This window comes from Stenotrophomonas sp. 1278 (assembly GCF_029892765.1).
GTDB classification, from domain to species: domain Bacteria; phylum Pseudomonadota; class Gammaproteobacteria; order Xanthomonadales; family Xanthomonadaceae; genus Stenotrophomonas; species Stenotrophomonas indicatrix.
In genome coordinates this window covers 112,129-224,272 of the sequence record NZ_JARXWD010000004.1, presented here as the reverse complement: position 1 = coordinate 224,272, position 112,144 = coordinate 112,129, and the positions used below count along the sequence as shown (strand labels likewise).

The 112,144-nt window shown below is 67.1% G+C and carries 109 protein-coding genes and 1 riboswitch (2 of these 110 running past the window's edge); of the genes, 65 read left to right on the top strand and 44 right to left on the bottom strand.

The features are described 5' to 3' along the window. Nucleotides 1-333, bottom strand: the beginning of a protein-coding gene (locus M2299_RS06405; protein ID WP_280884072.1) for an indolepyruvate ferredoxin oxidoreductase family protein. The gene continues 3,354 nt to the left of window position 1, outside the view; only the first 333 of its 3,687 coding nucleotides appear in the window; it begins with the start codon at nt 331-333; the stop codon falls past the left edge of the window. A gap of 171 nt (nt 334-504) precedes the next feature. On the opposite strand from M2299_RS06405, the gene M2299_RS06400 reads away from it, so the two are divergent. Further along, on the top strand, nt 505-1,140 hold the full coding sequence (locus M2299_RS06400; protein ID WP_025875998.1) for a tetratricopeptide repeat protein: 636 nt from the start codon (nt 505-507) through the stop codon (nt 1,138-1,140). A gap of 69 nt (nt 1,141-1,209) precedes the next feature. After that, nucleotides 1,210-2,196 (top strand): hypothetical protein, encoded by a 987-nt coding sequence (locus M2299_RS06395; protein WP_280884071.1) that lies wholly within the window; start codon nt 1,210-1,212, stop codon nt 2,194-2,196. 49 nt (nt 2,197-2,245) lie between these two features. Here M2299_RS06395 and M2299_RS06390 read toward each other — a convergent pair whose 3' ends face one another. After that, complete coding sequence (locus M2299_RS06390) at nt 2,246-3,730, bottom strand: AAA family ATPase (protein ID WP_025875996.1); 1,485 nt, start codon at nt 3,728-3,730, stop codon at nt 2,246-2,248. 123 nt (nt 3,731-3,853) lie between these two features. Here M2299_RS06390 and M2299_RS06385 point away from each other — a divergent pair, with 123 nt between their 5' ends. From M2299_RS06385 to M2299_RS06345, 9 genes are all read left to right on the top strand, one after another. Continuing rightward, complete coding sequence (locus M2299_RS06385; protein WP_025875994.1) at nt 3,854-4,483, top strand: ParA family protein; 630 nt, start codon at nt 3,854-3,856, stop codon at nt 4,481-4,483. Nucleotides 4,484-4,520: 37 nt separating this feature from the next. Further along, complete coding sequence (locus tag M2299_RS06380; protein WP_032977995.1) at nt 4,521-4,997, top strand: histidine phosphatase family protein; 477 nt, start codon at nt 4,521-4,523, stop codon at nt 4,995-4,997. A 4-nt stretch (nt 4,998-5,001) separates the two neighbouring features. Next, a complete protein-coding gene (locus M2299_RS06375; protein ID WP_033832699.1) occupies nt 5,002-5,619 on the top strand; it encodes a YceI family protein in 618 nt (205 codons plus the stop codon). Then, nucleotides 5,616-7,673: a phospholipase D family protein gene (locus tag M2299_RS06370; protein WP_025875988.1), complete on the top strand. Its 2,058-nt coding sequence runs from the start codon at nt 5,616-5,618 to the stop codon at nt 7,671-7,673. Before M2299_RS06375 ends, M2299_RS06370 begins: the two co-directional genes overlap by 4 nt. 10 nt (nt 7,674-7,683) lie before the next feature. Beyond that, nucleotides 7,684-8,118, top strand: a complete 435-nt coding sequence (locus tag M2299_RS06365) for a hotdog fold thioesterase (protein WP_280884070.1) — start codon at nt 7,684-7,686, stop codon at nt 8,116-8,118. 119 nt (nt 8,119-8,237) lie between these two features. Then, nucleotides 8,238-9,029: a lysophospholipid acyltransferase family protein gene (locus M2299_RS06360; protein ID WP_025875984.1), complete on the top strand. Its 792-nt coding sequence runs from the start codon at nt 8,238-8,240 to the stop codon at nt 9,027-9,029. Between the two features lie 7 nt (nt 9,030-9,036). Beyond that, nucleotides 9,037-10,071, top strand: a complete 1,035-nt coding sequence (locus M2299_RS06355) for an alpha/beta fold hydrolase (protein WP_280884069.1) — start codon at nt 9,037-9,039, stop codon at nt 10,069-10,071. Between the two features lie 56 nt (nt 10,072-10,127). Then, nucleotides 10,128-12,206 (top strand): tetratricopeptide repeat protein, encoded by a 2,079-nt coding sequence (locus M2299_RS06350; protein ID WP_280884068.1) that lies wholly within the window; start codon nt 10,128-10,130, stop codon nt 12,204-12,206. Nucleotides 12,207-12,216: 10 nt separating this feature from the next. Next, nucleotides 12,217-12,828, top strand: a complete 612-nt coding sequence (locus tag M2299_RS06345) for a YbhB/YbcL family Raf kinase inhibitor-like protein (RefSeq protein ID WP_093820210.1) — start codon at nt 12,217-12,219, stop codon at nt 12,826-12,828. Between the two features lie 110 nt (nt 12,829-12,938). On the opposite strand, the gene M2299_RS06340 is transcribed toward M2299_RS06345, so the two are convergent. From M2299_RS06340 to M2299_RS06330, 3 genes are all read right to left on the bottom strand, one after another. Further along, entirely contained in the window at nt 12,939-13,409 is a 471-nt protein-coding gene (locus M2299_RS06340) for an META domain-containing protein (RefSeq protein WP_059063142.1), read from the bottom strand. 144 nt (nt 13,410-13,553) lie between these two features. Beyond that, nucleotides 13,554-14,381: an META and DUF4377 domain-containing protein gene (locus tag M2299_RS06335; protein ID WP_025875974.1), complete on the bottom strand. Its 828-nt coding sequence runs from the start codon at nt 14,379-14,381 to the stop codon at nt 13,554-13,556. A 73-nt stretch (nt 14,382-14,454) separates the two neighbouring features. Beyond that, nucleotides 14,455-15,249: an undecaprenyl-diphosphate phosphatase gene (locus M2299_RS06330; RefSeq protein ID WP_033832703.1), complete on the bottom strand. Its 795-nt coding sequence runs from the start codon at nt 15,247-15,249 to the stop codon at nt 14,455-14,457. Nucleotides 15,250-15,468: 219 nt separating this feature from the next. Here M2299_RS06330 and glnA point away from each other — a divergent pair, with 219 nt between their 5' ends. From glnA to M2299_RS06275, 11 genes are all read left to right on the top strand, one after another. Further along, on the top strand, nt 15,469-16,878 hold the full coding sequence (glnA, locus tag M2299_RS06325) for a type I glutamate--ammonia ligase (protein WP_059063220.1): 1,410 nt from the start codon (nt 15,469-15,471) through the stop codon (nt 16,876-16,878). A gap of 347 nt (nt 16,879-17,225) precedes the next feature. After that, nucleotides 17,226-17,564 carry a P-II family nitrogen regulator gene (locus tag M2299_RS06320; RefSeq protein WP_004134334.1) on the top strand — a complete coding sequence of 113 codons (339 nt, stop codon included), beginning with the start codon at nt 17,226-17,228 and terminating at the stop codon, nt 17,562-17,564. Nucleotides 17,565-17,586: 22 nt separating this feature from the next. After that, entirely contained in the window at nt 17,587-19,017 is a 1,431-nt protein-coding gene (gene amt / locus M2299_RS06315) for an ammonium transporter (RefSeq protein ID WP_033832704.1), read from the top strand. A 410-nt stretch (nt 19,018-19,427) separates the two neighbouring features. Beyond that, complete coding sequence (locus M2299_RS06310; RefSeq protein ID WP_134831810.1) at nt 19,428-20,174, top strand: N-acetylmuramoyl-L-alanine amidase; 747 nt, start codon at nt 19,428-19,430, stop codon at nt 20,172-20,174. Between the two features lie 116 nt (nt 20,175-20,290). After that, nucleotides 20,291-21,445 carry an MltA domain-containing protein gene (locus M2299_RS06305; RefSeq protein WP_280884067.1) on the top strand — a complete coding sequence of 385 codons (1,155 nt, stop codon included), beginning with the start codon at nt 20,291-20,293 and terminating at the stop codon, nt 21,443-21,445. A gap of 109 nt (nt 21,446-21,554) precedes the next feature. Continuing rightward, nucleotides 21,555-21,857: a hypothetical protein gene (locus M2299_RS06300; RefSeq protein ID WP_033832709.1), complete on the top strand. Its 303-nt coding sequence runs from the start codon at nt 21,555-21,557 to the stop codon at nt 21,855-21,857. Nucleotides 21,858-21,937: 80 nt separating this feature from the next. After that, nucleotides 21,938-23,983, top strand: a complete 2,046-nt coding sequence (locus M2299_RS06295; RefSeq protein ID WP_280884066.1) for a TonB-dependent receptor — start codon at nt 21,938-21,940, stop codon at nt 23,981-23,983. 163 nt (nt 23,984-24,146) lie between these two features. Further along, entirely contained in the window at nt 24,147-25,208 is a 1,062-nt protein-coding gene (locus M2299_RS06290) for an ATP-binding protein (protein WP_032978300.1), read from the top strand. Continuing rightward, on the top strand, nt 25,201-26,649 hold the full coding sequence (ntrC, locus tag M2299_RS06285; protein WP_280884065.1) for a nitrogen regulation protein NR(I): 1,449 nt from the start codon (nt 25,201-25,203) through the stop codon (nt 26,647-26,649). The genes M2299_RS06290 and ntrC overlap by 8 nt, the downstream gene beginning before the upstream one ends. Nucleotides 26,650-26,742: 93 nt before the next feature. Further along, nucleotides 26,743-27,312, top strand: a complete 570-nt coding sequence (locus tag M2299_RS06280) for a superoxide dismutase family protein (RefSeq protein WP_025875951.1) — start codon at nt 26,743-26,745, stop codon at nt 27,310-27,312. A gap of 33 nt (nt 27,313-27,345) precedes the next feature. After that, entirely contained in the window at nt 27,346-27,978 is a 633-nt protein-coding gene (locus M2299_RS06275) for a superoxide dismutase family protein (protein ID WP_025875949.1), read from the top strand. A gap of 115 nt (nt 27,979-28,093) precedes the next feature. On the opposite strand, the gene M2299_RS06270 is transcribed toward M2299_RS06275, so the two are convergent. Next, complete coding sequence (locus M2299_RS06270) at nt 28,094-28,981, bottom strand: hypothetical protein (protein ID WP_025875947.1); 888 nt, start codon at nt 28,979-28,981, stop codon at nt 28,094-28,096. Between the two features lie 93 nt (nt 28,982-29,074). On the opposite strand from M2299_RS06270, the gene M2299_RS06265 reads away from it, so the two are divergent. Continuing rightward, the gene (locus M2299_RS06265) at nt 29,075-30,370 is read left to right on the top strand and encodes an acetyl-CoA C-acetyltransferase (RefSeq protein WP_088100805.1); all 1,296 of its coding nucleotides are present in this window, start codon (nt 29,075-29,077) and stop codon (nt 30,368-30,370) included. Nucleotides 30,371-30,493: 123 nt separating this feature from the next. Here M2299_RS06265 and M2299_RS06260 read toward each other — a convergent pair whose 3' ends face one another. The 3 genes from M2299_RS06260 to M2299_RS06250 all read right to left on the bottom strand — a co-directional run bounded on the left by M2299_RS06260 (nt 30,494) and on the right by M2299_RS06250 (nt 33,681). Further along, entirely contained in the window at nt 30,494-31,801 is a 1,308-nt protein-coding gene (locus tag M2299_RS06260) for a heme biosynthesis HemY N-terminal domain-containing protein (protein WP_280884064.1), read from the bottom strand. 6 nt (nt 31,802-31,807) lie between these two features. Further along, a complete protein-coding gene (locus tag M2299_RS06255; protein WP_099844605.1) occupies nt 31,808-32,788 on the bottom strand; it encodes a uroporphyrinogen-III C-methyltransferase in 981 nt (326 codons plus the stop codon). A 104-nt stretch (nt 32,789-32,892) separates the two neighbouring features. Beyond that, on the bottom strand, nt 32,893-33,681 hold the full coding sequence (locus tag M2299_RS06250; RefSeq protein ID WP_280884063.1) for a uroporphyrinogen-III synthase: 789 nt from the start codon (nt 33,679-33,681) through the stop codon (nt 32,893-32,895). 33 nt (nt 33,682-33,714) lie between these two features. Between M2299_RS06250 and M2299_RS06245 the strand changes: the two genes are divergently transcribed. The 5 genes from M2299_RS06245 to M2299_RS06225 all read left to right on the top strand — a co-directional run bounded on the left by M2299_RS06245 (nt 33,715) and on the right by M2299_RS06225 (nt 36,805). Further along, nucleotides 33,715-34,182 (top strand): YiiD C-terminal domain-containing protein, encoded by a 468-nt coding sequence (locus tag M2299_RS06245; RefSeq protein ID WP_032951885.1) that lies wholly within the window; start codon nt 33,715-33,717, stop codon nt 34,180-34,182. Nucleotides 34,183-34,214: 32 nt separating this feature from the next. Beyond that, the gene (locus M2299_RS06240; protein WP_080150286.1) at nt 34,215-34,646 is read left to right on the top strand and encodes a hypothetical protein; all 432 of its coding nucleotides are present in this window, start codon (nt 34,215-34,217) and stop codon (nt 34,644-34,646) included. A 57-nt stretch (nt 34,647-34,703) separates the two neighbouring features. Beyond that, a complete protein-coding gene (locus M2299_RS06235) occupies nt 34,704-35,141 on the top strand; it encodes a rhodanese-like domain-containing protein (protein WP_025875933.1) in 438 nt (145 codons plus the stop codon). A 99-nt stretch (nt 35,142-35,240) separates the two neighbouring features. After that, the gene (gene secB / locus M2299_RS06230; protein ID WP_025875931.1) at nt 35,241-35,759 is read left to right on the top strand and encodes a protein-export chaperone SecB; all 519 of its coding nucleotides are present in this window, start codon (nt 35,241-35,243) and stop codon (nt 35,757-35,759) included. Between the two features lie 20 nt (nt 35,760-35,779). Beyond that, the gene (locus M2299_RS06225) at nt 35,780-36,805 is read left to right on the top strand and encodes an NAD(P)H-dependent glycerol-3-phosphate dehydrogenase (RefSeq protein WP_032978039.1); all 1,026 of its coding nucleotides are present in this window, start codon (nt 35,780-35,782) and stop codon (nt 36,803-36,805) included. 95 nt (nt 36,806-36,900) lie between these two features. Here the strand turns inward: M2299_RS06225 and M2299_RS06220 are convergent, their stop codons facing one another. Continuing rightward, nucleotides 36,901-37,356, bottom strand: coding sequence for a nuclear transport factor 2 family protein (locus M2299_RS06220; protein ID WP_280884062.1), 456 nt, complete (start codon nt 37,354-37,356; stop codon nt 36,901-36,903). Between the two features lie 129 nt (nt 37,357-37,485). On the opposite strand from M2299_RS06220, the gene M2299_RS06215 reads away from it, so the two are divergent. Continuing rightward, on the top strand, nt 37,486-38,163 hold the full coding sequence (locus tag M2299_RS06215; protein ID WP_025875924.1) for an Ivy family c-type lysozyme inhibitor: 678 nt from the start codon (nt 37,486-37,488) through the stop codon (nt 38,161-38,163). Nucleotides 38,164-38,193: 30 nt separating this feature from the next. Here the strand turns inward: M2299_RS06215 and M2299_RS06210 are convergent, their stop codons facing one another. Both M2299_RS06210 and M2299_RS06205 read right to left on the bottom strand, forming a co-directional pair. Next, complete coding sequence (locus M2299_RS06210; protein WP_025875922.1) at nt 38,194-38,562, bottom strand: hypothetical protein; 369 nt, start codon at nt 38,560-38,562, stop codon at nt 38,194-38,196. 468 nt (nt 38,563-39,030) lie between these two features. Then, nucleotides 39,031-39,390 (bottom strand): helix-turn-helix domain-containing protein, encoded by a 360-nt coding sequence (locus tag M2299_RS06205; RefSeq protein WP_051562394.1) that lies wholly within the window; start codon nt 39,388-39,390, stop codon nt 39,031-39,033. 217 nt (nt 39,391-39,607) lie between these two features. Here M2299_RS06205 and M2299_RS06200 point away from each other — a divergent pair, with 217 nt between their 5' ends. After that, nucleotides 39,608-40,051, top strand: a complete 444-nt coding sequence (locus M2299_RS06200; protein ID WP_025875920.1) for a Rid family hydrolase — start codon at nt 39,608-39,610, stop codon at nt 40,049-40,051. Nucleotides 40,052-40,144: 93 nt separating this feature from the next. On the opposite strand, the gene M2299_RS06195 is transcribed toward M2299_RS06200, so the two are convergent. From M2299_RS06195 to M2299_RS06175, 5 genes are all read right to left on the bottom strand, one after another. After that, nucleotides 40,145-40,621, bottom strand: coding sequence for a nuclear transport factor 2 family protein (locus M2299_RS06195; protein WP_154879023.1), 477 nt, complete (start codon nt 40,619-40,621; stop codon nt 40,145-40,147). Between the two features lie 63 nt (nt 40,622-40,684). Continuing rightward, a complete protein-coding gene (locus M2299_RS06190; RefSeq protein WP_280884061.1) occupies nt 40,685-41,254 on the bottom strand; it encodes a helix-turn-helix domain-containing protein in 570 nt (189 codons plus the stop codon). 540 nt (nt 41,255-41,794) lie between these two features. Beyond that, entirely contained in the window at nt 41,795-42,400 is a 606-nt protein-coding gene (locus M2299_RS06185) for a DUF4253 domain-containing protein (protein ID WP_280884060.1), read from the bottom strand. Nucleotides 42,401-42,458: 58 nt separating this feature from the next. Next, nucleotides 42,459-43,079, bottom strand: a complete 621-nt coding sequence (locus M2299_RS06180; protein WP_223487143.1) for a hypothetical protein — start codon at nt 43,077-43,079, stop codon at nt 42,459-42,461. A gap of 263 nt (nt 43,080-43,342) precedes the next feature. Next, entirely contained in the window at nt 43,343-44,113 is a 771-nt protein-coding gene (locus tag M2299_RS06175) for an SDR family oxidoreductase (protein ID WP_280884059.1), read from the bottom strand. A 79-nt stretch (nt 44,114-44,192) separates the two neighbouring features. Here M2299_RS06175 and M2299_RS06170 point away from each other — a divergent pair, with 79 nt between their 5' ends. Further along, the gene (locus M2299_RS06170; RefSeq protein ID WP_229290524.1) at nt 44,193-45,116 is read left to right on the top strand and encodes an AraC family transcriptional regulator; all 924 of its coding nucleotides are present in this window, start codon (nt 44,193-44,195) and stop codon (nt 45,114-45,116) included. Nucleotides 45,117-45,119: 3 nt separating this feature from the next. On the opposite strand, the gene M2299_RS06165 is transcribed toward M2299_RS06170, so the two are convergent. The 3 genes from M2299_RS06165 to M2299_RS06155 form a co-directional block, all read right to left on the bottom strand. Beyond that, nucleotides 45,120-46,106: an NAD-dependent epimerase/dehydratase family protein gene (locus M2299_RS06165; protein WP_280884058.1), complete on the bottom strand. Its 987-nt coding sequence runs from the start codon at nt 46,104-46,106 to the stop codon at nt 45,120-45,122. A gap of 28 nt (nt 46,107-46,134) precedes the next feature. Further along, complete coding sequence (locus M2299_RS06160) at nt 46,135-46,683, bottom strand: TetR/AcrR family transcriptional regulator (protein WP_280884057.1); 549 nt, start codon at nt 46,681-46,683, stop codon at nt 46,135-46,137. A 72-nt stretch (nt 46,684-46,755) separates the two neighbouring features. Beyond that, nucleotides 46,756-47,028 (bottom strand): winged helix DNA-binding protein, encoded by a 273-nt coding sequence (locus M2299_RS06155; protein WP_280884056.1) that lies wholly within the window; start codon nt 47,026-47,028, stop codon nt 46,756-46,758. Nucleotides 47,029-47,039: 11 nt separating this feature from the next. Between M2299_RS06155 and M2299_RS06150 the strand changes: the two genes are divergently transcribed. Both M2299_RS06150 and M2299_RS06145 read left to right on the top strand, forming a co-directional pair. Further along, nucleotides 47,040-47,204, top strand: coding sequence for a hypothetical protein (locus M2299_RS06150; protein ID WP_154231504.1), 165 nt, complete (start codon nt 47,040-47,042; stop codon nt 47,202-47,204). Between the two features lie 204 nt (nt 47,205-47,408). Further along, a complete protein-coding gene (locus M2299_RS06145) occupies nt 47,409-48,605 on the top strand; it encodes an ATP-binding protein (protein WP_280884055.1) in 1,197 nt (398 codons plus the stop codon). Between the two features lie 39 nt (nt 48,606-48,644). Here M2299_RS06145 and M2299_RS06140 read toward each other — a convergent pair whose 3' ends face one another. Further along, nucleotides 48,645-49,343, bottom strand: coding sequence for a hypothetical protein (locus tag M2299_RS06140; protein ID WP_033832860.1), 699 nt, complete (start codon nt 49,341-49,343; stop codon nt 48,645-48,647). A 155-nt stretch (nt 49,344-49,498) separates the two neighbouring features. After that, nucleotides 49,499-49,768, bottom strand: coding sequence for a hypothetical protein (locus M2299_RS06135; RefSeq protein WP_025875897.1), 270 nt, complete (start codon nt 49,766-49,768; stop codon nt 49,499-49,501). Between the two features lie 525 nt (nt 49,769-50,293). On the opposite strand from M2299_RS06135, the gene M2299_RS06130 reads away from it, so the two are divergent. The 6 genes from M2299_RS06130 (at nt 50,294) to M2299_RS06105 (ending at nt 54,270) form a co-directional block, all read left to right on the top strand. After that, nucleotides 50,294-50,866 (top strand): Ax21 family protein, encoded by a 573-nt coding sequence (locus M2299_RS06130; RefSeq protein ID WP_025875896.1) that lies wholly within the window; start codon nt 50,294-50,296, stop codon nt 50,864-50,866. A gap of 115 nt (nt 50,867-50,981) precedes the next feature. Next, the gene (locus tag M2299_RS06125) at nt 50,982-51,749 is read left to right on the top strand and encodes a helix-turn-helix domain-containing protein (RefSeq protein ID WP_280884054.1); all 768 of its coding nucleotides are present in this window, start codon (nt 50,982-50,984) and stop codon (nt 51,747-51,749) included. A 69-nt stretch (nt 51,750-51,818) separates the two neighbouring features. Beyond that, nucleotides 51,819-52,187, top strand: a complete 369-nt coding sequence (locus M2299_RS06120) for a VOC family protein (protein ID WP_025875894.1) — start codon at nt 51,819-51,821, stop codon at nt 52,185-52,187. 24 nt (nt 52,188-52,211) lie between these two features. Next, a complete protein-coding gene (locus M2299_RS06115; RefSeq protein WP_280884053.1) occupies nt 52,212-52,538 on the top strand; it encodes a hypothetical protein in 327 nt (108 codons plus the stop codon). 180 nt (nt 52,539-52,718) lie between these two features. Continuing rightward, nucleotides 52,719-53,693, top strand: coding sequence for a Dyp-type peroxidase (locus tag M2299_RS06110; protein ID WP_025875888.1), 975 nt, complete (start codon nt 52,719-52,721; stop codon nt 53,691-53,693). A 160-nt stretch (nt 53,694-53,853) separates the two neighbouring features. Further along, the gene (locus tag M2299_RS06105; protein WP_105164912.1) at nt 53,854-54,270 is read left to right on the top strand and encodes a TonB C-terminal domain-containing protein; all 417 of its coding nucleotides are present in this window, start codon (nt 53,854-53,856) and stop codon (nt 54,268-54,270) included. Between the two features lie 108 nt (nt 54,271-54,378). Here M2299_RS06105 and pnuC read toward each other — a convergent pair whose 3' ends face one another. The 7 genes from pnuC to M2299_RS06070 all read right to left on the bottom strand — a co-directional run bounded on the left by pnuC (nt 54,379) and on the right by M2299_RS06070 (nt 63,278). Further along, a complete protein-coding gene (gene pnuC, locus M2299_RS06100) occupies nt 54,379-54,963 on the bottom strand; it encodes a nicotinamide riboside transporter PnuC (RefSeq protein WP_025875884.1) in 585 nt (194 codons plus the stop codon). After that, nucleotides 54,960-57,137: a TonB-dependent siderophore receptor gene (locus M2299_RS06095; RefSeq protein ID WP_280884052.1), complete on the bottom strand. Its 2,178-nt coding sequence runs from the start codon at nt 57,135-57,137 to the stop codon at nt 54,960-54,962. The genes pnuC and M2299_RS06095 overlap by 4 nt, the downstream gene beginning before the upstream one ends. Nucleotides 57,138-57,207: 70 nt before the next feature. Beyond that, nucleotides 57,208-57,303: riboswitch (TPP riboswitch) on the bottom strand. A gap of 156 nt (nt 57,304-57,459) precedes the next feature. Then, nucleotides 57,460-58,587, bottom strand: coding sequence for a phosphotransferase (locus M2299_RS06090; RefSeq protein ID WP_280884051.1), 1,128 nt, complete (start codon nt 58,585-58,587; stop codon nt 57,460-57,462). Nucleotides 58,588-58,716: 129 nt separating this feature from the next. Next, nucleotides 58,717-59,115 (bottom strand): glycine zipper 2TM domain-containing protein, encoded by a 399-nt coding sequence (locus M2299_RS06085; protein WP_025875877.1) that lies wholly within the window; start codon nt 59,113-59,115, stop codon nt 58,717-58,719. 248 nt (nt 59,116-59,363) lie between these two features. Continuing rightward, entirely contained in the window at nt 59,364-61,391 is a 2,028-nt protein-coding gene (locus M2299_RS06080; RefSeq protein WP_280884050.1) for a peptidoglycan-binding protein, read from the bottom strand. A 107-nt stretch (nt 61,392-61,498) separates the two neighbouring features. Continuing rightward, a complete protein-coding gene (locus M2299_RS06075) occupies nt 61,499-62,434 on the bottom strand; it encodes a hypothetical protein (RefSeq protein WP_032978087.1) in 936 nt (311 codons plus the stop codon). A gap of 205 nt (nt 62,435-62,639) precedes the next feature. After that, nucleotides 62,640-63,278, bottom strand: a complete 639-nt coding sequence (locus M2299_RS06070; RefSeq protein WP_025875871.1) for a response regulator transcription factor — start codon at nt 63,276-63,278, stop codon at nt 62,640-62,642. A gap of 75 nt (nt 63,279-63,353) precedes the next feature. On the opposite strand from M2299_RS06070, the gene M2299_RS06065 reads away from it, so the two are divergent. Then, the gene (locus M2299_RS06065; RefSeq protein ID WP_223487157.1) at nt 63,354-66,962 is read left to right on the top strand and encodes a transporter substrate-binding domain-containing protein; all 3,609 of its coding nucleotides are present in this window, start codon (nt 63,354-63,356) and stop codon (nt 66,960-66,962) included. On the opposite strand, the gene M2299_RS06060 is transcribed toward M2299_RS06065, so the two are convergent. Both M2299_RS06060 and M2299_RS06055 read right to left on the bottom strand, forming a co-directional pair. Next, entirely contained in the window at nt 66,956-67,357 is a 402-nt protein-coding gene (locus M2299_RS06060) for a c-type cytochrome (RefSeq protein WP_223487159.1), read from the bottom strand. The two genes, M2299_RS06065 and M2299_RS06060, sit on opposite strands and share 7 nt — an antisense overlap. Nucleotides 67,358-67,423: 66 nt before the next feature. Then, on the bottom strand, nt 67,424-69,100 hold the full coding sequence (locus M2299_RS06055) for an electron transfer flavoprotein-ubiquinone oxidoreductase (RefSeq protein WP_134831833.1): 1,677 nt from the start codon (nt 69,098-69,100) through the stop codon (nt 67,424-67,426). A 307-nt stretch (nt 69,101-69,407) separates the two neighbouring features. Here M2299_RS06055 and M2299_RS06050 point away from each other — a divergent pair, with 307 nt between their 5' ends. Next, entirely contained in the window at nt 69,408-70,571 is a 1,164-nt protein-coding gene (locus M2299_RS06050; RefSeq protein ID WP_059063190.1) for an acyl-CoA dehydrogenase family protein, read from the top strand. Nucleotides 70,572-70,813: 242 nt separating this feature from the next. Here M2299_RS06050 and M2299_RS06045 read toward each other — a convergent pair whose 3' ends face one another. Next, on the bottom strand, nt 70,814-71,293 hold the full coding sequence (locus M2299_RS06045; protein WP_032978095.1) for a tRNA (cytidine(34)-2'-O)-methyltransferase: 480 nt from the start codon (nt 71,291-71,293) through the stop codon (nt 70,814-70,816). 70 nt (nt 71,294-71,363) lie between these two features. Beyond that, complete coding sequence (locus M2299_RS06040) at nt 71,364-71,840, bottom strand: hypothetical protein (RefSeq protein ID WP_025875859.1); 477 nt, start codon at nt 71,838-71,840, stop codon at nt 71,364-71,366. Between the two features lie 405 nt (nt 71,841-72,245). On the opposite strand from M2299_RS06040, the gene M2299_RS06035 reads away from it, so the two are divergent. The 4 genes from M2299_RS06035 (at nt 72,246) to M2299_RS06020 (ending at nt 77,743) form a co-directional block, all read left to right on the top strand. After that, on the top strand, nt 72,246-75,095 hold the full coding sequence (locus tag M2299_RS06035; protein WP_099786267.1) for a pitrilysin family protein: 2,850 nt from the start codon (nt 72,246-72,248) through the stop codon (nt 75,093-75,095). 195 nt (nt 75,096-75,290) lie between these two features. Continuing rightward, a complete protein-coding gene (locus M2299_RS06030) occupies nt 75,291-75,608 on the top strand; it encodes a DUF4156 domain-containing protein (RefSeq protein WP_025875855.1) in 318 nt (105 codons plus the stop codon). Between the two features lie 102 nt (nt 75,609-75,710). Further along, entirely contained in the window at nt 75,711-76,727 is a 1,017-nt protein-coding gene (locus tag M2299_RS06025) for a 3-oxoacyl-ACP synthase III (RefSeq protein ID WP_025875853.1), read from the top strand. 125 nt (nt 76,728-76,852) lie between these two features. After that, nucleotides 76,853-77,743: an alpha/beta fold hydrolase gene (locus M2299_RS06020; RefSeq protein WP_280884049.1), complete on the top strand. Its 891-nt coding sequence runs from the start codon at nt 76,853-76,855 to the stop codon at nt 77,741-77,743. Between the two features lie 100 nt (nt 77,744-77,843). Here M2299_RS06020 and M2299_RS06015 read toward each other — a convergent pair whose 3' ends face one another. Further along, entirely contained in the window at nt 77,844-78,269 is a 426-nt protein-coding gene (locus M2299_RS06015; RefSeq protein WP_025875849.1) for a YkgJ family cysteine cluster protein, read from the bottom strand. A gap of 102 nt (nt 78,270-78,371) precedes the next feature. On the opposite strand from M2299_RS06015, the gene oleC reads away from it, so the two are divergent. The 3 genes from oleC to M2299_RS06000 all read left to right on the top strand — a co-directional run bounded on the left by oleC (nt 78,372) and on the right by M2299_RS06000 (nt 81,290). Beyond that, on the top strand, nt 78,372-80,030 hold the full coding sequence (gene oleC, locus M2299_RS06010) for an olefin beta-lactone synthetase (RefSeq protein WP_080150330.1): 1,659 nt from the start codon (nt 78,372-78,374) through the stop codon (nt 80,028-80,030). Next, nucleotides 80,027-81,013, top strand: a complete 987-nt coding sequence (oleD, locus tag M2299_RS06005; protein WP_280884048.1) for a 2-alkyl-3-oxoalkanoate reductase — start codon at nt 80,027-80,029, stop codon at nt 81,011-81,013. The genes oleC and oleD overlap by 4 nt, the downstream gene beginning before the upstream one ends. Before the next feature lie 121 nt (nt 81,014-81,134). Then, nucleotides 81,135-81,290 carry a DUF1328 domain-containing protein gene (locus M2299_RS06000; protein WP_025875842.1) on the top strand — a complete coding sequence of 52 codons (156 nt, stop codon included), beginning with the start codon at nt 81,135-81,137 and terminating at the stop codon, nt 81,288-81,290. Nucleotides 81,291-81,375: 85 nt separating this feature from the next. Here the strand turns inward: M2299_RS06000 and ddlA are convergent, their stop codons facing one another. Beyond that, entirely contained in the window at nt 81,376-82,473 is a 1,098-nt protein-coding gene (gene ddlA, locus M2299_RS05995) for a D-alanine--D-alanine ligase (protein WP_025875840.1), read from the bottom strand. Between the two features lie 404 nt (nt 82,474-82,877). On the opposite strand from ddlA, the gene M2299_RS05990 reads away from it, so the two are divergent. The 4 genes from M2299_RS05990 (at nt 82,878) to M2299_RS05975 (ending at nt 86,633) form a co-directional block, all read left to right on the top strand. Next, nucleotides 82,878-83,513, top strand: a complete 636-nt coding sequence (locus M2299_RS05990; RefSeq protein WP_025875838.1) for an SCP2 sterol-binding domain-containing protein — start codon at nt 82,878-82,880, stop codon at nt 83,511-83,513. After that, the gene (gene ubiB / locus M2299_RS05985) at nt 83,510-85,165 is read left to right on the top strand and encodes a ubiquinone biosynthesis regulatory protein kinase UbiB (RefSeq protein ID WP_280884047.1); all 1,656 of its coding nucleotides are present in this window, start codon (nt 83,510-83,512) and stop codon (nt 85,163-85,165) included. Before M2299_RS05990 ends, ubiB begins: the two co-directional genes overlap by 4 nt. Then, nucleotides 85,162-85,749: a class I SAM-dependent methyltransferase gene (locus M2299_RS05980; protein WP_032978317.1), complete on the top strand. Its 588-nt coding sequence runs from the start codon at nt 85,162-85,164 to the stop codon at nt 85,747-85,749. Before ubiB ends, M2299_RS05980 begins: the two co-directional genes overlap by 4 nt. Before the next feature lie 146 nt (nt 85,750-85,895). Then, nucleotides 85,896-86,633 carry a pseudouridine synthase gene (locus M2299_RS05975; RefSeq protein WP_248148378.1) on the top strand — a complete coding sequence of 246 codons (738 nt, stop codon included), beginning with the start codon at nt 85,896-85,898 and terminating at the stop codon, nt 86,631-86,633. Between the two features lie 84 nt (nt 86,634-86,717). On the opposite strand, the gene M2299_RS05970 is transcribed toward M2299_RS05975, so the two are convergent. Beyond that, entirely contained in the window at nt 86,718-87,236 is a 519-nt protein-coding gene (locus M2299_RS05970; RefSeq protein WP_032978115.1) for a DUF2059 domain-containing protein, read from the bottom strand. Between the two features lie 134 nt (nt 87,237-87,370). Here M2299_RS05970 and arfB point away from each other — a divergent pair, with 134 nt between their 5' ends. From arfB to dcp, 3 genes are all read left to right on the top strand, one after another. Then, nucleotides 87,371-87,802, top strand: a complete 432-nt coding sequence (gene arfB / locus M2299_RS05965; protein WP_025875829.1) for an alternative ribosome rescue aminoacyl-tRNA hydrolase ArfB — start codon at nt 87,371-87,373, stop codon at nt 87,800-87,802. A gap of 4 nt (nt 87,803-87,806) precedes the next feature. Further along, complete coding sequence (locus M2299_RS05960; RefSeq protein WP_025875827.1) at nt 87,807-88,409, top strand: lysophospholipid acyltransferase family protein; 603 nt, start codon at nt 87,807-87,809, stop codon at nt 88,407-88,409. Between the two features lie 111 nt (nt 88,410-88,520). Beyond that, nucleotides 88,521-90,677, top strand: a complete 2,157-nt coding sequence (dcp, locus tag M2299_RS05955) for a peptidyl-dipeptidase Dcp (protein WP_025875824.1) — start codon at nt 88,521-88,523, stop codon at nt 90,675-90,677. A 340-nt stretch (nt 90,678-91,017) separates the two neighbouring features. Here dcp and M2299_RS05950 read toward each other — a convergent pair whose 3' ends face one another. After that, on the bottom strand, nt 91,018-91,464 hold the full coding sequence (locus M2299_RS05950; protein ID WP_025875822.1) for a hypothetical protein: 447 nt from the start codon (nt 91,462-91,464) through the stop codon (nt 91,018-91,020). 3 nt (nt 91,465-91,467) lie between these two features. Next, nucleotides 91,468-91,869: a hypothetical protein gene (locus tag M2299_RS05945; RefSeq protein WP_032978120.1), complete on the bottom strand. Its 402-nt coding sequence runs from the start codon at nt 91,867-91,869 to the stop codon at nt 91,468-91,470. Nucleotides 91,870-92,102: 233 nt separating this feature from the next. On the opposite strand from M2299_RS05945, the gene lepB reads away from it, so the two are divergent. Together lepB and M2299_RS05935 are read left to right on the top strand one after the other, a co-directional pair. Next, a complete protein-coding gene (gene lepB / locus M2299_RS05940) occupies nt 92,103-92,729 on the top strand; it encodes a signal peptidase I (RefSeq protein WP_025875818.1) in 627 nt (208 codons plus the stop codon). A gap of 120 nt (nt 92,730-92,849) precedes the next feature. Then, nucleotides 92,850-94,106: an MFS transporter gene (locus tag M2299_RS05935; protein WP_080150334.1), complete on the top strand. Its 1,257-nt coding sequence runs from the start codon at nt 92,850-92,852 to the stop codon at nt 94,104-94,106. A gap of 83 nt (nt 94,107-94,189) precedes the next feature. Here the strand turns inward: M2299_RS05935 and M2299_RS05930 are convergent, their stop codons facing one another. Further along, entirely contained in the window at nt 94,190-95,098 is a 909-nt protein-coding gene (locus tag M2299_RS05930) for a LysR family transcriptional regulator (protein WP_100437130.1), read from the bottom strand. A 206-nt stretch (nt 95,099-95,304) separates the two neighbouring features. Continuing rightward, entirely contained in the window at nt 95,305-96,273 is a 969-nt protein-coding gene (locus M2299_RS05925; RefSeq protein ID WP_049465422.1) for a LysR substrate-binding domain-containing protein, read from the bottom strand. Nucleotides 96,274-96,382: 109 nt separating this feature from the next. Between M2299_RS05925 and aceB the strand changes: the two genes are divergently transcribed. The 4 genes from aceB (at nt 96,383) to M2299_RS05905 (ending at nt 103,297) form a co-directional block, all read left to right on the top strand. Next, the gene (gene aceB, locus M2299_RS05920; protein ID WP_280884046.1) at nt 96,383-98,005 is read left to right on the top strand and encodes a malate synthase A; all 1,623 of its coding nucleotides are present in this window, start codon (nt 96,383-96,385) and stop codon (nt 98,003-98,005) included. A gap of 69 nt (nt 98,006-98,074) precedes the next feature. Next, nucleotides 98,075-99,376, top strand: a complete 1,302-nt coding sequence (aceA, locus tag M2299_RS05915; RefSeq protein ID WP_025875808.1) for an isocitrate lyase — start codon at nt 98,075-98,077, stop codon at nt 99,374-99,376. Nucleotides 99,377-99,742: 366 nt separating this feature from the next. After that, nucleotides 99,743-100,783, top strand: a complete 1,041-nt coding sequence (locus M2299_RS05910) for a GGDEF domain-containing protein (RefSeq protein WP_025875806.1) — start codon at nt 99,743-99,745, stop codon at nt 100,781-100,783. 15 nt (nt 100,784-100,798) lie between these two features. Continuing rightward, nucleotides 100,799-103,297, top strand: a complete 2,499-nt coding sequence (locus M2299_RS05905; protein WP_105163258.1) for a putative peptide modification system cyclase — start codon at nt 100,799-100,801, stop codon at nt 103,295-103,297. Nucleotides 103,298-103,304: 7 nt separating this feature from the next. On the opposite strand, the gene M2299_RS05900 is transcribed toward M2299_RS05905, so the two are convergent. Next, nucleotides 103,305-103,589, bottom strand: a complete 285-nt coding sequence (locus tag M2299_RS05900) for an NHLP-related RiPP peptide (protein WP_080150340.1) — start codon at nt 103,587-103,589, stop codon at nt 103,305-103,307. 120 nt (nt 103,590-103,709) lie between these two features. On the opposite strand from M2299_RS05900, the gene M2299_RS05895 reads away from it, so the two are divergent. Next, nucleotides 103,710-104,873: a putative peptide maturation dehydrogenase gene (locus tag M2299_RS05895; RefSeq protein WP_280884045.1), complete on the top strand. Its 1,164-nt coding sequence runs from the start codon at nt 103,710-103,712 to the stop codon at nt 104,871-104,873. Between the two features lie 24 nt (nt 104,874-104,897). On the opposite strand, the gene M2299_RS05890 is transcribed toward M2299_RS05895, so the two are convergent. From M2299_RS05890 to M2299_RS05880, 3 genes are read right to left on the bottom strand one after another with little or no spacing between them, the layout of a single operon-like run. Next, the gene (locus tag M2299_RS05890; protein ID WP_280884044.1) at nt 104,898-106,880 is read right to left on the bottom strand and encodes an acetyl/propionyl/methylcrotonyl-CoA carboxylase subunit alpha; all 1,983 of its coding nucleotides are present in this window, start codon (nt 106,878-106,880) and stop codon (nt 104,898-104,900) included. A 26-nt stretch (nt 106,881-106,906) separates the two neighbouring features. After that, nucleotides 106,907-108,517 carry a carboxyl transferase domain-containing protein gene (locus tag M2299_RS05885; RefSeq protein WP_280884043.1) on the bottom strand — a complete coding sequence of 537 codons (1,611 nt, stop codon included), beginning with the start codon at nt 108,515-108,517 and terminating at the stop codon, nt 106,907-106,909. Between the two features lie 8 nt (nt 108,518-108,525). Next, on the bottom strand, nt 108,526-109,689 hold the full coding sequence (locus M2299_RS05880) for an isovaleryl-CoA dehydrogenase (protein WP_025875795.1): 1,164 nt from the start codon (nt 109,687-109,689) through the stop codon (nt 108,526-108,528). A 159-nt stretch (nt 109,690-109,848) separates the two neighbouring features. Between M2299_RS05880 and M2299_RS05875 the strand changes: the two genes are divergently transcribed. The 3 genes from M2299_RS05875 to M2299_RS05865 form a co-directional block, all read left to right on the top strand. After that, a complete protein-coding gene (locus M2299_RS05875; RefSeq protein ID WP_025875794.1) occupies nt 109,849-110,457 on the top strand; it encodes a TetR/AcrR family transcriptional regulator in 609 nt (202 codons plus the stop codon). Nucleotides 110,458-110,662: 205 nt separating this feature from the next. Then, nucleotides 110,663-111,181 carry a c-type cytochrome gene (locus M2299_RS05870; RefSeq protein WP_025875793.1) on the top strand — a complete coding sequence of 173 codons (519 nt, stop codon included), beginning with the start codon at nt 110,663-110,665 and terminating at the stop codon, nt 111,179-111,181. Between the two features lie 228 nt (nt 111,182-111,409). Continuing rightward, nucleotides 111,410-112,144 carry the 5' portion of an ExeM/NucH family extracellular endonuclease gene (locus M2299_RS05865; protein WP_280884042.1) on the top strand. The gene runs 705 nt beyond the window's last position, so only the first 735 of its 1,440 coding nucleotides appear in the window; the start codon lies at nt 111,410-111,412; the stop codon falls past the right edge of the window.

Below are 112,144 nucleotides of genomic sequence, written 5' to 3'. Positions count from 1 at the left end.
GGTCTGCTGGGTACCCCACACCATGGTGGCGCCCAGGTCCTCGTTGAGGCCCGGGGTGAACTTCACCCTGGCCGTTTCCAGGTGCTTGCGCGCGCGCCACAGTTCCAGGTCGAAGCCGCCCAGCGGGCTGCCGCGATAGCCACTGATGAAACCGGCGCTGTCGATGCCCGCAGCTTCGTCGCGCAGGCGCTGCATCAGCGGCAGCCGCACCAGCGCCTGCACGCCACTCAGGTAGATCCGCCCTTCGTTGCGGGTGTACTTGTGGTCGAGCGTGTAATCACGGTCGAGCAGGTCGGCGGAAGCGGGCGAGGTGAGTTGCGCGGTACTGGTCATGGCTGGCCTGTCAGGATCGGCTGGCACCGGCCGCGCAGGTGCACGCGGCGGGAAAGGCGCGAATTGTAACAGTGGGGGGCCAGGGCCCCCGGCACTCGCGCCGGGGCCGTGCTGGGGTTAGGATCGGGGAGAGAGAGGGAGGGTTGGTGTTTCAACCTTGGGGGATTTGGGATGTCAGTTGCAGGACAGTTCCTGGCCGGCGTGTTGCTGGTTTCGGGAGCGGCCACTGTGTGGGCCGCGCCGGCATTGCCGGCACCGCAGGAGTTCTATTTCGACAGCGACGCCGCTGCCGCGCCGATCACGGTGGTGCAGGGTGAAGGCGAAGACCTGGTGGCACAGCTGCTGAAGCATCGCGAGCGTGGCCGCAAGGGGCTGGAAGCCACGGCGCAGCTGGCGTCGGTGGCCATCGCGCAGGGGCGCGCGGAACTGGGCGACAAGCTCTATCGCGAGGCACTGGCCGAGGCGCCGGTGCAGAGCGCGCTGGGCCGCAGCGTACGCTGGAACTATGGCTGGGACCTGTTGCGGCAGGGCCAGGCGCTGGCCGCGCTGGAACAGTGGCAGGCCGCTGCCAGCACCCTGCGCAGCAATCCGGGCTGGGTACCGCCGAGCTATGCGTTGGCGCTGTGGCGCGCCGGCCAGCAGCAGGAGGCAGTGAAGTGGTATGCCGCCGCCGTACGGACCGAGCCGGGGCAATGGCGCGACAGCAGTCATTACGCGCAGCTGTTGCCGCAATGGCGCGACGACGAGCGTGCCACGCTGGGTGAAGTACAGCAGGCCTGGGCGGCCGCACCTCCAGCCTGGCCCTGACAGCGGCCGGCCGCTGGCGGCGTGCAAGGGGGCCTACAATGGTTGGCCCTTCGCTGCCATGAGCTCCGGATGCGCCAACGCGCTACCTTGCTGTTGTTCCTGTCGCTGCTGCTGACAGGGGGACTGAATGCTCAGGACCGGTCCGTGCCGGACTGGCTGCAGCCGGTCGTCACCCGCATCGCCGCCCTGCAGGCCAGCGATGTCCCGGCCGAGCGCTGGCAGGGGGCCGAGTTGTCGCTGGCATTGGGCGTACAGGCCGACGGCCAGCGCCTGACCGATGCCGATGCACTCACGCCGGTTTTCCTGGACGCCTGGCAGGCCGCGCCAGCGCACCGCTTCCACCGCCACCGCCTGTTGCGGCTGTGCCAGGGCACGCTCACCTGCGGTGACCCCGTCGGTCGCAATCTTGGTTTGCCCACGGCTGCGCCCACAGGTGCCGGGCTGTTGCCGGCACTGCTGGAGGCGCAGCGTGCGGACGATCAGGACAACGGCGAGGGCGCGTGGCAGGCGGTGCAGGTGGCCTGGCGGTTGGAAGAAGTCGGCCTGGCGACACAGCAGCTGCGCGCCGCCGCGGAACGGCAACCGTTCGGTGATGGGACGCGGCGGCTGCTGGCGATGCAGCTGCAGGCGCTGGCAGGGGTGTCGTTGTCCGACACGCCGCTGGAGGAGGCGGGCCGCAGCCCGCGGCAGATCGTCGAAGACGCCCTGCTGGGGTCGCTGGAGGAACGCACCTTGTGGGACTTCGCCGGCATTGCGCTGTGCGGGCAGGCACAGCACAGCGCAACGTGCAGGAGGCTGGCCACGCAGATGACAGCCAGTGGCGATCTGGGTCTGCAGGAACTGGCGCTGCGGCTGGTGCCCGCCGATCCTGATGCCCAGCGCGCACTTTACTGGCTGCAGTGGCAACAGCTGAGTGCGCGGCGGCGGGGGCTGCCCGCCGGCTACCTGCAGCGCGCCGCGCGCGAAGGCACGACGGCAGCCATCAGCCGCCTGTTGCAGGAAAACGGTCTGCCGCTGACCCCGCCCGCTGGCTGGAGCCCAGACACCGCACCCTGACCGACAGGGAATCCACGCCCTGCGTGGATGGACGCGGTGGCGGCGACCCTCAGTCGTCCGCGGACACCGTGCGCCCCGACGCCCATTCCCGCAACGCCGCCACCTGCTCGGCCATCAGCACCGACAACGGCCGTGTCGTGCGGATCTCGCCCATCAGCAGCTCGGTGTCCAGCGGCCGGCCTTCGGCATGCGCCGAATACAGCCCGGCCACGATCGCCTGCTCGATTTCCGCACCGGAAAACCCGTTGGCCGCTGCGGCCAGTGCCGGCAGCGCGAAGTCGTCGGCATTGAGCTGGCGCCGTCCCAGGTGCAGCCGCAGCAGTTCCACGCGCACATCGGCCGAGGGCAGGTCGACGAAGAAGATCTCGTCGAAGCGGCCCTTGCGCAGCAGCTCGGCCGGCAGCTCGTGCACCTGGTTGGCGGTGGCCACGATGAACACCGGCGCCTTGCGCTCGGCCATCCAGGTCAGCAGGTAGCCGAGCACGCGGCGCGACACGCCGCCATCCTCGGTGCCGGTGGCCAGGCCCTTTTCGATCTCATCCATCCACAGCACGCACGGCGCCAGCTGCTCGGCCGAGGCCAGTGCCTGGCGCAGGTTGGCTTCGGTCTCGCCGTGGTACTTGTTGTACAGCGCGCCCACGTCCAGGCGCAGCAGCGGCACGCCGAAGCCGGCGGCGGTGGCCTTGGCCAGCATCGACTTGCCGCAGCCCTGCACGCCCAGCAGCAGCATGCCGCGCGGCGGGTCCAGCCCGGCCGGTGCCGAGCCGGCGATGAAGGCGACGCGACGCTGGTTGATCCAGCGCTTGAGCCGGTTGGCGCCGGCCACATCGCCGAAGCGCGCGCTGTCATGTTCAAAGAACAGGTGGCCGCTGCGGTTGAGCAGCTCGAACTTCAGCCGCGCCAACTGTGGCAGGTCGTCGTCGCGCAGCGCGCCATCGGCATAGATCAGCTGCCGCGCGATGCGCCGCGCATCGACCAGGCTCAGGCCCTGCAGGTTCTTCAGGATCTTCTTGACCGCCTCGCTGTCCACTTCCACCCGGCGCCCGCCGTGTTCGCGTGCATAGGCATCGGCTTCCTCGCGCAGCATCTTCAGCAGTGCATTGGCGTCGGGCAGGCGCGGGTTGAAGCGCACTGCCAGGGCTTCCAGTTCGGCGGGCAGTTCCACCTTGGCGCCGATCAGCACCAGCACGTGCGGTTCGCTGTGGCGGCGCTGGATCAGGTCGCGCAGGGCACGCTGGTGGCTGGCGTAGCCCAGGTAGGGGTGGAAATCGAGCAGCAGGTACACGCCGCGCTGGTCGGCCTGGCGGATCATCTGCAGTGCGGCGCTGGCATCGGGCGGACCGACCGGCTCGTCCTCGCGCTCCAGGTCGATGCGACGCAGGCCCTCGGTGATCGACCAGCGGTGCAGGGCCCGCCAGACATGCATCAGCGTCTGCCGGAACAGCTCGACGATGCGACCCTCATCCTGGGTCTCGACCACGATCAACGGCGTGTTGGCGCGGATCAGTGCGCTCAGGTCCTGCAGTTCGCTCATGGCGGTTCGATCCTTCGGGGGCGCCACGATAGCAAAGGCCGGGGGCACTGGTTCAGCACGGCTCTACCTTCCGTCACCATCGGCGGTGTACGCTCGGGGCACGTACCCGGAAGCGAGGCTGGCATGAAGACGATCCTGGTGGCCGGTTCCAAAGGCGGGGTGGGCAAGACCACCATCGCCACCCACCTGGCCGCGTACGCGGCATTGCAAGGCAAGGCCACGGTGATCGCCGATGCCGACCCGCAGGGCTCCAGCACCCGCTGGGCACAGCGCCGGGCCGGGCTGGAAAGCGCGGTGCTGCCGATCGACGTGTACCGCAAGAAGCAATGGGCGCAGAAGCTGCCCGACGGTACCGATACCGTGGTGATCGATGCACCGGCCGGCGCGCTGGCCGACGATATCCCGCATTTCCTCGACGCTGCCGATGCCGTGGTGGTGCCGGTGCTGCCCTCGGCACTGGACATCGAAGCCATCGTCGGCTTCCTCAACAGCCTGGCCCAGGTACCGCGCGTGCACAGCCGCAAGCTGCCGGTCGGGCTGGTGCTGAACCGCACCAAGCCCTGGACCCAGACCTCGCAGCAGGCCCTGCAGATGCTGGCTGACTGGCCCTATCCGGTGGTCGCCCAGCTGCGCGACAGCCAGAGCTATGTGGTCATGACCGGCCTGGGCCGCAGTCTTTTCGATTACCGCTCCGCCCAGGTGCGCGAGCACCAGGCCGACTGGGAACCCCTGTTGTCCTGGCTGAAGCTGTAACAGCCGTAGGTCTCCATCCCTTCATTGGAATCCCGCAATGCGCGAACTGATCCTGCTCCGCCACGCCCACGCCGAACCGGCCACCACCGGCCAGGCCGACCTCGACCGGCCGTTGTCGCCGGTGGGGCTCGCTGAAGCCGAAGCCGCCGGCAAGTGGCTGAAGGAGAACAACCTGCTGCCGGACTGCGTGCTGTGTTCACCGTCGCGGCGGACCCGCGAAACCCTGGAAGCGGTGATGGCAGCCATCGGCTATGTCGAAAAGCGCCTGGAAGACCGCATCTACGAGGCGACCCCCGGCACCCTGGCCGCGCTGGTGGACGAGCGCCGTGACCTGGACCGGGTGCTGATCGTCGGCCACAACCCCGGGCTGGAGCAGCTGGTGGCGCTGATGACCGATGGCACCAGCAGTGATTACCGTGGCATGCCGCCGGGCGGCGTGGCCGTGCTCGGTTTCGCCCGCGAGGCGACGATCGAGCCGGGCGTGGCCAGCCTGAACGCCTTCTGGTGGCCGTGAGCCGATGAGGTTGGCGTTGCCGGGCCGCTGTCTGCTGCCAGTCGTTCTGGCGATCGGCCCGGCCTGGGCCGCCACACCGCCACCGACCGCGCTGCCGGCGGTCGTGGCCGAACCGCCGCGTACGCTGCAGCTGGATGTGGTGCGCTCGCAGATCGGTTTCGAAGTCCGCACCCGCTTCGGCCAGCGCATCGAGGGCGTGTTCCCCCGTTTCGAGGGGCGTATCGAGGTGCTGTCCGATGGCCGCCACCAGGTCCACCTGAAGATGTTCACCCGCACCGTGGAGATTCCCGGCAAGGACCGCTATACCGGCTGGATGCGCGGCCCCGAGTTCTTCGATGCCGGCCGTTACCCGTTCGTGGAGTTCGACTCGCTGCCGTACTGGCCGGAGACGGTCGCCGAGGGCGGCGGTATCGACGGCCGGTTGACCCTGCGCGGGGTCAGCCATCCGGAGACGCTCAAGGTCGAGAAAGCGGAATGTGCCCGACCCGGCTATGATTGCGACGTCGTCAGCCGCGGTACCGTGCAACGAGGTCGGTATGGCATGGACAGCTGGCAGCTTGCCTTGAGTGACCGAGTGACTTTCGTATTGCGTGCGCGCCTCAGCGAGGCGCCGAAACCGTGAATCCTCTGCTGCGTGTATTGGCGCTGGCAACCGTGTTGCTGGGCAGCGGCTGCGCGTCGCTGTCGCATGCCCAGCGTGATCGCGCCGAGGCAATTGCCGTGCAGGCGCGCTCGACCCAGGTCGATTGCCAGCAGGCCGACCGCTGCGCACTGGACTCACCCCTGCGGGCACTGGCCGGCCGGGCGTTCAGCGAATCGACCCCGGACCAGCCGCGGCACTACGCCACCCTGCTGGACGAGGGCGAAGGTGCGCTGGTCGCGCGCCTGAACCTGCTGCGCAGCGCCACCCGCAGCATCGACCTGCAGACCTACATCTTCGACAAGGACGACAGCGCCCGCCTGGTCATCGACGAGCTGCTGGCGGCATCGCGGCGCGGGGTGAAGGTGCGGTTGCTGATCGACCAGCTTTCGGCGATCTCCGACCTGCAGATCCTCGGCGCACTGGCCGGTGCCCACGAGAACTTCCAGCTGCGGGTCTACAACCCGACCTTCGGCAAGGCCCGTCTGAACTACTTCGACTATGCCGGCAGCGTGCTGTGCTGCTTCCGCCGCTTCAACCAGCGCATGCACAACAAGCTGCTGGTGGTTGACGATGCGATCGGCGTGGTCGGTGGGCGCAACTACCAGGACGACTATTACGACTGGGACCGCGAATACAACTTCCGCGACCGTGACGTGCTGATCGCCGGCCCCGAAGCACGTGCGATGGCGGCCAACTTCGATGCCTTCTGGCGCGCGCAGCGCAGCGTGCCGGCCGAGCGCCTGAACGATGTCGGCCGTACCCTGCTCAAGCAGGGCGTGCCGCTGCTGCCGCCGGCGCAGTTCCGCAGACCCGAGCGGGTGGAGCGGGTCAGCGAGGAAGCCAACGACGTCGCCTTCGTCACCCGTTCGTTCGTGGATACCGCCCTGCCGGTCGCCTCGGTGCGCTATGTGGCCGATCTGCCGCGCAAGCACCGGCGTGAGCGCGCCGACGCCCCACTGGCCGGGCAGCATGTCACCGAGCCGCAGCTGGACGCACTGATCTCCAGTGCGCAGCACGAAGTGATCCTGCAGACGCCCTACCTGGTGCTGTCCAAGCCGGCACAGAAACTGTTCCGCGAGCTGCGCAAGCGCCCGCAGCCGCCGCGCGTGGTGGTATCCAGCAACAGCCTGGCCGCCACCGACAACCCGATCGTGTATGCGCTGTCCTACAAGTACAAGCGGCGCAACATGCGCGAGCTGGGCTTCAACATCTTCGAATTCAAGCCGTTCCCGCTGGATGCCCCGGTCGATTACCGCAACCTGCTGCCCGACCCGATCGCAGCGCCGGGCAGCGATACCGGCCGCAATCCGCTGCTCGGTGGCAGCGCGGCGGGCAGCAATGCCGGTGGCGGTAGTGGTGGTGATGCGGTGGCCGCTGCGGATGTGGACGACCGGCCGGCGCGGGTGATCCATCCGCGTACCGGCAGTGCGTATGAGAATGCCCGTGCGCGCCGGCGTGCTGCCGGCAGCGAAGTCGAGACCCGCCTGCTGCGTACCGAAACGCGCCCCTCGTTCCTGGGCAGCAAGGCGGTCAACAAGCCGCTGCCGGTCACCCGCAAGGGCGCGCGCATGGGCTTGCATGCGAAGTCGCTGGTGGTCGACCGCCGCATCGGCGTGGTCGGCACCCACAACTTCGATCCGCGCAGCGAGAACTACAACACCGAAGGCGCGGTGATCATCGACGATCCGGCCTTCGCCGAGCAGCTGGCCCAGAGCATCCTGCGCGATACCCACCCGCAGAACTCCTGGACGGTGGCGCCGCGTGCCAAGCCGCCGGTCCTGTCCGGCCTGAACTACAGCGTCGGCAAGGCCTCCGAGGCGCTGCCGATCCTCGACTTCTGGCCGTGGCGCTACGCCACCGACTACGAATTCAAGCCCGGCCCGGACTGCCCGCAGCCACTGCCGCGGCAGAGCGCCGATTTCCACCGTTGCTATGTCGCGGTGGGCGACTTCCCCGAGGTCAATGTCGGGCCGAAGTGGCTGCTGGTGCGCATGCTGACCGCATTCGGCGCCGGCCTCGTTCCCATCCTCTGAAGGTAGCCGCATGACCCAGGTATTCCGCGAAGCCGTTTCCATCGAGCAGCTCAACGCACTCAGCCGCAATACCGCCATCGATACCCTCGGCATCGTCTTCAGCGCCGCTGGCGAGGACTGGCTGCAGGCGACCATGCCGGTGGATGAGCGCACCCGCCAGCCGTACGGCATCCTGCACGGTGGCGCCTCGGTGGTGCTGGCCGAAACCCTCGGCAGCAGCGCCGGCAACCTCTGCGTGGATACCGCCAAGCAGGCCTGCGTGGGCCTGGAGATCAACGCCAACCACGTACGCGCCGTGCGTTCGGGTACGGTCACCGGCACCGCGCGCGCGGTGCACGTGGGCCGCAGCACCCAGCTGTGGGAAATCCGCATCGAGGACGAGCAGGGCCGGCTGGTCTGCATCTCGCGGCTGACCCTGGCCGTGGTGGCGGCCGGGCACGGTTGAGCCGTCGCGGCATCGGTGACGGCGGCGGAACCCAGCGTTCCCCACCGATGGCCGCCGTCAATGAGACTTATGGCCGAATTCGGCTGGCAGCGATGGCAGCCCTCCGGTATCGTGCGTGGATGACTTCCCCCACTCCGGCCCCCCGCGGCGGCGTGGCGCGTGTGTGCCGTTACCTGTACCGCGTACCGCTGCTGTTGGTCCACATCACCGTGTTCCTGCCGCTGATCCTGATCGGCATGCTTCCGCCATGGGGCGAGCTGCGCGTGGGCGATGCTACCTTCGGCGCCAAGGTAGTGAACTGGTGGCAGGGCGGCCTGATGTGGATCTTCGGCTTCCGCCTGTCGCGCGTCGGCCAGCCGCTGCCGGGCGCAGTGCTGTTCGTCGCCAACCATGTCAGCTGGGTCGATATCTCCATCCTGCACAGCCAGCGCATGATGGGCTTTGTCGCCAAGCGCGAGATCGCCAGCTGGCCGGTGGTCGGTTGGCTTGCCGCGCGCGGCCAGACCATTTTCCACCAGCGTGGCAACACCGAATCGCTCGGTGGGGTGATGCAGGTGATGGCCGACCGCCTGCGCGCCGGCAAGGCGGTAGGCGTGTTCCCGGAAGGGCGTACCCGCGGCGGCCACGACGTTGGCCCGTTCCATGCGCGCATCTTCCAGGCCGCCGTCGAAACCAGCGTGCCGGTGCAGCCGGTGGCGCTGATCTACGGCGTGCGCGGGGATGCACAGACCATCGTGGCCTTCGGCCCGGGCGAGAGTTTCTTCGCCAATTTCCTGCGCCTGCTCGGTGAGCCGGCGCGGCATACCGAAGTGCATTTCCTGGAGCCGATCGGCACCCAGGACCTGGAAGGCCGTCGGCGCATCGCGGAAACCTCGCGCGCGCGCATCGTGGCGGCCATGAGCGGGGATTGAGGCGAGGGTGGCCGTGTCTCCGCCACCGACCCTCGACGCTGATGCGCCGATGCTCACCGCGTCCGACTATCAGCCGCCGCGCTGGCTGCGCAATCCGCACCTGCAGTCGATGCTCAGCTCCAGCCGCATGCGCCTGCAGCGCGGCCTGCTGCTGCTGGCCGCCACCGGCGCGGTCAGCGAGGAGCTGATCCTCGATGGTGGCGAAGGTGTGCGCCTGCAGGGTTGGCACAGCCATGTCGAAGGGCGCGAACCGCGCGGCATCGCCCTGCTGCTGCACGGCTGGGAAGGCAGCGCCGAATCCAGCTACATGCGCATGGCCGCTGCCCGCATGCTGGAGCAGGGGTTCGACGTGGTGCGGCTGAATTTCCGCGACCACGGCAACACCCATCATCTCAATCCCGGCATCTTCCACTCCAACCTCATCGACGAAGTGGTGCACGCCGCAGGCGATGTCGCCCAGCGCTGGCCCGATCTGCCGCTGGTTGCAGCCGGCTACTCGCTGGGTGGCAACTTCGTGCTGCGGCTGGCCCTGCGCGCACCGGCCGCCGGTGTACCGCTGCAGCACGTGGCCTCGGTCTGCCCGGTGCTCGACCCCGGGCTGACCATGGAGAACATCGAGAACGGCCCGGCGATGTACGACTGGTACTTCCGCCGCAAGTGGGCCGGCTCGCTGCGGCGCAAGCGCGATCTGTTCCCCGAACTGAGCGACTGCGACGACCGTGTGCTGAACATGGACATCCGTTCGCTGACCGCCTGGCTGGTCGAGCGGCACACCACGTTCGGTTCGTTGCAGGCCTATTTCGATGGCTACTCCATCGCCGGCGACCGCCTGTCCACGCTGCAGGTACCTGCTGACATCCTGATGGCGCAGGACGATCCGGTGATCCCCTACGCGACCTTCCGCGATTGGCAGCTGCCGCAGCAGGCGCGGCTGGAAACCGCCTGCTGGGGCGGCCACTGTGGCTTCCTGGAAAACTGGCGCGGCGATGGGTTCTCCGAGCGCTGGGTCGCACAGCGCCTGCGGCGGGTCCTGCCGGGCTGAACCGGCACCGGCGCGCGGCCCGCTACAATGCGGGTTTGACCTTGAACCGGACGGCCATGCAAGACCAGATCCTCCAAGCGTTGCGCCAGAACGATGCCGGCCAGGCCGTGCAGCTGGCCCAGGCGTGGACCCGTGACGAACCCGGCAAGGCCGAGGCCCACCGCTGGCTGGCGCTTGCGCTGCAGCAGCAGGGCCAGGCCGAGGCCGCGATGGAGGCATTGCAGCAGGCGCTGCAGCTGGCCCCCGATGATGCGCAGCTGCACCTGCAGCACGCCGGCCTGCTGCTGGCACTGCGCCAGTTCGACGGTGCCGATGAAGCCCTGCTGCGCACCACCGGGCTGGACCCCAACGCCTTCCCGGCTTACCTGATGCAGGCGCACCTGGCGGTGGGCCGCAATGATTTCGACGAGGCCCAGCGGCTGTCGACCCTGGCCTCGCGGCTGGAGCCGGACCATCCGGAACTGCTGACCATCGATGGCATGGTCGCGCTGCGCCGCGGCGACGCCGACCGTGCGCTGGCCCTGCTGTCGGCGGCCAGCCAGGCGCTGCCGGACGATACCCGCGTGCTGTACGCGCTGGGCTTTGCCTATCTGGGCAAGGACATGCTGGCGTTTGCCGAGCAGGCGTTCCGTCGCGTGCTGGCGTTGAACCCGAAGATGTCCTCGCTGCACGGCATGGTGGTGCAGCTGGCCTTGCGCCAGGGCAACGTGGAGGCCGCCGCCGAGGCAATGCAGCAGGCGCTGCAGGAGCCGGAGCTGGACGTGCCGCCGATGCGCCGCCTGGCCGGCGAACTGGCACTGCGCAGTGGCCAGCCGCTGCAGGCGCTGGAGCACCTGCTGCCGCTGCTGCAATCGCTGCAGGGTGATCGCCAGGTGCTGCAGCTGCTGCTGATGTCCTGGCAGCGCCTGGGCCGCGAAGATGAAGCCCGCACACGCCTGGATGACGCTCTGGAAAGCAATGACCAGCTGCATGACCTGTGGCTGGCACGACTGGCCGTGGAAGACGTCGGCAGTGCCGGCGCCGTAGCCGTCGTGGAGCGCTGGATGGCAGCGATGCCCAGCCACCTGCCGGCGCTGGAAGCGCGCATGCGCCTGCATGACATGGCCGGCGAGCATGAGCAGGGCGAAGCCATCGCCGAGCGCATCACCACCCTGGAACCGGGCCGCGTCAGCGGTGAAAGCCGTCGCGTCGAGGGGCTGCTGCAGCGTGACCCGGCCGCCGCCGTGGAGCGCGTGCAGGCCCTGATCGCACAGGCACCGGAGGGACACCGCGCGGATCTGCGGACCTGGCTGGGCGAGATCCAGGATCGCGCCGGGCAGCCGGAAGAAGCGCTGCGTACGTGGATGGCGCTGCAGACCGACCAGGCTTCGCAGCGGCTGCCGTTGCCGCCGCAGGCCAAGGCACCGCCGAGCTGGCCGGAGATGGCCAGCATCGACGAAGCGACGCGCGACAGCGGCTCGGCGCCGATCTTCCTGTGGGGCGCCCCGGGTTCGGGCGTGGAGCGGGTGGCAACCGGCCTGGCCGCTGCCAGCCCGGTGCTGCGCAGTGATCGTTACACCGCCACGCCACCGGACGATGCCTTCCAGAACTACAACACGCTGCAGGACCTGGCGTCGGGCGTGCTGAGCCCGGAACGCCTGGTCGAGCGTTGGCGCGAGCACCTGCCCGCCCGCGGCCTGGAAAGTGACACCGTGATCGACTGGCTGCTGTGGTGGGACAACGCGCTGTTGTGGGCATTGCGCCCGCAGCTGCCGCAGGGTCGCCTGCTGCTGGTGCTGCGCGACCCGCGCGACATGCTGCTGGACTGGATCGCCTATGGTGCCGCCGCTCCGCTGGCGATGACCTCGATGGCCGAAGCCAGCCAGTGGCTGGTGCGTTCGCTGACCCAGATCGCCGCGCTGCACGAGGAAGACCTGTATCCGCACGTGCTGCTGCGCATCGACGACATCGGCAACGATGCGCATGCGATGGCCGACCTGCTGGGCCGCGTGTTCGGGCGTCCGATGCCGCCGGCTGCACAGCTGGGTGCACCGCGCCTGCCTGCCGGCCACTGGCGCAGGTATCGCGACGTGATGGGCGCCGCGTTCGCCCAGCTCACCCCGGTCGCGGTGCGCTTGGGTTACCCGGAAGAGTGAGGAGCATCTGATGCAACTGAGCAGTCACAGCCTGGTCAACGGTGCGCCGATCGACCGTGAGTTCGCCGCCGGCGATGCCGCCGGCTTCGCCCCCGACCGCAACCCGCACCTGGCCTGGAGCGGCGTGCCCGATGGCACCCGCTCGTTCCTGCTGGTGTGCGTGGACCCGGACGTGCCAACGGTACCGGAGACGGTCGGCCGCGATGACATGAGCGTGCCGCGCGATCAGCCGCGCTGCGATTTCGTGCACTGGGTGATGGCCGACATTCCGGCCTCGGTGCAGGAGATCGCCGCTGGCAGCTGCAGCGATGGTTTCGTGGTGAAGGGCAAGACCGCGCCGGCCGGCCCGGCCGGCAGCCGCCAGGGCCTGAATGATTTCACCGGCTGGTTCGCCGGCAATCCGGACATGGCCGGTGATTACCTCGGCTACGACGGCCCGTACCCGCCGTTCAACGACGAGCGCGTGCACCGCTACTTCTTCCGCGTGTTTGCGCTGGATGTGGCCACGCTGTCGTTGCCGGAACGCTTCACCGCCGCCGATGCGTACCGTGCAATGCACGGCCACGTACTGGCCGAAGCGGCGCTGCACGGCACCTACACGTTGAACCCGGCGTTGGCCTGATAACAGCCTTCGGGTAGTGCCGGCCGCTGGCCGGCATCCGCTGTACGTGGCAGCCGGCCAGCGGCCGGCTCTACCCACCAGCGAAGAAGGGCGGCCAGTGGCCGCCCTCTTCATTTCGCCGGCTGCGGCGCGGGCTTGAACACCAGCACTTCGCCCTTGGCATTGCGCACGACCAATGCACCGGTGTCGTCCAACGCGAGGGTGGGTGCGGTATCGCGACCGTGAAACAGCGTTTCGGCTCGCCGTTCCTGCGCATCCACCTTGGGATTGATGCACAGCGCGGTGGTCCGGATGCCGCTCTCCAGGATCAGCCGGTCGTCCTGCAGGTGGTAATGACTGCTGGCCTGGTTGCACAGGTTCAACTCGCTCATGTAGCCGGGCTGGAAGCGCAGCGTGTACGGCGCCCGGCCCCTGACGAACAACGCGTCGATACGCTTGCCCTGCGCGTCGGTGGCGCGCGTGAGCTGCCACGGATGGGCTTCAAGCTGGTCGGTGGTGGGTGTGCTGGCGGCGCGTGCACTGCTGCCAATGCCAATGCCGATGGCCAGCCAGGCCAGTGCGAGCATGTACGTCCGTTTCATGCCGATCTCCCTGATGCATGTGGGTAGTGCCGGCCGCTGGCCGGCATGTTCCGCAGGTCGCCTGAGCTGTGTGCAGCCGCCGGCCAGCGGCCGGCCCTACCCACAACGAAGAAGGGCGACCTCGCGGCCGCCCTTCTGCATTACTTACTTCTTCTCGATGGCCGACTCGACCACCATGTCCAGCACGTACGCCTGCGACGGCGCATCGGCCGGCGGGTTCTTCACTTCGTAGCGCTTCACACGCACCACGTTGCGCACGCCGTCTTCGTGGGTGTAACCCTCGATGTTGCCGTAGAAGTTCTCGAACTTGCCCGGCTCGCCCTGCTTCAGGCCCTTGTCGTCGAACTTCACTTCGCGCACCTGCAGGCACTGGTAATCCGGGATCAGCGGGTGCGAGCACTTCTCGGTCTTCGCAGCCACTTCCAGGAACACGGTTTCGCCGGCGCCGCCATAGCGCGTTTCAGCGGTCGGTTCCGGGTTGAACACCAGCACGTCGCCCTTGGCGGTGGTCAGGGTCAGCACGCCGTTGGCATCCTGTTCGGCCTTCAGTTCGCCCTGCAGACGGCTGGAGACGGCTTCGTCCAGCGCCATCAGCGCCTTGTCGGTGCAGGCCATCATGGTCGAGGCCATCGCGCTCACGCTCAGCTTGCCATCGGCCAGGGTGTAACCGCCGCCCATGCGGTTGCAGGTGTTGCTGACCGACAGGCGGCCGTCAACGAAGTCCAGGGTGACCGGCTTGTCTTCGCGGGCGAACAGCGCATCGATGCGCTTGCCATCGGCCGCGGTGGCCTGCTGCAGCAGCCAGTGCTGGCTCTGCAGGCGCTGCGCATCCAGGTGTGCCAGCGCCTTCTGGTCGCCGGCCTTGGCCGCGGCCGGGGCCAGGTCGTCACCGCCGGTACCGGCCGGGGCAGGGGTCTGGCTGCAGGCGGCCAGCAGGGCCAGCGGGAGGAGCAGGGTGAGCTTGCGGTTCATGGTGATTCTCCTTGGGGAACCGAGGGGGAAACGGACCGGGGCCGGCAACGGGGTTCCCGTGCCCCGGCGCTGTTCAGCTGCCGGATGGCAACCACAGCAGCAATGCAGCGCCCAGGGCGATGCGGTAAATCGCGAACGCCGTGAAGCGATGCGACTTGATGTAGCCCATCAACCACTTCACTACGACGAAGCCGGTGATGGCTGCGGCAAGGAAGGCCACGCCAACGTCGGTCCAGTTCTCGCTGCCCAGGTTTCCTTCCTTGGCCAGTTCCAGGAAGGTGTAGGCGCTGGCGGCGAACATGGTGGGAATGCCGACCAGGAACACGAACTCGGCAGCGGCCGCGCGGCGGCTAAGGCCCAGCAGCATGGCCAGGAAGATCGCCGAGGCCGAGCGCGAGGTACCGGGGAACACGCCGGCCAGCACCTGCGCCAGGCCAACACCGATGGCCACCGTCCAGGTCACCTGGTCGCGATCGGGCAGGCGCGCGGTATAGGCCTCCACCAGCAGCATCCAGATGCCGCCGATGATCAGCGCCCAGGCCACCGGGCTGACGGTTTCCGGCAGCGACCAGCCGGCCTTGCGCACCACCAGGCCGACTACTGCGGTTACCAGGAAGGCCGCGCCGAGCTTGAACACGTACTCGCGGTTCTCGCGCTGGCCGAAGCCGGTGGCCAGCTGCAGCAGGCGCTGGCGGAACACCAGCACCACGGCCAGGATCGCACCGGCCTGGATGATGATGTTGAAGAAGTCCGATCGCGCGCCCAGCCAGTGCTGGGCGATCAGCAGGTGGCCGGTGCTGGAGATCGGCAGGAATTCGGTCAAGCCTTCGAGGATGCCCAGCAGCAGGGCGGAGAGCAGGTCGGACATGGACGGTGCGGGCGCTGGCGGCGGAAGAAGCCCGAGAGAATAGACGATCCATGCCGCACCAAACGGGTGCGTGCGGTAATCCGCGCACCCGTTTGGTGCATGTGCGTCTGCACCGCGCTGGGGCAGGCGCTTTGAAATCAACAACTTGTGAAGGCCGAAAAGTTGGCACGGTCGTTGCTGTACCTCAGCAGGCATTCATTCCCATCCGAGGTCGTACCGATGTCCGTGGAAAACGTTGAGAAGCTGATCAAGGACAACCAGATCGAGTTCGTCGATCTGCGTTTCGTCGACATGCGTGGCGTCGAGCAGCACGTCACCTTCCCGGTCAGCATCATCGAGCCGTCGCTGTTCGAAGAAGGCAAGATGTTCGATGGCAGCTCGATCGCCGGCTGGAAGGGCATCAACGAATCGGACATGGTGCTGCTGCCCGATACCGCCAGCGCCTACGTCGACCCGTTCTATGCCGATCCGACCATCGTGATCAGCTGCGACATCCTCGACCCGGCCACCATGCAGCCGTACGGCCGCTGCCCGCGCGGCATCGCCAAGCGCGCCGAGGCCTACCTGAAGTCCTCGGGCATCGCCGAAACCGCGTTCTTCGGCCCGGAGCCGGAATTCTTCATCTTCGATTCGGTCCGCTTCGCCAATGAAATGGGCAACACCTTCTTCAAGGTCGATTCGGAAGAAGCCGCCTGGAACAGCGGCGCCAAGTACGACGGCGCCAACAGCGGCTACCGTCCGGGCGTGAAGGGCGGTTACTTCCCCGTTCCGCCGACCGACACCCTGCACGACCTGCGTGCGGAGATGTGCAAGACCCTGGAACAGGTCGGCATCGAAGTGGAAGTGCAGCACCACGAAGTGGCCACCGCCGGCCAGTGCGAGATCGGCACCAAGTTCAGCACCCTGGTGCAGAAGGCCGACGAACTGCTGCGGATGAAGTACGTCATCAAGAACGTCGCCCACCGCAACGGCAAGACCGTCACCTTCATGCCCAAGCCGATCGTCGGCGACAACGGCAGCGGCATGCACGTGCACCAGTCGCTGTCCAAGGGCGGCACCAACCTGTTCTCCGGTGACGGCTACGGCGGCCTGAGCCAGCTGGCGCTGTGGTACATCGGCGGCATCTTCAAGCACGCCAAGGCCATCAACGCCTTCGCCAACTCGGGCACCAACAGCTACAAGCGCCTGGTGCCGGGCTACGAAGCCCCGGTGATGCTGGCCTACTCGGCGCGCAACCGTTCGGCCTCGTGCCGCATTCCGTGGGTGTCCAACCCGAAGGCGCGCCGCATTGAAATGCGCTTCCCCGATCCGATCCAGTCGGGCTACCTGACCTTCACCGCGCTGATGATGGCCGGCCTGGACGGCATCAAGAACCAGATCGACCCGGGCGCACCGAGCGACAAGGATCTGTACGACCTGCCGCCGGAAGAAGAGAAGCTGATCCCGCAGGTCTGCTCCTCGCTGGACCAGGCGCTGGAAGCGCTGGACAAGGACCGCGAGTTCCTCAAGGCCGGTGGCGTGATGAGCGATGACTTCATCGATGGCTACATCGCGCTGAAGATGCAGGAAGTGACCAAGTTCCGCGCGGCGACCCACCCGCTGGAATACCAGCTGTACTACGCCAGCTGACCGGCTGCGATGGCGGTGGGTAACCCCTCCCACCCGCCGCCATCGCATCCGTCTTTGCGGCTGGGGAGCCGCAGGGCGGGCTCCGGCCCGCCGTGGTAGAGCGGACCATTGGTCCGCTGCATTGGAAACGCGGGCCCTTGGCCCGCAGATCCAGGGGCAAGAGAGAGACCGGACACGCGACATGGGCCGCCCTCCCTCCCGCGTCGGCCGTGCAAGGAGAGAGGCACGGCTGTCCCGGCCCGATTCGTGTCCGGTGCAACAGCCACGGCCATCACCACGATGGCCCGTGGTTGCCTGATGCCATCGCGCGTTCGCGCGCTGGCCCCATCCACCATCGGGACATGCGCATGAAACTGATCTCCGCCATCATCCGACCGTTCAAGCTCGACGAGGTCCGCGAGGCCCTGTCCGATGCCGGCGTGTCGGGCATCACCGTGACCGAAGTGAAAGGCTTCGGCCGCCAGAAGGGCCACACCGAGCTGTATCGCGGTGCCGAGTACGTTGTCGACTTCCTGCCCAAGATCAAGATCGAAACCGTGGTCACCGACGAACGTGCCGATGCGGTGATCGAAGCGATCCAGTCGTCTGCAGGCACCGGCAAGATCGGCGACGGCAAGATCTTCGTGACCGCTGTCGAGCAGGTCATCCGCATCCGCACCGGCGAAATCGGCGCCGACGCGCTGTAAGCCCCCTTCCGGAGACTCCCCCATGAAGATGCGCCTTCTCACCGGGTGGCAAGCCCGGTTCCATCTGGTGTGCCTGCTGATGCTGTTCAGTGCGTTGGCCGCCGGTGTCTGGCCAGGCAGTGCACATGCCCAGGCCCAGGTCACGCCGCTGCAGAGCGAAGCCGTGGCCGTCGAGCCCTTGCAGGACCCGACCGCCGCTGCGCCTGCGGCTGCCGAAGCGGTGGCCGCGCCCGCCTATGACCATGGCGATGTCGCCTGGATGCTCACCTCCACCCTGCTGGTGCTGCTGATGGTGGTACCGGGCCTGGCCCTGTTCTACGGCGGCCTGGTGCGTTCGAAGAACGTGCTGTCGGTGCTCAGCCAGATCCTGGTGGTGTTCTCGCTGGTGCTGCTGTTGTGGGTGGCCTATGGCTACAGCGCAGTGTTCAGCGCCGGCAATCCGTTCTTCGGCTCGTTCACCGAATTCGCCTTCCTCAAGGGCTTCACCCCGGAGTCGGTGGGCAACACGCCGATCAAGGGACTGCCGGACTACCTGTTCGTCGCCTTCCAGTCGACCTTCGCCGGCATCACCACCGCGCTGATCGTCGGTGCCTTCGCCGAGCGCATCAAGTTCCGCGCGGTGCTGCTGTTCTCGGCGCTGTGGTTCACCCTCAGCTACATCCCGATGGCGCACATCGTCTGGGGCGGCGGCTACCTGGGCGAACTGGGCGCGATCGATTTCGCCGGTGGCACCGTGGTGCACATCAACGCCGGCGTGGCCGGTCTGGTGGCTGCATGGTTCGTCGGCAAGCGGCTGGGCTACGGGCAGACCGCGTTGAAGCCGCACAACGTGCCGTTCACCTATATCGGCGCGATGCTGCTGTGGGTCGGCTGGTTCGGCTTCAATGCCGGTTCTGCCGCCGCCGCCGACACCGTCGCCTCGCTGGCCTTCCTCAACACTGTGCTGGCCACCGCTGCTGCGGTGCTGGGCTGGACGCTGGTTGAAGCGATCAGCAAGGGCAAGCCGTCGGCACTGGGCGCGGCCTCGGGTGCGGTGGCAGGCCTGGTTGGCATCACCCCGGCGTGCGGTACCGTCGGCCCGCTCGGCGCGATCGTCATCGGCCTGGTTGCCGGCGTGGTCTGCGTGTGGGGCGTGACCGGCCTCAAGCGCCTGCTGAAGGTGGACGACACCGCCGACGTGTTCGGTGTGCATGGCGTGGGCGGTATCGTCGGTGCGATCCTCACCGGTGTGTTCAGCGCGCAGTCGCTGGGCGGCACCAAGGCCGATCTGGATATCGGCCATCAGGTATGGGTGCAGGTGGTCAGCGTCGGCCTCACCGTGCTGTGGTCGGCCGTGGTGACCGCAGCCATCCTGCTGCTGGTCAAGGTGGTGGTCGGCCTGCGGGTCACCGAGGAGGCCGAGCGTACCGGCCTGGATGTGACCTCGCATGGTGAATCGGCCTACGAGGCCTGATGCATGACAGGTGGCCCCCAAGGGGCCGCCTGGCATCAACATGGTGGGTGCCGACCGTTGGTCGGCACTGCGCCTGCTCTGGTAGTTGCCAAGCTTGCTTGGCACTGCACCTGCTCTGGACTACTCCCGCTCTGGTGGGTGCCGACCGTTGGTCGGCACTGCACCTGCTCTGGTAGTTGCCAAGCTTGCTTGGCACTGCTCCTGCGCTGGATTGCTCCCGCTCTGGTGGGTGCCGACCGTTGGTCGGCACTGCATCTGCTCTGGTAGTTGCCAAGCTTGCTTGGCACTGCTCCTGCGCTGGACTACTCCCGCTCTGGTGCGTGCCGACCGTTGGTCGGCATGGTCGGTGGCCCAGCCACGCATGGCGTGGCTCTACTGCATCGTCCGGGCTTATCGCGCACAATCGGGGCATGCACCCGATCCGCACTTCCCTGATGCTCTCGGCCTGCCTGCTGCTGGCCGCCTGTGCCTCCACGCCGCAGGAAACCCGCAACCCGCTTGCCACCTGGGTGCCGTCGCCGAACCAGAACGCGCGCACGCCGGTCATCATCGTCATCCACCACACCGAGCAGAAATCGGTGCAGCAGAGCCTGCACACGCTGCGTACCGCCAACAGCGGCGGGCGGGTCAGTGCGCATTACCTGATCGGCGCCGATGGCCATCGCTACCAGCTGGTGGCCGATGAGCGCCGCGCTTGGCACGCCGGCTCCGGGCGCTGGGGCACCATCACCGATCTGAACTCCGCATCCATCGGCATCGAGCTGGACAATGACGGTCGTACGCCCTTCAGCCCCGCGCAGATCGAATCGCTGATCGTGCTGCTGCGCGACCTCACTGACCGGCTGAACATCCCGCCGCGGCAGGTGATCGGTCACGCCGACCTGGCACCGACGCGAAAGGAAGATCCCAGCCGCTTCTTCCCGTGGCAACAGTTGGCCGAAGCCGGTTTCGGCGTGTGGCCGCGCGCTGCCGATGGGGCTGCGCCGGAAGGCTTCGATGCATGGGCCGCGTTGGCGCGCTTTGGTTATCCGCTCGACAACCGCGAAGCAGCGGTACGGGCGTTCCACCGTCGTTTCCGTGGCAGCGACACCCTGCCGAAAGCCCTCGACGCCGAAGACGCGCGCATCCTGCATTCGCTGTTGCTGCAGACCCCGTAGCCGGTAGCGCCGGGCCATGCCCGGCGAGCGCACCGCGCGGGATCCGCTTCTCGCCGGGCATGGCCCGGCGCTACCCAAGGTTGCCGCGCCACCATCGGCCCCACTACATTGCGACGATGATCACTGTTACGTCGCCGCGCGCGCTCCTCACTTTCTTGGCCGTTGCCCTGCTTGCCGGCTGCGCCACCACGGGCACCCGGCCTGAAGCGCCGGCCGCTGCCAAGCCCGCTGCCGCCACCTACGCCAAGGTCGACTGGAAGGCTCTCCCGGCCGTATCCGATACCGACCTGCAGGCCGGCTTCGCCGCTTGGCGCAGCAGCTGCACCCGCCTGAAGAACGATGCGACCTGGGCCAAGCCCTGCGCGACCGCCGGCACCGTGTCCGACAAGGACGCCAGCGCGATCCGCGCATTCCTGCAGCGCGATCTCGATGTCTATTCCCTGCGCGCCGGCGGCCATCGCGCCGACGGCCTGATCACCGGCTATTACGAGCCCATCTATCCGGGCAGCCTCACCCGTACCGACACCGCCACCGTGCCGGTGTACGGCACACCCGATGATCTGGTGGTGGTGCAGTTGGACAGCGTCTATCCCGAACTGAAGGGCAAGCGCCTGCGCGGTCGCGTGGAGGGCAAGGTGCTCAAGCCCTACGACGATGCCGGCAGCATCGCCAGCAAGGGGGCCAAGGCGCCGGTGCTGGCCTGGCTGACCGATCCGATGGACCTGCAGCTGCTGCAGATCCAGGGTTCGGGGCGGGTGCGCCTGGCCGATGGCAAGCAGGTGCGGCTGGCCTATGCCGAACAGAACGGCCATCCCTATCGCGCGATCGGCCGCTGGCTGGTGGAGCAGGGCGAGCTGAAGAAGGAAGACGTCACCATGGACGCGATCCGCGCGTGGGCGAAGGCACATCCGACGCGCGTACCGGAACTGCTGCGCAGCAATCCCAGCTACGTGTTCTTCGTGCGCAGCGCGGACAGCCCGGAAGGTCCGCGCGGTTCGTTGAACGTGCCGCTGACCGCCGGCTACAGCGTGGCGGTGGATCGCACCGTGGTGCCGCTGGGCAGCCTGCTGTGGCTGTCCACCACGCGCCCGGACGGCACGCCGGTGGTACGCCCGGTGGCCGCGCAGGACACCGGTGGCGCCATTGCCGGCGAGGTACGTGCCGATCTGTACTGGGGCAGCGGCGATGCCGCCGGCAAGCTGGCCGGCGACATGAAGCAGCAGGGCAACCTTTGGCTGCTGTGGCCGAAGGGTGTGGCGTTGCCGCAGTAGGTCAGCAGGGGTCAGATCCCCCTCCGCAGGAAAGGGATCTGACCCCCATATGCCTGATAATGGCGCCATTCCGAACTTTCCGGTCGCGCATGCGGCCAGGACCCATGCAATGAAATACGCAAAGAACAACGCAAAATCCAACACGAAGAAGTACTACAAGCACTGGGCCGAATCGGGCCTGGGCAAGGGCAACGTGCTGATGGAAGCCCGTGGCGAGAAGATCGTGCGCCAGGTGGAAATCTACGGGGCCAAGGTCGTGTGGGCCGATGAAACCGGCCAGAGCGATGACCGTTTCGTGCTGGCCGACCAGCCGGTGTCGTTCATGGACTTCGACGAAGACGACGAGATCAGCGCGCGCGAGTTTGAAATTGCCTGGAAGAAGGCCCGGGAAGCCACCGGCTACCCCGTCTAAGGAGGGAGCTGCAGTCATCGGATGGCTGGTGGAATCGAAATGTTATAAAGTTTCATTTCCAGCATCCCCCCGGCCTCCCGATGAAGACTCCCACGCTGGTGGCCGCGCTCGCGGCCGCCCCGTTCGCCCCTGAAGCATTCGCCCAGTCCGCCGACGCCGCGCTCACCCTGGGCAAGGTCGATGTGCACCAGCACAGCGAGGGGCAGCTGAGCGCACACCAGGTGCTGACCTCGGTGGACGTGCTGGGCGCGGACCAGATCGAAAACCGCAACGTGTCGCACAGCTGGGAACTGCTCGGGCAGATGCCCGGCATCCAGCTGACTGAAACCCGGCAGGGCGCCGAGTCGGGCAAGGTCAGCTTCCGCGCCTTCAACGGCGAGGGCTACCTCAATGCCATCAAGACGCTGATCGACGGTATCCCCAGCAACGTCAACAGTGGCAACCAGCGCTTCATCGACATGCTGTTCCCGCTGGAAATCAGCTACATCGAAGTGGTGCGCGGCACCAACGATCCGCGCTACGGCCTGCACAACATCGGCGGCAACGTGAACTTCGGCACGCGCCAGGGCGGCACCTACACCGACGGGCGACTGGCCTATGGCAGCTACAACACCCGCGATGTGCAGCTGGCGGTGGGCCGGGAAGCCGACGGCTTCGCGCAGAACTACTTCGTCGGTACCCAGGCCAGCGACGGCTACCGCGACCACGACAGCTCGAAGAAATACGCGTTGGGCGGCAAGTGGTTCTTCGGCTCGCTGGAGGAGGGGCTGCGCATCGGCCTGACCGCGCGCGCCTACCATCACGAGGCCGATGAACCCGGTTTCATGACCGCGGAAGAGCTGCATGCGGGCCGTCGCCGCAGCGACCTGCGCAACGCCAATGACGGCGATGACCGCGACATGCGCCAGTTCGCCGCGCACCTGGACATGAAGCTGTCCGACGCGGTGACCTTCGGCACGCGGCTGTACTACAACCGCTATGAAGACGACCGGCGTGTGACCTTCAGTGACCTGCCCAGCGGCAACCTGCCGCGCCAGCGTCGTGTCTGGGACGAGCGCCAGGCAGGCCTGCTCGGCACGCTCACCTGGCAGGCCAGCCCCATGCTTACCGTGGAAGGCGGGCTGAACTACGAGCAGCAGGACAACGGCTACCGTCGCGAGCGCTACGCCTACGCCGAGCCCACCGATTTCAGCCAGGCACCGGCACGCGTGCAGAACAACGACCGCCACAGCTTCGACAACTGGGGTGCTTACGTGCAGGCCATCTACCAGCCGGTCGAAGCGTGGAAGATCGTGCCGGCCTACCGCGTGGACCGTTTCGGCGGCCACACCCGGCTGATGAACGGCGCCACCGGCCGCCTGCAGGACTACGGCAGCATCGGCCAGCCCAAACTGAGTGTCATCCACAGCCTGGGTGAGCACACGCACATCTACGCCAACTGGGGCCGTACTTTCCAGGTGCTGACTGGTTCCACTGCGCCGGCCTACCTCACCCCGGGGCAGGCACCGATGCAGCCTTCCACCAACACCGGCATGGAGCTGGGCCTGAAATTCCAGCCCTTCGCAGGCAGCCAGGCCCGGCTGGCGGTATGGCAGCAGGACGCGGAAAACGAAGTGTCCAACATGCCGGCCACCGGCACCACGGTCACGCTGGGCAAGACCCGCCGCCGAGGCGTGGATGCGCAGATCAGCGCGCAGCTGGGCGACGCGTGGACGCTGTGGGCCTCGCATGCCTACCAGGAGGCGAAGATCACCCGCGACGACCGCGCCGCTGGCGTGACCCTGCAGGGACGCGAAGTGGCCGCCACCCCGCGCCACATCAGCAACCTCGGCCTGGACTACCAGGCCAGCGATGCCCTGCAACTGGGCCTGCAGGCGCGCGCGCAGGGCGATTACTACCTGGAAGAGCGCAACGCCACTGGCAAGTTCGGCGGCTTCGCCGTGCTCGACCTCAGCGCGAAGTATCAGATCACCCCGGCCTGGAGCGTGGACCTGCAGCTGAAGAACGTGACCGGCCGCGAGTATGCCTACGCGTGGTACGACAGCTTCTTCTGGGACAGCGCCCGGCCGATGTTCTCGCCCGCCCCGGGCCGCGCGGTTTTCGTCGGCCTCAACATGAAGCTGTAACCGCAAAGCCGGTAGTGGTCGAGCTTGCTCGACCTGCAGGGGTCAGCGCCCTTTCCTGACGGAAAGGGATCCGACCCCGGACCCCGCAGCGCAAGGGGTCAGATCCCTTTCCGCGAGGAAAGGGCTCTGACCCCACACCCACGTTTTGCACTACATTGGTGCAATGTCCGACCCCACGCCCCCGCCGTCCCTCGATGCCCTCGGCACGCCGTTGGCCTGGGCCGGGCCCGATGGCCGCATCGCCGGCTGCAACCCGGCCTTCGCGCGCTGGCTGGGCGTCAGCGGCCGTCGCCTGCTCGGCCAGCCGTTGGCCGCGCTGGAAGTGCAGGGTGAGGCGCTGGCCCATTTCCTGGCCCGCGACGAGCGCGACAGCCTGCGCCTGAACCGGCTGGCGCTGGCGTTGCCGGGCGAAGCCGCGCGTTTTGCCGAAGGCTGGATGAGCCGCCGCGACGATGGCGGCTGGCTGCTGGAGGCGCATCCGGTCGATGAGTTCCCCGGGCTCGACCCGACCCAGGCCCTGCCCAGCGCGCTCAGCGCAGCGCTGAAGGGCCTGGCGCACGAACTGCGCAATCCGCTGGCCGGGTTGAAGGGCGCCGCACAGCTGCTGGCCCGCCGCGCGGCGCAGCGCGATGCCAGCGAACGCGAACTGATCGACCTGATCGGCTCGGAGATCGAGCGGCTCAATGGCCTGCTCGAGCAGCTGCTGTCACCGGCACCCGCCGCGCCACATGCGGCGCTGAACATCCACGCCGCGTTGGAGCGGGTGCTGCGCCTGGCCGAGAACGAGGCCGGCTGGGCGGTGCGCCTGCAGCGCGACTACGACCCCAGCATCCCCGAATTCGATGGCGACGCCGATCGCCTCACCCAGGCGGTATGGAACCTGGTGCGCAATGCCATCCAGGCCGGTGCCGGCAACATCACCCTGCGCACCCGCGTTGAACACGGTGTGCGCATCGCCGAGCAGCTGCACACCCTGGCGTTGCGGCTGGAAATCGCCGACGACGGCCGTGGCGTACCCGAAGAACTGGCCGAACACCTGTTCCTGCCCTTGGTCAGCGGTCGCGCCGAAGGCACCGGCCTGGGCCTGGCGCTGGCCCAGCAGGTCGCGCGCGAGCATCGCGGCACGCTGACCTACCGGTCGCGTCCGGGCCATACCGTATTCACCCTGCTGCTGCCGATCGGCAACGGCACCGCCGCCGCCGAGGAGGCCCCGCGCGATGTCTGAGTCTTCCGCGTCCCCGCCGTGCATCTGGGTGGTCGACGATGACCGCGCCGTGCGCTTCGTGCTGTGTACCGCGCTGCGCGAGGCCGGCTACCAGGTGGTCGACTTCGACAGCGCCGCCCCCGCACTGCAGGCGCTGGCTGATAGCCCGCCGCCTGCGCTGCTGTTCACCGACGTGCGCATGCCCGGCGACGATGGCCTGGTGCTGCTGGACAAGCTGAAGGCCGCGCTGCCGCAGCTGCCGGTGGTGGTGATGTCGGCCTACACCGACGTCGCCAGTACCGCCGGTGCGTTCCGCGGCGGTGCGCACGAGTTCCTGTCCAAGCCGTTCGATCTGGACGACGCGGTGGCACTGGCCCAGCGCGTGCTGCCTGCGGTGGCGCCGGCCATGGCCGCGCCGACGCCCGCCGCAGAAGGCGCAAGCGACCAGCCGCCGCAACTGGTGGGCGATACGCCACCGATGCGCGCGCTGTTCCGCGCCATCGGCCGCCTCGCGCAGGCGCCATTGGCGGTGCTGATCATCGGCGAAACCGGTACCGGCAAGGAGCTGGTGGCCAATGCGCTGCACCGCGAATCGCCGCGTGCGCAGCATCCGTTCGTTGCGCTGAACACCGCCGCCATTCCCGCCGAGCTGCTGGAAAGCGAGTTGTTCGGCCACGAGGCCGGTGCGTTCACCGGCGCGCAGCGGCGCCACATCGGCCGCTTCGAGCAGGCCAATGGCGGCACCCTGTTCCTCGATGAAATCGGTGACATGCCGTTGCCGTTGCAGACGCGCCTGCTGCGCGTGCTCGCCCAGGGCGAATTCTTCCGCGTGGGCGGACGCGAACTGATCCGCGTCGATGTGCGCGTGGTCGCCGCCACCCACCAGGATCTGGAAGGACTGGTCGCGCAGGGAAAATTCCGAGCCGATCTGCTGCACCGCCTGGACGTGGTGCGCCTGCAGCTGCCGCCGCTGCGCGAGCGCCGCGAGGACATCGCGCAACTGGCCACCACGTTCCTGGCGGCTGCCGCGCGCAGGCTCGATACGCCGCCCAAGCGGCTGACCGCCGCCGCCCTGCAGGCGCTGCGCGAGCACGACTGGCCGGGCAACGTCCGCGAACTGGAAAACGTGTGCTGGCGCATGGCCGCACTGGCCGCCGCCGACACCATTGGCGTGGCCGATGTCGATACCGCGCTCAACCGCACCCGCAGCCGGCGCAGCAGCGCGGCCGCCGGTGACCCGGGCCAATGGGAAGCGCTGCTGTCCGAATGGGCACGCCGGCAGCTGGCCGAGGGCACCGAGGGCCTGCACGCGCAGGTGCGCGAACGGGTCGACCACGCCCTGTTGGAGGCCGCCCTGCAGATCACACACGGTCGTCGCGCCGAAGCCGCCGCGCGCCTGGGCCTCGGCCGCAATACGCTTACCCGCAAGCTGGGCGCCGGTCGCCGCCGCGGCGGCCATTGAACGGTGCCTGCACGCGATCCTCGCACCCGCTTGCCGAACTGTTGATCCTCCATGGACGATGCCGTCCGTAGTGTTACCTGCAAGGAGTCCTCGATGCGTTTGTCCTTCGCCCTTCTGCCGCTGTCCGCTGCCGTGCTCCTGTCTGCCTGTGGCAGCGCACCGAAAAAGCCGCAGCCCACACCGCCGCCGGTGGTCACCACGCCCGTGGCCCAGCTGGCCGAAGCCAACCTGGCGCCAGCCTCGGCCAGCATCGTCAGCGGCCGTCTGGTGTTGAAGACCGAAAGCGGTGGCGTGCACTTGACCGGCCTGGTCGGCGGCCTGCAGCCGATGCAGCAGGCCGGCTTCCACATCCACGAGCGCGGTGACTGCAGCGCGGTGGACGCCAGCAGCGCCGGCAACCACTTCAATCCCGCCGGCGTCGCCCACGGTCGTGCCGGCAGCGGCAAGCACCACCTCGGTGACATCGACAACCTGCAGGCCGATGCGCAGGGCCGTGCCAACATCGATGTGCATCTGAAGGGCGTTACCCTGGGCGGAGGCGCCGCCACGGATATCGCCGGGCGTGCACTGGTCGTGCATGCCAGGGCCGACGACTATCGCAGCCAGCCCGCCGGCAATGCCGGCGTCCGCATCGCCTGCGGCGTGATCCGGGTAACCCGCTGATCACACCACCGGCATTTCCCAAGGAGAGTTTCCATGCGTCTGATCCACACTTCGCTGTTCGCGGCCATCGCTGCACTGGGCCTTGCCGCCTGCAACCAGCAGCCGGCAGCGCCGGCAGCCGAAGCCCCGGCCACCACCCCGGCCGAAGGTTCGGCAGCACCGGCCGATCCGGCCACTGCACCGGCTACCGCAGCGGCCCCGGCAGCCGATGCCTCGGCCACTGCCGAACTGGCACCGACCCAGGGCAATGAAACCAAGGGGTCGATCACCTTCAAGCTGGTCGACGGCAAGGTGCATGCGTCCGGCCAGATCAGTGGCCTGAAGCCGGGCAGCGAGCACGGCTTCCACATCCACGAGAAGGGTGACTGCAGCGCGCCTGACGGCATGAGCGCCGGCGGCCACTTCAATCCGGGCAAGCAGGACCACGGCAACGTGGCCACCGATCCGCACCACGGCGGTGACATGCCCAACATCAAGGCCGACGACAAGGGTGTGGCCACCATCGATGGCCCGGTGTCGAGCAACGTCAACATCGGCAAGGGTGATGACTTCGACATCATCGGCCGCGGCCTGATCGTCCACGCCGACGCGGACGACTACAAGACCCAGCCGACCGGCAACGCCGGCGCGCGACTGGCGTGCGCGGTGATCAACAAGGCACCGTAAGAAAACGAAAACGCCGGCGCAAGCCGGCGTTTTTCAGTTGATCCGCCGGGCATGGCCCGGCGCTACCGTATTCCGTGGGTAGCGCCGGGCCATGCCCGGCGGCATTACCTGGTCGTCAGCGCGCCAGCAGTTCGCGCGCGTCCTGGCCGGCTTCGCAATGCACGAACAGCACCGGCACACCGTGCGCTTCCAGCACCGCGGCCATCTGCCGCTGGCGCATCAGGAACTGCTCGTAGATGCCCTGCAGGCGCTCGCAGTCGCCCTTGCCGTGGTTGTAATGCGCGCACCAGCCGGCAGGGTCGAACAGCGCCATGCGCGCTTCGCCCTGCGTATAGCGCAGCAACGGCTCGGGCGCGTCACTCAGCCACTCGTCCTGGCCCGGGGCCATGATCGCGGTTTCAATCAGCGGCCACAGCGCGGCCAGTCCCTGGTTGTCGTACTGCATCGACATCATCGCGGCCAGGTCGTTCACGGTGAAATAGCGTGCGTGCTCCACGCGTGCACCGAACGTGTTCTGTGCCATCAGCGCGGTATCGGCATGGGCCATGCCATTGGCCAGCAGCACCTCTTCCAGGGCATCGGCCACGGCTGTCGTGGTGGCCACGTCGGTACCGGTCAGCAGGAACGGCACCACCCGCAGGCCACCGCCTACCAGGGTAGCGTCGGCCTGGAACGGCAGCGGCACATCACCGCTGGCATCGGCGCCGAAGGCCAGCACGCGCGGGCCCTGGTTGCTACCGGGCGCGCGCATCTGCAGTTCTTCCAGGCGGCGATGGATCGGCCAGCCGGGGCGAAGCACTTCGGCCGGATCGAAATGGGCGGCGGCGAACACCAGGTCCAGCTCGGCCACCTGTGGCACCAGCTTGGACAGGTCGCGGCCGACGCGTTCGGCCAGTTCACCGGCCTGTTCAGCGCTGAGCACCGCCTGGCGGGGGATTTCGCCGCCGGCCAGTTCCAGGGCCAGCACGCCAAGGGCATTCATCGCAGGGTCGGGTTTGCTCATGGTTCCACGGTTGGCCCATCACAGGGCGGCAGCTACACTTGGCCCCATTATGCCTGCTCTGTCGTGCAGGCCATGTTGCAGACACCCTCATCCATGCCAGGTATCTCCATGCCCAACGCTCGTCCCGTCGCCATCCTCGGTGGCGTCCGCATTCCGTTCTGCCGGCAGAACACCGCGTATTCGGATGTCGGCAACCTCGGCATGTCGGTGCGTACGCTGGGAGCGCTGGTCGAGCGCTTCGGCCTGCACGGCCAGCAGCTGGGCGAAGTGGCGATGGGTGCGGTCATCAAGCACTCCAGCGACTGGAACCTGGGCCGCGAAGCCACGCTGTCCTCGGGCCTGTCGCCGTTGACCCCCGGCATCACCCTGCAGCGCGCCTGCGGCACCTCGCTGGACAGCATCATCACCGTTGCCAACAAGATCGCCCTGGGGCAGATCGAGTCCGGCATCGGCGGTGGTTCGGACACCACCTCCGACGTGCCGATCGTGTATGGCAAGAAGCTGCGTGCGCGCCTGCTGGCTGCCAACCGTGCCAAGAGCACCGGCGACAAGATCCGCGCACTGACCTCCGGCTTCAAGTTCGCCGAGCTCAAGCCGGAGTTTCCGGGCGTGGCCGAGCCGCGTACCGGCAAGAGCATGGGCGACCACTGCGAGGACATGGCCAAGGAGTGGAACATCTCGCGCGACTCGCAGGACGAGTGGGCGGTGTCTTCGCACAAGAAGCTGGCCGCAGCCTATGAGCGCGGCTTCTTCAATGACCTGATCGCACCGTTCCGCGGCGTCGAGCGCGACAACATCCTGCGTGCCGACACCTCGCTGGAGAAGCTGGCCACGCTGAAGCCGGCCTTCGACAAGGTATCCGGCCGTGGCACCCTGACCGCAGCCAATTCCACCCCGCTGACCGATGGCGCCGCCGCCGTGCTGCTGGCCAGCGAAGAGTGGGCACGCGCACATGGCCACGAGCCGCAGGCCTACCTGCGCGACGCACACGTGTCGGCCGTCGATTTCGTGCACGGCGAAGGCCTGTTGATGGCGCCGACCGTGGCCGTGCCGGAGATGCTCAAGCGCAACGGCCTGACCCTGCAGGACTTCGACATCTACGAGATCCACGAAGCCTTCGCCGCACAGGTGCTGTGCACCCTGCGTGCGTGGGAGAGCGAGGATTACTGCCGCAACCGCCTCGGCCTGGATGCGCCGATGGGCCGCATCGACCCGGACAAGATCAACCTGCTGGGTTCGTCGCTGGCCACCGGTCACCCGTTCGCCGCCACCGGTGCACGCGTGATCGCCACGGCGGCCAAGCAGCTGGCCGAGCGCGGCGGTGGCCGTGCGCTGGTGTCGATCTGCACTGCCGGCGGCATGGGCGTGGTGGCGATCGTCGAACGTTGAACGCCACGGTAGTGCCGGCCGCTGGCCGGCAACGTTGGAATTGAAAACGCCGCCCGATGGGCGGCGTTTTCGTTATCCCGGTGGGCTCACACGCCAACCAAGGTTGGCGTCTACCGAAGCGGGTTAGGGCACCCGCGGGTTGCCAAACGCGTCGCGCTCTTCATTGGCGTCGTACACCGGCGGCAGCGGTGCAATCGACTGCTCCTCGACGGTCGCATGCCGCGGCGGGTCAACTACCGTTGCCGGTGCACGCACCAGCGCCACGCTGTCTTCGCCACGCTGCAGGCGCAGCGCGTTGGCCAGGCACTGCGCAGCCAGCACGTGTTCGCCACGTTGCGCGAAGGCTTCGCCCAGCGCTTCCCATGCAGGGGCGCCGGCACCCGCGGCGATGGCTTCATGCAGGAACGCATCGGCCGCGTCCCACTGTTGCTGCGCCAGCGCGATGCGGCCCTGGGCCAGGCGCAGGGCGGCCGAGTCGTCGTGCACGTTGCGCCAGCGCTGCAGGTTGGCCTGGCGCGTGGCCAGACGTTCGGCCGGCAGACGGCCATACACGGCCACCAGTTCGTCATCCCAGCGGTGGTCCAGCGCCTGCTCAAGCGCCAGCAGTGCCGGTTCGTCCCAGTCCAGTGCAACCGCACGGGTGGCGTAGGCAGCAACCACGTCCGGTGTCGGTCGCAGCGCCTTCGGCGTGGCTTCCCACTGCGCAGCCAGGGCGTTGACGTCGCCCGCTTCCAGCAGTGCCTGCGCGGCCAGGCGTGCTTCCAGCTCGCTGCTGGCCTCGGCCGGCAGCACCTTGGTCTGGCGCAGTGCGCCCAGCTGGCCGTAAGCCTCGTGCGCGCGGCCGGCACGTGCCAGCGCTTCGGTACGCAGCCACAGACCACGCGGCGGCAGCGGCTGGATCGCCGCCACATCCAATGCGTTGATCGCATCCACCGGCAGATCGTTGGCCAACAGCTGCTCGGCACGCAGCAGTGCCTGCAAGGTCGCATCGCTTTCGCCCAGGCGCTGCAGCAGCGCCTCGGCAGCGGGTGCATCGGCCCGCACCTGCGCGCTGCGCACGGCATTGGCCAGGGCAACCCCGCTCACTTCCGGATCCTTGGCGGCGCCATCCAGCAGCTTCTCGGCGCGCTGCCACTGACCATGCTCATAGGCCAGCAGACCATCGATCAGGCGCACCCGGCCCTGCTTGCGGCGGTAGCGGCCCCAGGCACGGAACGGTGCGGCGATCAGGCTCCACAGCAGCCACAGCACCAGCACGCCGATCACCGACAGCAGCGCTACCTTCGGCAGGTTGCTGTGGTAGTCGTAGCCGCCATAGCGCAGGGTCACTTCGCCGTAGCGGTTCAGGTCATCGGTGCCGAGCCATTGCGCGGCAACTACGCCAATGGCCACTGCCAGCAACAGCACGACCAGTGATTGCAGGGGTTTCATACGGGCTTACCTCCGGTCGGTCTGGGTACGCAGTTGTTGCAGGGTGCTGCCAAGCACGGTGTCATCGGCCTGCAATGGCAGCGAGCGCAGGGCATGGAGTTCAGCACGTTGCGCGCGCAGGTCCGGTGAATCCGGCCAGCGCCGCTGCGCCCAGTGATCGATTCTGTTCAGCGCGGCATCGCGGCCTTTGCCGTCGCCGCGCTCGATCGCTGCGCGGGCCAGGGTCAGTTCCAGCTGCAGCGCCGTATCGATGGTGGTGCGCTCGGCCGACGTCAGCGGGCCGTTCAGGCGGCTCGGGGTGATATCCACGAAGGGCGCCAGCGCGGCCTGCCACCACGGTTTTGCGGTGTTGTTGGCCGGCGTCTGCGCGATCTGCGAAGGCAGGCCCTGCAGGGCCTTGCCCAGCGCGTCCAGGCGTTGCAGTGACAGCACGCGCGGGCCAGCGCCCAACGCATCCAGCGCGTTGCGTTCCTGCACCAGTGCCTGGCGCAGGTTCAGGCCGTCGCTGTCGGGCAGATCGGCCAACGCAGTGGCGGCCAGGGCATACAGCCGGCGTGAGCCTTCCACGTCATCGGCGAAGGCCAGCCGCTGTGCGGCCTGGGTCAACAGCAGTTCGGCCTCATCGCGCTGCACGGCCTGGCGGCCCTGGTTGGCGCTGTCGGCCAGCTTGGCCAGGTTTTCTTCCAGCAGGGCACTGCGTTGCGACAGGCCCAGCACTTCGTCGCGCAGCACCCGGTTGGTGGTGGCCGCATCCTGCAAGCGCTGGCTGGCAGCGCGCTGGTCGCGGCGCAGGGCCTCGACCGTAGCCTCCAGCCCCTTCAGCTGCACGGCGGTGGTCTGCGCCTGCGCCAGCTGGTCGCTCTGCTGCTTCTGCCAATAGTGGTAGCCGGCATAGCCGCCCGCGCCCAGCACCGCCAGCACGGCAAGCGGCAGCAGCCAGCGCATGGGGCGATGGGGCGATGGAGCGGGCGGCAGAGTGTCGTTCATCGGGCTTCCTTGTCGGCGGCAATGCCGGAACAGATCCGGCAGGCAGCGTTGTGCACAGCATCACTGTTGCCGACGACACCGGCAAGCCGCTGCCGGGTGCCTGTTCAGGTCGCTGCCGGGCCGGTGAGCGCAGTGTGTGCAGCGGCCATCAACTGAACGCTGGTAGGGCCCTCGCTGCGCACCACCCGGGTCAGCCCCAGGGCCTGCGCCTGCGCGCCCAGCCGGTCGCTGGCCACAAGCGCGATCGCGTTTGCCCGCAGCCGCTGCTGCCAGTGCGCAGGCAGCTGCTGCCAGAAACGCTGCAATGCCTCACCACTGCTGATGGCCAGCAGCCAAGGCGTTGGAGAACGGGCCAAACGCGCCAGAATGCGCCGCGACAAGCGCAGCGGCAGCCGTCGGTAGACATCAGCGCGGGTGATCTGCGCGCCCGCGGCCTGCAACTCAGCGGCAATCAGGCCCCGGCCTCCCGGTGCGGTCACCAGCCCGATCTGCATGCCCCGCACATCGCCCAGCACCGGCATCGCCAGCAGGCCCTCGCTGTCCATCCGCTGGGGCGCATGGACGTCAGCGACGCCATGGGCCAGCAGGGCACGCGCGGTGCCTTCGCCCACCGTCAGCCACGGGCTGCGCTGCGCCGCCGCCAGCGGTAGAAGGCTGGCCGCTGCGGCCACGGCTGCCGGGCTGGTGAACACCACCCGATCGCTGGTCAGCGCCCGTTGCAGTTGCTGGCGCGCGGCGCGGCCCTGCAGACGCTGCAGCCGCCAGGGCGAAAGCGCGACGGTACGGCCTCCCAGCCCTGCTGCGGCGTGGCGCAGCGCCGCCTGCTGGCCCTGCGGGCGCAGCGAGATCAGGGTCCAGCCAGTGGGTATCGTATGGTTGGCCATTACCGTCATTATGCGGGCCCTTCGTTGTCGTGGTTGCTGCTGATGGCTGTTGATGCCCTGACCTCTTCGCTGGCTGCCCTGCAGGACGTGCTGGACTGCATGCCGGCGGTCCGCGCGATGCAGATCCGCCTGGATGGCTATGCCGACGGCGTGCTGCGCATCACCGCGCCGCTGGTGGCCAACGTCAATGACAAGGGCAATGCGTTCGGTGGCAGCCTGGCCTCGGTGCTGACCCTGTCCGGCTGGGCGCTGGTCAGCCTGCGCCTGCGTCTGGCCGGCCACGACGCCGAGGTCTACGTGGCCGACAGCAACCTGCGCTACCTGGCACCGGTCTATGAAGACCTGCATGCCCATGCCGAAGCGGCCGGAAGCGGCGCCTGGGAGACCTTCCTGGCCACCTTCCGCCAGCGCGGCAAGGCCCGCATCAGCATTGTCGCCACCCAGCCCGGTGCCGACGGCAAGGCCGCGGCCGAATTCAGCGGTCGCTTCGTTGCCTTCGCCAAAGGGTAGGATGGCAGGCTGACGCCCTGCGGAACCCACCGATGCGCCGCCTCATCCAGATCCTCCTGTGTTCCCTGCTGCTGCTCAGCGCCGCCGCTGGCGCTGCCGCCGACGACCTCAGCCGCAAGCAGCGCAAGCTGCTGGAAGAGACCCAGATCGCCTACGGTGCCACCATCCGCTGGGGCAGCATGGACGACGCCATCGCCTATCTGGACCCGCAGCTGCGCAAGACCAAGCCGCCGACCGAGTTCGAGCTCAACCGCTATGCGCAGCTGCGCGTGTCGTCCTACCGCGAGCGCAGCAGCGCATCGCTGGACGGCGGCCAGGTCGAGCGCCGGGTCGAAATCGGGGTGATCAACCAGAACACCCAGGCCGAGCGCACCGTGGTTGTGACCGAGCGCTGGCGCTGGGATCCGGAAGCCAAGCGCTGGTGGCAGAGTGCGGGCCTGCCGGACCTCTGGCAGGGGCAGTGACGGGTCGCGTCCGGCTTGTGCGACAATCGGCGCCCGCTTAATCGACCCGTGACCTGAGTGAATTACGAAGAGTTGCTGGCCTTCGCAGGCCGAAACCCGATGCTGTCCGCGGCCCTGGTCGGCCTGACCGTGGCCCTCATCGTCACCGAAATCCGCCGCCTGTTCCGGGGCTTCAAGGGCATCAAGCCCGCCGAACTGACCCAGCTGATCAACGCGGGCGGCACGGTGGTGGTTGATCTGTCGCCCAGCGCTGATTTCGAAAAGGGCCACATCGCCGGCAGCCGCAGTGCCCAGGCCAGCGCGTTCGGCCCCGAGCACAAGCTGGTGGCCAACGCCAAGCAGGCCCCGGTGGTGCTGGTGTGCCGCAGCGGCAACGCGTCCGAGACCGCCGCCAAGGCGCTGAAGAAGGCCGGCTTCGAGAAGGTCTTCGTGCTCGACGGCGGCATCCCCGCGTGGCAGCAGGCAGAACTGCCGCTGGTCAAGGGCCGCAACTGATCGCAGGCGGTGGCGGATGTGGCCTTGTTTGCGCCCTCCGCCGCCCCCATCGCAGTAATTCGACCATCGTTTTCATTGCATTCACTGGAGTTACTGGAAATGTCCGAAGAGACCACCAACGGCGCTGTCGCGCCGGTCGATGCCGCCACCGGCCCCGCGTTCACCGTCGAGAAGATCTACGTCAAGGACGTTTCCTTCGAGTCGCCGAATGCCCCGTCGATCTTCAACGACCAGGTGCAGCCGGAACTGCAGCTCAACCTGAACCAGCAGGTCCAGCGTCTGGGCGAGAATGCCTTTGAAGTCGTGCTGGCCGTGACCCTGACCTGCCAGGCCGGCGAGCGCACCGCGTACGTGGCCGAAGTGAAGCAGGCTGGCGTGTTCGGCCTGGTCGGCCTGGACCCGCAGTCGATCGACGTGCTGCTCGGCACCCAGTGCCCGAACATCCTGTTCCCGTACGTGCGCCAGCTGGTCAGCGACCTGATCCAGGCCGGCGGCTTCCCGCCGTTCTTCCTGCAGCCGATCAACTTCGAAGGCCTGTACGCAGAAACCCTGCGCCAGCGCCAGGAGCAGGGCGACGCACCGTCGCTGGCTGACTCCGAGCCGGCCGGCAACGCCTGATCCCGGCCGCGACGTCACGGATGAGCACTACCGCTGACAAGGTTGCCGTACTCGGCGCCGGTTCCTGGGGAACCGCGCTGGCGACGCTGCTCGCCCGCCACGGTCGCCAGACCGTGCTGTGGGGGCGCGATGCTGCCGTGGTCGAGGCCATCGACCAGCGCCACGAGAATCCGCGTTACCTGCCGGGCATTCCGTTGCCGGAATCGCTGCGCGCCACCACCGACCTCGCGTCGGCGGTGGAAGGTGCCGCCTGGATCCTGGTGGTGACCCCGTCGCATGCATTCGGTGAAACCGTGCGCGCGCTGGCACCGCTGCGTCCGGCCGGTGCCGGTGTGGCCTGGGCCACCAAGGGCTTCGAGCCCGGCTCTGGCCGCTTCCTGCATGAAGTAGCGCGCGAAGTGCTGGGCGAGGACGTGCCGCTGGCCGTTGTCACCGGGCCGTCGTTCGCCAAGGAAGTCACCCTGGGCCTGCCGACCGCGATCACCGTGCACGGCGACGTGCCCGAGTTCGCGCAGACGGTGGCCGAGGCGATGCACGGTCCGGCGTTCCGCGCCTACACCGGCGACGACATGGTCGGTGCCGAGCTGGGCGGTGCGATGAAGAACGTGCTGGCCGTGGCCACCGGCGTCGCCGATGGCATGCAGCTGGGCCTGAACGCCCGTGCCGGCCTGATCACCCGTGGCCTCAACGAAATGCTGCGCCTGGCGGCAGCGATCGGCGCCAAGCCGGAAACGCTGATGGGCCTGGCGGGGCTGGGCGACCTGGTGCTGACCTGCACCGGTGACCTGTCGCGCAACCGCCGCCTGGGCCTGGCCCTGGGCCGCGGGCAGACGCTGCAGGACGCCATCCGCGAAATCGGCCAGGTGGTCGAGTCGGTGCAGACCGCCGACGAAGTGATGCGACAGGCGCGCCGTCATGGTATCGACCTGCCCATCTCCGACCGCGTGCGCGCCGTGCTGCATGGCGAGCAGACCCCGGAAGAAGGATTGCGTGCGCTGTTGGCACGCGAACAGAAGCCGGAGTATCCGGATACGCTGTTCAAGTGAATCGAAAACCCCGGCCCAGTGCCGGGTTTTTTTTTGTGCGTGCGCGAAACCCACCCACGCATGGCGTGGATCTACTGCGGAACCCGCAGCGCCCATCACCGCGACCGCGGAGGCGTGTTGGTGTTGTCCATGTCCGAAAAAATCATCCACGGCCCACCCGCCACCCGCTTCAACGTCAGCGTGAACTTCCCGGTATCACCCACGTTGCTGCCGTAGGTGTAGGCGCCAATGATGTAACCGGTGGATTCCTCTGCGGCATAGGCCAGCGCACGCAGCCGCAACGGGCTGCTTCCCTGGCCGGCATACGCCGCCTCGATCGCCGCGCGCCCGCGCACGGGCGGCTGGTTGCTCTGCAGGATGAAACCATCCTCGGCGAACAATCCCGCCAACGCCTTCGCATCACCGGTGCGCCACGCCTGTTCGTAATCGCGCAGCACGCGATCCAGCGCGGCGGGCAGGGGGACATCGGCAAGACGCGCGGCGGGCGAGGGTGCGGCGGGCTCCTGCGCAACAACAGGCCCGGCCAGCAACAGGCCACTGAGAAGAATCACGGCAAGTCTTGAACGGCACATACGTCTGCATCCTGGCGGTGATGGAAGGCGTGATTGCCAGAGTATCCACCTTGGCTGGCGGGTAGAATCACGCGGTCGCCGGCTGGGCGAATGGACACAGGACAGGGAATGACGTCTCGAATGATGGGAATGGCAGGGCTGGTCGCGTTGCTGGCCGCGTGCACGCAGGCACCGGCACCGGAAGCAGGCACCGCAGCTGCACCCGCCGCTACTGCTGCGCCGACGGAAGCCCCAGCCGCCACGGCCACGGTGGTCGAGAACGCGCCTTCCGTCGAAGACGGCGTGGACCCGTCGGTGTGGGACAACGAAGGCGAGCCGGAAGGTGAGACCCCCGGCGCCGAACTCACCTGCGCGGACAATCCGCTGGCGACTTATTTCTTCACCCTGGTCGGCGGCAACACCGTGGACGACTGCGGCCGCAAGGACCCGAAGGTGCTGGCCGCGTTCGACGCCCTGATGAAGAACACTGCGGCGGCCGAATCGCCCGACAAGAACGTCCCCTCCCTGCGCGAACGCCTGCTGAGCGGTCCCAGCGGTCCTGGCGAACTGATGGTGCTGCAGGGCGAGCCGTGGTGGCTCTACACCGCCTGTCAGGCGCACCAGTGCTCGACCACCGCGCTGGCGATGCTGTATTCGCCGACGCACTCGAAGATGGTCGGCCGCCTTACCACTCGCTGCAACGTGTGGTGGCTGGGCGAGCCGAACGCGGAGCAGCGCGCGCTGATCGAGCGCGAGCGGCCGGTGGACGAGGCGATGTTGAAGGAAGAAGGCGATTCCTGCGAATGACCGGCGGTAACGCCGGAAGATTCTCCGGCGTTACGCCTCTGGCCGCATCCGCGCGCTGACCTGCGCGGTCAGCGCCAGGCACGCCATCATCAAACCCTCCATCACCCGATCGCCCACGTATTCGTCGTCCGGTCCGTTCTGGCGGACGCGCTCGGCCGCCAGCAGCATTTCCAGCGCTATGCGCAGGCCCGCCAGTGCGCAGTCCGCATCGGCCAGCGCCATGCGGCGGCCGGGCATCTGATGACGCTCCGGCCACGGCTGGCCGTCGGCGGCTGCGCCTTTTCCAATCCGCGTCAGCGTGGCGATGAAAGCTCTGGGATCGATCGCAGATGCTTGTTCTGATGACGCATCGCCAGCTGCGCGATAGGGATGGGGACGGGGGAATTCCGGTGTAGTCATGGCTGGGGCTCCGTGCAGGGCAGACGATAGCCGCCACACAAAGGTGGCGGGCGGAGACGTGGCTCGAAAACCGGGACAATGAACCGGCAGGCACAAGGCCTCCACGCTCCGCCCGCCGCAGCCGGCAGACGGATTGCCGACCGACGCCACGCGAGGTGGCGTCGGCCGGCAAGCGCAATCACTTCATTGTCGATACGGGTTTTCGAGGCCCGGCCGCCCCAGATGAGGCGGCTCGTCATCTGTACCTGTGCCGACGCGCAGTGCCAATCAGAAGAGTTGCATTCAATGCTTGATGCAAGACGCTTTCGGCATTCTTGCATGCTGTTAAGCCGCCCCAGACGCCGATGGCGCAAGGGCCCTAAGCGATAGAGGAATATGCGACATGGGTCGTGATTGCCAGCGTAGTGTGCTGACACGTCAGCGAGGCAATAGCGACAGAACTCCGCGATGCGGCGATACAACGTGGTGCTAGTCGAGCTCTATGAGAAAGCGCGTGGCCATGGCAGATGGCACCACAGACGCCCCGACCCGCTTCAGTTCAACCAGCCCATAGCCTTCCATCATCCGAAGGGTACGAGAAAGGCTTGGAACCTTGCGCCCGCAGTGCTCGGACAGTTCGGTGAGCGACCTGGGTTGAAGTTCGCGCAGCAGTCGCAACAGCCGGCGGTTCTCATCGCTCAGTACTGCGGCCAGGGAAGACAGGGTGGAGAAGGCTATCGCCCCCTCCGTAACCTGTGGTGGTGCCGATCTGTCCTTTCGTTCTCCACCGATGACACAACGTCGGAAGGTACTTTGGACTGGCGAACGGCACGTATCGGAATCTGTCATCGGTGCGGGATTGCATTGGGACCGATAGATCATGTCTGGCCGAGCACGCGTTGGATTGAACAAACGGCGCATGGATGGCGCAACCGAAGTCTGTGTCAGCTTCCGGCCAGCCGCAGAAGCACGAGGCTCACGATCACGCTTGCCTCACCCGTTCGGGGCAGGCGGGGACCCGAGCCTGCCGGCAGACTGGCGACCTTATCCTTGGAAGGACAACGCAATGAGTACCTCCAACCGCAAGACGGCCAGCTTCGGCGTGCCGTGGGAATCGGCCTATGGGTATGTACAGGCCGTGCGCGTGAACAATTCGATCTTCGTGTCGGGCCAGCTCTCGCACACGCCGGAGGGACAGCTGGTGGCGCCGGCCGCTCTGGGCGCTGATGGAAAGCCTGCCAACTTCGACACCATGGAAGCGCAGATGAAGCGCACCTACGAGAACGCGCAGGTGTTGTTGGCCGAGCTGGGTGGATCGTTGGCGGATGTGGTTGAGGAAACCCTGTTTGTCATTGATGTGCCTGCGGCGTTCGCCGCCAGCAGCAAGGTCAGGCCTGCCGTCTATGGCCAGCCTGTTCCCCAGGTGGCCAGCAACCTCATCGGGGTTTCCGCGCTCGCTTTCCCCGAACAGTTGATCGAGATCGCGTTCCGCGCTGAAGTGCAGCCGTAGCCGGACCCTGAAGCGAAGGAGCACCCCGCGCCGACGTGGAAAGCCCGCGGGCGCATTCACGCCCGCAGGCCTTCCTCACGCTGGCTCCGCAGCTTACATGCCCAGGTCGGACAGCCCCGGATGATCATCCGGGCGGCGTCCCAGTGGCCAGTGGAACTTGCGTTCGCTGTCCTTGATGGGCATATCGTTGATGCACGAGAAGCGGCGCTCCATCAGACCATCCGCGCCGAATTCCCAGTTCTCGTTTCCATAGGAGCGGAACCAGTTTCCAGAGTCGTCGCGCCATTCATAGGCGTAGCGCACGGCGATGCGGTTGCCGGTGAATGCCCACAACTCCTTGATCAGGCGGTACTCAAGCTCTTTCTTCCACTTTCGGGCAAGGAACTGCCGGGCTTCCTCGCGGCCGTTGGTGAACTCGGCGCGGTTTCGCCACTGGGTGTCGAGCGAATAGGCAAGCGCCACTTTGTCGGCATCGCGGGAATTCCAGCCATCTTCTGCCAAGCGAACCTTCTGGATCGCCGCTTCGAGAGTGAACGGGGGAAGGGGGGGGCGGGGGGCTTCTGCGGACACGGTGGGGCCTCCAATGGAAATGGATGAACGGGGTACTGCGGCGGGATTTCGGTTACTGCGGCGCTAGTGCGTGGCTTGCTTCAACAACACCTGCGCAACTTCCCTTGCGGTGTCTGCGGCGTCGTAGTCACCCATCACGCGCGATACGGTGATGGCGCCTTCCATCAGAAGCAGCAGCTGCTGCGCCAGAACGGCCGGCTGCGCGATGTTCAGTTGCCCGGTGAGCTCCAGCGTGTAATCGAGCAGTTTCTGCTTGTGATGCTTGGCGATCCTGCGGATCGGGTCGTGCGAATCGCCGACCTCACCTGCCGTGTTGATGAAGGCACAGCCGCGATAGCCCTCGGACTTGAACCAACCTTTGAGCACCGTGAACATGCCCAGGATGCGCGCTTCCGGGCTGCCGGCCTTGTCGCATTCCTGCCTGAACCAGTTGAGCCAGCGCACGTCCCGCGCGTTCAATGCGGCTGCGGCAACCTGGTCCTTGTTTTCAAAGTGTCGGTAAATGCTCTTGCGCGCAACGCCAGAGGTCTTCACCAGCAGATCCATGCCGGTCGCATGTATCCCGTTCTGGTAAATCAGCGCCTCCGCCGTGTCCAGGATCTTCAGTCGGGTGTCGGTCGTTGTCTTATCCATGGCGCCATGGTAGAACGATCGTTCTACCTTGTCAACCAGCGATTACACATCAGCTCGGCGGCACAGTCGCCGAAGGCGACCTGCCAGGTAATCCGGACATTTCCACAACCTGTAGCGCCCGGCCGGGTTGACGAATATCTGCTCGGATTGCATGCACACGCCAGCGTCCACTTCCGGCCAGAAGCGGACGTTGGCCCGCTAACTGCCGGACCGCGGCTTAGCCGCCCCATCAGGCTCCCGAAGCCCGGCTCGGATTTCCTTCGCGACCCGCTTGGCCGATTCTGGCCAACCAAGCTCCATCGCTCCCACGCAGCCCCAGCAGTCTCCGCCGCAGTCGGCAGAGAGCAGATCGGCAGAGACGCCAAGCTTTCGACCGCAGATGTTGCACCGGGTGCTGACCATCGACACGTTCCTCATCATTAAAACGCGCTGCCAGGGAGGCTCACATCCGCTTCCGGCCAGAAGCAGTCATTCAAGGCAGACACTCAGGCCCAGCCGCGAAGCGGCTTAGATCTGGATGAACTGTCAGGGACAGCGCGACTAGTCCCACCAGAGGAAGATCGCCCCATCCTGTTCTACTGCCGCCTGAAGTGACTCAATGTCACCCACCCCTTGGTCAACGATGTCCGGGCAGAACTCGTACATCCTTTGGGAGAATGCCGGAAGATCCTCTGGAAGGGATTTGAGCTTGAGTTGAATGGTGTCAGTCTCAGCTTGCCAGATATCGATCCCGAACTGAGCGTCCCACCGTTTCAGCTCCTCAATGATCTGATCGGTGGTCTTGCCATGGTTGACGGCATCTGTAGCGGCCAAGCGGACGATGTCAAACTGGTCTTGGCCGGGCGCCATGACCAGTTCGGCGCCCTTGATGCTGGGGTCATCGAGGTTGTGGGTTGTTCCAACAAAGGCGACGTAGCCAGAGGGCACCTGTCCCCGGATCGATTCAAGCAGCGCCTGCGCACGCTCGACAGGCACGATTACGGAATAACCACCCGTTCGCTTTGCCCTGCCAAAGTCGTTTGTCCAATAGTCACGCACCTCTGACTTCGTAACCGCAGCGAGCAGCGCCTGCGGCGTGCCCTGGGGCGGCGTTGTCGTACCGACGCATGCATTCAAACCTGATGCGACAAGAAGGAATGCGAGCATCCTTCCAATGGCTCCGTACTTTCTCATGCTGTGTCCGATCCCTGAATGATGCCAATCGCTAGCGTCTTCCCTCGGCGCGGGCCGCTTGCTCCTCTGCACGCCTGGCCATCTCCAACACCGCATCTACCTGTGGCAGAACGAGATCCCGCACAGCAAACAGTCCAAGTGCCGACTCGCGTGTGCGGTACGTTACGGTGAAGCCAGCGGGCAGGAGGGTGCCCGCCAGATCCACGTCGCAATGCACGATGGACTGCGGTCCGCGCTCGGTCTCCAGTACAACGGAGAGGTTTGTGCAGGGTCGCTGGCGTGAGCGCGCAGAAGGCTCATACCTTGCGCTGTGCATGACGATCCCGCTTCGAGTGTGCTCGACCCCGACAGTGGAGGCCAGGACCATGCCCGCGCCGTAGACGGTGAACACCCATGCGGCCACCAGTGCCAGCGGGATTACCACCCATACTGGGGAGTACGGCGAACGCACCACCCTCCGCCTGCCTTGAAGGGGTGAGTAGACTTCCTCGGGCCTGGGCTGCGCCCAAGCGGCCCAGAAGGTAACTGCCACCGCAATGACGCCGGCGGCGATCAGCAGTCCCTTCCTGGGTTGGAAATCCGAATTCGCAAAACCGATCACGCCCAGCAGCCCGGCGATCACGAGCACCCACTCAACCAGTGATCCACGCATGGGTGTCATTCTCGTCAGCCGCGGCTACGGTGGAAGAATGCTACCGCGATAGGCAGGCTGGCGTCCCCTGCCAGCACGGATCCAGTCGTGCGGGCTTCAATCGTGAGGGCCGGCAGCGTCCCGATCTCTACAGATCGAGCGCGGGCGCCACCTCGAATGACGACTCAGGGTCGGAAGCCAGCGTTGTCACGGGCGCGACGTCCCTGTCTTGGCGGAGCGTCCGCTATCGGCCAGAATCGGACATCGTCCGGTCACCTCATCGCCTACAGAAGCATTCCCCCTGAGGCCTCAATGCGCTGGCCGGTGATCCAACGACCACTTCCCGCCAGCAGCATTGCCACGGCCATGCCGATGTCGTCGGGGCGACCCGTACGTCCCATCGCCGTGTGCTGTGCCACGTAGTGGTTCACGGCGGCATCGTCGCGCACTGCACCGCCGAAGAAGTCGGTCTCGGTGGCGCCAGGGGCTACGGCGTTGACCGCGATGCCCCTCGGTCCCAGCTCGAGCGCGAGATAGCGGGTGGCGGTTTCCAGTGCGCTCTTCATTGCTGCGTACACCAGGCTGCCCGCAGCCACGTGGCGGGTCAGGCTGGTGGAGATGTTGATGATGGCGCCGCCATCGGCCAGCTGCGGCGCCAGCAACTGGGTCAGCAGCAGTGGCGCTTTGAAATGCACGCGGTACAGCAGGTCGATGTCATCGCCGCGGATCTCACCGAACGCCGATGGTGCGTGCAGCCCTGCATTGTTCACCAGCTGTTGGAAGTGCGATGCACCCCAGCGCTGCAATTGTGCCCGCACAGCCGATGCGAAGGTCTCCAGTGATCCAACCGCATCCAGATCCAGCGGCAGCATCGCGGCGCGTACGCCATAGGCTTCGATCTGGCGCAGGGTTTCGGCGGCCTGAACCTGCTGATGCTGGTAGGTAATCATCACGTCGCTACCCTGCCTGGCCAAGTGGAGGGCAATGCTGCGGCCAATGCCGCGGCTGCCGCCGGTAACCAGGGCGATGGTGCGCGGGGTGTGTACGCTGTTCATGGTGGCTTTGTCTCGTGAAACGGAGCGTGACATGCTGCGCCCACGGTGCCGTCCGCACTTGCCCAATTGCACACGATCCTTGCCCGATTTCCCTGCTACCTGTGATCGCCAAGCCCCGCTGCGTGCATTAGCGCTGCAGGCGCAGGCGGTGCTGCGCGCACGCAGCCTGGACGCGGAGCCGCTGCTGGAACTTCTGCCCGGCGCTTGGCTGGCGCGTACAGGATCAACGCGCGCTCCGGCCCCGGCTCTGTACCGTCCCGCGGTGGCGGCGGTGCTACAGGGGGCCAAACAGGTATGGGTGGGCGATGCAGTGCTGGAATATCGCGCCGGCGATGCACTACTCACCCGTCAGCCCGTTCCCGCTCGCGGGATGGCCGCCCGGGGCAACCACCAGACGCATTTTCTGGGGCTGGTGGTGGAGTTGGACACCGTCTTGTTGCGACAGTTGCTGAGCCAGTTGGGCAACCCACCTACAGGCCAAGCGCCTCATCCTGCGCCATTCAGTGTGGTAGCGCTGGATTCACCCGTACTGAGCTGTCTGCTGCGTCTGCTGGAGCTGGCCCTCGACACGCCCGACGCCCAGCGGCTGCTGTGGCCTGCCCTACAGCGTGAGCTGCTGTTTCGTCTGTTGCAGGGTGAAGCAGGGCCAGCACTGCTGGCGATGGCCCAGCCATCTCCCTTGGCACGGCGGATGGCGGGCGCGATTCGTACCCTGCAACGCAGCTTCCGGCAACCGCTTGATGCGGCCGCGCTGGCCAGCCGTGCAGGCATGGGCAGCGCGCTGTTCTATCGGCATTTCCGTGCGGCAACGGGCCTGTCACCGCTGCAGTACCAGAAGCAGCTGCGCCTGATCGAGGCACGTCGCCTGCTGCAGCGGGGCGGCACCAGCATCTCCGCCACCGCGTTCGCCGTGGGCTACGAGAGCCCTTCTCAGTTCAGCCGCGAGTTCAGTCGGCTGTTCGGCCACGCACCGCGCGAGGCTCTCCCGCCGATCGCTCGATGAGTATCAGCCTTGCTCGGCCACTTGGCGCTGCAGCATCGCGATTCCGGCATCCAGCGTAACCGCCGGCCGATAGCGAAGCTCGCTGCGTGCACGGCTGTCATCCAGCGTGACCTCCACCGCTGAAGATGCGAACTCCTGGCGGGTCATTGGCGCACGCAGAGGCAGCCGCAGTCTGCGGAACAGGTCATCCAGTCCGATGAAAACACGCAGCAGCGCACGCGGCACCTGTTTTTCAGGCGGTTGTACGCCATAAGCCAGCAACTGAGCGCCAATCAGACGGCGGAACGGCACGGGCGCACCATCGCAGATGTGGTAGACACGGCCGCCCGCACCACGCGTCAAGGCGCAGCAGACCGCTTCAGCCAGGTTGTCCACGTGGGTGGACGAGGTGAGGTAGTGCCCGCCGTCGATCCAGGCGAAGCGGCCGCTGCGTACGGCCTGCAGCAAGTAGGGCATAGCGGTCGTGTTGTCGCGGCCCCAGACAAATCTTGGTCGCAGCACCTTCACTGCGAAATGCGGTGTGGACAGCGCGATCGCCACCCGTTCTGCTTCAGCCTTGCTCGCGCCGTAGATGCCTGCTGCGCGCGCCGGATACTGATGGTCCTCGCGCGCCTGTTGCAAAGGCGCACCGGTGGTCAGTGCCGATTCGCTGCTCAGCACGATCGCCACCGACACACCCGCAGTACGGGCGGCCGTCAGCACGTTGCGGGTGCCTTCCACGTTGGTCTGCCACTGGCTGGGTGAAGCATTTCGGTGGTCGGTGTCGGCGGCCGCGTGGATCAGCGCGGCGCAGCCCTCCATCGCCGCAGCGATGTCGTGGTCCAGCAGATCGCCGTGTACCGGCTGGGCGCCCAGCGCCTGTACCACCGCCGCCGCCTGGGGGCTGCGCACCAGCGCACGCACGTGGTGACCGTCTGCACACAGGCGGCGAATCAGATTGCGGCCCACGTAGCCGCTTCCTCCGGTCAGGAAGAGGGTGGAAGAACTCATCAGGGTTACCTCGGGGGAGAGAACGGGTTCAGCGCGGCGGCGTGTCGATCAACGCGCCAATGTCCTGCAGCAGCTGCTGCCGCTGCGCGGCCGGCCACTGCACGTAGTCCAGCGACTCCAGCAGCTTCATACCCTCCAGCGCGAGGTATGCCAGCAACGCGCTGCGTGGGTGCGTGGCCTGCTGCTGGATCTCGGCCAGGATCTGCGCCTGGTTGTGCTGGATGGGCGCGCGCAGCTGTGGATCCTGGGCCATGGCCGCGCACAGCGCCAAGGCCACCGGCTGGAATGCCTCGGGAAAGGGCTGGGCCGCTGCGGCAATACGACCGCGCAGCAGCGCATCCTGGTTGAACCCCTTGGCCGCCTCGCGGTTGAAGGCGTTGTCGCGGGCCACCGCACGTTCGACCACGGCCTGGATGAGACCGGCCTTGGACTGGAAGTCGTAGACCACCGAGGCCTTGCTGACCCCGGCTTCGGCGGCCACCGCATCCAACGTCAGGCGCGCCGCCCCCACCTGGGCGACAACGCGCTCGGCAGCATCAAGGAGCTGCTGCGGATCAATACTTTTGCGACGGCCCATCACCGGATTCCATATTTAACCATCCGGTCGATTATAAATATGGATGCGATGGTGTAAAGCCCTCTGGGCGGCCTACAGCGCGTCGTAGAGTGCGCCCAGCTGGCGCAGGATCTGCGTGGCCGCCGACAGCTTGGCCTCGGAGTACTGCGCCAGCGCCTGCTGCATCCACTGCTGGATGTTCGCTTCGCGCTGCCGGTGGCGCGCTCGACCGGCAGCCGTCAGCTTCACCCGCACCTTGCGCCGGTCGTCGGTTGCCTCCTGCTTGTCCACGTAGCCAGCACCTACAAGACCTTTCAGCAGCTGGGTCACGGCCGCAGTGGAGGTTTCGGTGCCCTCTGTCTTCAACCTGACGTGCGATGGAGCATCAGCAGGAAGAGCAAGCTCCGCGTGAGCGTGGGCAACTGCTGCAGCAGGCGATCATTTCGGGGAACGCCTACTTCGACGAGAGCGGCTCGACGGATATCGAGCGGCGCCGCAAGACGGCGCTGTTGTATCGGGCAACGCTGGAAATCAAGCTCTGAACGGTCATCGACGATCGGCGCGACCACGAGACCAAGGAGATGGCCTGACCTGCGCAATGTCTGCATTCGGACAGATCGGTCGTTCACCTCCCGCAGGGGGCCCGGGTGTCCGCCACGACCAAGCCTGAAAAGGCCGCAATCACCCTCGCATCAACCTACACAACGGTTCCATGGGATGATGCGGTGCCCACCGGACGAGCGACCATGCAGAAGCTGACGGACCCCAATCTGCTGGACGACATCGCCGAGATTGGTCGAATCCAGGCCGTGCCGCGAATCCTGGAGACCGTCGCCCACATCACGGGCTCACGATTCACGGCTATTGCCCGCGTGACCCAGACAACCTGGACCGCGTGCGCCACCTTCGACACCCTGGGGTTCGGGCTGGTTCCCGGTGGCCAACTGGTGCTTGAGACCACCATCTGTGACGAGATCAGGCAGTCGGCGACGTCAGTTGTATTTGCGCATGCAAGCGAGCACCCGATTTACTCCCGGCATCACACGCCACGGATCTACGGACTTGAGAGCTACGCGTCCGTTCCCATCCATCGGCCAGACGGCAGCTTCTTCGGCACGCTCTGCGCGATTGATTCGGCACCGGCCAACTTCGACGTAGCCCACGTCCAACGCTCCATGGAACTGCTGGCCGACCTGGTAGGAAGTTACCTCGACAAGGAAGATCGCCTTGTGCGAGCGGAAACGGCGCTCTCCGACGCGCATCGTGTCGCCGACCTGCGCGACCAGTTCATTGCCGTGCTGGGTCATGACCTGCGCAGTCCGCTGCAGGCCATCAGCATCGCCGCAGATTCGCTGGCATGTGAGGCGGGCACTGAGCGCCAGCAACGGATGCTCGCGCACATCACCTCCGGCGTTGCCAGAATGGACGGACTGATCAACGACGTGCTTGATTTCGCCAGGGGACGTCTGGGCGGCGGCATTCCCATGGCGCTGCAGCTGACAAGCACGCTGGAAGAAGACCTGAAACGGGTTGTGGAAGAGGTGGCAATCGCCACCGGCCGCCAGGACATCAAGGTCCACATACAGATAGACGACGACGTGGTCTGCGACCCGAGCAGATTGGCACAGCTCCTGGCCAACCTGCTCACCAATGCAGCGGTACACGGAGAGCGCTCGTCCCCGATTACGCTGACCGTCCACTCCGAGCCGGAAATGCTCACGCTCGACGTACACAACGAGGGGCACATTCCATCAGCGAGGTTGGACGCGATTTTCAGCCCATTCTCACGTGAAAAGAGTGAGCGTCCGCGGCCGGGTCTCGGCCTTGGCATCTACATTGCGTCGGAGATCGCGCGGTCCCATGGCGGCACGTTGGAGGTGGAGTCCAGTGCGGCCGCCGGCACCTTGTTCACGTTCAAGATGCCCAGGCTGGAGCTTCCGTAGCGGTCTGCCGCGACCACGTCCGCAGCCTTCAACCGGGTTTCATTTGCGGGCGTGTCGCGCGTCTTTTTCATCCACGTCCTTCGCAGCCGCGCGACTCTGCGCGAACTCCGGGAACGTATCTTCGATCGAGTCCTTGTCCGGCAGCACGTAGAACACGCCGCCTTTCTCGAACGTGGGATGCACGATCTGCTCGTAGAACCCGGGCGAGACATTGATGCAGCCGTGGGTGACACGGTTGTCGTCCGGCGTGGCCGATGCCAGTCGTTCGCTGCGCTTCTCTTTCGGGGTGCCCGGGGGAAGCGGGTGCATCGAGACGGCGGAATCGTAGTCCACCCACAGCACGCGTCCGGCGTCCTCGGATGGGCCATAGGCGCCAATGAAACGACCAGCCGGGGTGGTGCGGTCGTGGCCGGGAATCGCGCTCAATGCGAGCTTGGCGACGCCGGGTGCCGAGTGATCGCCGATGGCCGAACCAAACAGCGCTGGCGCTGCGCCGCGCAGCTTGCCGTCACCGCCGAAGACCAGGACCTGCGCAGCCGCCTTGTCCATGATCGCGAACGGATAGCCCTGGTTGTCCTTGCTGGCCACGACCCAGCCGGCCAGTTCAATCACCGTATCGGACACTTCCTGGCCCTGCGGAAGTTCATCGGCGGCGGTCGCCGTTTCCGTGGGTGCGTCCTTGGCTTCCTTGGCGTTCCTGGCGCTGGCTGCGCCGGTTCCTGCCAGTGCCAGCGCGATGGCCAGCGTGGCCGATACGGCCCGGCGTGCAGGGAGTGAGTACGTACGAATGGGACGGCTCCTTCGGATGACGACCGAGAGGCTGAAAGACACCAGTGGCCGGTGAAGGCCACTGGTGTCTGGTTCAAGCGTTCATCAAAGTGGGTGGAGAGCGGTTACCCGCGCGGCTTGCGGCCGGGGACCCTTTCGAGCTGCTGCACGCGGCCTTCGATCTGATCCAGACGCTGGTTGGCCTGCTGTGCAGACTGGTTGGCCGATTCGGCGCTCTGCGCCGCGCCCTGCACCTTCACGTCGAGCTGGTCGAGACGCGAGTTGATCGTTGCAAATTCGTCTTTGTAGGTGGCGCAAGCACCGAGGCTTACGGTAGCAACGATGGCTACGGTGACGGCACGTGCCGCGTTGATTTGCTGCTTGGTCAGGAACATTCCACTCCCTCCTTCGTCTGGGGAGTCTGGAATATAGCGGCGTTTGTTCCCGCCGCTGCGAAGTGCTTTCAGCTGCAGTTGGAAGACGTGGATGACCTGTGAAGGTCGCGCAATCAGCAATCCTTAACAAGCGGGAACAAGCGAGCTCTGCTGCATCGGTTGATGTCCTTGTGCCACTTCAATCTCTCCAATTCATCAGCCTGAAGCCGACTCATGTCGTTCCTCTCAATGGGCGCAGATGAGCGTGGCGCACAACATCGACGCGCGCACCGCGCTTCCGTGCGTGCAGTCCTCTCGTGCGATCCATGACCGAAGCAGCTTGGCAGGTCGGCGTGCATCCAGCGAGCTACTACACGGCGCATCGAGAGTTCCCTGAACAGGAACCTCATTCATGTACCGGTCAGTTCAATATTCAGGGCCGATTTCATCAACAAACGGATAATTCACACCTGTCGAACGCCTCTCCTCCCTCCCCTCCCGAGGGGCGTTCGACGAAACCAAAATAATGAAAGGTGTATCCCGATGATCAAGAATTCGCTGCTTGCCCTGGGTCTGTTGGCCGCACTGCCGTTCGCCGCATCGGCTGCCGATGGCCTGTCGTACAACTACGTTGAAGGCGGCTACGTGAACACCGATGCCAAGGGCGGCGACGCTGATGGCTGGGGCGTGAAGGGCTCGGTTGCCGTGCATCCGAACTTCCACATCTTCGGTGATTACAGCAAGCAGGAAACCGACACCTTCAAGAACGATGTCGACCAGTGGCGCATCGGTGCCGGCTACAACTACGGCATCGCACCGAACACCGACCTGGTGGCTCGTGTTGCATACCAGAAGTTCGACATGAAGCACGGCCTGGACTTCAACGGCTACTCCACTGAAGTGGGCGTGCGCACCGCGTTCAACCCGTACCTGGAAGGCTATGCGCTGGCCGGTTACGAGGATTACAGCAAGAAGCACGGCATCAACCCGGACGGCGAGTTCTACGGCCGTGTCGGCGCCACCGCCAAGTTCAACCAGAACTGGGGCCTGAGTGGCGAAGTGAAGCTGGCCAAGGCCGGCGACCGCGAGTGGTTCGTGGGCCCGCGCTTCAGCTGGTAACAAACGCCTGTCGTTAGTGCGTGTAACTGGCGTGTGATCTCTCTCCCACACGCCAGCGAAGCCCGGCCTCGTGCCGGGCTTCTCTTTTTCCGGCATCGCTTTGCCACAATGGGGCATGGGCGATCCCTCCACTCCCGCTGGCACCGGCTCGGCCTACCAGGAACACCTGGCGCCTGCGCCGCTGCGTGGCCAGTTCGGCCAGCTCTGGCAGAGCCAGTTGCCTGCTGATGCCAGTGGCAGCATCACCGTGCTGCCCGATGGATGCGTGGACATTCTCTGGCGTGATGGTGCGCTGTTCGTGGTGGGACCGGACCGTACCGCCGCACACCCGCAACTGGCCCCCGGTGCACAGGTGCTGGGCGCGCGGTTCCGGCCTGGGCAGGCATCGTCTGCGCTCGGCATCGACTTGTCCGGCATCGTCGGCCAAGCCGTGCCCCTGATCGAATTCAATACCCGCTGGGCGACTCAGGCTGCGGCCTGGATCGGTGACGCCGCGCCCGACCAGCGCCTGCAGCGCCTGGCTGACAGCCTGCAGCGGAACATGCCGGCGGCCGTGCTGGACGAGCACACACGCCGCGCGCATGCGCTGTTCGCGCACGCTGCCAGAGGCGATGCCAGCATCGACGCACTCGCCGCACATCTGGCGATGAGCCCGCGCACCCTGCGTCGCTTCAGCCAGACGCAGTTCGGTTACGGAGCAAAGTCGCTGGAGCGGATCCTGCGTCTGCAGCGGTTCCTGCGCTGCAGCCAGACCCAACCCGCGCACAGTCTGGCGATGCTGGCCGTGGAGGCGGGCTATGCCGACCAGGCCCACCTCAGCCGCGACGCCCGCGAGCTTGCCGGCCTGACGGCCAGTGCGCTGCGCCAGCAGTGGGGACGTTGATGGCCGTTTCGTTCAAGACCCGGGCCCGACCCTGACCGATGCTGGGCGCTCCAACCACGGAGCCGCACCATGAGCCACGCAGACACCACCGCTGCCGAACGCCGCATCGACAACATCGAATTCAACGTCGCCGATATCGCCCGCAGCAAGCAGTTCTATGGGCAGGTCTTCGGCTGGTCCTTCACCGACTACGGCCCGGCCTATACCGAGTTCGATGACGGCCGCCTCAAAGGTGGCTTTGTCGCCGACGAGGCAGTGACGCCCTCAGGAGGCGCGCTGGTCATCGTGTACTGCGTGGACCTTGCCGACGCGCAGCAGCGCATCCTCGCAGCGGGCGGCGAGATCGTGCAGGCCGTGTTTGCCTTTCCCGGCGGCCGTCGCTTTCATTTCCGCGATCTGGACGGCTACGTGCTGGCGGTATGGAGCGACGCCAGCTGATCCGTCTGCCTCTACAATCCGCCAATGGAAACGCACATCGATGCCTATGTGAGGCAGGCCGACGGCAACTGCATCAAGGTGATGCTGTTCAATGGCCGCTCGCGGGCCTCGCTGCAGGCGCTGGGCTTCACCGCTGGCGATGAAAACACCCTCACCCTGCCGGTCCCCGACGATGCAGCCAAGGCCGCCGTCTTCCTCCGCCTGCGTGATCTCGGCGTCGCCTTCTCGGCGGGCAGGGAGTGGTGCCCGGCGGACGTGTTCGAGCACTTGCGTGACCGTGACCTGCTTACAGGTCCCTACCTCCGGCTTGCGTGGCACACGCCGCAGCAGTTCACCGTGACCCAGGAATAGCCGCAGCACTCGATCACCGACAGCGGGCAGCAGGCACAGGTGCTTGCCGACGAGTGGCTGGCGCCCGTCGGCTGACCACCGCGAACTGAGAACCGCTCCGTCGCCGGCAAGGTCGTTCCGCTATGATCGCCCGCACATTGCCGCAGGCGATGTGCCCGCCTCAAGCCAGCAGGAACCATCGTGAACGCCCAGCCCGCACCCATCACCGCCCTCAACCACACGCTCGACAACGAGCCGCAGCAGATCACCGCGCCGCTGACCCATTCGGCCGCGTTCCTGGTGCTGACGGTGAAGGACGATGCGGCATCGCTGGCGAAAGTGCGCGAGGTGCTGGCCAGCACCGATGACCTGATCAAGAACACCGCCATCCGCGAGATCGAGCGCACCTTCACCTGCAACGTGGCCATCGGCCACCGCGTGTGGGCGCCGCTGGTGGGCAGTACGCCGCCGCGCGAGTTGAAGCCGTTCCAGGAAGTGAAGGGTGCGACCCACACGGCAGTCTCCACGCCGGGCGACCTGCTGTACCACGTCCGTGCACGCACGATGGACCTGATCGTGGCCTTCGAGCGCAACCTGATGATGGCCTTCGGCGATGCGGTGGACGCGGTGGATGACGTGGCCGGTTTCCGCTACTTCGACGGTCGCGACCTGCTTGATTTCGTCGACGGCACGGCCAACCCCGAGGGCCTGTCACTGCCGGAGGCGACCATCGTCGGCGACGAGGATCCCGACCATGCAGGTGGCAGCTACGTGGTGGTGCAGAAGTACCTGCACAACCTCGATGCCTGGCGTGCGCAGAAGACCGAGGCGCAGGAGGCGATCATCGGCCGCACCAAGCACGACAACATCGAGCTGGACGACGCGCCGGCCGACGCGCAGAAGTCGCACAAGACGCTGTGCACCATCGAGGATGCCGACGGCGAGCACGAGATCCTGCGCGACAACATGCCCTTCGCCAATCCGGGGCGCGGCGAGTACGGCACCTACTTCATCGGCTACACGCGCCGGCTGTGGGTGATCGAGAAGATGCTGGAGCGGATGTTCATCGGCAATCCCGCGCCGCTGCACGACCGCATCCTCGATTTCTCCACCGCGACCACCGGCGTCACCTTCTTTGCGCCCTCGCGCAAGGTGCTGGCCGACCTGGGCGACTGATCACGCCGGGTGGGGCAGCCAGGTAGATCCACGCCATGCGTGGATGGATCAACCGGTTGCCCGGAACAGCCACGCATGGCGTGGCTCTACTGCGCCGCCATCTGCCTGTCATCTGCGGCGCCGACCATGACGCGTTGGGATGGACGTGGAGACGTGGGTGATGGCTTCTGCAGGAAACAAGCGCACCTCGCGCCGTGGCTGGCGCCCGTTGGCATGGTTGCTGGGCCTGTTGGCGCTGGGGAGCGCCAGCGTGTCCGCACAGGACGCGCCTGCGCATTGGATGGCCTATGCCGCCTCCGTCAGCGGCGAGTTGCAGCAGCGTCTGCAGCAGGAGCAGGATCCGCACGCGCAGCGCCTGCTGGCCTGGCTGCAGGAGCATCCCGATGCGCCGGCGCCGTTGGTGGTGAGCGTGTGGGTCGCCGGCGATGGCGCCATCTCGAAACTGGAATTCGACAGCCTGGGTGATGCACAGGTCGATGCCGATCTGCGTGCGGCGCTGCAGGCCACGCCGTTGCCGGCGGCGCCGCCGAAGGACATGCGACAGCCACTGCGATTGGGGCTGACCCTTACCCAGTAGATCCACACCATGCGTGGATGCCGGGCATCGGTAGACGCCAACCTTGGTTGGCGCTCACCTGCCGACCAAGGTCGGCATCTACCAAACGCAGCCACGCATGGCGTGGCTCTACTGCGCAGGTACTGCCTGCGGCTCGCGCGCGGCGGCGCGCCACGCCCGCAGCCCGAACAATGCCAAGCCCAGGAAGAACACGTACAACGCAGCAGTCACGTGCAGCGATTTGAACAGATAGGCGCCCACGTAGACCACGTCCACCACGATCCACACCCACCAGCAGGCCGTGTGCCGGCGTGCCTGCCACCATTGCCCGACCAGGCTCAGTGCGGTCAGCATCGCGTCCAGCCACGGCAACGCTGCATCGGTGAAGGTGTGCATGCCGGCGCCAAGCGCCACGCCGCCACACAGGCCGATGGCCAGGTCGCGCAGCAGCTTGCCGCGCGCCAACGGCACGATGCGGATGCTGCCTTCATCGGCGGCGTGCTGGCGCCAGTTGATCCAGCCGTAGACCAGGAAGCCACCAAAGGCGACCTGCAGCAGCGTGTCCGAGTACAGCTTGGCTTCGGCGAACACCGCGCCGTACAGCGCGACCGACAGCAGGCCGACCGGCCACGCGGCCAGCCGTCGCTTTGCCATCAGCCACACCCCGAGGATGCTGAAGAGCGCGGCAGTCCACTCGAGCGCGACGCCGCTCACAGCGCGAACGTCACCGACAGGCGCGCCTGTCGCGGCGCACCCGGGAACAGGTAGTAGTCACCGCCGCTGCTGCCGGTGTCGCGCCAGTAGAAGCGGTTGAACAGGTTGTCCACCGACAGGTTCCAGCTGACCGCACGGTCGTGCAGGCGGTGCTGGAAGCGCAGGCCGGCGTCGAACACCGAGTAGTCCGGTGCGCGCACACCGCCGTCGGCGCGGGCCACGTTGGAGGAGGCATAGCGCCAGCCACCCGTCACATCCAGGCCTTCAACGAACGGCAGCGCGTAGGCCAGGTGCACGCTGGCGCGCACCTTGGGCACGTTCACCAGCTGATGGCCTTCATAGGCCGGGGTGCCGGTATCGCGTGCGCGCGCCTGCAGCACGCTGGCGCTGGCGACGATCTGCAGCGCGTCGGTCAGCTGGCCGTTGGCGGTCAGTTCCAGGCCGGTATGGGTCTGCTGACCCTCTTCGACGAAGGTGTAGCCGACATCGCTGCCGTCGGGCTTTGCGTACTGGTAGGGCTGGGAGGTGCGGAACACGGCCGCGCCCAGGGTGAGGGCGTCCACTGGCACGTACTTCACGCCCACTTCCAGCTGCCGCGACTGCATCGACGGCAGGAAGGTATCGGCGTTGGACGTCCAGAACGGTGCTTCCTGGCCCAGCGAAATGCCGCGCACATAGCTGGCGTAAGCGTTGAGCTGATCGGTGGCCTTCCACACCAGCGCGGTCTGCGGCAGGAAGCGCGACAGGCGGCTGTGGCGCTGCGGCGTGCCGCGCTTGTCGTAGGCGCGCTCGTCCAGGCGCACGAAGCGGCCGCCGGCCAGCCACTGCCAGTCATCGCCGAAGCTCATCCGGTCCAGCGCGAAGAACGCGGTCTGCCGGCTGTCCAGGCGCCGTGCCGATGCACCCGGCATCTTCGGCGAGGGCTCGAACACCGGCACCTGCACGTCGTGGATGTTGCTGGTGCCGACGTACTCGTTGACGCTCGGGCGCTTGTCGATGGTGCGGCGGAAGTAGTCGGCGCCGATGCTCAGCTGGTGGCCGACGCTGCCGGTCTCGAAACTGCCGCGCAGTTCGGCACGGGCTTGCTGGTTGCGGCGGGTGTCATCCGGGCTGCGGTAGTCGTAGATGTCGTAGTCGCCGTTGGGGGCGAAATAGTTGCCCGGCACGCTGCCGTCTGCGCACCCTGCGGTGTAGTAGCAGCCGTAGGCGAAGGCGACGTTGTCATCGATCACCGAGCGGCTGTGGCCGACCGAGATGCGCGACTGCCACGCATCGTTGAAGTCATAGGTGTGCAGCGCGGTGATGTTGGTGCTGGCAATGTCCACCGGCCGCTGCCACGGCTGGTAGCCGAGCAGGCGTTCGCGGTCGACGCCGCGCGGCAGGTCGCGCGCGCCCAGCAGCTGGAAGCCGGACACCGAGCGCTGCGCGCTGGTCTGGTAGTTGGCATCCACTTCCAGCTTGCCGTGTTCGCCGATCAGCCAGTCGGTGGCCAGCGAATAGAAGTTGCGCCGACCGTCGGCATGCTCGACGTAGGAATCACTGGCATCCCAGGCCGCGTTCAGACGCACGCCGAAGCGCGGGGTCAGCCAGTGGCCGACATCCACGGCGGCATAGCGCGAGCCTTCCGAATCGGTGCCCAGGGTGACCGTGCGCACTTCCGCCGGGCGCTTGCCCACGTAGTTGATGATGCCGCCGGGTGCCATCACGCCAGCCGCCAGGCCGGCTTCTCCCTTGAGGATCTGCACTTCCTGGATGTTCTCCAGCGCCAGGCGCTGCTCGCCGGCGATGGACATGCCGTTGAAGCGGTAGCCGGTGGCCGCATCCAGCGCGAAGCCGCGGATGGCGATGTTCTGGTAGTAGCCCACCGGCGCATAGGCATCGCCCAGCGAGGCATCATTGCTGGCCAGCTCGGACAGCGAACGCACCTGGCGGCGGTCGAGGTAGTCGCGCTCCAGCACGTTCACCGAGGCGGGGGTGTCCTTCCACGAGCCGCCGCCGAAGGCGTTGACGCGCGAGGTGTCGGCCTTCGGTTTGCCGGCCTGCACGCGCACCGCCGCCAGTTCGGTGGGCGAGGAGGGCGCATCAACGGCGTCGGTGCCTGCCTCGCTGGCGTACAGCGGCAGGGCGGCGCAGAGGGCGAGGGCGAGCAGGGTGGGGCGCAGGCAGCGGTTCATTCGATTCGTCTTCAGACAACAAGGGAGACGAAGCGACGGCGCGCAGGTGCACCGGCCCATGACGGGGGTGTGGCTGCGGCTCAAAGCTCCCTACGCCGGTGCAAACCGGATCAGGTTCCAAGGGACTCTCTCAGCCTGGCAGATCCAGGCACCCCCGCTTCAGGTGACCATTTCACTACAAATGGTACGGATTTGCGAGCTACCGCCCTTCAGCCGGGGTCAGATCCCTTTCCGCTGGAAAGGGATCTGACCCCGGCTGAAGGGCATCATCGACGCATGGCGTCGATCTACTGAGTACCCCGCGTGTTTGGTGGCTCGCGGCTCACGCGGCGGCGTGCAGGGCCGCCAGCAGGGCCTGGCCGGGGGCCGTGGCGAACCACGCCGGATGCCCGAGCATGAACGGCTGCCAGGCCACATCGGCGTTCGCGGTCGATCCGGTGACGCCCTCGAAATACTCCACTTCGGACAGAGCGAAGTCGAAATGCACCATCGGCAGCAGGTCGGCCAGCAGGTGCACGCGGGTGGGCGACAGCGGCAGTTCCTGGCGATAGCCGTCCAGCAGGGCCAGGGCGATGTCGATGCGAACAGCATCGGTGCCGCGCTCCAGCTGCAGCCAGGCCACCGCGTTGCGTTCGATCGCGGTGGCCAGGTCGAACAGCGCGCTGGTGGGCGAGGCCAGGCCGAAATCGAGCACCGTGGCAATCGTGCCGTCGTCGTTCCACAGCAGGTTGGAGACGTGCCAGTCGTTGTGCGCCCACAGCCGCGGTTCGTCCTGCAGGCGCGCGGCCAGGCCGTGGTGCCACGGCAGCACATCGCGGCGCAGCTGTTCTTCCCAGGGAATGCGCGCCAGGTAGCGGGCCAACCCGGGGCGGTTGCCGAGGTCGGCCTTCAGCACGGTGATCGGGTCATCGGCGCGGATCAGGTCGTCGCGTGCCACCAGCAGATGGGTGCCGCGCTGCGGGGCGTGGTAGCTGGCGGCCGCGCGGTGCAGCGTGGCCAGCACGCGCCCTGCCTGGTGGGCCTGGGCAATGTCGGTCAGTGGTGACCATGACGGCAGCTCGCGATACAGGTCCTTGCCGGCGCCCACCGCATGCAGTTCGTAGGTCCACTGGCCGTGCTCGAGTGCGGTGCGGCCGTCGTTGCTGGCCAGCACCTGCACCACCGGCATGCCGGCAGTTGCCAGATGCGCGATGAATCGGTGTTCTTCTTCCAGGCTTCCAGCGCTGCGCACACTGTGGTGGTGGCGCTTGATGAAGACCGGACCGCCGGTGCCGTCGACGATGGCCGCGGCCGACAACGGACGCGGGCTGTGCCAGCGCAGCGTGCTGTCCGCGCCCAGCTGCGGAAAGTGGCCACGCAGCCAGGTGATCTCCTGCGCGTCGATCGCCGGCCAGTCGGCGACGACCTCGTCGTTGTTGAGGCCCTGCACGCGATGGGGGGAAGAAGTCATGCCACGGCCGCTGGTGAGTAATGGAACATCCAAGGCTGCGCATTCAACGCCATGGACGCCACAGACGCAAACGGGCGGGTCATCGACCCGCCCGTCAGGGACGCCACGTGCGGCCTGTGGCCGACGCGCTTACCAGCCGCGATGGCGGCCGCGGTCGTGGTAGTAGCGGTTGTCATGGCGCTCGCGCTGCCAGCGACGGTCATCGCGGCGGTCGTAGCCATAGCCGCGGTTGTAGCCACGGTCATAACGGCGATCGTAGCGACGGTCATAGCGCCCGTCGTAGCGTCGATCATGGCGGTCGGAGGTGGTCAGGTTGCCGATGGCGCCGCCGGCAACCGCGCCGCCGACGGTGGCAGCCGGGTCGCCGTTGGAGATCAGGTGACCCGCCACGCCGCCGACGACGGCACCGACCACGGTGCGCTTGTCCTTCCTCGACATCGCGCTGGCATCACTGACCACGGCCACGCCGGCAAGAAGTGCCAGGGCCATCGCCAGACCACGGAAGCTGAGTGCGGAAGTGCTGAGCATGTTGGGTTCTCCTGTGAGGTGCATGCCACGGTGGGCAGGGAGGGCGCTGGGCGCCCCGGCTGCCGTAGGGACCACGCTGGTGCCCGGACATTGCCGGAACATTGCGCGCGATCCCCGTGCGGCTTGCGCATTCATCTAGCGTCAGGCGGCATGAAGCGAGGCTGAAAGCGCGGCGGCCGCTCAGCTGCCAGAAAGGAAAAGGGCCGCAGTACGCGGCCCTTCCCCTGGCTTCCCCTGCCTGGCCGGGCTCAGTGGCCCATGGCGCGCTGGGCCTGCTTCACCTGCTCCTGCTGGGCGTCCTGCTGCTGCAGGACATTCGGTGCACCGTGCACCGCACCACTGCTGAGTGCCATGCTCTGCTCGCTGGCCGCACGGGTGTCCACCGCCGCGCGGCAGGCAGCCGGGTCACCGGCGGTGCCCTGCACGGCAAACATGCGCTCGCCGTTGGTGCTGGGCACCACCGAATCAATGCGCTGCATGCCGCTGGCCTGCGCTTCCTTGGTCAGTGCAGCGGCGGCGGCCTCCAGTGCATGGCGGTCCTTGAAGGTGCCTGCCGGCAGGCCTTCCATGCCCTTCACGGCCTGGTTGTACATCGGGTTCTGCGGATGGCGCTCGTCATTGAGCAGCGGGCGCTCGCGCGCGTCCTTGATCGCATCCAGCGTCTTCGGGCCGATGATGCCGTCCACTGCCAGACCGTTGTCCTTCTGCAGCTGGCGCACGGCAGCCTCGGTGTTGCGACCGAACTTCCCATCCTCGACCAGCGGCTTGCCGTCGGCACCCACATACCCCAGGTGGCCCAGCTGTTCCTGCGCCCTGCGCACATCCTCGCCGTGCGCACCCTGCTTATGTACTTCGTTGCTGGCCTGCGGCTTTTCCTGCGGGGACGGCTTCGGCTCGGCGGCGCCCTTGGCCTGCGCCTGCTCGTGCGCCTGGCTGCGGTTTTCCAGCAGATCGCGTGCCTGGTGCAGCGGATCGGAGGCGAACAGCTTCCAGTTGGGGTGGTCCTTTACCTGCTTGAGGTAATCCTCCACCGGCATGGTATGCACGCCCAGCTTGCCGGTGGACTGGCTGATCAGCAGCTTGTCGGTGTTCGGGTCTCGCACCACCATCACGATGTGGTCGATGCCGTTCCAGTGCTCGTGCTTGGTCTTGGCCGTATCCAGGCCGATCACCATGCCTTCCTTCAGCGCACCCGGCTTGAGGATGTCGTCGCGCTTGAGCAGCACGCCGGAGTCCTTGTAGGCGTCATGCACGATACCGCCGGAGCCGGCGAAGCCCAGCTTGATCTTGTCGGCGTCGGCGAACACCGCATGGCCGGCCTTCTGGTTGATCTCATCCTGGGTCTTGTTGAGCATCGTGCCGACCCAGCCGGAGCAGTCGATGTAGCCTTGCTCGACGTTCTTGCCGGTGACACCCTTGCCACGGTAGTACTGGCTGGATTCGATGTTGATCGCGTACTTGACGTTGTCGTACTTCACGCCGGCGTTGTAGGCCGCATCCAGCGAAATGCCGGGTGCATCGGGCTTGGCGGCAGCAGCCGTGGCGGTAGCGGCGATGGCTGCTGCACCGGCGGCGACGGCCGCCTGCGCGGCGGGGGGCACGGTCTGCGTCGGTGCGGCCTGCACCGGCGCCGGACGCGCCTGGGCCTCGGTGATCGGCGCGATGTTCTTTTCCGGGATGCTGATCGCGTCGTACTTGCGGTCGTAGTACTGGGCGAAGGTGCTGGCCAGGTCACGATCATTCATCGTGCGCATCTCCGCGCGCGTATGCCCGGTCAGCGCTTCGACGTCACTGCCGATCTGGCCCATGATGCGAGGGCGCATGTTGATCGGATCGCCGTGGCCGTCGCGCACCACGCCGAACGTGCCGGTGGCGATCGCGGTCTGGATCGAACCGTAGCCGGCCGCACCCTGCTGGTGTGCCAGATACAGGTCAAGGCCGCTCGGCTTGTCATCACCGGACAGGTAGGGATGGCCGGTGCGGTCATGGCGCTTTTCCATGTCCGCCAGGTTGCGCTTGAACATCTCCGCTGCCGCTTCGGTGTTGCGGGTCGGGTCGTACTCGTGGCCGGTCAGGCCGTACTGCCTGGCCGACGACGGCAGGAACTGGAACAGGCCCTTGGCATCGGTCTTGTCGTTGTGCGCGCGCTCGTTGAAGCGGCCACCGGTCTCGATGTGGGCAAAGCGCAGGAAGTCCTCGCTGGCGATGCCCTTGCGCTGTGCAACCTGCTCGATGATGTCGAGAACTTCCTTTTTGCTGTAGTCACGTTGTGCCATGACACTTCCTCTGGGGTTGATGGAGCGGCCTTTGCCGCGATACGCCAACCGGACTCATCCGTGAGTCTTCAACATGTCGGTCAACAGGTGCTGCGGGGTGGTGCGTCTTACTTTTCGACGTAGGCCTTGCGGGCGGCGTCGTAGTGGTACTGGCGCGCGTCGGCCGCACCCAGCGCACGGGTCTGGCCCGGGCCGGAAATGGTGGTGCCGGTGGCGGTGACGGTGATGGTGGGCAGGTCGCTGCCGGCGACGGCGCTGAAGGCCAGTGCGCCCCGGTTGCTGACGCACGGCATCACCTGGCCCTCGTCGCAGGCGGCTGAATTGTCTTCGCCGGTGATCACCGTGCCCGCGCTGGCCCAGACCTGGCCGTCTTCGGACTTCTCGTAGTCCGGGTTGAATACCAGCACGGTGTAGCTTTCGATGCTGGTACCGGTAGCGAAGGTGCTGGTCGGCACCGCCAGCACCAGCTTGCCGGCCGGAGTGCGGTATTCCAGCGGCTTGCGCTTGCTGTCGATGTCCGGCGCGGTGCCATAGGCGCCGACGGTACCGATCCACGGTTCGGCGCCCTTGAACACCCAGGGACGATCCGGCTTGTCGCCGGTCAGGGTGAAGGTGGCCTCGGTCAGGGTGACCTGGCTGTCCGGACCGGCTTCGTCTTCGCCGGGCTTGCCGTACTTCTGCGGTGTGTTCCAGGCAAAGCCGGTGTAATAGCGGGTGCCGGCCAGTTCGAAGGCATGGCCGAACCAGAAGGTGGCGACACTGCCATTGGCTACTTCATACGAAACGGCGCCATCGCCGTCGACGTCGTAGATGAAATACAGCACGCTGCCGGCATCGGGGGGCGTGGCGGTGGCCGTGGTGGCGGGTGTGGCGGAGCTCTGCATCGGGGCAACATCCTGTCGTGGCGCGGTGGCGCCCTGTGGTGACGCGGTCGAAGGCGAGGGGGTGCAGGCACTGGCAAGCAGCGCAACGAGCAGGCCGGCGAACGTCGCACACAGGCGTGGGCGGACACGGGCCAAGCGGGATTCCGGAAGGATCTTCATGCACCTCTCCATGGTTTGCGGGCGTCGGGCAGGAAGGCCAACGCAGAACACGCCCCGCCCTCGATGAGGGGGAACGTCGTGATGAGCCGGTCGATTCCTTCGACCTCGCATAGGAAAACCCATCGACGCGGATGATGGCACAGATGCGACGGTGATCACAGGGGGGAAGAGAGGAGCCTCCCGCCAGAGAACTGCGAACGGTGTCTCAGATCCTGCCGTCGCGCAGGTAGTCGAACAGCTCCGCGTCGCCCTTCAGCCCGAGCTTGAGCATGGCGTCACCCTTCTGGCGGCTGATGGTGCTGACGCTCTTGTGCAGCTGCAGCGAGATTTCCTTGACCGTCATGCCGGTGCCGAGCAGCCGCAGCACCTCCACTTCGCGCGGCGACAACGGCTTGCCGTCACCCTCGCGCATGCGCCAGCTGCCGGCTTCCTCCACCCGCTCGCGCAGGCTGCGGCTGATGTAGGACTGGCCGCGATAGACCGCCTGGATCGCCTGCGGCAGTTCATCCATCGACGAACTCTTGTCGACCAGGCCGAGCACGCCGCTGTCGAGCACCATGCGCAGGATCGCCAGGTTGTTGGAGACGCTGAGCATGAGCACCGGCAGGTCGGGATGGCGGCGGCGGATCATGCCGATCATGGCGAAGCCGTCGGCCTGCGGGCTGCCAGGCATCGAGTAGTCGGTGACCAGCAGGTCGCAGGGCTGGGTCGTCAGCAGGGTCATCAGCGCCTGGGCGTTGTCGGCCTCGCCAACGACGCGGCCAACGCCGCTGGATTCGATGACGGCGCGGGTACCGATGCGGACCACGGGGTGATCGTCTGCGATGATGATGCGCAAGGTCATGCTCTAGTATGGCCACCGGCACGCCGGACCGCGACCGTCGCGGTCCCTGGCAGGACTTCCAGGAGATCGTTGCAGATGCGCAGCTGGGCGGCTCGTGGACTGATCCTGTTGACGACCCTGCTGGCGCTGCCGGCGCTGGCCCAGCCTGCGTCCACGCCGGGGCCGTTGCCGCTCAGCCCCCTGCAGCGCGAGTACCTGGCCGCACATCCTGTTGTCGTTGTTGGACAGTATGACAGTGGCTGGCCTCCTTTTGAGTCGATCCAGGACGGTAAGCAGGTGGGCCTCGGCCCGGACTACCTGACGCTTTCGGCCCGGCAGCTTGGCCTGAAGGTGGAGACGCGCCGTTTTGCGGACTGGCCCTCCGTGCTGGATGCGGCATGTCGCGGCGAGATCGACGTGGTGATGAACATCGCGCTCAGCGCCGAGCGTACCCGTTGCATGGTCTATACCGCCGCCTATGCCGAAGCACCGCTGGCCATGGTCGGACGTCCTCAGGACCTGCGTGCTTCGGAGGCACCTGATCTGGATGGCCTGCGCGTTGTGGTCGAGCAGGACTTCATGACCGGACCGCAGGTGCGTGCGCGGTTCCCAAGGGCACGACAACTTGTCGCAGACGACACGCTGACGGCCTTGCGTATGGTCAGAGACGACAAAGCCGACATTTTCATCGGCAATGCCTACGTGGCGACGGAACTGATCGCCGCCAACGGGTTGAAGGGTGTGGCGTTGCTGCGGCCCAGCGATCTGCCCCCGGAGCAGTTGCATTTCGGTGTGCCCAACAGCAAACAGCCGTTGTCCGAAGCACTGGACCTGGCGCTTGCCGCCGTCAGCGAAGCGCAGCGTGACGCCCTCGCGCAGCGCTGGCTGCCACCGCCGCAGTGGTCGGCGTCGGCGCAGCTGGCATTGAGCCAGGCCGAGAAACGCGTGCTGCAGCAACCCTTGAAGATCGGCTTTGCGCCCAACGCCGCGCCGCTGTCGTTTGCCGACAGGAATGGCAAGCCCAGTGGCCTTACCAACGAATACCTGCAGCGCCTGCTGCAGGCCGGCGCCAATCTACAGGTCGAAAACAGCCATGACTGGTACGAGGTGCGCGAGAAGGCGCGCCGCGGGGAACTGCAGGCGGTGATCGGCATTCCTGCCGATTCGAACTATCTCGGGCCGGAATGGGTGTTCAGCCAGCCCTTCATCACCGTACCCAATGTGATCGTCACCCGCACTGACAGTCCGTCGATGCTGGGTCTGTCGGACCTGGACGGCAAGCGCGTGCTGTTGTCCGATCCCGAGCGCATCCGTGGCTACGTGCAGCATCAGGCACCGTCGGTGAGGATCGTCGCCGCGCGCAGCGCCGAGCAGGCCCTGCAACGCCTGGCAGATGGCGAGGCCGATGCCTACGTGGGCAACCTGGCGCTGGTCGACCAGCTGCTGCGCAACCGCTTCCCGGGGCGCCTGCAACTGGCCGCGCCAGCCGGGTTCAACGACCAGCTGGCGCTGGCGGTGGAGCGCCGCCATGCGGCATTGGCCACCACCTTCGACCGCCTGCTTCTGCAGATGGGGCCGCGCCGGCGCGAGGCCCTGCGCGGCGATTGGTTGTCGGTGGAATACCGCGATGGAGTGGACTGGCGCACCCTGCTGCGCTGGGGCCTTCCCCTGCTGCTGGTGCTGACCACTGCTGTGGCAATGCATGGGCTGGGGCACTGGCGGTTGCGCCGCGAAGTGGCTGGCCGTCGCGAGCTGGAGCAGCGCCTGGCCGAGGTGACCGACAACCTGCCTGCCATCGTCTACCAGGCCCGCCGCGAAGCGGACGGCACCCTGAGCTTCCCCTTCATTGCCGGCGATGTGCAGTCGATGTTCGGCATCAGCCGGCAGCAGGCGGAGTCGGACGGGCAGGCGCTGCTGGCATGCATCGATGCCGACGACCGCGAAAAGGTGCTGCGTGCGATGGAGCTGGCGGCGCGCAATTTCGCCCCGCTGTCCTTCGAGTTCCGTATCCACCGCGACGGAAGCGCGCCCTGCTGGGTGCGCAGCCAGGCGCACCCGTATTCAACCGAAGCGGGTGCGGTGACCTGGAGTGGTTACTGGGTGGACGTGAGCCAGGCGCGCGCGCAGGCCGACGCGCTGGCCGCGGCGAAGGTCGAAGCCGAGCAGGCTGCGGCAGCCAAATCGCGCTTCCTGGCCACCATGAGCCATGAAATCCGCACACCGATGAGCGGTGTGCTGGGCATGCTGGAAGTGCTGGCGCATTCGCCGCTGGACGCCGAACAGCAACGCATCCTCGGCGTGATCGAAGACTCGGCGCAGATGCTGCGGCAGATCCTGGACGACATCCTCGACTATTCGCGGATGGAAGCGGGCGCGCTGCGCCTGGAGCCGGTGCCGCTGCCGGTGCGGCCACTGCTGGAGGGGGTGCATCGACTGTTGTTGCCGCAGGCCACGGCGCGTGGCCTGGACCTGCAGCTGGACATCGACGAACAGCTGGCACAGGCCCATGAGGTGGACGGCGTGCGCCTTCGCCAGATCGTGTTCAACCTGCTCAGCAATGCCATCAAGTTCACCGTGAAGGGCTCGGTGCGGCTGCAGCTGGAAGTGTTGGGGCCTACTGCCGAGGATGGCAGCCAGCCGCTGCGCCTGAGCGTCACCGACACCGGCATCGGCATCGCGCCGGAGCAGCTGCCGACCCTGTTCGAACCCTTCACCCAGGCCGGCGCGTACATCCAGCGCGACCATGGGGGCACCGGGCTGGGCCTGAGCATCTGCCGGCGCCTGGTGCAGAAGATGGACGGCGAACTGAAGCTGGAAAGCACGCTGGGCGAAGGAACGCGGGTTGACGTGCTGCTGTCGCTGGTGGAGGCGCGCAGCGAGGATGTGATCGCGCTGCAGGCCGAGCACCAGCAGATCGCGCTGCTGCCACCTGATCTGCGCCAGGCACGGGTGATGATCATTGAAGACCATCCCACCAACCAGGCGATGATGGCCTGGCGCCTGCAGCAGCTGGGCGTGCCGCATGTGCTGGTCGATGACGGGCAGCAGGCACTGGACCGGCTGGCGGAGGAATCCTTCGATCTGGTCATCACCGACTGCCGCATGCCGGTGCTGGATGGATTTGGTTTCACCCGCCTGCTGCGCGAGCGCGAGGGGCGCAACGGCCAGCCACGGATGCCGGTGCTGGCGCTGACCGCCAGCGTGCTTGACGATGACGCACGCCGCTGCCGCGAAGCCGGCATGGACGACGTGCTGGCCAAGCCGTTGTCGCTGGCGACGCTGCGGCAGGCACTGCTGCGCTGGTTGCCGCGCGCCGAGGGTGCTGAAGATGACCAGGCCGCGGTGGACAGCGACGATGAGCCCGAGGGCGACGAGGGGCTACCCGACCTGGCGACCCTGCAACGGCGCTTCGGTTCGCGCGAGATCGCCCGGCAGCTGCACGACAGCCTGGTCAAGGCCAGCAACGAGGACATCGTGGCCCTGCAGCGCGCGCTGCACGAAGGCGACCGGGTGACGGCCGCGCTGCACCTGCATCGGCAGGCCGGTGCGCTGGGGGCGGTGGGTGCACGCGGCCTGGCCGATCGCGCCAACGCGCTGGTGGAACGGTTGCAGGCCGCGGGCGATGCAGAGGTCGCATCGGCGGTTGCCGACGCCGGGCAGTTCGTGGCGCATCTGCAGCACCAGCTGCAGCGCCTGGCTCACTGAGCCGCGTGCTCCTGCAGGTAAGCGATCACCAGCGCGCGACGCTCGGCGCTCGGGAAGGCGTTGTACATGCGCGTGCCGGGTACCAGATGGGTGGGCGACTGCAGGAAGGTGTCCAGGGTCTGCGCACTCCACACGAAGTCGGCGCGGCGCATGCCCTGCGAATATCCGTAGTCGGGCAGGCTGCCCGCACGGCGGCCGATCACCCCATGCAGATTGGGACCGAAACGATGGATGCCGCCCGCCTTGACGGTGTGGCAGCCGGCACACAGTTCGAACGCCTGTTGCATGGCCTGCTGGCGCGCCTGTTCGGGCGTACTGGGCGCAGCCGGCGGGCGCTGGCACGCACTGGCGACCAGGATCGTGGCAACAACGGGAAGCAGACGATGGGCACGCATGGACGAGCAGGATAACGGGCGCACGCGCCGTGGGGCTGCGACCGGCAGTCGCAGCCCCATCGCCGGTCACATGCCGGAGTAGTTCGGTCCGCCGCCGCCCTGCGGGGTCACCCAGACGATGTTCTGGGTCGGATCCTTGATGTCGCAGGTCTTGCAGTGCACGCAGTTCTGCGCGTTGATCTGCAGCCGCGCATCGTTGCCGTCGCCGACGAATTCGTACACGCCCGCCGGGCAGTAGCGCGCTTCCGGACCGGCGTACTCGGCCAGGTTCACCTTCACCGGGATGCTCGCATCCTTCAGCGTCAGGTGGCTGGGCTGGTTCTCGTCGTGGTTGGTGCTGCTGAGGAACACCGAGCTGAGGCGGTCGAAGGTCAGCACGCCATCGGGCTTGGGATAGGCAATGCGCGTGTGCTTGGATGCCGGCTCCAGGCAGGCGTGGTCCGGGATGCTGTGGCGCAGGGTCCACGGCGGGTTGCGTACGCCCAGCTTCGGCAGCAGCCACTGCTCGATGCCGGTCATCAGCGTGGCCACGGTCTGGCCCTTCTTGAACCACTGCTTGAAGTTCTTGGACAGCTTCAGTTCGTCGTGCAGCCAGCTGGTTTCAAAGGCGGCCGGGTAGGCGCTGAGCTCATCGTGCTGGCGATCGGCCACCAGCGCATCGAAGGCGGCATCGGCGCACAGCATGCCGGTCTTGATCGCAGCATGGCTGCCCTTGATGCGGCTGACGTTGAGGTAGCCGGCTTCGCAGCCGACCAGTGCACCGCCCGGGAACACGGTCTTGGGCAGCGACATCAGGCCGCCCGCAGTGATCGCACGCGCGCCGTAGCCGATGCGGGTGCCGCCTTCCAGATGCTTGCGGATCGACGGATGGGTCTTGAAGCGCTGGAATTCCTCGAACGGGCTCAGCCAGGGGTTCTTGTAGTCCAGGCCGACCACGTAGCCGATGGCGACCTTGCCGCCGTCGGCGTGGTACAGGAAGGCACCGCCGTAGGTGTCGGTATCCAGCGGCCAGCCGGCGGCGTGCACCACCAGGCCCGGCTCATGCTTGGCCGGGTCGATCTGCCACAGTTCCTTGATGCCGATGCCGTAGGCCTGCGGATCCTTGCCTTCGTCCAGCTTGAAACGGCTGATCAGCTGGCGGCCGAGGTGGCCGCGCGCGCCTTCGGCGAACACCGTGTACTTCGCCTGCAGGGCCATGCCGCGTTCGAAGGCCGGGCCGATCGTGCCGTCCTTTTCGATGCCCATGTCGCCGGTAGCCACGCCGATCACCGCGCCGTCATCGCCGTACAGCACTTCGGCGGCGGCGAAGCCGGGGAAGATCGCCACTTCCAGCGCCTCGGCCTGCTGCGCCAGCCAGCGGGTGACCTCGCCCAGGCTGATGATGTAGTTGCCTTCGTTGTGGAAGCACTCGGGCAACAGCGCGTGCGGGGTGGTGCGCGCGCCGGTCTCGCTGAGGAACAGGAACTCGTCGCGGGTGACCTTCTGCTTCAGCGGTGCGCCGCGCTCGGCCCAGTCCGGGAACAGTTCGGTCAGCGCGCGCGGGTCCATCACCGCGCCGGACAGCACGTGCGCGCCCGGTTCGGAGCCCTTTTCCAGCACGCAGACCGACAGTTCACGGCCCGCTTCGATCGCGCGCTGGCGCAGGCGGATCGCGGTGGCCAGGCCGGCCGGGCCGGCACCGACGATCACCACATCGAATTCCATGACTTCACGCGGGGGCAGGGCGTTGGCTTCAGCACTCATCGATTGCATGACTCGTGGGTAGTGCCGGCATCGGGGCCACCGGCGGTTGCCTGGGAATCGCGCGTGCAGCCACGGGCGAAACGGTTGTTTGAATGTGTCAGGGTACCGGGACGGGCGTGATCGAGCTAGATCGCCGATGTTCACATCGCAATTGCTGCGATGCAGCGTAATGCGCGTGGTCTGGCAGGTGCCAGCCTTGGTTGGCGTGAGCGGAAACACCAGCGCCGACCAAGGTCGGCCTCCACCAGCACACCAACGCCGCCCGGATGGCCGACAATGGCGGCAGTCCCGACTGCGTGTGAGTGCCATGGCTTTGGATCCGTACGACCTGTTCGATGTCCGTTCCCTGCTCAGCGAGGAAGAGCGCGCGGTACAGGAGAGCGTGGCCCGCTTCACCAACGAGCGCGTGCTGCCGATCATCGGTGATGCCTTCGACCAGGCACGGTTCCCGTCGGAACTGGTGCCGGAGATCGCCGCGCTGGGCCTGCTCGGTGCCACGCTGCCGGGTGAGTACGGCGGCGGCGACATGGGGGCGGTGAGTTACGGGCTGATCTGCCAGGAGCTGGAGCGCGGCGATTCGGGCCTGCGCAGCTTCGTGTCGGTGCAGAGCTCGCTGTGCATGTACCCGATCTTTGCTTACGGCAGCGAAGAACAGCGCCGGCAATGGTTGCCGGCGATGGCCCGCGGCGAATTGATCGGCTGCTTCGGCCTGACCGAGGCACATGGCGGTTCCGACCCGGCCAGCATGAAGACCCGCGCGGTGCGCGATGGCAGCGACTGGCGCATCAACGGCAGCAAGATGTGGATCACCAGCGGGCCGGTGGCCGACCTGGCCATCGTCTGGGCACAGACCGAGGACGGCATCCAGGGCTTCGTGCTGGAGAAGGGCATGCCCGGCTTCACCACGCAGGAGATCAAGCACAAGATGAGCTTGCGCGCGTCGTTGACCGGCGCGCTGTTCTTCGACGACGTACGCGTGCCCGACAGCCACCGCCTGCCGAACGTTAAGGGGCTGAAGGGGCCGCTGGGCTGCCTGACCCAGGCGCGTTTCGGCATCAGCTGGGGCCCGATCGGCTCGGCCATCGCCTGCCTGGATGAAGCGCTGGGGTATGCCAAGGAGCGCGTGCTTTTCGGCCGTCCGCTGGCGGCCACGCAGAGCGCGCAGATCAAGCTGGCCGACATGGCCCGACGCATCACCATGGCGCAGCTGCTGGCGTTGCAGCTCGGCCGACTGAAGGAAGCCGGGCAGGTGCAACCGCAGCAGGTCAGCCTGGCCAAGTGGAACAACTGCCGCATGGCGATCGACATCGCCCGCGAATGCCGCGACCTGCTGGGCGGCGCCGGCATCACCACCGAGCACGTGGCGATCCGCCATGCGCTGAACTTGGAATCGGTGATCACCTATGAAGGCACCGAGACCGTGCACCAGCTGGTGATCGGCCGCGAGCTGACCGGCATCAACGCGTTCTGAGCGGGGTGGGGAACAGCCATCCACGCATGGCGTGGATCTACTGAGCGGCTGTTGGGTCCGCCTTGAAGCGAGCCGAGCACCGCAGGGTACCGGTGTGCAGCACCGGCTCGCGGATGGCGGCGCGTTTCTTTGGTTACTTTCTTGATGGCGCACATCCATGTGCGCCACCCTACGGGCCGGCTACGCCGTTCCGCGCTGCTCCTGCAGCGCGGTGCGCGAGCAAAGAAAGTGACAAACGCGAACTACGCCCCGCCGGCAAACCCATGCTGGCGCCACGCCTCGTACATCACCACCGCAACGGTGTTGGACAGGTTGAGGCTGCGATTGTCCGGCCGCATCGGCAGGCGCAGCCGGCGACCATCGGGCAGGGCATCAAGCACGTCCTGCGGCAGGCCACGACTTTCCGGGCCGAACAGGAAGGCATCACCGTCGTCGAACGCCACGCTGTCATAGCGGACGCTGGCACGCGTACTCAGGGCGAACAACCGCTTCGGTGCGATCCGCGCCAGCGCAGTGTCCAGGTCCGGATGCACCTGCAGGCGCGAGTACTCGTGGTAGTCCAGGCCGGCGCGCTTGAGCTGCTTGTCTTCCAGTGCGAAGCCGAGCGGCTCGACCAGGTGCAGCTGCGCGCCGGTGTTGGCGCAGAGCCGGATCACATTGCCCGTGTTGGGCGGGATTTCCGGTTGGAACAGGATCACGTGGAACTGGGGCGCGGCATTCATCGGCGCAGTGTACCTGCGACGGCGGCCGCCTTTACGACGCACGCCCCGCGCGGGGCAGGGCGGACGTCGCTTACGGGCGCAGCAGGACCTGGGCGGTTTCGGCAGCGAAGGCCTGCAGCTGGGCGGCGCTCGGACGCACCTGCAGGGCCGGCAGGTTGACGATCACCTGGTTGGCGACGCTGGTGGCGGCCGCTGCCAGGGTGGCGGCGTAGCGCTGGGCTTCCTGCTCGGCAGCCAGGGCGACACGCTGCTCCAAGCTCGGGCGCACTTCAACCGAGGCCAGGGTGGTGATCGGCAGCGCGGCGGCGACCGGGCTGGCGATGAAGCCGTCGCGCTCGGCCAGCTGGTCGACGCTGGGGCGCACTTCGACAGTGGCCAGGGTCGGGATGCCGCTGGCCTGTTCCCAGGCCTGCTGGACCAGCTGGTCGGCGGCCGGGCGGACCTGCACGGTGGACAGGGTCTTGATGGATTCGGAGGCCTGCACCGACGAAACAACCGCGGTGCCGGCGATCAGGGCGATGGCGATGGCAATGGTCTTGGCGTTCATGACGGGGCCTGTTTAGTGTTGGTGAGCAGTGGTGTGGTAGTAAGGTAGAACACCAGTTCTGGGGATGCAAGCGGAATTTTCGATTTCCTGCTTTTGTTCAGTCTTCAGTCAGCTTTCGTCTGAAGCCCTTCCTGGCGCAGGAAGTACAAAGCAATCCCCGTGCCAACTTTTAGTCGTTGATTCATAAGGGTTTTATGGCTCGCCGAAAGTGTCCGCAGGGCGGACACCTGTCCATTCGGGTGGCTGCGGACACTGTCCGGACGTGAATCACCGCCGTTCGTGACCCGCGAACGGCCAATCACGAAGGCCGATGGGGCCGATCACCCCCAGTGACTGGTGGCCGATACCGGTGGCCGCACGCCCGCGCTAGGATCGGGATTCACCTTCGTGACCAAGGACCCGGATATGTCGCTCACCCTGCGCCCGCGCGCCGCGCTGCTCGCTGTTGCTCTCAGTACTGCTCTCGGCACGCTCGCGCCGACCTACGCGCTGGCGGCCAAGCCGGCCGCGACCAGCAAGGTCGATATCCCGTTCGAGCAGTTCACCCTGCCCAACGGCCTGCGCGTGGTGGTGCATACCGATCGCAAGGCACCGATCGTTGCGGTCAACATCTGGTACCACGTCGGCAGCAAGGACGAGCCCGCCGGTCGCACCGGCTTCGCGCATCTGTTTGAACACCTGATGTTCCAGAGCAGCGAGAACCACGACGGCGAGTACTTCGAACCCTTCAAGCAGGTGGGTGCGACCGGCCAGAACGGCACCACCAATACCGACCGCACCAACTATTTCGAGAACGTGCCGACCACCGCGCTGGACATGGCGCTGTGGATGGAATCGGACCGCATGGGCCATCTGGTGGGCGCGATCGACCAGGCTGCGCTCGACGAACAGCGTGGCGTGGTGCAGAACGAGAAGCGCCAGGGCGAGAACCAGCCCTATGGCCAGGTGTGGGAACAGCTCAACCGCGCGCTGTATCCGGTGGGCCACCCGTACCACCACAGCGTGATCGGCTCGATGAATGATCTCAACGCCGCCTCGCTGGACGACGTCAAGACCTGGTTCCGCACCTGGTACGGCCCGAACAACGCGGTACTGGTGCTGGCCGGTGACATCGACCTGGCCACCGCCAAGGAAAAGGCCGCCAAGTACTTCGGCAGCATCCCGGCCGGCCCGACCATGGCGCAGCCGAAGGTGGATGTGGCCAAGCGGCCGGCCGACACCCGCGAGGTGATGACCGACAAGGTGCCGCAGGCACGCATCTACCGCGCCTGGAACGTGGCGCAGGTCGGCACCACCGACGTCGACCAGCTGCAGCTGCTGGCCTATGTGCTCGGCGGCGCCAAGTCTTCGCGCCTGAGCCAGCGCCTGCAGCACCAGGACAAGCTGGTGGACAACATCAGCGCCGGCGCCTATGCCTCGCAGCTCGGTTCCAACTTCATGGTGATGGCCACGGTGAAGCAGGGCCAGGATCCGGCCAAGGTCGAAAAGATCATCGATGAGGAAATCGAGCGCCTGCTCAAGGAGGGCCCGACCGCCGAAGAACTGGCACGCGCCAAGACCGGCTCGCGCGCGGCGTTCATCCGCGGCATCGAGCGCATCGGCGGCTTCGGTGGCAAGGCCGATGCGCTGGCCGAGTGCACGGTCTACACCGGCGACCCGGGCTGCTTCCGCACCTCGCTGGCCAACATCGACAAGGCCACCGCTGCCGACCTCAAGCGCTTGGGCGCGCAGTGGCTGGACAAGGGCAGCCACACCCTGGTGGTCGAGCCGGGTGAACGCGTGGCGCTGAAGGAAGACCCCTCGCAGGCGCCGAAGCCGTTCAACGTGCCGGCGGTCGACAGCAGGTACAGCACCCTGCCCGAGCAGGTGGACCGCAAGGCCGGCGTGCCGCAGACCCGCGAGTTCCCGCAGCTGAAGTTCCCGGCCCTGCAGCGCGCCACGCTGAAGAACGGCACCCAGGTGGTGCTGGCTGAGCGCCACGAGATTCCGGTGGTGCAGTTCAGCTACCAGTTCCCGGGTGGCTTCACCGCCGACCAGGGCCGCAAGCCGGGCACCGCCAACTTCACCATGAGCCTGATGACCGAAGGCGCCGGCAAGCTCGGCTCGCTGGCCTTCGCCGATGCAGCCGATGCGCTGGGTGCGGATCTCGATGCGTCCGCAGGCCTGGATTCGGTGGATGTGGAACTGTCCGCGCTGAAGGAGAACCTGGTGCCGTCGCTGGCGCTGTATGCCAGCCTGCTGCGCGAGCCGCGCTTCGAGCAGAGCGAGATCGACCGTGTCAAGGCGACCTGGATCGCCGGCATCCAGCAGGAGAAGGTCAACCCGGGTGCGGTAGCGATGCGCGTGCTGCCGCCGCTGCTGTACGGCAAGGGCCACCCGTACGCGATCCCGTTCACCGGCAGCGGTGACGAAGCGGCGATCAGCAGCCTGGGCCGCGAGGACCTGGTCGACTTCCACCGCGACTGGCTGCGCCCGCAGGACGGCACCCTGATCGTGGTTGGCGATACCACCCTGGCCGAGATCGTGCCGCTGCTGGACAAGCAGCTGGGCGACTGGAAGGCCACCGGTGATGCGCCGACGATCAAGGCCACCACCGCCGTGGCGCTGCCGAAGAGCCCGCGCGTGTTCCTGATCGACCAGCCGGGCGCGGTGCAGGCCAACCTGTTCGCCGGCCAGGTCGTGCCGCCGTCCAGCGATGCCAGCTCGACCCGTTTCGACATCGCCAACGGCGTGATCGGTGGTGACTTCACTTCGCGCCTGAACATGAACCTGCGCGAGGACAAGCACTGGTCCTACGGTGCCCGCACCAGCGCCAGCAACACCGTGGGCCAGCGCCCGTGGATGGCGATGGCACCGGTGCAGATCGACAAGACCGGCCCGGCCATGGCGGAAATGCGCAAGGAGATCGCCGAGTTCGCCAACGGCAGCAAGCCGGCGACCGACGCGGAAGTGGCGCGCATCCGCAACATCCAGACGCTGAGCCTGCCCGGCGCCTACGAGACCGCCAGCGCGGTGGCCTCGACCATCGGCACGATCGTGCAGTTCAAGCGTCCGGACGACTACGTGCTGCGCCGTAAGGCCGAGATCGAAGCGATGACCCCGGCACAGGTGCAGCAGGCGGCAGCGGAGATCAAGCCGCAGGCGCTGACCTGGGTGGTGGTGGGCGACCTCAAGCAGACCGAAGCGGCCGTGCGCGCCTTGAACCTGGGCGAAGTGACCGTGATCGATGCCGAAGGCAACCCGGTCAAGAAGTAAGGGATGTGCCTGCCCGCTCCGGCGGGCAGGCCTCTGGTGGTAGTGCCGGGCCGCGCCCGGCGAGCGCGCAGCGCGGCATCTGGACGCCTTCGAAGAACCGCCGGGCATGCCCCGGCGCTACCGCGGCCCTCTCCGGCTATCCCTGATTCAGACGGTTCAGGCACACTCCTGACATTCCCTTCCAGGATCCTGCCCATGCGCGTTCTGCTGCTGTCGTCCCTGTTGCTCACCGTCACCGCCTGCACCTGGGTGCCGATCGAACCGGCCGGCAAGGCGACCCGCGTGCTGCCAGCAGGCCCGGTACCGGCCGGCTGCATCTCCAAGGGCGAAGTAGTGGTGACCGTGAAGAGCAAGGTCGGCTTCTACAACCGCAACCCGCTGCGCGTGCAGGAAGAGCTGGAAACCCTGGCCCGCAACGAGGCCCCGACCACCGGCGCCAACGCCGTGCAGGCCGCTGCGGCCCCTGCCGATGGCAGCCAGCGCTTCGCCGCCTTCCAGTGCCCGCCGCGCTGAATCCTTCACCATACGGCCAAGGCTGAATTCGTAAAGATGCGGTGAAGGCCCGGGGGGTTATAGAATAGCGCCCCCTTTGCCTGAGCCTTGGCGCTAACCTCGATGCTCTTCAAGAATGTCTCGATTGCCGGCCTGGCTCACGTTGATGCGCCGCACACGCTGACGACCAAGGAAATCAACGAACGCCTGCAGCCGACGCTGGATCGCCTTGGTATCCGTACCGACGTCCTCGGCGACATCGCCGGCATCCACGCGCGCCGCCTGTGGGACAACGGCGTCCTGGCGTCCGATGCGGCCACCATGGCTGGCCGCAAGGCGCTGGAAGACGCAGGCATCGATGCGACGCAGGTGGGCCTGTTGATCAACACCTCGGTCAGCCGTGACTACCTGGAGCCGTCCACCGCTTCCATCGTGTCCGGCAACCTCGGTGTCAGCGACGAGTGCATGACCTTCGACGTCGCCAATGCCTGCCTGGCCTTCATCAACGGCATGGACATCGCTGCGCGCATGCTTGAGCGCGGTGAGATCGACTATGCGCTGGTGGTGGATGGCGAGACCGCCAACCTGGTGTACGAAAAGACCCTGGAGCGGATGACCGCGCCGGACGTCACCGCTGACGACTTCCGCAACGAGCTGGCGGCGCTGACCACCGGTTCCGGTGCAGCCGCGATGGTGATGGCCCGTTCGGAGCTGGTGCCCGACGCGCCGCGCTACAAGGGTGGCGTGACCCGCTCGGCCACCGAGTGGAACCAGCTGTGCCTGGGCAACCTGGACCGCATGGTCACCGACACCCGCATGCTGCTGATCGAGGGCATCAAGCTGGCCCAGAAGACCTTCACCGCCGCCAAGATCGCACTGGGCTGGGCCGTGGAAGAGCTGGACCAGTTCGTCATCCACCAGGTCAGCCAGCCGCACACCGCGGCGTTCATCAAGAATTTCGGCATCGACCCGAAGAAGGTCATGACCATCTTCGGCGAGCACGGCAACATCGGTCCGGCCTCGGTGCCGATCGTGCTGAGCAAGCTCAAGCAGCTGGGCAAGCTGAAGAAGGGCGACCGCATCGCGCTTCTGGGCATCGGCTCGGGCCTGAACTGCTCGATGGCCGAAGTGGTCTGGTAAAAAAGTCACCGCTGACCTGCTGCGCGCCGTCCGCACGTGCCAGCCAATCGCTCGCGACGGACAGCGATGATGTTTCCAAGTGTCCAAGGGCCGGTTCTACCGGCCCTTTCTACAGGTGCGATCCGATGTCCCAGCTTCCCGGTTACCCCGCCCACCCGCAGCGTTTCGAGGTCCGCCCCGGCCTGTCGATGAACTATCTCGACGAAGGCCCGCGCGACGGCGAAGTGGTGGTGATGGTGCACGGCAACCCGTCGTGGAGCTATTACTGGCGCACGCTGGTGGCCGGCCTGTCGGACAGGTACCGCTGCATCGTGCCGGACCATATCGGCATGGGCCTGTCGGACAAGCCTGACGACAGCCGCTACGAGTACACGCTGCAGTCGCGGGTGGATGATCTGGATGCGCTGCTGAAGCATCTGGGCATCACCGGCCCGGTGACGCTGGCCGTGCACGACTGGGGCGGCATGATCGGTTTCGGCTGGGCGCTGTCGCACCACGACCAGGTCAAACGCCTGGTGGTGCTCAACACCGCCGCGTTCCCGATGCCGGCGGCCAAGAAGATGCCGTGGCAGATTGCGCTGGGCCGGCACTGGAAGGTCGGCGAGTGGATCATCCGCACCTTCAATGCGTTCTCCTCCGGTGCCTCGTGGCTGGGCGTGGAGCGGAAGATGCCCGCCGATGTGCGCCGCGCCTACGTGTCGCCGTACAACAGCTACGCCAACCGCATCAGCACCATCCGCTTCATGCAGGACATTCCGCTGTCGCCGGCCGACAAGGCGTGGTCACTGCTGGAGCGCGCCGGCAAGGCGCTGCCGTCGTTCGCCGATCGTCCGGCCTTCCTCGGCTGGGGCCTGCGTGATTTCGTGTTCGACCACCACTTCCTGAAGGGCTTCCAGGCGGCGTTGCCGAAGGCGCAGGTGCATGCCTTCGAGGATGCCGGCCACTACGTGCTGGAAGACAAGCATGAAGTGCTGGTGCCGGAGATCCGGGCGTTCCTGGACGCGAACCCGATCTGATCGGTTCCAGGGTCGGATCCCGGTAGTGCCGGCCGCTGGCCGGCAAGCGCGCAATGCGCGCCGGGTTCATGAAGTTGCCGGCCAGCGGCCGGCACTACCACTACGCGGCGATCGGCGCCTGTGGCGAGGGGCTGTTGCCGTTGTCGTCCGGGTGGTCGTCGTCGTTGTCCGCGCCGTCGCGCCAGCGCCAGTCGGCCAGGGTCAGCGGATCCAGCCCATAGGCGATGCGGGCCTTGTCGCACTGCGGGCTGGCCTTGCCGTACTCCCACGATGCATCCACCTCGCGGCACACGCTGGGGCGGTTGGGGTGGATCGTGCAGCGCGAATAGACGCCGATCTGCGCGTCCAGCGCCACGCAGCGCACCGGCTTGGAATGGGTGCCGCGCATGCACAGGCGGTGCGGGTCGAGCACCTCGGTGAGCTGGTGCGGCACGCCGCCGGGGGTGACCTCGTCCGATTCCATCCAGTGGAAGGCCACGCGGTACTGGGTGCAGCAGGCGCCGCAGGTCATGCAGGGATGTTGCATGGGCAAGCCGCCTCGGGCGGCATCGGGAAAGGGACGAGGATGCGGATTTTCCACGCTGGCGGCCGCCGCGCAAGAAATTCCGTAAGCGGCGACAATGAACGGATGAACCGATCCTGCAACATCGCCGCGCGGCTGCCCGAGCTGGCGCGTGAACGCCCCGACCAGATCGCCATCCGCTGCCCCGGGCGGCGCGGCGCCGGCAACGGCATGGCGGCCTACGACGTGACCCTGGATTACCGCCAGCTGGACGCCCGCAGCGATGCGATGGCGGCCGGCCTGGCCGGTTACGGTATCGGCCGCGGGGTGCGCACGGTGGTGATGGTGCGGCCGTCGCCGGAGTTCTTCCTGTTGATGTTCGCCCTGTTCAAGCTGGGCGCGGTGCCGGTGCTGGTCGATCCGGGCATCGACAAGCGCGCGCTGAAGCAGTGCCTGGACGAGGCACAGCCGCAGGCCTTCATCGGCATCCCGCTGGCCCACGTGGCGCGGCTGGCGCTGCGCTGGGCGCCTTCGGCGACCCGCCTGGTGACCGTCGGCCGCCGCCTGGGCTGGGGCGGTACCACGCTGGCCGCGTTGGAGCGTGCCGGCGCCAACAGTGGCCCGATGCTGGCCGACACCGATGGCGAGGACACGGCGGCGATCCTGTTCACCAGCGGCTCCACCGGCGTGCCCAAGGGCGTGGTCTACCGCCACCGCCACTTCGTCGGCCAGATCGAGCTGCTGGGCAGCGCCTTCGGCATGGAGGCGGGCGGGGTGGACCTGCCGACCTTCCCGCCGTTTGCGCTGTTCGATCCGGCGCTGGGCCTGACCTCGGTGATTCCGGACATGGACCCGACCCGGCCGGCCCAGGCCGACCCGGCGCGCCTGCATGACGCCATCCAGCGTTTCGGCGTGACCCAGCTGTTTGGCTCGCCTGCGTTGATGCGGGTGCTGGCGCGGCACGGGCGGCCGTTGCCGACGGTGACCCGGGTGACCTCGGCCGGTGCGCCGGTGCCGCCGGACGTGGTTGCCACCATCCGCAGCCTGCTGCCGGCCGATGCCCAGTTCTGGACACCGTATGGGGCCACCGAGTGCCTGCCGGTGGCGGTGGTCGAGGGGCGCGAGCTGGAGCGTACGCGCGCGGCCACCGAGGGCGGTGCCGGCACCTGCGTCGGCAGCGTGGTCGCACCGAACGAGGTGCGCATCATCGCCATCGACGATGCGCCGCTGCCGGACTGGTCGCAGGCGCGCGTGCTGGCCGTGGGCGAGATCGGTGAGATCACCGTGGCCGGGCCGACCGCCACCGACAGTTATTTCAACCGTCCGCAGGCGACGGCGGCGGCGAAGATCAGCGAAACCCTGGCCGATGGCAGCGTCCGCATCGTGCATCGCATGGGCGATGTCGGCTACTTCGATGCGCAGGGACGGCTGTGGTTCTGTGGCCGCAAGACCCATCGCGTGGAAACCGCCCACGGACCGCTGTACACCGAACAGGTCGAGCCGGTGTTCAACACCGTACCCGGCGTGGCACGCACTGCGCTGGTGGGCGTCGGCGCGGCCGGTGCGCAGGTGCCGGTGCTGTGCGTGGAGCTGCAGCGTGGCCAGTCCGACAGCCCTGCTCTGCGCGAGGCGCTGCATGCCACGGCCGCTGCGCGTCTGCCCGAGATGAAGCTGGAACACGTGCTGATGCATCCGGCATTCCCCGTCGATATCCGTCACAACGCCAAGATCGGCCGCGAGAAGCTCGCCGTCTGGGCCCGCGCCGAACTGGAGAAGCGCGCATGAAGATCCTGGTCACCGGTGGTGGTGGTTTCCTTGGCCAGGCGCTGTGCCGTGGCCTGGTCGAACGTGGCCACCAGGTGCTGGCATTCAACCGCAGCCACTACCCGGAACTGCAGGCGCTGGGCGTGGGCCAGATCCGCGGTGACCTGGCCGATCCGCAGGCGGTGCTGCATGCGGTGGCCGGCGTCGATGCGGTGTTCCACAACGGTGCCAAGGCGGGTGCGTGGGGCAGCTACGACAGCTACCACCAGGCCAACGTGGTCGGCACCGACAACGTCATCGCCGCCTGCCGTGCGCATGGCATCGGCAGGCTGGTCTATACCTCCACGCCCAGCGTGACTCACCGTGCCACGCACCCGGTGGAAGGACTGGGTGCGGACGAAGTGCCGTATGGCGAGGATTTCCAGGCGCCCTACGCGGCGACCAAGGCGATTGCCGAACAGCGCGTGCTGGCGGCCAATGACGCGAGCCTGGCAACCGTGGCGTTGCGTCCGCGGTTGATCTGGGGCCCGGGCGACCAGCAGCTGGTGCCACGCTTGGCCGATCGTGCACGTGCTGGCCGTTTGCGCCTGGTGGGCGACGGCAACAACAAGGTCGATACCACGTACATCGACAACGCCGCGCTGGCGCATTTCCTCGCCTTCCAGGCGCTGGCACCGGGTGCGGCCTGCGCCGGCAAGGCGTACTTCATTTCAAATGGCGAACCGCTGCCGATGCGCGAGCTGGTCAACAAGCTGCTGCAGGCGGTGGGCGCTCCAACCGTGGACAAGGCGATCAGCTTCAAGACGGCGTATCGGATCGGCGCGATCTGCGAGCGGCTGTGGCCGCTGCTGCGCCTGCGTGGCGAGCCGCCGCTGACGCGCTTCCTGGCCGAGCAGCTGTGCACGCCGCACTGGTACAGCATGGAGCCAGCGCGCCGTGATTTCGGCTACGTGCCGCAGGTCAGCATCGAAGAAGGGCTGCGACGGCTGAAGGCCGCATCATGACGGCGGCATCACCGCGCTGAAGCCTTCATTACGCGCAGAGATCGCCATCACCGGTTGCACACCGGCAGATGCGCAGGATGGACACAACGCCACCCACGGCCGACCACCTGCGAGGAGCACCATGCTGCATTACGCCGTCATCTTCTTTGTCATCGCCATCATCGCCGCCGTGCTCGGCTTCTCCGGCATCGCCGGTGCCGCCAGCAATATCGCCTGGATCCTGTTCGTGGTGTTCCTGGTGCTGGCGGTGATCTCGATGTTCCGCAAGCGCACATGACCGCTTGAGCAGTAGTGCCGGCCGCTGGCCGGCAACCTCGATTACCCGGGGTTGCCGACCGGCGGCCGGCACTGCCGAAGCGCGGTCAGCGCACCGCGCTGTGCAATCGGCGATCGGCGTCGTGCCGTTCCATCGCCAGTTCGATCAGGCGCGTGATCAGCGCCGTGTAGCCCACGCCACTGGCGCCCCACAGCTTCGGATACATGCTGATGCGGGTGAAGCCGGGGAGCGTGTTGACCTCGTTGATGACGATCCGACCATCCGCGGTCAGGAACACATCTACGCGCGCCATGCCGGCGCATTCCAGTACCTGGTACGCCTGAAGCGCGATGTCCTGGATACGCGCCTGCGTCGCCGCGTCGATCGCGGCCGGCACCACCACTTCGGCGCCATCTTCGTTGATGTACTTGGTGTCGTAGGCGTAGAACTCGTCGTGCAGCACCACCTCGCCACAGATGCTGGCCTGCGGCTGCTCGTTGCCGAGCACCGCGCATTCGATCTCGCGGCCGACCACGGCCGATTCCACCAGAACCTTGTGGTCGTAGCGCAGCGCAGTCTGCAATGCCTCGGCGAAACCGTCGGCGTCCTTGACCTTGCTCACGCCCACCGATGAGCCCTGGTTGGCCGGCTTCACGAACAGCGGCAGGCCGAGTGCCGCGATCAGGGCATCGACATCGACCGTATCGGCTTCATGGCGGCGGATGCAGACCCACGGCGCCACCTGCAGGCCGGCATCGCGCAGCAGGCGCTTGGTTACATCCTTGTCCATGGCTACCGCCGAACCCAGTACCGGCGAGCCGACGAAGGGCAGGTTGGCCATGCGCAGCAGGCCCTGCAGCGCACCGTCCTCGCCCAGCGGACCGTGCACGATCGGCAGCACCACATCGATCTGCCCCAGCGCGCTGCCCGCATCGGTCGGTTGCAGCTGGGCCTGCTCGGTGCCGGGCAGAACCGCCAGCGCGGTCCCGGAAGGATGCAGGGCGATGCGCGCCGGATCCTCGGCATTGAGCAGGAACGTGTCCGGCTGGCTCAGGTGCCACTGGCCCTGCTTGTCGATGCCGATCAGCACCGGTTCGAAGCGCTCGCGGTCGAGCGCGTCGAGAATGTTCTTCGCCGACTGCAGCGAAACTTCGTGTTCGGAAGACCTGCCACCGAAGATGATGCCAACCCGTGTCCGTGCCATGGAAATGCGATGTCCTGTGCGTTGCGTGGCTCCATAGCATGAACCTTCATCGGCCTTCCGCGTGAGGCACAGATGAACCAGAAATCCCTTCGCACGCGTCAATTGCGCATGCCCTGATCTACCGTGTCGACCAAGGTCGACACCTCCTGAGGTTGCCGGCCAGCGGCCGGCACTACCGCAAATGGCTACCGGAAACCTGTCGAAGGCGGGGTGGTGTGGGTTTGCGGGGTGTGAGCCGCATGGATGCGGCGACCAAGCCCCCAAGGACGGGTTCACGGCGGCCCCGCAGACCCACACCGCCCTGCCTCCCCACAGGACGTCGGCTTTTGATGTTGCCGTTGCGTCTGCGGGTGCCGGGCGGCAGCCCGGCCCAAGCCCCCCACCCACGCAGGTAGAATGCGCACATGGCTCTTTCCCTGCTCAAGTCCCTCAAGCCGGTCGCTGGCCGTGCCCTGCAGATCGCCCTGAACCGCGCGCTGGCGCTGGATCCGGATACCCGCCACGCACTGGCCAGCCTCGACGGTCGCCATATCGACCTGACCCTGGACGCGCCGCCGCTGGCAATGCGCATCAGCGTCGACGGTGACCAGTTGCGTGTCGGCCCGGTGGATGCGCAGGAAGCCGACCTGGCCGTGCGCAGCAGCCTGGCCGGCGTGCTGGCACAGCTGCCGCTGCTGGCGCGTGCCCGCCAGGGCGCTGACAACGGCAAGGGGCGCGTACGCGTGGCCGGCGATGCCGAGCTGGCGCGCCGCCTGCAGCAGCTGGCCAAGGGCTTCGATCCGGACTGGCAGCAGCCGTTCGTCAGCGTGTTCGGCGACGTGCTGGGCGTGCAGGTGGCCAACACCCTGCGCAGCGCCCTGCAGCATGCCCGCCAGGGTGCGATCGACCTCGCCCATAGCGCCGCTGAATTCATCACCGAGGAATCGCGCGACGTGGTGCCACGTGCCGAGCTGGATGCCTTCCACGATGACGTGGACGTGCTGCGCGACGATGTCGAGCGCCTCGGCGCACGCGTGCAGCGCCTGCGGGGTGCCGCATGAAGGCGCTGCTGCGGGCCAGCCGCATCGGCCGGGTGATCCTGCGTTACCGCCTTGACGACCTGCTGCAGGGCACCCCGGCCGAGCGCTGGCTGCGCCTGGCCAAGCCGTTCGTGCCGCGCGCTTCAGCCGACATCGCGGCACAGTCGCGGGGTGCGCGCCTGCGCCTGGCGCTGCAGGACCTGGGGCCGATCTTCGTCAAGTTCGGGCAGATCCTGTCGACCCGCCGCGACCTGGTGCCGCCGGACGTGGCCAATGAGCTGACCCTGCTGCAGGACCGGGTCAAGCCCTTCGACGGCGACGTGGCGCGCCGCATCGTCGAGGAAGCGCTGGGCCTGCCGGTCAGCGAAGCCTTCGCCAGTTTCGATACAGAACCGCTGGCCTCGGCGTCGATCGCGCAGGTGCACGCGGCCACCCTGGCCGACGGCCGCCAGGTGGTGGTCAAAGTGCTGCGCCCGGGCATCGAAAAACAGATCGACGCTGACATCGCCCTGCTCAACTCGTTGGCAACGCTGGTCGAGCGCACCCATCCGCGCGCCGACAAGATCCGCCCGCGCGAAGTGGTGGCCGAGGTGGAGAACACCCTGGCCGCCGAGCTGGACCTGCAGCGCGAAGGCGCCAATGCCAGCGTGCTGCGCCGCTTCTGGGAGAACTCCGACGACCTGTACGTACCGGAAGTGATCTGGAGCCATACCGCCGAGCGTGCACTGACCCTTGAGCGCGTATGGGGCATTCCTTCCGACGACATCGCCGCGCTGGACAAGGCCGGCATCGACCGCAAGGCGCTGGCCGCCAAGGGCGTGCGGGTGTTCTACACCCAGGTGTTCCGCGACAACTTCTTCCATGCCGACGCGCACGCCGGCAACATCTGGGTCGACATCGATCCGATGCGCCGCGACAACCCGCGCTTCATCGCGCTGGACTTCGGCATCATGGGCCAGCTCTCGCAGGAAGATCAGTACTACCTGGCCGAGAATTTCATGGCCATCTTCAACCGCGACTACCGCCGCATCGCCGAACTGCACGTGCAGGCGCGCTGGATGCCCGACAACGTGCGCATCGATGATCTGGAAGCGGCAGTGCGTTCGGTGTGCGAGCCGTACTTCACCCGCCCGCTGTCGCAGATCTCGCTGGCCGAAGTGCTGATGAAGCTGTTCCGCGTGGCCCAGCGCTACCAGCTGACCCTGCAGCCGCAGTTGATCCTGCTGCAGAAGACCCTGCTCAACATCGAGGGCGTCGGCCGCCAGCTGGACCCGCAGATCGATATCTGGGCCGTGGCCAAGCCGGTGCTGGCGAAGATCCTGCGCGAGCGCTACAGCCCGCGTCGCGTGGTGCGCGAGATCGGCAAGCGCCTGCCGGAAATCATGACCCATGCGCCGGACATGCCGCGCCTGGTGCACGCCTGGCTGACCCAGCAGGTGGAAGGTCGCCATGAGCTGGCGATGCGCTCGCGCGATCTGGTTGCGCTGGATGCCAGTGTGCAGCGCCTGCAGAAGCATGCGGTCGGTGCGATCACCGGCGTCGGCCTGCTGGCGATCGCCGCATTGATGTACGTGCTGCAGCCGCCGGGCTGGTACTGGGGCGACGTGCCGGCGTGGAGCTGGGTGTCCGGTGCGGTTGGAGCGTTCGCACTGGCGCGTGCGTGGTGGCGATGATGGATGCGCTGAGCGCGCTCAAACAGGAGCTCGCGCAGTTCGGCAGCGACAACGATGCGTGCGAAACCGAGCGCGGTCGGCGCATGCTCAACATCACCGCCGACACCGGTGAACTGCTGTCGGTGCTGGTGCGTTTCGGCAACGCCCGCCGCGTGCTGGAGATCGGTACGTCCAACGGTTATTCCACGCTGTGGCTGGCCGAAGCGGCGGCCGCGATCGATGGCCAGGTGACCACGCTGGAGCTCGCTGCCGACAAGGTGGCGATGGCCCGCGCGAATTTCGCCCGCAGTGGATTGGGCGAGCGCATCAACCTGGTCCACGGTGATGCCGGTCAGTGGCTGGCGCAGGCCGAGCAGGGCTGCATCGACCTGCTGTTCCTGGATTCGGATCGCGGGCAGTACGCGGGCTGGTGGCCGCAGCTGCGTCGGGTACTGCGCCCCGGCGGCCTGCTGGTGGTCGACAACGCCACCTCGCATGCCGGTGAGATGGCGCCGCTGCGCGCCCTGCTGGCCGCCGATGCGGCGTTCACCACCAGCCTGGTGCCGGTGGGCAATGGCGAACTGCTGGCGCTGCGCAACACCTGACCGGGCGTCACCCCGGTAGCGCGGGTCGCTGGCCTGGTGCGGTAGTGCCGGCCGCTGGCCGGCAACCGCAGTCATCGGGCGACCTCGACGTTGCCGGCCAGCGGCCGGCACTACCCTGTTCAGCGCGTCATCCGGATAATCGCGCGGTGAGTACCGAACCTGACACCCTCGCCGCGGTCGAGACTGAAACCGCGCCCCTGCAGCTGCTGCACCTGGATGAACGGCTGGCCGTGGTCAACAAGCCGGCCGGGCTGATGGTCCATGACAGCAAGCTGGCCCGTGGCGAAGATGATTTCCTCGCCGATCGCCTGCGCGAGCAGCTGGGCCGGCCGATCTTCCTGGTCCATCGCTTGGATCGCGCCACCAGCGGCTGCCTGTTGCTGGCCTTCGACCGTGATACGGCCAGTGCGCTGGGCAAGTCGTTGATGGGCGGCGAGGTGAGCAAGGATTACCTGGCCATCTGCCGCGGCTGGCCGGCCGAGGAGGCCTGGCAGGTCGACCACGATCTGGATGGCGGTCCCGGCAAGCCGGTGAAGAAGCCGGCGGTCACCGACTTCCAGCGCCTGGCTACCGGCGAACTGTCGGTACCGGTGGGCGAGTTCACCAGCTCGCGCTATGCACTGCTGCGCTGCCAGCCGCTGACCGGGCGCTTCCGGCAGATCCGCCGCCATCTCAAGCACCTGTCACATCACCTGATCGGCGATACCAGCCATGGTGATGGCCGGCACAACCGCAACTTCCGCATGCAGGGTGTGCACCGCATGCTGCTGCACGCCGAGCGCCTGCGCTTTCCGCATCCGGATGGTGGCACGGTGGATGTGCGCGCGCCGGTCGACGGTGAATTCCAGAAGGCGTTGGACCTGTTCGGCTGGCACGTTCCGTAGCGGTAGCACCGGGCCATGCCCGGCGGCTTCGTCGATGAAGCGGCCGCGCTTCGCGCTCGCCGGGCATGGCCCGGCGCTACCGTCTTACTTCTTTTCCGGCTCGTTGACGATCGCTTCCAGATCCTTCTGCAGATCGGCGAACAGCGGCTGCATGCGCGTCTGGATCGCCACCATCACGTTCTGCATCAGCGCCGGGGTCTTGTCGAGCAGGCTCTGGCCGGCCGGGCTCTCGTAGAACTCGGCCATGGCCAGCACGTCTTCCTTGCTGAAGGTCTTCTTGTACAGGTCCACGTACATCGGCCGCAGCTGCTGCCACGACAGTGCCTGGCGCAGGGTCTGGCTGGTACGGGCCTGGATGCGCTGCAGCTGTTCCTGCTGCTGGGCGTTGAGCTTGCGCTGTGCGGCGACCTGCTGGAACTGCTGCTGCTGCATCGCTTCGATCTGCGGCAGCATGGTGTCGATCATGCTCTGCGCACGCGAGGCCGACAGCAGGCGGTTGATGTCGCCATCGGTGGGGGCTGCGGCCAGCACCGGCGCGCTTGCTGCGGCCAGCACCAGCAGCAGGGTCGCGCGGCGCAACAGGGAGGGAACGAAGCGGATCATGCGGAGCGTCCTGCAGTACACGGGATGGCAAGCATACCCCCGGCAAAGGCGAAGGCGGCGTGTTCGGTGCCTGATCGGCGGCATACGGGGCGTGATGGCAGCCACGGCAACGCGGCTGCCGCTACAATGCGCGGATGGGCAGTGGACCGGTCATCATCAGCGCGCAGCTTGAAATCCCCGACGGCGAGATCGTCGAGCGTTTCGTGCGTGCCAGTGGTGCCGGCGGCCAGAACGTCAACAAGGTCTCCACCGCGGTGGAACTGCGTTTCGACGTGGCCGGCTCGCCCTCGTTGCCCGAGCCGCTGCGCGAGCGCCTGTTGGCGCGGCGCGACCGGCGCATGACCGGCGAAGGCGTGCTGGTCATCGACGCGCAACGTTTCCGCACCCAGGATCGCAATCGCGAGGATGCGCGCGAGCGGCTGGCGGCCTTCATCCAGGCCGGGCTGAGCGTGCCCAAACCACGCAAGGCCACCAAGCCGACCTTCGGGTCGAAACTGCGTCGTCTGGACGCCAAACGCGGGCGCGCGCAGATCAAGCGCGGGCGCTCATCACGTGACTGGGAGTGATTGCTTGAACAACCCGACGCCGTTGCTGCCGGCCATTCCGCCGAACATGCCGCAGGTCAAGCCCAACCGTTTCCTGCGCTGGCTGGCGCGCTGCACGCTGCGCATGGGCGGCTGGAAAGTGACCGGTACGCTGCCGAACGTTCCCAGGCTGGTCTTCATCATCGCTCCGCATTCGTCCAACTGGGACGGGCTGTGGGGCATGGCCGCCAAGATCGCACTGGGCATGAAAGTGAAAGTGCTGGGCAAGGCCTCGCTGTTCTGGTGGCCACTGGGCCCGCTGCTGCACAAGCTGGGCGTGATCCCGCTGGATCGCAGCTCGCCGCAGGGCACTGTCGGCCAGGCCGTGGACCTGCTGCGCAACAACGAGAAGATGTGGTTCGCCATCACCCCCGAGGGCACCCGCAAGGCCGTGAAGGACTGGAAGGCCGGCTTCCTGAAGATTGCGCGGATGGCCGACGTGCCGATCCTGGCCGCGTATTTCCACTACCCGGAAAAGACCATCGGCATCGGTCCGCTGTTCACGCCGACCGGCGATGATGCCGCAGACATGGCGACCATCCGCGAGTTCTACCGGCCCTGGATCGGCAAGACCCGCGGCACGGTCTGAGCCAGCCGCCGCCGGCAGCGTAGACGCCACGTCCGGCACATGCCGGGCGCCCGTGACAGGAGTAGGGTGGACGGCTGCCATCCCGTACCGTCTGCCCAAGGAGCGTTTTACATGTCGCGTACCGTAGTCCTGGCCGCCGCCATCAGCCTGGCGCTGGCGGCCTGTTCCGGCAAGGAGTCCACCCCCGTGTCCGAAGCCCAGAATGCACCGGCCCAGCAGCCGGCCGAAGCCTCCACCAATCCGCTGCTGACCGCCAGCAGCCTGCCGTTCCAGGCACCGCCGTTCGACAAGATCAAGGACAGCGATTACCTGCCGGCCTTCGAAGAAGGCATGCGCCAGCATCTGGCCGACGTGCGCAAGATCGCCGACAGCGCCGAGCCGGCCACCTTCGACAACACCATCGTGGCGATGGAGCGCAGCGGCGAGACCCTGACCCGCGTGTCGCGCATCTTCTTCGGCCTGGTCCAGGCCGACACCAACGATGCCCGCCAGAAGATCCAGGAAGAAGTGGCGCCGAAGCTGGCCGCGCACCAGGACGAGATCAACCTCGATCCGAAGCTGTTCGCGCGCGTGAAGTCGCTGTACGACCAGCGCGAGACGCTGGGCCTGGATCCGGTGCAGAAGCGCCTGGTCGAGCATTACTACGACGGCCTGGTGCGCGCCGGCGCGCAGCTGTCCGACGCCGACAAGGCGAGCCTGCGCAAGCTCAACGTAGAAGAAACCACGCTGTCCACCCAGTTCCACACCCGCCTGGTGGCTGCAACCGCCGCTGCTGCGGTCGTGGTGGACGACAAGGCCAAGCTGGCCGGCCTGGACGAGGGCGCGGTCAACAATGCCGCCGCCGCCGCCAAGGACCGCAAGCTGGATGGCAAGTTCCTGCTGCCGCTGCAGAACACCACCCAGCAGCCGGTGCTCGGTTCGCTGACCGACCGCGACCAGCGCGCCGCCGTGCTGAAGGCTTCGGAAACCCGTGCCGAGCGTGGCGATGCCAACGACACCCGGCAGACCGTGCAGCGCCTGGCCCAGCTGCGTGCGCAGAAGGCCAAACTGCTCGGCTTCGACACCTTCGCCGACTACCAGCTGGGCGACCAGATGGCCAAGACCCCGGCGGCCGCACTGAAGTTGCTGACCGACACCGTGCCTGCCGCCACCGCCAAGGCGCGTGCCGAAGCCGGTGAGATCCAGAAGGTGATCGACGCCCAGAAGGGTGGTTTCCAGGTGGCCGCCTCGGATTGGGATTTCTACGCCGAGCAGGTGCGCAAGGCCAAGTACGATCTGGACGAGTCGCAGATCAAGCCGTACTTCGAGCTGGACAACGTGCTGCAGAACGGCGTCTTCTACGCCGCCACCCAGCTGTACGGCATCACCTTCAAGCCGCGCACCGACATTCCGACCTACAACCCGGACATGAAGGTGTACGAAGTGTTCGACAAGGACGGCACCTCGCTGGCCCTGTTCTACACCGACTACTTCAAGCGTGACAGCAAGTCCGGTGGCGCCTGGATGGACGTGTTCGTCGAACAGGACGGCCTGACCGGTGCCAAGCCGGTGGTCTACAACGTCTGCAACTTCACCAAGCCGGCCGCCGGCCAGCCTGCGCTGATCAGCTTCGACGACGTCACCACGATGTTCCATGAGTTCGGCCATGCACTGCATGGCATGTTCTCGAACGTGAAGTACCCGTCGATCGCCGGCACCGCCACCTCGCGCGATTTCGTCGAGTTCCCCTCGCAGTTCAACGAACACTGGGCGCTGGACCCGAAGGTGTTCGCCAACTACGCCAAGCACTACAAGACCGGCGAAGCGATGCCGCAGGAACTGGTCGACAAGATCCTCAAGGCGCGCAGCTTCAACCAGGGTTATGCGACCACCGAGTACCTGTCGGCGGCACTGCTCGACCTGGCCTGGCACACGCAGAAGGCCGATGCCCCGCTGCAGGACGTCGGCGCCTTCGAAGCGAGCGCGCTGAAGAAGTTCAAGGTCGACCTGCCGCAGGTGCCGCCGCGTTACCGCACCACCTACTTCGACCACATCTGGGGTGGCGGTTACTCGGCCGGCTACTACGCCTACTTCTGGGCGGAAGTGCTGGACCATGACGCCTACCAGTGGTTCACCGAACACGGTGGCCTGACCGCCGCCAACGGCCAGGAATTCCGCGACAAGATCCTCTCGCGCGGCAACAGCGTGGAGCTGTCGACCCTGTACCGCGATTTCCGCGGCAAGGACCCGTCGGTGGAGCCGCTGCTGAAGTTCCGCGGCTTGAAGTAAGCGCGGCCTGAAGTACGAAAGAAAAAACGGCGGGGGCAACCCCGCCGTTTTTCGTTGTGTCGCTCATCCACGCATGGCGTGGATCCATGTGTCGACCAAGGTCGACACCCACCAAGAGCAGGCCATGCCATTCGGATAGGTCGCGGAAACGTGTCGAAGGAGGGGTGGGTCCGGTTGCGGGGGCGTGAGCGCCATGGATGGCGCGATCGAGCTTACATGGACGTACTTGCAGCGTCCCCCGCAACCGGACCCACCCCGCCATCCCCCAGGAAACCGGCTTTGGCTGTTGAGGTTGCCGGCCAGCGGCCGGCACTACCGGGTGCCGGCCGCAGCCCGGCCATCAGGTCCCTACATGCACCCGGTTCGCCTGCTCGGCCAACCCCAGGTGATCCAGCGCGATATCCAGCGCCAGTACATAGCTCTGCGCGCCGTACCCGGCGGCGATGCCCAGGCGCTGGCCAACACCGGCCGGCAGGCACGGCTCGGCCACGGCGCCATCGTCATGCACTTCCACGTACGCGTTGTGCAGGTAGGGCAGCAGCCGCTGCAGGCGCAGGCTGTCGGCACATGCGCCCGGATCCAGCAGCGTCACCTCGCCACGGCTGTGGTCGGCCACGCGCAGCGCGTCCAGCAGTTCCTGCTCCGAACCGCAGGCGCGGATCGCCACGCTGGTGCCCGCATCGATCGCACGGTGCACCAGTGATTTCAGTACCGGCGCCGGCAGCGGCGCGGCGGTGCGGATCAATGCGCCCGCCGCTTCCGGGCCACGGATGATGAAGATCGACATGGCTCAGCCCTCCCGTGCCAGGCGACGGCTGACGATGGCCAATGACAGCGGATAACCCGCCTGCTGGCTGCGCTGGTCGACCACCACGGCGGCCGGGCCGTGCTGCAGGCGCAGGCGCGCCTCCAGACCGGGCTGGTGCGGCGACTGCAGTTCGATGTACTCCGCCGGCAGACCGTCCAGCGCCGCCTGCAGCGCACCGCCCTCGGCACACCATTGCGCCTCGTCGGCGACGCCGACATCAAGCAGCACCCAGTCCGCGGTGCGCGCCTGCGGCTGGCACAGACACTGGCGCACATCGGCCAGGCTGGCGCAGTCGGTGCACAGCACCGGATGGCCGGACAACTCGGCCGGCAGCAGCGGACGCGGCACCGACGGCGACGCATGCCGGATCACCAGGAGGGTCATACAACACCTTGCGCAAAGCGCCCTGCGGCGCGGTAGGCACACGATGCGCGTGGGGGCCGTAAAGGTGCGATGCCCAGTGCCCGGCCCGGGCGTAAAACCTTCATAACGTCCGGCCGGAATGCACCCGGTGGCTGCCGACCGTTGATCGGCACGGGCATGGAGACCGGCATGATGCGCGGGAACCTCACGCCTGCCCTTGCGGTCTGATGCCCACCCACCACCCGGAGCCTGACATGGATGCTGTAGCCCGTCCGCCGTTCCCAGAGCGCGCGCTCACCTGGCTGAAGAAGGAGGCACTGCCGCTGCTGGTGATGCTGGGCCTGCTCGCTGCCGCCCGCGACACCCTCGCCAACCACTACGTCGTGCCCAGCGGTTCGATGCAGCCGACGCTGCAACCGGGTGACCGGGTGGTGGTGGACATGCGCGCCTACGGCCTGCGCCTGCCGTTCACCAGCCAGGAGCTGCTGGCTACCGGCACGCCGCAGCGGGGTGAGGTGGCGGTGTTCGATTCGCCGGCCGACGGCACCCGCCTGATCAAGCGCGTCGCCGCCGTGGCCGGCGACCACGTGCAGCTGCGCGATGGCCACCTGAGCATCAACGGCCAGCCGCTGCAGATCGCCGACCTGGCCGACACCGAAGCTTTCGGTGAGCGCCGCGCCAGCCTCGATCTGGACAGCGGCGGTGGCCCGGACATCGCGGATCTGCAGGTGCCCGCCGGCAAGGTGCTGGTGCTGGGCGACCATCGTGGCAACAGCTTCGACGGTCGCTTCTTCGGCTTCGTCGATGCGGACAAGATCTATGGCCGCGCAGTGGCGGTGTACTACCGCCGTGGCGACGGCTTCGAGTGGCAGCGGCTGTAAGCTTATCGATATGCCAGAAGTATCAATCATGACTTATTAGGTTATGGATCGACTGGATGGACGGGCCTAGTCTGGGGCCCGCCCCCTCCAATCCGGCCGCCCCCACGGCCCACCGCTCCCATGACTGGCGATACCCCGGCGGCCCTCGCCGACCGTCCCCGTACTGACGACGCTCCCGTCGACACCCGCATCCAGCAGGGGACGCCGGCCTTCCGCCGCACCGCGCTGGCGCTGTTTTTGGCTGGCTTTTCGACCTTCGGCCTGCTGTACACGGTGCAGCCACTGCTGCCCGAGTTCAGTCGCCACTTCGGCGTGTCCGCTGCCGGCAGCGCGATGTCGCTGTCGCTGACCACCGGCACCCTGGCCGTGGCCATGCTGCTGGCGGGCCTGCTGTCCGATGCGGTCGGCCGGCGCCCGCTGATGATCGTTGCGTTGCTGGCCTCGGCCACGCTGTCGCTGTGCACCGCACTGGTCGACGACTGGGCCACCCTGCTGGTGCTGCGCACCTTGCTGGGGCTGGCGTTGAGCGGCGTGCCAGCGGTGGCGATGACCTACCTGGTGGAAGAGATGGACAGCCGCGCGCTGGGCCTGGCGATGGGCCTGTACATCGGCGGCAACGCCATCGGTGGCATGAGCGGGCGCCTGCTGGCCGGCATCATCGCCGACCACTGGGGCTGGCGCTGGGGCATCGGCGTGGTCTCGATCATCGCCATGGCCAGCACCGTGCTGCTGTGGCTGCAGCTGCCGCCGTCGCGTCACTTCCAGGCCAGTCGCAGTGGCCTGCGCCAGCTGCCCGCGCGCTGGCGCACGCTGTTCGCCGATCCCGGCCTGCCGTGGCTGTTCGCCACCTCGTTCGTGCTGATGGGTGTGTTCGTCACCCTCTACAACTACCTCGGCTACCACCTGCTGGCGCCGCCGTACCATCTCAGCCAGACCGTGGTCGGGTTGATCTTCAGCGTGTATCTGGTCGGCACCTTCAGTTCGGCGTGGATGGGCCAGCAGGCCACGCGCCATGGGCGCGGTCGCATCCTGGCGATCTCCTTCGGCCTGATCGCCGCCGGCATCGTGCTGCTGGCGATGCCGTGGCTGCCGGCGATGGCAGTGGGCATCGCGCTGGTGACCTTCGGTTTCTTCGGTGGCCATTCGGTGGCCAGCAGCTGGGTCGGCAGCCGTGCCGGCTCCATGCGTGCGGAAGCGTCGGCGCTGTACCTGTTTGCCTACTACCTGGGCTCGAGCGTGCTGGGCGGCGTGGGTGGTCTGGCCTATGCCGCGTGGGACTGGCTGGGCGTGTGCGCGTTCGCCGCGCTGCTGACCCTGATCGGCGGTGGCATCGTGTGGGCGCTGCAGCAGCGCGCGCCGCAGCCGGTGACCGCCTGACGCCCGCCGGGCATGGCCCGGCGCTACCTGGGTGGGCCAGCGGTAGCGCCGGGCCATGCCCGGCGAGCGCGCAGCGCGGCACCTCACGCTTCCGCAAACGCCCCACGCAGCAGTCCGGCGAAGTTCCGGATCAACGGTGTCACCCCCTCGCGGCGCCACGCCAACTGCACTTCCGAATGCGCGCCGGCATCGGCCAGCGGCACGAAGCGCGCACCTTCCACCCGGATGTGGTCGCACGACGAAGGCAGGATCGCCGCACCCAGTCCCGCAGCGGCCAGGCTGATCAGCGTTGAAGCCTCACCGGCCTCCTGCACGATGCGCGGGGTGAAGCCCGCCGCCGCACACAGCGCGATCATGTGGTCATGGATGCCTGCTCCGGCGCTGCGGCGGAACGCCACGAACGGTTCCTGCGCCAGATCACGCAACGCCAGCGTGCCGCCTTTCGACAGGCGACGCAGGGCAGGGTGGTCGGCATGCACGATCAACGCCAGCGGGTCGACGAACAGGCTGTGCGCCACCAGCTCGGCCGGCAGCGTGCGCTTGCGGATGATGCCCACATCCAGGCTGCCATCGAGCAGCGCATCGATCTGCTGCAGGGTGTTCATCTCGCTCAACTGCAGCCGCACCTGCGGATACTGCTGGCGGTACTGCAGGATCGAACGCGGAATCTGCGGTGACAACGGCGTGGCCCGGGTCAGGCCGATACGCAGCTCACCCTGCTCGCCACGCTGCGCGCGCTGCACTTCATCCACCGCCGATTCCACCTGCTGCACGATACTGCGCGCACGTTCCTGCAGCAGTTCCCCCGCAGCGGTCAGCTGCACACGCCGATGGCTGCGCACGAACAGGCGCGCACCGATCAGTTCCTCCAGCTGCCGGATCTGCTGGCTGAGCGGCGGCTGCGACATCCCCAACCGCTCGGCCGCCTGGCCGAAGTGCAGGGTATCGGCAACGGCAAGGAAGTAGCGCAGGTGGCGAAGTTCGATGGACATGGATGCAGTCTATCCAGCCCGACGCCGGGAATCGTCATCCACGCATGGCGTGGATCAACCGTGTCGACCAAGGTCGACACCCACCAAGAGCAGGCCATGCCGCCCCGCCATCCCACGGAATCCCCGCTGTTGCCTTTGACGTTGCCGTTGCCTCTGCCGTTGCCGTCAATTCGGCAGGTGCAGGGCGCAGCCCTGCCGACAACCCCTCACCGCTCCGAATGCCCGCTCTGGTCGTAATCGCGCGGGCTGAACAGCTCCGGCTGGATCAGCTCGACGAACGCCCGCGCCTGCGCCGACAGCGCCTTGCCGCGCCGCACGATCACCCCGTAACTGCGCTCCGGGAACCAGCGCTTCATCGACCGTGCGGCCAACCGTTCGCGGTCAGCATCGTTCAGGCACAGCGCCGGCACGATGGAAATGCCCATGCCCATCGCCACGTACTGCTTGATCACTTCCCAGCCGCCCACCTCCAGCGCAACGGTGTAGGCGATGCGGTGGCGCTGGAACACCTGGTCTACCAGCCGATAGGTGATCTGCCGTTTCGGCGGCAGCACCAGCGGGTAACGGGCGATGTCGGCCAGTTCCAGCTCGCCACCGCTGGCCAGCGGATGGTCATGCGGGGCGATCAGCACCTGTTCGAAACGGTAGGCCGGCGCATAGCTGAGGTCAGCCGGTACATCGGTCATCGAGCCGATCGCCAGGTCGGCGGCATCCTCGCGCAGCAGGTCGGTGCCGTCGGCGCTGATAGCGTTGTGCAGGGTCAGGCGTACGTCGGGGTAATGCTGGCGAAAGCGTTCGACGATCTTCGGCAGCAGGTACAGGATGGTCGAGCTGTTGGCAGCGATGTTCAGTTCGCCCGCGTCCAGCCCGCGCACCTTGTCGCGGAAGCGCGCCTCCAGGCCGTCCAGGCTCTCCACCAGCGGCTGCGCCATTTCATACAGCAGCTGGCCCTCGCGACTGGGCACCAAGCGCCGGCCGCTGCGCTCGAACAGAGGGACCCCCAGCTCACGCTCCAGCGCCTGCAACTGCAGGCTGATGGCCGGTTGACTGACGAAAAGTGCCTCAGCCGCCCGTGAGACTGAGCCCAGGCGCACCGTCTGGCAGAACGCGCGCAGCGGCTTCAGCCGATCGGATTTGTAGGAAAAACGAGGACTTGGCGGGGTGCGCGTGGTCATGGCGTCACAAGTATTAGCACAAGTTATGTAAAGCATTGCAAAAACTGTTTTGCCAAATACAGGGCTGCGGCCGCACGGTGGAGTCGTTCCCCCACGCTGGAGTTCTGCCATGTCCGCCGTCGCTTCCGCTGTTCCCTCCACCGCCGCCAAGGCCACGCCGGGCATCGCCCTGGCGACCCAGGTGGCGGGCCAGGCCACCGTGCTGCCGGCGCCGTTGCTGGCCCTGCTGGTGTCCCTGCACCGGGCAGTGGAACCCGGCCGGCAGGCGCGGCTGCAGGCCCGTCGCGAGCGCCAGACGTTCTTCGATCAGGGCGGCCTGCCGGACTTCCGCCAGGACACCACCGCGATCCGCAGCGGTGACTGGACCGTGGCGCCGCTGCCGGCCGCGCTGCAGGACCGTCGCGTCGAGATCACCGGCCCGACCGACCCGAAGATGGTCATCAACGCGCTGAACTCCGGCGCCAAGGTGTTCATGGCCGACTTCGAGGATTCGACCTCGCCGACCTGGCGCAACCTGCTGGCCGGTCAGCAGTCGCTGGCCGCTGCGGTGCGCGGCGACCTGCAGTACACCGCACCCAATGGCAAGCATTACGCACTGCGCCCCTACGATGAGCAGGCGGTGCTGATCGTGCGTCCGCGCGGCTGGCACCTGGACGAAAAGCATGTGCGCGTGGATGGCCAGTTCCTCGCCGGCGGCCTGTTCGATGCGGCGGTCTTTGCCTTCCACAATGCGCGCGCGCTGCAGTCCAGGGACCGCGGTCCGTACTTCTACCTGCCGAAGCTGCAGAGCATGGAAGAGGCAGCGCTGTGGGAGACCGCGCTGTCGCACATCGAAGGCATGCTCGGCCTGCCGCACGGGCAGATCAAGGTGACCGTGCTGATCGAAACGCTGCCGGCTGTGTTCGAGATGGATGAGATCCTGCACGCCCTGCGCGATCGCATCGTCGGCCTCAACTGTGGCCGCTGGGATTACATCTTCTCGTACCTGAAGACCTTCCGCCGCCACGCTGACCGCGTGCTGCCCGAGCGTGGCCAGGTGACCATGACCCAGCCGTTCCTGAAGGCGTATTCGGAACTGCTGATCCAGACCTGCCATCGCCGTGGCGCACATGCGATGGGCGGCATGGCCGCGCAGATTCCGATCAACAACGATGCCGCCGCCAACGAGCAGGCGATGGCGCGGGTGCGTGCCGACAAGCTGCGCGAAGTGAGCGCTGGCCACGATGGCACGTGGGTCGCCCATCCGGCGCTGATTCCGGTGGCGATGGCGATCTTCGACGAGCACATGCCCACGCCCAACCAGCACCACGTGCTGCGCCAGGATGTGCGCGTGGGTCGCGATGAACTGATCGCGCGGCCGCCGGGCACGATCACCCGCGCTGGCTTCGAAGGCAATGTCGAAGTCTGCGTGCGCTACCTGGCTGCATGGCTGGATGGCAACGGCTGCGTGCCGATCCACCACCTGATGGAGGATGCGGCCACCGCCGAGATCAGCCGCAGCCAGCTGTGGCAGTGGCTGCATACCCCGGGCCAGCAGCTGGACGACGGCACTGCCATCGATCTGGCGCTGCTCGATACCACCCTGGCGCAGCTGCCGGCGCGCCTCGGCGACACCTCGGCGCTGCCAGGCGGCGGCCGCATCGAAGAAGCCATCACCCTGCTGGCCGAGTTGAGCCGCAGCAACGAACTGACCGACTTCCTGACCCTGCCGGCGTACGCGCGCATCGACTGACCGCTGCATGCCGGTTTTCCCGCCGCTTCCTTCCCCGCTGCATCCGCACGAACCGAACTGGAGATAGACATGAGCACGCTGCCCACTGCCGAACAGATCCAGCACGACTGGGACACCAATCCGCGCTGGGAAGGCATCCAGCGCAACTACAGCGCCGCCGACGTGGTGCGCCTGCGTGGCACCGTCCATATCGAGCATTCGCTGGCCCGGCTGGGCGCGGAAAAGCTGTGGAAGTCGCTGCATGAGCGCGACTTCGTCAACGCGCTCGGCGCGCTGACCGGCAACCAGGCCATGCAGCAGGTGAAGGCCGGGCTGAAGGCGATCTACCTGTCCGGCTGGCAGGTGGCGGCCGATGCCAACCTGGCCGGGCAGATGTACCCGGACCAGTCGTTGTACCCGGCCGATTCGGTGCCGGCGGTGGTCAAGCGCATCAACAACACGCTGCTGCGTGCTGACCAGCTGCACCATGCCGAAGGCAAGGATGACATCGACTTCCTGCAGCCGATCGTGGCCGACGCCGAAGCCGGTTTCGGCGGCGTGCTCAACGCCTTCGAGCTGATGAAGGCGATGATCGAAGCCGGTGCCGCCGGCGTGCACTTCGAAGACCAGCTGGCCTCGGTGAAGAAGTGCGGGCACATGGGTGGCAAGGTGCTGGTGCCGACCCGCGAGGCGATCGAGAAGCTCAACGCCGCGCGCTTGGCCGCCGACGTGCTGGGCGTGCCGACCCTGCTGGTGGCGCGTACCGACGCCGAGGCGGCTGATCTGCTGACCAGCGACATCGATGGCAACGACAAGCCGTTCGCCACCGGCGAGCGCACCGTGGAGGGCTTCTACAAGACCCGCAACGGCCTGGACCAGGCCATCAGCCGCGGCCTGGCCTACGCACCGTATGCCGACCTGGTGTGGTGCGAGACCGGCAAGCCGGACCTGGAATTCGCGCGGAAGTTCGCCGAGGCGATCCATGCGAAGTTCCCCGGCAAGCTGCTGGCCTACAACTGCTCGCCCAGCTTCAACTGGAAGAAGAACCTGGACGACGCCACCATTGCCAGGTTCCAGAAGGAGCTGGGCAGCTACGGCTACAAGTTCCAGTTCATCACCCTGGCCGGTTTCCACGCGCTGAACTACGGCATGTTCAATCTGGCGCACGGCTATGCGCGCCGGCAGATGAGCGCCTTCGTGGAGCTGCAGGAGGCCGAGTTCGAAGCGGCCGAGCGCGGCTTCACCGCGGTCAAGCACCAGCGCGAGGTCGGCACCGGCTACTTCGATGCGGTGACCCAGGCGATCCAGCAGGGGCAGTCCTCGACCACGGCGCTGACCGGTTCGACCGAGGAAGAGCAGTTCCATGGCGAGCGCAGCGAACGGGCTGCGTGATCTGGTCGTGCCGGCCGCTGGCCGGCAACCCTTTGTGTTCCCGCCGTCCTTGATGCTGTCGGCCAGCGGCCGGCGCGACCAGGGCTCGGGCTGATCAGGGTGGCCAGGGAAGGGCCAGACGACGCCGGCAGATCGGGGGATCTGCCGGCGTTGTTGTATCTGCGGCTGCTGCGACAATCGGCGTCGCGGTCACCGCAAGCTATTGATATGGCTTGCTTTCTCCCCGCGGTCAACGGGGGTGAACGGGCAACTCTGCGGCATGCAGAGCGGGGCACCGCATCTTCACAAAACTGAGAAGCGGCGCACAGTTTGATTCACTGATATGCTCCGCGGCTCACCAGGGGACGCTGGCGGCGGGTGCAGGGAATGACCGGCAGGGGTGCGGCCGAGAACATCGACACGACAACCGGTATCGCCAAGGTGGCGATGGCCGAGATCGTGCATGCGCTGCTTTCCGACGAAGAGGTCGCCCTGTTTGCCCGGTTTGCCCAGCCCTGCCGGCTGCAGGCGGGCCAGTGGCTATTCCACCGCGGCCATCGCGGCGAGTGCATGTACATCATCCTCGAAGGCCTGATCGAGCTGGATTTCGGCGAGGACCTGGTGCTCAAGACACTCGGCCGGCATGAGTTCTTCGGTGAGCTCGGCCTGTTGATGGGCGACCACCCGCGCAGCGCCAGCGCGCGGGTGATGGCCGACTGCCACGTGCTGGAGCTGGGACCGGCTGATTTCCATCGCCTGGTCGAGTCCGACCCGGGGCTGGTGGCCTACTTCCTGCGACGCACGATCCTGCGTGTGCTGACCAACGAGCAGGCCCTGATCAGCCAGCTGCGGCGGCGCAACCATGACCTGGAAGCCGCGCTGGACAACCTGTACATCACCACCCACCAGCTGACCCACACGCGTGAGCTGGTGCGCACCGACGAACTGACCGGCCTGCACAACCGCCGTGGCCTGGCCCTGTTCCTGCAGGAATGCCGCACGCAGGAAGAGGGGCCGCCGCAGGCGCTGCTGCTGATCGATTGCGACCGCTTCAAGCAGATCAACGACCGCCACGGCCACCAGGCCGGCGACCGGGTGCTGCAGAGCATGGGCAACATCCTGCGCTCGATGGCCGGCGAACATGACCTGGCCTGCCGCTTGGGCGGCGACGAGTTCTGCCTGATCCTGCGCCGGGCCAATGTCGAGATCGTGCAGCACGCGGCTGAATTCATCCTCAGCGCGGTGCACGGCCTGCTCGAGCGCAGCCATGGCACCCCGCACGTCAGCCTGGCCAGCATCGGTGCCAGCCTGCTGGCCCCTGACGCGGACTGGAGCGAGTGGTACGCTCGCGCCGATCGTGCGCTGTACCAAGCCAAGCGCGCAGGCGGCAACTGCCTGCGGTGGGCCAATGGCCCGGATGGACACTGAGCGGAGATCCTGGCGATGAATGGCGACAACGGAACGTCGGCCCCGCATAACGCCCAGCTGCGGGCGCTGCTGTTCACCGACCTGTGTGATTCGCTGCAACTGGTGGAGCGTATCGGCGATGTCGCCGCAGCCGAATTCTTCCAGCAGCATGACCGCCTGGTGCTGGGGCTGCAGCAGCACTGGAACGGCCAGCTGATCGACCGGTCCGATGGATTGTTCGTTCTTTTCGAGCGTCCCATCGATGGCATCGGTTTCGCCATTTCCTACCAGAACGCGGTCGACGCGATGGGCCACGAGCGCGGCATCGTGCTGCGTGCGCGTGCCGGCCTGCACGTGGGCGATGTGCTGTTGTGGGACAACAGTGCCGAGGCCGTTGCCCACGGCGCAAAGCCGGTGGAGGTCGAGGGTCTGGCCAAGCCGATGGCCGCGCGTTTGATGCAGCTGGCGTGGCCTGGGCAGGTGCTGCTGTCCTCAGCGGCCGAACAGATGGCGCGGCGGGCCGGCAGCGAGCTGCCCTGGACTGCGGACGAACTGCGTTGGAAGGACCATGGGCTCTGGCGGTTCAAGGGCATCGGCGAACGCCAGCAGGTGTTCGAAGTCGGCATCCGTGGCCGCGCGCCGCTGCGCCGGCCGCGTTCGGGGGACAAGGCCTGGCGTGATCTGCCGCTGTGGCGTCGTCCCGCCGCGCTGTTCACCGAGGCGACACTGGCGGTGGTGCTGGCCGTGGTGATGTGGACGCTGCTGCGGCCGGCGCCGGCGATCGCGTTCGCCGAGCGCGACTGGGTGATCCTGGCGGCGGTCAGCAACAGCACGGCCTACCCGCAGCTGGATTCCAGCCTGGAACAGGCGCTCTACATCAGCCTGGGCCAGTCGCGCTTCGTCAACATCCTCAGTGAACTGAAGGTGCGTGACACCCTGCAGCTGATGCAGCGCCCGGCCAATGCACGGCTGGACCGCGCACTGGCGATCGAGGTTGCGCTGCGCGATGGCGCGCGTGCGGTGCTGATGCCCACCGTGCTTGAGCTCAACGGCAAGGTACGGGTGGGCGTGGAGGTCGTGGACCCACGCACTGGGCAGACGGTGTACACGCATTTCGCCGATGGCAATGGCCTGGATTCGATCCTGGCCTCCACCGACACCGTGGTGAAGGCGCTGCGCAGCGACCTGGGTGAGGCGCTGCACGATGTCAGCCGCGAGCAGAAACCCCTGCCCACGGTGGCTACCGCCAATCTCGATGCATTGCATGCCTACGCCAAAGGCAGCGATGCGCTGGCGCAGGAGCGTTTCGATGAAGCGCTGCTGTTCTTCCAGCAGGCGACCCGCCTGGATCCCCAGTTCACCTTTGCCTACATCGGGCAGATGCGGCTGCAGTACGCCATGGGCAACGTGTCGGCGGCCGGCGAACTGTACCGCCAGGCGGTGTCGGGGCGCACGCGGTTGAGTGCGCGCGACCAGCTGTATCTGGACGCCTGGGGGGCAGACTTCAGTGGCGCTCCCCCGCAGCGCAGTGCGGAAAAGTGGCGGATGCTGACCCAGCTGTATCCAGATGATCCGGCCGGCTGGATGAATCACGCCATGGCCCTGTTTGCCTATGGCGACTATGACGGCGCGCTTGCCGACATGATGCCGCTGCTGGAACGCCATCAGACACACCGTGCGCTGGTGCTGTCCTTTGTTGGCCGCACCCAGCTTGCGCGTGGCGAGGTCAAGGCCGCCGTCGCTGCGTTCAAGGAAGCAGGCGCGCTGCCGAACTGGCACGGCGACATGCTGGAGGCGGTCGCGCTGCTGCTGGATGGCGAGGCACAGAAGGCGCACGAGCGCAGTGAAGCCATCACCTCGCGCGGGCTCGGCGCGCGGATGGAGTACAGCGGCCTGCTCGCCCTGCAGGGCCGGGCCAATGATGCGGCCGCTGAGATGACCCAGGCCGTAGCGCAGTGTGGCGAAGTGCCGGAGCTGTGCGACATCCTGGCCCTGCAGTCGCTGGCGTGGACTGCACAGGCCGGCGGCAGCGGGTCCCGGCTGCAGTACGCACGGTTGCTGGACCGCACCCTGGCGGCGGTCGATGAGGGTGTCGGCGCTGCGCCGCGTCATCGCGCTTTCATTGCGCTGTCGGTGGCCTACCACCTGCAGCGCGCCGGGCTGGACGCCGAGCTGCGCTCGCGCCGGCCGGCACTGCAGGCGTTGGTTGAACGCAGTACCGACCCGCGGCTGCAGGAACTGTGGTTGCTGCTTCGCGCGCGCGGCGAGCTGGATGCCGGGAATGCGGAGGCCGCTTCGGCACTGCTGAAGCCACTGGCCAACGGCACGCTGTACCAGTGGCATGTACTGCAGCTGGATATCGATCGCGCCCTCGGCCGCGATCAGGCGGTGCAGCGCCGGGAACGCTGGTTGCGCCAGCGCACCGGCCTGGCCTTCGCCGAAGACGCCGGTGCTCTGGTCCTGCTGCCATTGAATGTGGCCGATGCGCGCCGGCTGGCCGATGCGGCCAGCGCGCAGCAGGCAGGAATACCCTGAGGGCGGATCAGTCCTGCAGCCCCTTCAGGCCGCTTTCGAACATGAAGGGCACCTTGAACGGTCCGGTCACGGCCAAGCGCTCGCTCAACAGCGTCGCCGCCCGGGCAAACTCTTCCTTGCCGCCCAGCGAGTCCAGCGGCGTGTTGCACGCACCCACGCTGTCAGCATCTGCGCCCAGCGCAATCAGTGCCTTGGCCGGGTCGGCAGCGAAGGCGCTGCGGAAGGCATCGTCGCTGGACAGCTGCTTGAGCAGGGTCTGGACCACTTCGGGGGAGAGAGGAGAACGGGACATGGTTCACTACCGGCAGGGAGGGGAAAAAAACAGTATCGGCTGCGCGCAGGGGGAATTGATGGTGAGTATCCGGCACCACGCTATGATCGCCGGCCTACCATGCTCCGGGATGCGCATCGAATGAACTTCCGTCGCTGCAGGACGATGATCGTCGAACCGCTGGAGCGGGCGCATTTCGACCTGGATGCGCTGCTTGCCGGCGGCAGTGGCGTGGGCTTCGAACGATCCCTGCAGGTGCGGGCAGCGCATCTGCCGACGCCGCGCACGGTTGATGCGGTCAGCTGCCTGTGGCTGCTCCAGTGCAGCGCGGAGCAGTGGCAGCCGCTACCGGCAGAGCCGAAGGCACGTCAACGCGTGCTGGCGTTGCTGGAGCAGGGGCTGCTGGTCAGCGACGATCCGGTGCATGCCGAGGCAGCAGCAGTCGAACAGCAGGTACGTGACAGCCAGTGGTGGCCGCTGTCGGCGTTGCACTACCAGCACTCGCGCTGGGACGGTGTGGACAGTGTCGGCGACATGGAACGCAGCCAGTTGATGACCGCGCAGGACCTGGTGCGCAGCTTCGGCCCGCCGCCCGCCGAAGCACCGGTCCGCCGGCCCGGCGCACGGTCCTTGCCACGCTGTGACGAGGACCCGATGCAGGCGCAGCTGCAGGCACGTGCAACTTGCCGCAACTTCGACGCTGCACGCGCCATGCCGTTGCCGATGCTGGCCCGGCTGCTGCAGCAGGTGCTGATGGCACAGGCGCAGGTGGAAACCGAACCCGGTGTGCGCTTCCTGAAGAAGAACATTCCGTCTGCCGGCAGTCTGCATCCAGTGGAAGCGTATGTGGTGGCGCGCAATGTGGAGGGATTGCCGTCGGGCCTCTACCACTACCATGCCACCGCACACGAACTGGGCACCATGCCAGTGCAGCCCGGCGACCTGGACAGCTTCTGCCAGCGCCTGCTGGCCGGGCAGCATTGGTTCGCCAACGCACCGGTGCAGCTGATCCTGGCGTGCCGCTTCGAGCGCATGTTCTGGAAGTATCGCGGCCACGCCAAGGCCTACCGCGCGATCACCCTGGATGTCGGCCATGTGTCGCAAGCGATCTACAGCGCGGCAACCGCGCAGGGGTTGGGCGCATTCGTCACCGCAGCGATCAACGAGGCCGAGGCCGAGCGGGCACTGGGCCTGCAGCCGATGGCCGAAGGCGTACTGGCGGTCTGTGGCGTTGGCTGGCGTGCAGCCGAGCGGGTGACGGCCGAACTTGATCCGCTTGGCCAGGTGTGGCCGGCCGCGCGTTGATCGACAACGCGCGGCCCACCCCCATCACGCTGCTTCGAAATCCACCAGCACCGCGCCGTCGCCCACCTGGTCGCCGGCCTTGGCCCGGTAGCCCTTCACCGTGCCATCGGCCGGTGCCTGCAGGGTGTGCTCCATCTTCATCGCTTCCAGCACCACCAGCGGCGTGCCGCGCTTGACCTGCGTGCCCGCCGCCACCAGCGTTGCGACGATCCTGCCGGGCATCGGTGCCAGCAGGCTGCCGGCATCGGCGCTGGCCTGCTCGGATTCGCCCACCGGGTCGTGCAGGGTGAAGCGGTGCTGGCCATCGCTGGCGAACAGGTACAGCTGATCGCCGTCGCGCTGCAGCTGCAGCCGCCAACGACGCTCGTCCAGCTGCACCGACAGGGTCTGGCCATCGGCATGGCCAACCACCTGTTTCGGCGCGGCGTCACCGCACTGCACGCGCCAGCCATCGGCAGTGGTCCAGACCTTCAACGTGCGTGCCCGCTCTGCCTGCTGCAGCGGCACCGAGCGCGCGGCAGGCACGCCCAGCCGCCAGCCATCCTGTGCCTGCCACGGTGAATGCGGGTCGCGTGCATCGGCGGCAGCGGCAGGTGTGCTTGCTACGGCGGCGATCGCTGCCAGTTCCCACAGCGCCTGCTCACCGTCACCGGTGACCGCCAGTGCGGCCTGCTCGCGCTCGATCAGCGCGGTATCCAGCTTGGCGTTGGCGAACGAATCGGTCTGCACCAGGCGCCGCAGGAAACCGGCATTGGTGGTCACGCCCACCACCTGGCAGTCGGCCAGGGCCTGGCTCATGCGCCGCAGCGCGGCGTCGCGGTCCACGTCCCAGACGATCAGCTTGGCGATCATCGGGTCGTAGTACGGGGTGATGCTGTCGCCTTCTTCCACACCACTGTCCACCCGCACGTTGGCCGACGGGGTCGGCAGGCGCAGGCGGCGCAGGGTGCCGGTGGAGGGCAGGAAGCCGCGGTCGGCATCTTCGGCATACAGGCGCGCTTCGAGAGCGTGGCCGTGGATGGCCAGTTCGTCCTGGCGCTTGGGCAGCGGCTGGCCAGCGGCCACGCGCAGCTGCCACTCCACCAGGTCGGTGCCGGTGATGAATTCGGTGACCGGGTGTTCGACCTGCAGGCGGGTGTTCATTTCCATGAAGTAGAAATCGCCGTCCGGGCCGGCGATGAACTCCACCGTGCCGGCACCGACGTAGCCCACAGCGCGCGCGGCATCGACGGCGGCCTTGCCCATCGCGGCGCGGCGGTCGGCGCTCATGCCCGGGGCCGGCGCTTCTTCCAGCACCTTCTGGTGGCGGCGCTGCACCGAGCAGTCGCGCTCGAACAGATACACCGCCTCGCCCTGGCCACCGCCGAATACCTGGATTTCGATATGGCGGGGGCGCTCGACATACTTCTCGACCAGCACGTGGTCGTTGCCGAACGCCGAGGCCGCCTCGCGCTGGCAGCTGGCCAGCGCATCGACGAAGTCCTCGCTGCGCTCGACCTTGCGCATGCCCTTGCCGCCGCCGCCGGCGCTGGCCTTGATCAGCACCGGATAGCCGATGCCGTCGGCCTGGGTACGCAGGAAGTCCGGCGCCTGCTGGTCGCCGTGGTAGCCCGGCGTCAACGGCACGCCGGCCTTGGCCATCAGGGCCTTGGCTGCACTCTTGTCGCCCATCGCGCGGATCGCACTGGCCGGCGGACCGATGAAGGCGATGCCGGCCGCCACGCAGGCGTCGGCGAAGTCGGCGTTCTCGGACAGGAAGCCGTAGCCGGGATGGATGGCCTGCGCGCCGCTGCGGCGTGCGGCCTCGAGGATGGCATCGCTGCGCAGGTAGCTCTCGCGCGCGGCCGCCGGGCCGATGTGGATGGCTTCGTCGGCCAGCCGCACGTGGCGCGCATTGCGGTCGGCATCGGAATACACCGCCACGGTGGCGATGCCGAGGCGGCGGCAGGTGGCGATGACGCGGCAGGCGATCTCGCCGCGGTTGGCGATCAGGACTTTGCTGAACATGGCAACAGACTCGGTCATGGCACAGGTCACATGCGGAACACGCCGAAGCGCGTCTGCTGCGGGGGAGCGTTGAGGCTGGCCGACAGGGCCAGGGCCAGTACCCGGCGGGTATCGACCGGATCGATCACGCCGTCGTCCCACAGGCGCGCACTGGCGTAGTAAGGGTGGCCCTGCTGCTCGAACTGGTCGCGGATCGGTGCCTTGAACGCATCCTCTTCCTCGCCCGGCCATTGCCCGCCCTTGGCTTCGATGCCATCACGCTTGACCGTGGCCAGCACGCTGGCGGCCTGTTCGCCGCCCATCACGCCGATGCGTGCGTTCGGCCACATCCACAGGAAATTGGGCGAGTACGCACGGCCGCACATGCCGTAGTTGCCGGCACCGAACGAACCACCGATCACCACGGTGAACTTGGGTACCTTGGCGCAGGCCACCGCCATCACCAGCTTGGCCCCGTCCTTGGCGATGCCACCCTGTTCGTATTTGCGGCCGACCATGAAGCCGGTGATGTTCTGCAGGAACACCAGCGGAATGTTGCGCTGGGTGCACAGCTCGATGAAGTGCGCGCCCTTCAGCGCGGACTCGGAGAACAGGATGCCGTTGTTGGCGATGATGCCGATCGGATAGCCGTGCAGATGGGCGAAGCCGGTGACCAGCGTTGCGCCATAGCGCGGCTTGAACTCGTCAAAGCGCGAGCCGTCGACCAGTCGCGCGATCACTTCGCGCACGTCGTAGGGCTTGCGCGTATCGGCCGGGATCACCCCGTACAGTTCGTGTGCCGACAGCAGCGGTTCTTCCACCGGCTGCAGCGCCATCGCCGCTTCGGGCTTGCGCCAGTTGAGCTGGGCGATGATCGCGCGCACCCGTGCCAACGCCTGCAGGTCGTTGTCGGCCATGTGGTCGGCCACACCGGAAATGCGCGTGTGCACGTCGGCACCGCCCAGTTCTTCGGCCGTCACCACTTCACCGGTGGCCGCCTTCACCAGCGGCGGGCCGCCGAGGAAGATGGTGCCCTGCTCGCGCACGATCACCGTCTCGTCGCTCATCGCCGGCACGTAGGCACCACCGGCGGTGCAGCTGCCCATCACGCAGGCGATCTGCGGGATGCCCTGCGCGGAGAGATTGGCCTGGTTGTAGAAGATGCGGCCGAAATGGTCGCGGTCCGGGAACACCTCGTCCTGCAGCGGCAGGAAGGCGCCACCGGAATCGACCAGGTAGATGCACGGCAGGTGGTTCTGCTCGGCGATCTCCTGCGCGCGCAGGTGTTTCTTCACTGTCACCGGGTAATAGGTACCGCCCTTGACCGTGGCATCGTTGGCCACGATCACGCACTCCACGCTGCTCACCCGGCCAATGCCTGCGACCACGCCGGCGGCGGGCACAGCATCGTCATACATGCCGTGCGCGGCCAGCGGTGCGATCTCCAGGAACGCGCTGCCCGGGTCGAGCAGCGCATCGATGCGGTCACGCACCAGCAGCTTGCCGCGTGCGGTGTGCTTGGCCCGCGCCGCCTCGCTGCCACCCAGGGCGGTGCGGGCGAGGGTGGCGTGCAGGTCGTCGACCACGGCCTGCATCGCCGCGCGGTTGCTTTCAAACGTTTCGCTGCCCGGTTGCAGCTGGCTGCCTAGGATGCTCATGGGGTGCCTTACAGGGTGCGCTGGAACAGTTCGCGGCCGATCAGCATGCGGCGGATCTCCGAGGTGCCGGCGCCGATTTCATACAGCTTGGCGTCGCGCCACAAGCGGCCGGTCGGGTATTCATTGATGTAGCCGTTGCCGCCGAGGATCTGGATCGCCTGGCCAGTCAGCCACGTGGCCTTCTCGGCGGCGTACAGGATCGCGCCGGCCGCATCCTGGCGGGTGGTACGGCCCTGGTCGCAGGCGCGCGCCACGGCATACACATAGGCGCGGCAGGCACCCAGGCCCACGTACATGTCGGCGATCTTGGCCTGGATCAGCTGGAAGCTGCCGATCGGCTCACCGAACTGGTGGCGTTCGTGCACGTACGGCATGACCACGTCCATGGCTGCAGCCATCAGGCCCAGCGGGCCGCCGGACAGCACCACGCGCTCGTAGTCCAGGCCGGACATCAGCACGCGCACGCCGCCGCCGACCGCGCCCAGCACGTTTTCTTCGGGAATCTCGCAGTCCTGGAACACCAGTTCGCAGGTGGGCGAGGAGCGCATGCCCAGCTTGTCCAGCTTCTGCGCGGTGGAGAAACCCTTCATGCCCTTCTCGACCAGGAACGCGGTGATGCCCTTGGCGCCGGCTTCGACATCGGTCTTGGCGTACACCACCAGCACGTCGGCGTCGGGGCCGTTGGTGATCCACATCTTGTTGCCGTTGAGCACGTAGCGGTCGCCGCGCTTGTCCGCGCGCAGCTTCATCGACACCACGTCCGAACCCGCACCTGGTTCGCTCATCGCCAGCGCGCCGACCTTGGCGCCACTGCACAGGTCCGGCAGGAAGCGCTGCTTCTGCGCTTCGGTGCCGTTCTTGCGCAGCTGGTTCACGCACAGGTTCGAGTGCGCGCCGTAGGACAGGGCGATGCCGCCGGAGGCGCGGGAGATTTCTTCCATCGCCACCACGTGGGCCAGGTAGCCCATGCCGGTGCCGCCGTATTCTTCTTCCACGGTCAGGCCCAGCAGGCCCTGTTCGCCCAACTTGGGCCATAGTGCCAACGGGAACTGGTTGGTCGCGTCGGCCTCGGCCGCGAGCGGCGCGATCTCGGCAGCGGCAAAATGGGCCACGCTCTGGCGCAGCAGGTCGATATCTTCGCCGAGGTCGAAGTTCAGGGATGGCACGTGCATTGCGATGGCTCCGCGAGGGAAGGTGGGGAATGGACGCACCCGGAAGGGGAAGCGGGCCGCTGTTCACAGCAGCAGCCCGCGCGGGCGATTGGACCCCAGCGTAGCGGGGTTCGGGTAAGAAGTGAATACAAATTCAAAAATTGAAACCAGACTCAGAACATGGCCTACAAACGCTCAGCATTGATGGAAGAACGCCTGGCCGGGGCCCGTGAACGGATCCTGCTGGCCACCCGCGAACTGGTCGCCACCGGCGGCTGGCGCAACGCGCCGGTAACCGCCGTGGCCACCCAGGCCGGGGTCTCCACCGGCCTGATCTACCGCCACTTCCCGTCCAAGGCCGAGCTGTTCGTGGAAGTGCTCAACGCTGCCGTGGCCCATGAGGTGGCGATCATGGAGCGCATCGCCAGTGCGCCGCAGCCGGCCAGCGTGCGCCTGCGCCAGGCCATCACCGCCTTCGTGCGCCGTGCCCTGGCCGGCCCGGGCCTGGCCCATGCCTTCATCGTCGAACCGGTGGACCCGGACGTGGAAGCCGAGCGCATGCGCGGCCGCCGTGCCTTCGGTGACGTGTTCCTGCGCCTGGTGGAAGAGGGCGTCGCGGCCGGTGAACTGCCGGCACAAGACGCGCACGCTGCCGCCGCCTGCCTGGTGGGTGCCTTCACCGAAGCGATGGTGGGCCCGACCGCACCCAGCCGCGAAGCGCACCGCGACGAGGACGCACTGGTCGAGGCCATCTGCAGTTTCTGCCTGCGGGCTGTTGGCGCAGGGTGATGCCGCCGTTGCGCGTGCCGGGCGGCTTCTGCCGCGCTTCGCGCTCGCCGGGCGCGGTCCGGCGCCACCCGCACGCGGTCACGGCCGCATGCTGCGCCGCACCAGCTGTGATGCCTGTTGTCGTGCGTGGCGTGCGTTCTATACTCGGCCCATCACGCAGTCGCTCAGCCGTGGTCCAACGACTATCAGCCAGGGGTAACGAAGAGTGCGGAATTACGATCTGGAGTTCCTGAAACGCTTCTCCATGGTGATCGCGCTGTTGATGGCCATCACCCTCGGTCTGATCCTGCTGGCCGCGTTCATCCACACCCGGATTCCGCCCGAGGTGTCGCCCACCGCCGCCAAACGTACTGAACAGCGCATCTCGCCCACTGGCGCGGTATACGCCGGCAGCACCGGCGCCGCCGCGCAGGCCGCGGCCAAGGCCGCAGCGCTGGCCAAGGCCGCCTCGCAGGTGGCCTACGGCGGTACCAAGGATGGCAAGGTGATCTTCGACAACCTGTGCACCGCCTGCCATACCACTGGCGTGGGCATGGCGCCGACGCTGGACCACTCGCACTGGGACAAGCGCCTGGCGCAGGGCAAGGACACCCTCTACAAGCACGCCATCGAGGGCTACACCGGCCCCGACGGCGGCATCATGCCGCCCAAGGGCGGCAACCCGGCGCTCACCGAGGAGCAGATCCACGCCACCGTGGACTGGATGCTGGGCAATCTGAAATAGCGGACGCCGCCGCGTCCGCTGGTAGTGCCGGCCGCTGGCCGGCAGCCTCATGATCTTTGGTAGTGCCGGCCGCTGGCCGGCAGCCACGCATCGCATGAAGGTCATGAGGTTGCCGGCCAGCGGCCGGCACTACCCGGCTTTGCCCACCAAGGCCGGAACCCCGCTGCGCAGGCGGGGTTTCGCATTTCGGGGTTAGTCTGTGCGCCTCTTCCGTGGAGTCGTCTGTCGATGCGTCGCCGTTCCCTCGCCCTTGCCCTGTCCCTGCTGATGCCGGCATCCGCTTTCGCCCAGGCCCAGCCACAGGTTGCGCCGACCTCGGCGCCTGCGCCACGCAGCCCAGCCACTGTCACCCTGGCCGCCGCGCCGGCCGACTGGCGTGCACTGGATGGGCAGCACGTGCGCATCGCCGCGCCGCTCACCCTGGCCGGCACCGATGGCCTGGAACGCTTCGGCCAGCTCACCGTCGCCTTCGATGGCCGCCTGTGGCAGCCGACCGAAGTGGCCGCGCCCGGCAGTGCCGGGATCGAACAGGTGATGGCCGACAACCAGCGCCGCCGCCTGCTGCTGGACGATGGCAGCGATATGCGTGATCCGGCCAGCGTCGCCTACCTGCCGGGCAACCCGGTGCTGCGTACCGGCATGCAGCTGCGCAACGTGGAAGGCACCGTGCGCGTGGACGCGCAGGGCCGGCCCAGCCTGCAGGTGGACGGTGTACTGAAGCTGCCGGACCTGCAGCGCCCGGCCGTGCCGAGCGTACCCGGCCGCCTGCACATCGCTGCGTTCAACCTGGAGAATTTCTTCAATGGTGACGGCAAGGGCGGTGGGTTCCCGACCCTGCGCGGCGCGCGCACGCTGGACGAGCACAAGGCGCAGGTCGGCAAGCTGGTCGCCACCGTCAACGCGCTGGGCGCCGACATCGCCGCGCTGATGGAACTGGAGAACGACGGTTACGGCCCGCAGTCG

Bases quoted from the DNA above. Each gene is read 5' to 3' on its own strand.
- M2299_RS06305 (WP_280884067.1), top strand. From the start codon at position 20,291: ATGATCACTGTTACGTCGCCGCGCGCGCTCCTCACTTTCTTGGCCGTT.
- M2299_RS06145 (WP_280884055.1), top strand. From the start codon at position 47,409: ATGCAGAAGCTGACGGACCCCAATCTGCTGGACGACATCGCCGAGATT.
- M2299_RS06030 (WP_025875855.1), top strand. From the start codon at position 75,291: ATGCGCGTTCTGCTGCTGTCGTCCCTGTTGCTCACCGTCACCGCCTGC.
- M2299_RS05945 (WP_032978120.1), bottom strand. From the start codon at position 91,869: ATGACCCTCCTGGTGATCCGGCATGCGTCGCCGTCGGTGCCGCGTCCG.
- M2299_RS05880 (WP_025875795.1), bottom strand. From the start codon at position 109,689: ATGCACGTGCCATCCCTGAACTTCGACCTCGGCGAAGATATCGACCTG.
- M2299_RS06375 (WP_033832699.1), top strand. From the start codon at position 5,002: ATGAGGTTGGCGTTGCCGGGCCGCTGTCTGCTGCCAGTCGTTCTGGCG.
- M2299_RS06165 (WP_280884058.1), bottom strand. From the start codon at position 46,106: ATGAGTTCTTCCACCCTCTTCCTGACCGGAGGAAGCGGCTACGTGGGC.
- M2299_RS06040 (WP_025875859.1), bottom strand. From the start codon at position 71,840: ATGAACGCCAAGACCATTGCCATCGCCATCGCCCTGATCGCCGGCACC.
- M2299_RS05890 (WP_280884044.1), bottom strand. From the start codon at position 106,880: ATGTTCAGCAAAGTCCTGATCGCCAACCGCGGCGAGATCGCCTGCCGC.
- M2299_RS06205 (WP_051562394.1), bottom strand. From the start codon at position 39,390: ATGACAGATTCCGATACGTGCCGTTCGCCAGTCCAAAGTACCTTCCGA.
- M2299_RS06320 (WP_004134334.1), top strand. From the start codon at position 17,226: ATGAAACTGATCTCCGCCATCATCCGACCGTTCAAGCTCGACGAGGTC.
- ubiB (WP_280884047.1), top strand. From the start codon at position 83,510: ATGAAGGCGCTGCTGCGGGCCAGCCGCATCGGCCGGGTGATCCTGCGT.
- M2299_RS06300 (WP_033832709.1), top strand. From the start codon at position 21,555: ATGAAATACGCAAAGAACAACGCAAAATCCAACACGAAGAAGTACTAC.
- M2299_RS05970 (WP_032978115.1), bottom strand. From the start codon at position 87,236: ATGATCCGCTTCGTTCCCTCCCTGTTGCGCCGCGCGACCCTGCTGCTG.
- M2299_RS06350 (WP_280884068.1), top strand. From the start codon at position 10,128: ATGCAAGACCAGATCCTCCAAGCGTTGCGCCAGAACGATGCCGGCCAG.
- M2299_RS06055 (WP_134831833.1), bottom strand. From the start codon at position 69,100: ATGAGTGCTGAAGCCAACGCCCTGCCCCCGCGTGAAGTCATGGAATTC.
- M2299_RS06065 (WP_223487157.1), top strand. From the start codon at position 63,354: ATGCGCAGCTGGGCGGCTCGTGGACTGATCCTGTTGACGACCCTGCTG.
- M2299_RS06020 (WP_280884049.1), top strand. From the start codon at position 76,853: ATGTCCCAGCTTCCCGGTTACCCCGCCCACCCGCAGCGTTTCGAGGTC.
- M2299_RS06025 (WP_025875853.1), top strand. From the start codon at position 75,711: ATGCTCTTCAAGAATGTCTCGATTGCCGGCCTGGCTCACGTTGATGCG.
- M2299_RS05905 (WP_105163258.1), top strand. From the start codon at position 100,799: ATGAATGGCGACAACGGAACGTCGGCCCCGCATAACGCCCAGCTGCGG.
- M2299_RS05895 (WP_280884045.1), top strand. From the start codon at position 103,710: ATGAACTTCCGTCGCTGCAGGACGATGATCGTCGAACCGCTGGAGCGG.
- ddlA (WP_025875840.1), bottom strand. From the start codon at position 82,473: ATGGCACGGACACGGGTTGGCATCATCTTCGGTGGCAGGTCTTCCGAA.
- oleD (WP_280884048.1), top strand. From the start codon at position 80,027: ATGAAGATCCTGGTCACCGGTGGTGGTGGTTTCCTTGGCCAGGCGCTG.
- M2299_RS06000 (WP_025875842.1), top strand. From the start codon at position 81,135: ATGCTGCATTACGCCGTCATCTTCTTTGTCATCGCCATCATCGCCGCC.
- M2299_RS05930 (WP_100437130.1), bottom strand. From the start codon at position 95,098: ATGTCCATCGAACTTCGCCACCTGCGCTACTTCCTTGCCGTTGCCGAT.
- M2299_RS06380 (WP_032977995.1), top strand. From the start codon at position 4,521: ATGCGCGAACTGATCCTGCTCCGCCACGCCCACGCCGAACCGGCCACC.
- M2299_RS06105 (WP_105164912.1), top strand. From the start codon at position 53,854: ATGGCTTCTGCAGGAAACAAGCGCACCTCGCGCCGTGGCTGGCGCCCG.
- M2299_RS05935 (WP_080150334.1), top strand. From the start codon at position 92,850: ATGACTGGCGATACCCCGGCGGCCCTCGCCGACCGTCCCCGTACTGAC.
- M2299_RS06225 (WP_032978039.1), top strand. From the start codon at position 35,780: ATGAGCACTACCGCTGACAAGGTTGCCGTACTCGGCGCCGGTTCCTGG.
- arfB (WP_025875829.1), top strand. From the start codon at position 87,371: ATGGGCAGTGGACCGGTCATCATCAGCGCGCAGCTTGAAATCCCCGAC.
- M2299_RS06260 (WP_280884064.1), bottom strand. From the start codon at position 31,801: ATGAAACCCCTGCAATCACTGGTCGTGCTGTTGCTGGCAGTGGCCATT.
- M2299_RS06345 (WP_093820210.1), top strand. From the start codon at position 12,217: ATGCAACTGAGCAGTCACAGCCTGGTCAACGGTGCGCCGATCGACCGT.
- M2299_RS05910 (WP_025875806.1), top strand. From the start codon at position 99,743: ATGACCGGCAGGGGTGCGGCCGAGAACATCGACACGACAACCGGTATC.
- M2299_RS06125 (WP_280884054.1), top strand. From the start codon at position 50,982: ATGGGCGATCCCTCCACTCCCGCTGGCACCGGCTCGGCCTACCAGGAA.
- M2299_RS06390 (WP_025875996.1), bottom strand. From the start codon at position 3,730: ATGAGCGAACTGCAGGACCTGAGCGCACTGATCCGCGCCAACACGCCG.
- M2299_RS06385 (WP_025875994.1), top strand. From the start codon at position 3,854: ATGAAGACGATCCTGGTGGCCGGTTCCAAAGGCGGGGTGGGCAAGACC.
- M2299_RS06185 (WP_280884060.1), bottom strand. From the start codon at position 42,400: ATGCTCGCATTCCTTCTTGTCGCATCAGGTTTGAATGCATGCGTCGGT.
- M2299_RS06190 (WP_280884061.1), bottom strand. From the start codon at position 41,254: ATGGATAAGACAACGACCGACACCCGACTGAAGATCCTGGACACGGCG.
- M2299_RS06400 (WP_025875998.1), top strand. From the start codon at position 505: ATGTCAGTTGCAGGACAGTTCCTGGCCGGCGTGTTGCTGGTTTCGGGA.
- M2299_RS06080 (WP_280884050.1), bottom strand. From the start codon at position 61,391: ATGGCACAACGTGACTACAGCAAAAAGGAAGTTCTCGACATCATCGAG.
- M2299_RS06365 (WP_280884070.1), top strand. From the start codon at position 7,684: ATGACCCAGGTATTCCGCGAAGCCGTTTCCATCGAGCAGCTCAACGCA.
- M2299_RS06120 (WP_025875894.1), top strand. From the start codon at position 51,819: ATGAGCCACGCAGACACCACCGCTGCCGAACGCCGCATCGACAACATC.
- M2299_RS06255 (WP_099844605.1), bottom strand. From the start codon at position 32,788: ATGAACGACACTCTGCCGCCCGCTCCATCGCCCCATCGCCCCATGCGC.
- dcp (WP_025875824.1), top strand. From the start codon at position 88,521: ATGTCGCGTACCGTAGTCCTGGCCGCCGCCATCAGCCTGGCGCTGGCG.
- M2299_RS05950 (WP_025875822.1), bottom strand. From the start codon at position 91,464: ATGTCGATCTTCATCATCCGTGGCCCGGAAGCGGCGGGCGCATTGATC.
- M2299_RS06115 (WP_280884053.1), top strand. From the start codon at position 52,212: ATGGAAACGCACATCGATGCCTATGTGAGGCAGGCCGACGGCAACTGC.
- M2299_RS06090 (WP_280884051.1), bottom strand. From the start codon at position 58,587: ATGACTTCTTCCCCCCATCGCGTGCAGGGCCTCAACAACGACGAGGTC.
- M2299_RS06360 (WP_025875984.1), top strand. From the start codon at position 8,238: ATGACTTCCCCCACTCCGGCCCCCCGCGGCGGCGTGGCGCGTGTGTGC.
- M2299_RS06290 (WP_032978300.1), top strand. From the start codon at position 24,147: ATGTCCGACCCCACGCCCCCGCCGTCCCTCGATGCCCTCGGCACGCCG.
- M2299_RS06075 (WP_032978087.1), bottom strand. From the start codon at position 62,434: ATGAAGATCCTTCCGGAATCCCGCTTGGCCCGTGTCCGCCCACGCCTG.
- M2299_RS06150 (WP_154231504.1), top strand. From the start codon at position 47,040: ATGGAGCATCAGCAGGAAGAGCAAGCTCCGCGTGAGCGTGGGCAACTG.
- M2299_RS06135 (WP_025875897.1), bottom strand. From the start codon at position 49,768: ATGTTCCTGACCAAGCAGCAAATCAACGCGGCACGTGCCGTCACCGTA.
- aceA (WP_025875808.1), top strand. From the start codon at position 98,075: ATGAGCACGCTGCCCACTGCCGAACAGATCCAGCACGACTGGGACACC.
- M2299_RS06015 (WP_025875849.1), bottom strand. From the start codon at position 78,269: ATGCAACATCCCTGCATGACCTGCGGCGCCTGCTGCACCCAGTACCGC.
- M2299_RS06070 (WP_025875871.1), bottom strand. From the start codon at position 63,278: ATGACCTTGCGCATCATCATCGCAGACGATCACCCCGTGGTCCGCATC.
- oleC (WP_080150330.1), top strand. From the start codon at position 78,372: ATGAACCGATCCTGCAACATCGCCGCGCGGCTGCCCGAGCTGGCGCGT.
- M2299_RS06095 (WP_280884052.1), bottom strand. From the start codon at position 57,137: ATGAACCGCTGCCTGCGCCCCACCCTGCTCGCCCTCGCCCTCTGCGCC.
- M2299_RS06175 (WP_280884059.1), bottom strand. From the start codon at position 44,113: ATGAACAGCGTACACACCCCGCGCACCATCGCCCTGGTTACCGGCGGC.
- M2299_RS06250 (WP_280884063.1), bottom strand. From the start codon at position 33,681: ATGACGGTAATGGCCAACCATACGATACCCACTGGCTGGACCCTGATC.
- lepB (WP_025875818.1), top strand. From the start codon at position 92,103: ATGGATGCTGTAGCCCGTCCGCCGTTCCCAGAGCGCGCGCTCACCTGG.
- aceB (WP_280884046.1), top strand. From the start codon at position 96,383: ATGTCCGCCGTCGCTTCCGCTGTTCCCTCCACCGCCGCCAAGGCCACG.
- M2299_RS06210 (WP_025875922.1), bottom strand. From the start codon at position 38,562: ATGACTACACCGGAATTCCCCCGTCCCCATCCCTATCGCGCAGCTGGC.
- M2299_RS06335 (WP_025875974.1), bottom strand. From the start codon at position 14,381: ATGAACCGCAAGCTCACCCTGCTCCTCCCGCTGGCCCTGCTGGCCGCC.
- M2299_RS06045 (WP_032978095.1), bottom strand. From the start codon at position 71,293: ATGAATGCCGCGCCCCAGTTCCACGTGATCCTGTTCCAACCGGAAATC.
- M2299_RS06295 (WP_280884066.1), top strand. From the start codon at position 21,938: ATGAAGACTCCCACGCTGGTGGCCGCGCTCGCGGCCGCCCCGTTCGCC.
- M2299_RS06310 (WP_134831810.1), top strand. From the start codon at position 19,428: ATGCACCCGATCCGCACTTCCCTGATGCTCTCGGCCTGCCTGCTGCTG.
- glnA (WP_059063220.1), top strand. From the start codon at position 15,469: ATGTCCGTGGAAAACGTTGAGAAGCTGATCAAGGACAACCAGATCGAG.
- M2299_RS06085 (WP_025875877.1), bottom strand. From the start codon at position 59,115: ATGCTCAGCACTTCCGCACTCAGCTTCCGTGGTCTGGCGATGGCCCTG.
- M2299_RS06280 (WP_025875951.1), top strand. From the start codon at position 26,743: ATGCGTTTGTCCTTCGCCCTTCTGCCGCTGTCCGCTGCCGTGCTCCTG.
- M2299_RS06265 (WP_088100805.1), top strand. From the start codon at position 29,075: ATGCCAGGTATCTCCATGCCCAACGCTCGTCCCGTCGCCATCCTCGGT.
- M2299_RS06340 (WP_059063142.1), bottom strand. From the start codon at position 13,409: ATGAAACGGACGTACATGCTCGCACTGGCCTGGCTGGCCATCGGCATT.
- M2299_RS05925 (WP_049465422.1), bottom strand. From the start codon at position 96,273: ATGACCACGCGCACCCCGCCAAGTCCTCGTTTTTCCTACAAATCCGAT.
- M2299_RS05900 (WP_080150340.1), bottom strand. From the start codon at position 103,589: ATGTCCCGTTCTCCTCTCTCCCCCGAAGTGGTCCAGACCCTGCTCAAG.
- M2299_RS06240 (WP_080150286.1), top strand. From the start codon at position 34,215: ATGCGCCGCCTCATCCAGATCCTCCTGTGTTCCCTGCTGCTGCTCAGC.
- M2299_RS06270 (WP_025875947.1), bottom strand. From the start codon at position 28,981: ATGAGCAAACCCGACCCTGCGATGAATGCCCTTGGCGTGCTGGCCCTG.
- M2299_RS06395 (WP_280884071.1), top strand. From the start codon at position 1,210: ATGCGCCAACGCGCTACCTTGCTGTTGTTCCTGTCGCTGCTGCTGACA.
- M2299_RS06275 (WP_025875949.1), top strand. From the start codon at position 27,346: ATGCGTCTGATCCACACTTCGCTGTTCGCGGCCATCGCTGCACTGGGC.
- M2299_RS05990 (WP_025875838.1), top strand. From the start codon at position 82,878: ATGGCTCTTTCCCTGCTCAAGTCCCTCAAGCCGGTCGCTGGCCGTGCC.
- M2299_RS06180 (WP_223487143.1), bottom strand. From the start codon at position 43,079: ATGCGTGGATCACTGGTTGAGTGGGTGCTCGTGATCGCCGGGCTGCTG.
- amt (WP_033832704.1), top strand. From the start codon at position 17,587: ATGAAGATGCGCCTTCTCACCGGGTGGCAAGCCCGGTTCCATCTGGTG.
- ntrC (WP_280884065.1), top strand. From the start codon at position 25,201: ATGTCTGAGTCTTCCGCGTCCCCGCCGTGCATCTGGGTGGTCGACGAT.
- M2299_RS06160 (WP_280884057.1), bottom strand. From the start codon at position 46,683: ATGGGCCGTCGCAAAAGTATTGATCCGCAGCAGCTCCTTGATGCTGCC.
- M2299_RS05980 (WP_032978317.1), top strand. From the start codon at position 85,162: ATGATGGATGCGCTGAGCGCGCTCAAACAGGAGCTCGCGCAGTTCGGC.
- M2299_RS06035 (WP_099786267.1), top strand. From the start codon at position 72,246: ATGTCGCTCACCCTGCGCCCGCGCGCCGCGCTGCTCGCTGTTGCTCTC.
- secB (WP_025875931.1), top strand. From the start codon at position 35,241: ATGTCCGAAGAGACCACCAACGGCGCTGTCGCGCCGGTCGATGCCGCC.
- M2299_RS06050 (WP_059063190.1), top strand. From the start codon at position 69,408: ATGGCTTTGGATCCGTACGACCTGTTCGATGTCCGTTCCCTGCTCAGC.
- M2299_RS06060 (WP_223487159.1), bottom strand. From the start codon at position 67,357: ATGCGTGCCCATCGTCTGCTTCCCGTTGTTGCCACGATCCTGGTCGCC.
- M2299_RS05875 (WP_025875794.1), top strand. From the start codon at position 109,849: ATGGCCTACAAACGCTCAGCATTGATGGAAGAACGCCTGGCCGGGGCC.
- M2299_RS06330 (WP_033832703.1), bottom strand. From the start codon at position 15,249: ATGTCCGACCTGCTCTCCGCCCTGCTGCTGGGCATCCTCGAAGGCTTG.
- M2299_RS06200 (WP_025875920.1), top strand. From the start codon at position 39,608: ATGAGTACCTCCAACCGCAAGACGGCCAGCTTCGGCGTGCCGTGGGAA.
- M2299_RS06215 (WP_025875924.1), top strand. From the start codon at position 37,486: ATGACGTCTCGAATGATGGGAATGGCAGGGCTGGTCGCGTTGCTGGCC.
- M2299_RS05885 (WP_280884043.1), bottom strand. From the start codon at position 108,517: ATGAGCATCCTAGGCAGCCAGCTGCAACCGGGCAGCGAAACGTTTGAA.
- M2299_RS06245 (WP_032951885.1), top strand. From the start codon at position 33,715: ATGGCTGTTGATGCCCTGACCTCTTCGCTGGCTGCCCTGCAGGACGTG.